At 47.8% G+C, this 90526-nt stretch carries 38 protein-coding genes; 16 read left to right on the plus strand and 22 right to left on the minus strand.

Features of this window, described 5'->3' with window-relative positions; genetic code table 11:
* The coding region (locus ONB37_13840; GenBank protein ID MDZ7401238.1) for a hypothetical protein at positions 1-1051 on the minus strand (1051 nt) is incomplete at its 3' end.
* Between the two features lie 903 nt (positions 1052-1954).
* Between ONB37_13840 and ONB37_13845 the strand changes: the two genes are divergently transcribed.
* From ONB37_13845 to ONB37_13905, 13 genes are all read left to right on the plus strand, one after another.
* Complete coding sequence (locus tag ONB37_13845) at positions 1955-3499, plus strand: alpha-N-arabinofuranosidase (GenBank protein ID MDZ7401239.1); 1545 nt, start codon at positions 1955-1957, stop codon at positions 3497-3499.
* Positions 3500-4892: 1393 nt separating this feature from the next.
* Complete coding sequence (locus tag ONB37_13850) at positions 4893-8246, plus strand: amino acid adenylation domain-containing protein (GenBank protein ID MDZ7401240.1); 3354 nt, start codon at positions 4893-4895, stop codon at positions 8244-8246.
* A 121-nt stretch (positions 8247-8367) separates the two neighbouring features.
* Positions 8368-16281, plus strand: coding sequence for an amino acid adenylation domain-containing protein (locus tag ONB37_13855; GenBank protein MDZ7401241.1), 7914 nt, complete (start codon positions 8368-8370; stop codon positions 16279-16281).
* 13 nt (positions 16282-16294) lie between these two features.
* Positions 16295-22753 (plus strand): amino acid adenylation domain-containing protein, encoded by a 6459-nt coding sequence (locus ONB37_13860; GenBank protein MDZ7401242.1) that lies wholly within the window; start codon positions 16295-16297, stop codon positions 22751-22753.
* Positions 22754-23179: 426 nt separating this feature from the next.
* A complete protein-coding gene (locus ONB37_13865) occupies positions 23180-31036 on the plus strand; it encodes an amino acid adenylation domain-containing protein (protein MDZ7401243.1) in 7857 nt (2618 codons plus the stop codon).
* Between the two features lie 333 nt (positions 31037-31369).
* A complete protein-coding gene (locus ONB37_13870; GenBank protein MDZ7401244.1) occupies positions 31370-37858 on the plus strand; it encodes an amino acid adenylation domain-containing protein in 6489 nt (2162 codons plus the stop codon).
* Positions 37859-37999: 141 nt separating this feature from the next.
* Positions 38000-45904: an amino acid adenylation domain-containing protein gene (locus tag ONB37_13875; protein MDZ7401245.1), complete on the plus strand. Its 7905-nt coding sequence runs from the start codon at positions 38000-38002 to the stop codon at positions 45902-45904.
* Between the two features lie 8 nt (positions 45905-45912).
* The gene (locus tag ONB37_13880; protein ID MDZ7401246.1) at positions 45913-49878 is read left to right on the plus strand and encodes an amino acid adenylation domain-containing protein; all 3966 of its coding nucleotides are present in this window, start codon (positions 45913-45915) and stop codon (positions 49876-49878) included.
* A 353-nt stretch (positions 49879-50231) separates the two neighbouring features.
* Positions 50232-51899, plus strand: coding sequence for an SBBP repeat-containing protein (locus ONB37_13885; GenBank protein MDZ7401247.1), 1668 nt, complete (start codon positions 50232-50234; stop codon positions 51897-51899).
* 100 nt (positions 51900-51999) lie between these two features.
* Positions 52000-53775, plus strand: coding sequence for a choline/carnitine O-acyltransferase (locus ONB37_13890; protein MDZ7401248.1), 1776 nt, complete (start codon positions 52000-52002; stop codon positions 53773-53775).
* Entirely contained in the window at positions 53772-55100 is a 1329-nt protein-coding gene (locus ONB37_13895; GenBank protein MDZ7401249.1) for an MFS transporter, read from the plus strand. Before ONB37_13890 ends, ONB37_13895 begins: the two co-directional genes overlap by 4 nt.
* 397 nt (positions 55101-55497) lie before the next feature.
* Positions 55498-55779 carry a hypothetical protein gene (locus tag ONB37_13900; GenBank protein ID MDZ7401250.1) on the plus strand — a complete coding sequence of 94 codons (282 nt, stop codon included), beginning with the start codon at positions 55498-55500 and terminating at the stop codon, positions 55777-55779.
* A 520-nt stretch (positions 55780-56299) separates the two neighbouring features.
* Positions 56300-56533 carry an MbtH family protein gene (locus tag ONB37_13905; GenBank protein ID MDZ7401251.1) on the plus strand — a complete coding sequence of 78 codons (234 nt, stop codon included), beginning with the start codon at positions 56300-56302 and terminating at the stop codon, positions 56531-56533.
* A 234-nt stretch (positions 56534-56767) separates the two neighbouring features.
* On the opposite strand, the gene ONB37_13910 is transcribed toward ONB37_13905, so the two are convergent.
* The 17 genes from ONB37_13910 to ONB37_13990 all read right to left on the minus strand — a co-directional run bounded on the left by ONB37_13910 (position 56768) and on the right by ONB37_13990 (position 77715).
* The gene (locus ONB37_13910) at positions 56768-58126 is read right to left on the minus strand and encodes a Gfo/Idh/MocA family oxidoreductase (GenBank protein MDZ7401252.1); all 1359 of its coding nucleotides are present in this window, start codon (positions 58124-58126) and stop codon (positions 56768-56770) included.
* Between the two features lie 379 nt (positions 58127-58505).
* The gene (locus ONB37_13915) at positions 58506-59789 is read right to left on the minus strand and encodes an oxidoreductase (GenBank protein ID MDZ7401253.1); all 1284 of its coding nucleotides are present in this window, start codon (positions 59787-59789) and stop codon (positions 58506-58508) included.
* Positions 59790-60091: 302 nt separating this feature from the next.
* Positions 60092-60958 carry a sugar phosphate isomerase/epimerase gene (locus tag ONB37_13920; protein MDZ7401254.1) on the minus strand — a complete coding sequence of 289 codons (867 nt, stop codon included), beginning with the start codon at positions 60956-60958 and terminating at the stop codon, positions 60092-60094.
* A 110-nt stretch (positions 60959-61068) separates the two neighbouring features.
* Positions 61069-61767: a DUF1080 domain-containing protein gene (locus ONB37_13925; protein MDZ7401255.1), complete on the minus strand. Its 699-nt coding sequence runs from the start codon at positions 61765-61767 to the stop codon at positions 61069-61071.
* 221 nt (positions 61768-61988) lie between these two features.
* Positions 61989-63596, minus strand: coding sequence for a Gfo/Idh/MocA family oxidoreductase (locus ONB37_13930; protein ID MDZ7401256.1), 1608 nt, complete (start codon positions 63594-63596; stop codon positions 61989-61991).
* A gap of 630 nt (positions 63597-64226) precedes the next feature.
* A complete protein-coding gene (gene dnaK / locus ONB37_13935) occupies positions 64227-66143 on the minus strand; it encodes a molecular chaperone DnaK (GenBank protein ID MDZ7401257.1) in 1917 nt (638 codons plus the stop codon).
* A 204-nt stretch (positions 66144-66347) separates the two neighbouring features.
* Entirely contained in the window at positions 66348-66659 is a 312-nt protein-coding gene (locus ONB37_13940; protein ID MDZ7401258.1) for a zinc ribbon domain-containing protein, read from the minus strand.
* 229 nt (positions 66660-66888) lie between these two features.
* Positions 66889-68454 (minus strand): DegQ family serine endoprotease, encoded by a 1566-nt coding sequence (locus ONB37_13945; protein MDZ7401259.1) that lies wholly within the window; start codon positions 68452-68454, stop codon positions 66889-66891.
* Positions 68455-68709: 255 nt separating this feature from the next.
* A complete protein-coding gene (gene dnaJ / locus ONB37_13950; GenBank protein MDZ7401260.1) occupies positions 68710-69843 on the minus strand; it encodes a molecular chaperone DnaJ in 1134 nt (377 codons plus the stop codon).
* A 2-nt stretch (positions 69844-69845) separates the two neighbouring features.
* Positions 69846-70442, minus strand: a complete 597-nt coding sequence (locus tag ONB37_13955; protein ID MDZ7401261.1) for a nucleotide exchange factor GrpE — start codon at positions 70440-70442, stop codon at positions 69846-69848.
* A 16-nt stretch (positions 70443-70458) separates the two neighbouring features.
* Positions 70459-70893 carry an Hsp20/alpha crystallin family protein gene (locus ONB37_13960; GenBank protein MDZ7401262.1) on the minus strand — a complete coding sequence of 145 codons (435 nt, stop codon included), beginning with the start codon at positions 70891-70893 and terminating at the stop codon, positions 70459-70461.
* 661 nt (positions 70894-71554) lie between these two features.
* Positions 71555-73048: a Do family serine endopeptidase gene (locus ONB37_13965; GenBank protein ID MDZ7401263.1), complete on the minus strand. Its 1494-nt coding sequence runs from the start codon at positions 73046-73048 to the stop codon at positions 71555-71557.
* Between the two features lie 169 nt (positions 73049-73217).
* Complete coding sequence (locus ONB37_13970; protein ID MDZ7401264.1) at positions 73218-73913, minus strand: zinc metallopeptidase; 696 nt, start codon at positions 73911-73913, stop codon at positions 73218-73220.
* 114 nt (positions 73914-74027) lie between these two features.
* On the minus strand, positions 74028-74225 hold the full coding sequence (locus tag ONB37_13975) for a hypothetical protein (GenBank protein ID MDZ7401265.1): 198 nt from the start codon (positions 74223-74225) through the stop codon (positions 74028-74030).
* 4 nt (positions 74226-74229) lie between these two features.
* On the minus strand, positions 74230-75144 hold the full coding sequence (locus tag ONB37_13980) for an ATP-binding protein (protein MDZ7401266.1): 915 nt from the start codon (positions 75142-75144) through the stop codon (positions 74230-74232).
* A gap of 14 nt (positions 75145-75158) precedes the next feature.
* The gene (locus ONB37_13985) at positions 75159-76592 is read right to left on the minus strand and encodes a 4Fe-4S binding protein (GenBank protein MDZ7401267.1); all 1434 of its coding nucleotides are present in this window, start codon (positions 76590-76592) and stop codon (positions 75159-75161) included.
* Positions 76593-76800: 208 nt separating this feature from the next.
* Positions 76801-77715, minus strand: a complete 915-nt coding sequence (locus ONB37_13990; GenBank protein MDZ7401268.1) for a DUF362 domain-containing protein — start codon at positions 77713-77715, stop codon at positions 76801-76803.
* Between the two features lie 616 nt (positions 77716-78331).
* Here ONB37_13990 and fusA point away from each other — a divergent pair.
* The 3 genes from fusA (at position 78332) to ONB37_14005 (ending at position 82348) form a co-directional block, all read left to right on the plus strand.
* Entirely contained in the window at positions 78332-80425 is a 2094-nt protein-coding gene (gene fusA, locus ONB37_13995; protein MDZ7401269.1) for an elongation factor G, read from the plus strand.
* 410 nt (positions 80426-80835) lie between these two features.
* On the plus strand, positions 80836-81948 hold the full coding sequence (locus ONB37_14000; GenBank protein ID MDZ7401270.1) for a S1 family peptidase: 1113 nt from the start codon (positions 80836-80838) through the stop codon (positions 81946-81948).
* Between the two features lie 169 nt (positions 81949-82117).
* The gene (locus tag ONB37_14005) at positions 82118-82348 is read left to right on the plus strand and encodes a hypothetical protein (protein MDZ7401271.1); all 231 of its coding nucleotides are present in this window, start codon (positions 82118-82120) and stop codon (positions 82346-82348) included.
* Positions 82349-82718: 370 nt separating this feature from the next.
* On the opposite strand, the gene ONB37_14010 is transcribed toward ONB37_14005, so the two are convergent.
* From ONB37_14010 to ONB37_14025, 4 genes are all read right to left on the minus strand, one after another.
* A complete protein-coding gene (locus ONB37_14010; protein MDZ7401272.1) occupies positions 82719-84269 on the minus strand; it encodes a fused MFS/spermidine synthase in 1551 nt (516 codons plus the stop codon).
* 77 nt (positions 84270-84346) lie between these two features.
* Entirely contained in the window at positions 84347-84823 is a 477-nt protein-coding gene (locus ONB37_14015; GenBank protein MDZ7401273.1) for a PaaI family thioesterase, read from the minus strand.
* A gap of 280 nt (positions 84824-85103) precedes the next feature.
* A complete protein-coding gene (locus ONB37_14020; GenBank protein ID MDZ7401274.1) occupies positions 85104-88901 on the minus strand; it encodes a right-handed parallel beta-helix repeat-containing protein in 3798 nt (1265 codons plus the stop codon).
* 51 nt (positions 88902-88952) lie between these two features.
* Positions 88953-89453, minus strand: a complete 501-nt coding sequence (locus ONB37_14025; protein ID MDZ7401275.1) for an ester cyclase — start codon at positions 89451-89453, stop codon at positions 88953-88955.
* Between the last annotated feature and the right edge of the window lie 1073 nt (positions 89454-90526).

Consider the following 90526-nt stretch of genomic DNA (forward strand, 5'->3'; position numbering starts at 1 on the left):
GGAACGAAGATTTGTTCATTGAATTCAAACTTAGTACATTTTTCAGGAAGAACGTCTCCTCGGAAGGATCGGTCAGTTGCTCAGTCACGCTGGTTTCGTCAAAGGTGTTCAGTTTTTTATAGATGGCGGCAATTGCCCGTTTCCGAATCGCTGGCAAACGGGGTAAACTATTGTACAGGCGCATGACCGATTCCAGCGGCAGGTTGTCCAGCTTCAACACTTCAAACAGGATGGCGCTATTTTTGGGCGAGAGCCAATCGGCTAAATCCTTCTCCTGCGGCAGGAGATCGATGATATTTTTGACTTTTTCATTATCCAACGATTCCTGTTGAAAGCTTGGGATATCAATCTGCATTGGTTCAAATGTCGCATGCAGGTAGCCGCAGACGATTTTTTCAATGGCGCTCTCCAGCTTTTCGCCTGGCAATAATTTGTTCAGCTCGTGGGTGACGATGGCTGGCAGTTCCAGTGCAGGGGAAGTTTCTTCTCCCCTCGCTGAGCGGGAATCACTAATGGCAATATAGACCTCGCCTCGTGGTAATGCTGCTTCATCCAGCCATTGCCCAAAAATGCCTTTTAACTGGTCGGGCTTGAATTTGCGGCCGTAGAGCGCCTCGGTCAGCTCGTTGATGTCCCGCTCCACGATGATGATGTCGTCCGACAGCGCTTCGTTCAGGCTGGCGATGGTGTGGGGATTGATGTTTTTCTCCAACTCGGTGAGCGACTGAAACGTGGCCGTATCTAGGTTGAGAAAATATTCGAACACATCCCCTGCATCGACATCTTCATCCGCCAGTCGGCGGACCGTGACCTTGTACTCCACGATTTTGTTGTAATTATCCTTCGACTTGATAGCGGTCAGATATTCTTCGATGCCCGCCCTGATCATGCCCATCAGCTCATTTTTGTCATATTTCTTCTCTGCTGTCGTCGCTTTCAACTGGCAGGAGCAGACGGGCTTGGATTGCAGCTCGCTGAACAGATCCCGCTGACACTGCGACGCCAGGATCGAATTGATGATGTTCTGGATGCGAATGAAATCGTTTTTCACCCAGATCAGCTCGATGCCCGACAGATGCTTGAGGATGTTGAACTCTGAGCTATCCCTGACCTGCCGAATCTCGGCGAAATAGTCACTGGGATAAAGCTGGGCGTGATCGAGGGCACGGATTTACATGATTTGTACCAAACGCTGCGGGATAAATTAAATCCTTTTCAGAATAGCATTGACAGCTACGGTCTGGAAACGCTGTTTTCGGATTTCGAGCAGTTCAAGTCCGCCTATCGAGAGCATTATGCACCCTATCACTTCCAGCTTTATAATGGACACCTTTTTTTAGATAAACATCGAATAATGTCCCCTGGACGTATGGATCATCCGGATGCTCGGTCAACATTTCATTTAAAATATTTTCCGCTTCATCAAATCTTTTTAGCCGGATCAACTCCCTGACATACCGAAGATTGACTACAGATTTTGAGATTTATCTGGACATGAGAATTATAATCAGGATTTCATTTTTTTAGGAAGAAATTTAAATAAAATTAATTCTGAAATCAACACCTATTTCGATATCATGTGTCGCTTCTGAAATATTAATTTAGAACGATTATGACTCTTGATTTGAAAACCCAAAAACAAAGGGGAAAATCCCTTTAAAATTTCCCCTCAACTTATCAATACCGTTGACTTTTTGCTTTTTTTTAATTAGATTCGGTTTCGATTTTTCCAAGTATTTTCACTGGATTAAAAATATGTTTAGTTTTTGATGCTAAAGGATTAACCAAAGCCTCAAGCTATTTTGTGCTCATTTTTGCTTCTCATGACACAACTTGGTGAAATTGGAGTGGCAAACTATTGAAGAAAAAGCTTCTCGGTAAAACGCTCGATCAAATATTCCAAGGAAGGAGAAAGGCTATGGAGATTTCATTCATTATCTCAGCAATGATTCTGATGTTTAACCTGCTGCCAATTTCTTCTTTCGCTAAATCTAAAGAGAACCGAATTATAATCAATGCGGATTTGGGCAAACATCAAATCAGCAGGCATATTTATGGTCATTTCTCTGAGCACTTGGGCCGATGTATTTATGGTGGTTTCTGGGTTGGAGAGAACTCAAATATTCCAAATGTTCGGGGAATCCGAACAGATGTAGTAAAAGCTCTACGCGAGATCGTCATTCCCAATCTTCGTTGGCCAGGCGGTTGCTTTGCTGACACATACCATTGGAAGGATGGCATTGGTCCCAGAAATAAACGGCCATCCATCGTAAATGTGCACTGGGGAGGTGTGACCGAAGATAATAGTTTCGGCACCCATGAATTTATGGATTTATGCGAACAGTTGGGTTGTGAACCATATATCTGCGGAAATGTCGGAAGCGGGACGGTTCAAGAGATGGCGGAATGGGTTGAATACTTAACATCTGACGCACAAAGCCCAATAACCCGGCTGCGAAAGCAAAATGGACGCGAGCGGCCATGGAAAGTGACCTTTTGGGGAATAGGCAACGAAAACTGGGGCTGCGGCGGAACAATGACGCCAGAGTATTATTCCAATCAGCTTCGGCAATATGCTACCTATTGTCGGGATTACGGTGATAATCGACTCTTCAAAATCGCTTGTGGTCCGAGCGATGATAATTATCATTGGACTGAAGTGATCATGAGCGAATGGGCGAAAACTCCTTCTTGGCTTCGAGGCTACATGAATGGCCTATCGCTCCATTACTATACAGTTTGTCACGATTGGAGCAAAAAGGGCTCAGCTACTGAATTCGATGAGTCCGAATGGTTCTTGACGCTATCCAAGACTCTGAAAATGGATGAATATATCACAAAGCATTCTGTGATTATGGATAAATATGATCCAGAAAAACGAATTGCCCTCATTGTTGACGAATGGGGCAACTGGCATGATGTTGAACCAGGTACAAATCCTGGATTTTTATACCAGCAAAATACACTTCGAGATGCCATGGTGGCCGCTGTGAATCTTGATATTTTTAACAAGCATTGCGATCGCGTCAAGATGGCAAACATTGCTCAGACCATCAATGTATTACAAGCTATGATTTTGACTCGAGGCCCAGAGATAGTTTTAACACCATCTTACTATGTCTTTAAGATGTATAAAGTCCATCATGATGCCATCAACCTACCCTTAGAAATTATCTGCGAAAAATATTCCTATCAAGGACAATCAATCCCAGCGATCAGCGCTTCAGCATCAAAAAATAAACAAGGGTTAATTCATCTCACGCTAAGCAATCTGAATCCAGTTGAACCGCTAGAGGTCCAATGCGAGATCAGAGGTTTGGATAAAATGGAGTTTGTGGCTGGGCAAATTATCACTGGGGAACGAATTAATTCGTTCAATGATTTTGGCAAACCAGAACAAGTTAATATAAAAAATTTCGAGGACGTCCAAATCAATCACGGAGAGCTGCTCATTAAATTACCATCAAAATCAATTATTATGCTGGAATTAAATCATTAAAATTTTATCGCTACCCTGATAAAAAGGGTAATATTTTGCTTCGCTCACCAAAAATATTTTTCATAACGACCAATTGCTTATGCTATTGAAACTGAATAGCAATGCATTATAAAAATTATCATCAATTAAATTCTTATTTAAAAATAAAATTCAAAAAGCACTTATATCAAATTTTGTAAACAAAAGTAAAAAAATTTCTCTTGACAATTTTGATTTTTTTTATATATTAGATGGGCTCAAAATAAATATCTTTGCTTGATGAGTCATAGAAAAGTATAAATATTCATAAAATTTTGTGAATATCATTTTTATTAACATTTCTTGCTAAATTTGAATAGCAAGCGGTCATGCAATCCAAAAGCAGAAGTTCAAACGATATAAATTGGGGAAATGACAAACATTTTTGAGTCATCAAGCATATGAGTTGAGCTAAAAAAGTAATCTGCTTTGAAGCTATTAATCTAGATAACAACGTTGTCCGATATTATGTTGCTTTGCAAAAAGCTATTGAGTACAATATCAGACTTTCATTCCATGCAAATGTATTCGAATTTTATATTTTTTTTCGCAGTTGTGGAACTCAAAACCCAGTTTCGTGTTAAAGAATGCTAACTAATTTTTTGATCAGCAGTGGTAAGAATTTTTAGGGGGAAGAGAAATTAGTAACCGGATTAGAAGACCTGAGTAAAGAAAATTGATGATAGAATTTACTTGATCTTAATATTCTCTTTCTGATCTTCTTAGCTTCTTCTTGTTAATGATATTCTCTTCTCGCTAATCCTGAATCTCATCCTTTGGCTTACATCCAAAATTCTCCACACGGTCTTATTTTCTTTAGGATCCACATCTCTGATCATCATCCCTATGCTCTTGTTTAAATAAAAATATTTTACACACAAATTTGTTCTGAAAATTTAGAAGGATTAATTTAAGCTAAAATACAAGACTAAATTGGTCGTAATTATTTTTATCTAGAATAATTCATTTCTAAATATTAAGCAATTTATTAAAAAAAATATCGGCTAATTATGCAAAATATGCATTTGTGAGTCAATTTAAAAATTGCATGATCACTTTTAAAAACAAATTCAAGGGTGTATGTCAAAGCAATGAATGCTTAGGTATCAGAATTTCGTTTATATTGAGAGAGGCTCACGCTTAAAATTCAAATGAGGTGCTTCAACGCATTATTAAGTTTCCAATCCAATTTGCTTTGGATATAAAAGCACTAAGCTGTCAATAAAAAACCGGTGTAATCAATTATCCGATCACAATTTTTTAACGATGAAAAAATTTCGTAACATCTGGGCTGAATTGTAAAAGCGATCTTGTTCTGCCTCTGATGCTGATTCTATACTAAGCCTTTGCTTGGTAAAATTTAGGAGGTGATGCTATGGACTTCAACTTACTACCGCGAAGTGCTGAATACACAGCATATCCGCTATCAGCTGGCCAAAAAGCATTGTGGTTTTTGCAGCAACTCAATCCGAGCACTACAGCCTATTCCATTACCTGGGCGATGAGGACAGAAGAAAGCTTGGATATACAAGCTTTATCGCGGGTTCTCCAAAAATTGGTTGATCGTCATGCTGCATTACGGACCACTTTCATCTCTCATCAGGGGCAACCAGTACAAATCGTGCATCATCACAAAAGCGCTGGCTTTTTTGCCGTGGATGCTTCGGGTTGGAATGAGCACCAGCTAAAAGAGGCTATCAATGAACAAGCGCGGCAGCCATTTGATTTGGCTGCTGGTCCACTTTTGAGAGTGCATTTGTTCAGCCGTTCCAATCACGATCACACATTTTTGGTGTCTGCACATCATATTATCACCGATCTCTGGTCCTTCGCTTTATTCTTCAATGAATTTGAAACTCTTTACGCAAGCGAGTTACAAGGGATTCCTGTCGAATTACCCCCATTGAAAATCGAATATACCGATTACGTATATTGGCAATCAAAACTGCTTGCGTCAGAGCAGGGAGAAAAACTTTGGAATTACTGGCAAAAGGTTTTAGAAGGCGACCTGCCGATTATCAATCTACCGATCGACCATCCGCGCCCCACAGTTCAGTCATTCGATGGAGCGATTCAGAGTGCCAAGTTCAGTGCTGAACTGAAGAATAAACTCCGCGCAATGGGTGAACGCTATAATGCATCTCTCTACCGTGTGCTAATGGCGGCGTTTCAGGTACTGCTTTATCGTTATACTGATCAAACAGACATCATTGTTGGTTCTCCGATTGCAGGGAGAAACAAGGAAACATTCAATGTGCTTGGCTATTTTGTCAATCCATTGCCAATCCGAGGGGATCTTTCAGGCCATCCGCAGTTTTCGGATGTTCTTGAGCAAATGAATCAACGGATCCTAACCGCTATTGAACATGGCGAATACCCTTTTCCGCTAATGGTAGAAAAACTTCAGCTCAAGCGGAATTCCAGCATTACACCAATTTTTCAAGTGATGTTAACTTATCAAAAGACTACCAAGGTGCTCAATAAGGATGCAATTGCTGCTTGGGTGCTTCGAGAGCATGGCAGAAAAGGGATGTTGGCTGGAATTCATTTTGAATATGTAACATTGCAACATTTAATGACCCAATTTGATCTCACCATGTTCATCGCGGAACATGAAGATGGATTGGCCATAGCGATCGAATATAATTCCGCGCTTTTTAAAAAAGAAACCATTCAACGGATGCTGGGTCACTTCCAAAAATTATTGGAGACTGTTGCTGCAAATCCAGAGCAATCCATCGATCGCATTCAGATCATGCAGCATTCGGAACTGCAGCAGCTTCAGGTATGGAATGCACGTGCAAAAATTAAGAAACCGAGTGACTGCAATTTCATTCATCGGGTTTTTGAAGCACAGGTCAACAACTCTCCCAGTGCGACCGCCCTCATCTTGGATCATCACAAGCTCAATTACGATGAGTTGAACCGAAGGGCGAATCGGCTCGCTCATTATTTGATTTCCTTGGGAGTAGCACCTGAAACGGTAGTGGGTGTCTATCTTGAGCGTTCGATTGATCTGATCATTGCTCTGATGGCGGTGTTCAAATCTGGCGGTGTATTTCTCCCCTTGGACCCAAGCTATCCCTCCGAACGGATAAGTTTTATGTTGGCGGACGCAGATGCACAAATCATCATCACCATGCATCAGTTAGCTGGATCCCTTCTCCAGAGCAAGGCAAAAATTATTGCGCTGGACCAATCAAATTCAATAATTGACCAGCAAGATGATCAAAATCCTGATGTGAAACTCTATCCTGAGAATTTGGCCTATATCATCTACACCTCAGGTTCTACGGGATTACCCAAGGGTGTACAAATTTCGCATGGCGCGATTGCTGAGCATTGTGAACACATTGCGCATCATTATCAGATTCGAGCGGAAGATCGTGTACTTCAATTTGCCTCGATCAATTTCGATGCGGCACTGGAACAAATTTTGGTCACATTGTTATCTGGAGCCCAGTTGCTCCTACGGGGCAAAGAGATTTGGAGCCCGATAGAATTCTATCGCCGAATTTATGATTTTCAATTAACTGTTGTAAATCCTCCAACCAGTTATTGGAATCAGATGCTCAACGAGGTTGAACTTTTTTCGAGCCTTGACATCCCCGGCCACCTTCGATTGATGATCGTAGGCGGCGATGTGATGACTTCTGAACGATTTCGAATCTGGCAGCATTTGGCAAACGATCGAATTCGCCTGCTTAATGCTTATGGGCCAACCGAAACGACCATTACAGCGACCACCTTCGAGACCTCCTCGCTTCAGAGTCATAGCGATGACCTCACGACAATCCCGATTGGACAGCCGGTCATAGGTCGGGAAATATTTATCTTGGACCGAGCACAAAATATGGTGCCGATCGGTGTCGTAGGGGAGCTTTATATCGCCGGAACGTGTTTAGCCCGAGGATACCTCAATCGTCCTGACCTCACAGCAGAGCGATTCATTCCACATCCGTTTAGCAACGTTCCAGGAGAACGCCTTTATAGAACTGGCGACCTGGTTCGCTTTCGATCCGATGGTATTATCGAATTTATAGGCCGAGCGGATCACCAGGTCAAAATCCGTGGCTTTCGGGTGGAATTGGGCGAAATCCAATCGGCGTTGCAGCACCATCCAGCTATTAAAGATCTTGTGGTCATTGTTGCCAAAAGTTCAGTTGATGACAAGACCCTTGCTGCCTACTTGTCATTAAATCGGGAAAGCGAGTCACTTCGAGATCCACACCTCTGGCGAACTTTTTTGCAAGATAAGTTACCAGAATATATGATCCCTTTCCATTTCATCTTTGTGGATGAGATACCTCGGCATCCCAATGGCAAAGTGGACCAGTCCAAACTTCCAGATATAAGCTCGGCATCCGCAATTCGATCCAGCGATTTCGTTGCACCGCGTACACCCATCGAGCAACAATTAGCAGCCCTCTGGTCGCAATTGTTGGGGATCGAATCGATTGGGATCTATGATAACTTTTTCACTTTAGGGGGACATTCGCTGTTAGCCACCCAAATGGTGTCGCGGGTTAGGGATATTTTTCAAATTGAAATCCCATTGCAAAAGATTTTCGAAACCCCGACGATTGCTGGGTTAGCTTTAGCTATTACACAATTTCGCGCTCAACTCAATCAGAATGAGCAATTAGATCAGCTTTTATTTGAGTTGGAACAGCTCAGCGATGCTGAAGCAGAAAACTTATTAAATGCGACCTTAGAAACAGCGAGGTGACTGATAGAGAAGCAATTCCATTTCATTTAAATTTTCTCTTCGATGCATTCACGCGTCCATTCGTTGGGACTGACTGAAATGTATCGACTTTGATCGTACTTTTAATACTGGAGGCGGGGTTATGGACAATTATGCTGATCGTATCGCAAAGCTTTCCCCGGAGAAGCAAGCGTTGCTGATGTTGCGGCTGCAACAAAGCGCGAGAAGTCGTTCGGAACGCCAATTTATTCCCAAAAGGGAAAATCAAGATGAATTTCCCATGTCCTATTCTCAGGAACGGATGTGGTTTCTTCATCAGCTCAATCCCGATCGGCCGCTGTACAATATTGCTGGTGCGATCCGGCTTCAGGGTCGCTTGAACGTCGCTGCGTTGCATCGCAGCTTGCAGGAAATTGTCCGGCGCCATGAGGTTTTAAGGGCAAGGTTCATTGTCGAACAAGATCATCCAGTACAAAAGATCCTCTCAGAGCTCGTTTTACAACTACCGATCATCGACCTCAGCCACCTGCCTCCAGTGAAACGGGAGGCCGAATTAGATCGGCTGGTGAGAGAAGAAGGTAAAACACCATTTCATCTGAGTCGCGATCCGCTGATCCGCGTCAAACTCATTCAGTTAGGGATCCAGGAATATGTCCTTCTTTTGACCTTGCATCATATCATATCGGATGGCTGGTCCACCCAAATTTTATTCCGAGAGTTGGCCATTTGTTATGAGGCATTCAAAAGCCAGCAGACCCCAAATTTGCCAGATTTGCCAATTCAATACGCTGATTTTGCCCAGTGGCAACGGCGATGGATCGCTCAAGAACAATTGCAATCGCAATTGGATTATTGGAAAAATCAATTGCAAGAAATGCCCCGGGTACTTTCGTTGGCCGCTGACCATCCAAGACCTACTCTGCCAAATGTTGACGGTGCCCATTTCGTGTTTTATGTCCCTCAAGATTTGTCTGATAAAATTCTGCAGCTCAGTCAAAAAGAGGGAACCACTCTATTTATGACGCTGATTGCTGCATTTCAAGTGCTGCTATATCGCTATTCTGGACAAGAGGATTTTGGCATCGGTACGCCAGTGGCCAATCGAAACCGCAGCGAAATCGAACCCCTCATCGGATGTTTTGTGAATACTTTGGTCATTCGGGCAAATTTGTCTGAAAATCCCACATTTCGAGAATTGCTTCATCGGGTTCGCCAGGTGACCGCTGCCGCGTATTCACATCAGGACTTGCCGTTTGAAATTTTGGTGGATGCGATCCAACCAGATCGAAATATCAGCCATGCTCCGCTGTTCCAGGTGATGTTCGATCTGCAAAACGCATCTAAATTGCCCTTGCAACTGGCCGATTTGAAGTTTCAGGTTCATGAAATCGATACCGAAACAGCAAAATTTGATCTGTTGGTTTCATTGGCAGAGACCGATCGCGGCCTTAAAGCCATTTTTGAATACAACACGAATCTGTTTCAGGCCACGACTATCGAGCGAATGGCAGCGCATTTCCAGGTAATTTTGAGTGAAATCGTTCAAAATCCAGATCAGAGGATCAGCCAACTGGCAATATTGACGGCAGCAGAGCAGCATAAGATGATCATCGAGTGGAATAATGGTGTAGCCGAACTCCCAGCGATACCATTGATCCATAGGCTGTTTGAACAGCAGGCAGAACAGAATTCTGATGCAACAGCAGTAATTTTTCAAGAACAGCACGTCAGCTACGGCCAATTGAACGAGCGCGCCAATTGCCTAGCGCATTATCTGATCTCACTTGGCGCTGGGCCAGAAACTATCGTTGGCATCTGTATCGAGCGATCGATTGAAATGGTGTTAGCGATGATAGCCGTGCTCAAAACTGGGGCGGCCTACTTGCCATTAGACCCCAGTTATCCACAAGAGCGGCTATCGTTTATTTTAAATGACGCGAATGCCAATTTTGTATTGACCTCTGGTTCAATTCCTTTGCCGACCGAAAATGCTGATGTTCGTATCATTCGCCTCGATGAAGATTGGCCCAATATCTCCCATTTTCCAGTTCACAATCCGAATATCTCCGTTGAGCCTGAAAATCTGGCTTATGTCATCTATACATCCGGATCTACAGGGCAGCCAAAAGGCGTGATGATATCCCACCGTGCGGCGATCAATCTATGGGTGGCATTGAATCAGCAAATTTACTCCCAATTCGGTAATAGAAAGCTGCGGCTCAGCCTCAATGCCCCCATTTTCTTCGATGCATCAGTGCAACAATTTTTGATGCTGCTCAACGGTCATGCGCTTTGTATTATTCCCCCTGAGATCAGGCAGAATCCAGAAGCACTGGTCAGTTTTATTCGGATCAACCAATTGGATGGCCTGGATTGCGTTCCTTCTCAGCTTAAGCTTTTAATCGAGGCAGGTCTGTTGAGTCAGGAAGCATTGCTTCCCTCGATCATTTTGCCTGGAGGAGAGGCGATCGATCCAACCACCTGGCAGACCTTGATCGAAGCCGATTCAGTTCAGTCTTTTAACATGTATGGACCTACAGAATGTGCAGTTGATTCCCTGATTTGTCCCATTCGCGCTGCAATCCCGAAGCCAGTCATCGGAAAGCCAATCCCCAATGTCCGGGTCTATATTATCGATCAATTTCTTAATCTTGTGCCGATTGGCGTGCCCGGAGAACTATGTATTGCGGGATTGGGCCTTGCGAGAGGCTATCTTGGCCGGCCAGATTTGACAGCCGAAAAATTTATCCCCAATCCATTTGGAGCTGGGATTGATGAACGACTATATCGAACTGGAGACCTCGCTCGTTATCTGCCAGACGGTACGATCGAGTTTTTGGGTCGAATAGATCATCAAGTCAAAATCAGAGGTTTTCGGATCGAGCTGGGTGAAATTGAAGCAGCGCTGGCGAACCATTCTGCCATTCAGGACGCAGTGGTGATGGCACGCGAAGATAGTCCCGGCGATAAGCGGCTGGTGGCATATTTGATCGCTCGGCCCGAAGCAGCGGTGACCCAGCGGGAGTTACGATCATATCTGATGCAACAATTGCCCGATTACATGATCCCAAACACCTATGTTTTTTTGGAGGCATTTCCGCTGAACCGAAGTGGTAAAGTGGATCGCTTGTCATTACCGATTCCATCACCAGCGCGAAATGCCTCGCCAGCCACGCTTGTGCCGCCAAGAACCCTGCTGGAACAGCAGATCGCCGATGCTTTTTGTCAAATTTTGCATCTCGATCAGGTTGGTGTGTTTGATAATTTCTTTGAACTGGGCGGTGATTCGATCAAAGCGGCGGTGTTAACCAATCAATTGCAGCAAATACTGGACATCCCATTGAATGTCCGTTCGATCTTTCTTGCGCCAAGCGTGGCCGAATTTGCGGAGCAGGTGAGACAGTTACGGCCAGACTTGAAGGAGCCGCTTCAGAAACCACAAACCAAACCGAATATTGTACCCATCGAGCCGATCTCTCGGAGTCAAAAACTGCCGCTCTCTTTTGGACAGCAACGCCTTTGGTTCTTGGACCAATTTGAACCCAACAGTGCCCTTTACAATATGCCGGTCGCGCTGCATTTAAAAGGCCGGCTCGACATCCCGATTATGGAATTGGCGATTAATGAAATTATTCGGCGTCATGAAATTCTTCGAACGATTTTTGTCGATAGCGACGGCAAGGCCGAGCAGGTGATCCTGCCAAGATTAAAATTGAAGATTCCAGTCATCGATTTGCAGCATCTTCCACCATCGCATCAGCAAGTCGAAGCACAGCGCTTTGCGAACCAGGAATCTCAGATCCCATTCAACCTATCGACCGGCCCGTTGATCCGGGCCAAGCTGTTTCAGCTGCGACCCGATGAGTTCATCCTGGTAGTCACTCTGCATCATATTATCGCCGATGGCTGGTCAATCGGCATCATGCTGCGGGAGATCACTGCATTGTACGAGGCCTTCTTGGACGGCGAGGATTCCCCGTTACCAGATGTGACCATTCAATATGCCGATTTCGCTTATTGGCAGCGGCAATGGCTCCAAACCGCGCTGCTCAAAGATCAACTTGAATATTGGGGGACGCAACTGAGGAATTGTACCGCCATGCTCCAGCTTCCCACTGACCGTCCAAGACCAGCCTATACAAGTTTTCGTGGGGATCGACGATTCATTCGAATTCCAGAAGAGCTCACCAACCAGTTCAAACAGCTTTGCCAGCAGGAACAGGTAACCCAGTTCATGGGATTAATGGCTGTGTTCCAGACATTGCTCTCCCGTTACTCCAATCAAACCGATATCTGTGTTGGAACGCCGATCGCCAATCGACCGCGCGCTGAGCTTGAGCATTTGATCGGCTTTTTCGTCAATACGCTGGTGATCAGAACGAATCTCGCGCATCAGCCTTCGTTCCGCGAAGTACTCCACCGGGTTCACCAGGCAGCCATCGAAGCCTACGCCCATCAAGATGTTCCGTTTGAGATGTTGGTTGATGAATTGCAACCGAACCGGGATCTAAGCCACGCTCCCCTATTCCAGGCGATGTTCGTGCTTCAGGAGAACTTCATGAACCAAGTGAAACTGCCTGGGCTACAACTTGCACCTTACGATGTGGATACCCATACTGCAAAATTTGATCTCACGTTGGTGATGTGGGAAGCTGAAGGACAATTTCAGGGATTTTTTGAATATAATCTCGATCTATTTGAATCCAGCACCATCGATCGCCTGGCGGGACATCTCATCACGTTGCTGCAATCAGCAATCTCCCATCCAGAACAGCCCATTACCAAACTTGCGCTATTGACTGAGGTAGAACAGCACCAGTTGCTGGTCGATTGGAATCGCACCGAAGTTAATTTGCCCTCCTTTCGATGTATCCCTGAGATGTTTGAAGCGCAGGCTGCTCGCACCCCAGATGCTGTTGCCTTGGTCTGTGCGGGTCAATCGCTCACCTATCGGGAACTCAATAAGCGGGCTAATCAATTGGCAAGGTATCTGCGCAAGCTTAACGTCGCTGCCGAAGTGCCAGTGGGCATCTGCGTGCCACGATCATTCGATATGATCATTGGGATGCTGGGAATTCTCAAAGCTGGGGGCGCCTATCTCCCGTTGGATGCCAATTACCCTGAAGAGCGGCTACGCTATATGTTGGAAGATGCTGGTGCACCCGTCCTCGTGACACAGCAGGCCGTACTGCCCAAAATTCCAGCCTATGATGGCCAGATTGTTTGCCTCGATAGCGAAGCCGATGCCATCGCTCAAGAGGATCACTCAAACCTTCCTATTGAGATCGATTCAGGCAATCTTGCCTACATCATCTACACCTCCGGTTCTACCGGTAAACCCAAAGGAGTGCTACTCTCTCATCGTGGCGTTATCAATTTCACTCAGGCTTATGCTCGGCTTTTCAAGCTCGGTTCTGAAAGTCGGGTGCTTCAGTTCTTCTCATATAGTTTTGATGGATCGGTGGCGGATATCTTTATGACATTGCTCTCAGGCGCCTGTTTGCATATTGTGGAAGAAGACAATTTATTACCAGGTCCCGGGCTGCTCAATTTCATGCGCGAGCAAGCCATCACCACAGCCATTCTGCCGCCTTCTGTTTTAGCGGTGTTGCCAGATGAAGGCCTGGATCAATTGATGTATTTGGGATCTGGCGGTGAGGCCACCACCCGCGAGATCGTCACGCGCTGGGCTCGAAATCGTGAATATTACAACGTCTATGGCCCTACCGAGGCGACCGTGGTGGTATCGGCATATCGCACGAATGATTTGCCAGGTCATCTTTCCAGCGTGCCCATTGGCAGACCACTCGATAATTGCAAACTTTATGTTTTAGATGCCAACCTAACCCCAGTCCCCATCGGGGTCGTTGGGGAATTATATATCAGCAGCATCGGGTTAGCTCGGGGATACCTCAATCGGCCCGATATCACAGCACTGAAATTCATCCCCGATCCGTTCAGCGCGCAACCTGGTGCGCGATTGTATCGCAGTGGTGATCTGGCGCGATTTCTCTCCGATGGGAATATCGAGTTTTTGGGAAGGACGGATCTGCAGGTGAAAATCCGGGGGTTCCGAATCGAATTAGGAGAGATCGAATCAGCACTCATGGAACATCCTGCGATCAAAGAAGCTGTGGTTGATTCTCAAGAAGATCATGCGGGCAAAAAACGACTGGTGGCTTTTATGACGATGTGCAACGGTCGAACCCCCTTGGTAAGTGAATTTCGTGAGTTTTTAAAGAACAAGTTGCCCGAGTACATGATCCCATCGGCGTTCATGATATTGGATTCTTTGCCGCTGACACCAACGGGGAAAGTTGATCGCAAAGCGCTTCCCGCTCCGGATCAGGATCGACCAGAGCTGCTGAGCGAATTTGTTGCCCCGACTTCTGCGATCGAGATGAAACTTGCGGAAATCTGGCGGGAAGTTCTGGGCATCGAGAAGGTAGGCATCCATGATAATTTCTTTGAGCTCGGGGGCGATTCAATCTTGAGCATCCAAGTCATCGCTCGCGCCAATCAAGCTGGCATGAAGCTCACGGCAAAACAATTGTTTCAGACGCCGACTATCGCTCAATTGGCTGAACGGGTTACCACCCTGCAAACGATCCGGGTCGAACAAGCCGTTGCCCCGACCATTGCGCCGCTCACACCGATTCAGCGGTGGTTCTTCGAACGCAATTTCGCGGAACCAAACTACTGGAATCAAGCAGTGCTTTTAATTTCGAACCAACGATTGGACAGCCAGCGACTGCATATTGCAGTGGCGCACCTGATCCAGCATCACGACGTGTTGCGGCTACGGTTTCAATCAGCTAATTTGGGTTGGCGCCAAAGAATCGACTCTGAGCCGACTCCCACCCCTTTCATTTGCATCGACCTCTCGCAGGTGGCAGAACAAGATCTGACAGAGACAATCGAGCAGATCGGGGTCGAGTTGCAAGCCAGCCTGAGTTTAACTCAGGGGCCGCTGATCCGCGTGGCGCTGATCAAAATGCCCACCATTGAATTGGATCGATTACTCATCGTGATCCATCATCTCGCCATAGACGCTGTCTCATGGCGCATCCTATTAGAGGACCTATTGACCGTTTATGGTCAGCTCAATAAGGGAAGCAAAGTTCACTTACCGGCGCCAACCACGTCGTACCTTGCGTGGGCCCAGAGACTCATTGAGCATGCCCAGAGCCTTGCGGTCGTCAATGAGCTCCAATATTGGTTGCAACTGGATCGTGCCGCGGTGGCTCCTTTGCCGCTTGACTACCCCAAAAATCGGATGGTCAATTCTGAAGGCTCTGCCGCCGAAATTTCAATAGCGCTTTGCAAAAAAGATACCCAGGCTTTGCTCAAAGAAGTTTCTCCAGTGTACGGCACGGATATCAACGATGTGCTGCTGACTGCCTTGGTTCAGACCTTCTCCCAGTGGACCGGCAAAAGGACGCTATTAATCGACCTGGAGGGACATGGTCGGGAGGAAATCAGCGAAGACGTCGATCTATCGCGAACCGTCGGGTGGTTCACCTCAATCTTTCCTGTGCTTCTTAGCTTAGAGCAAAGCATCGATCCTGGCCAGGCGCTGGTCCAAGTCAAAGAAACGCTCCGACGCATTCCGAATCGCGGCTTTGGATATGGCCTGTTGCGATATCTGAATGAAAACCGTCGTTTGGTAGAACCTTTAAATCATCAACCGCAGCCCGAACTGAGCTTCAACTATATCGGCCAATTAGATCAGCTACGCTTCCACTCGATGCAGTTCAAATTGAGCAACGAGCTGATCGGTCTTCATCGGCACCCATCCAATCAGCGGACTCACTTGATCAGTATCAGTGGGAGCATCACCAATGGCCGATTGCAGCTCATCTGGTGTTTCAGCGAAAATCATTTCCGTCGTGAAACGATCGAAAAATTAGCCCAACAATATATCAATAACCTGCATCAATTGATTGATCATTGTCTTTCGGCAAAAACCAGTTTCTATACACCCTCCGACTTTGTCGAGGCAGCGCTGAGTCAGGAAGAATTGAATGATATTTTAAGTGAATTACAGCAAGTGTAACGATAGGATGCCTATGGATAAACGAAATATCGAAGCGATCTATCCATTATCGCCCATGCAGCAGGGCATGGTGTTCCATAGCCTTTATGCTGGCGATTCTGGAGTATACATAGAACAATTAACTGGAACCTTGGAAGGAGCGGTCAATGTTCCAGCGTTTCAACAGGCTTGGCAATGCGTGGTACAACGTCATCCCATTCTAAGAACTTCTTTTGTGTGGAAAAAGTTGGATCGGATCCTCCAGGTTGTACACAAGCAAGTTTCACTACCATTCGAAGTACTGGATTGGCGTCACCTCAACCAGGCGGAACAACAGCTGGAGCTCGAGCGGCTCATCCGCACCAATCAGCAGACTGGGTTCAATTTGAATGAACCTCCGTTGCTGCGCATCACCCTAATTCGTCTGGGAGAAAATCGCCACCAGTTTCTTTGGTGTCATCATCACGCGCTGCTGGACGGTTGGTCCCTACCTCTGGTGATGAAAGAGGTATTTGTCTATTACCAGGCGCTGGCTCGGGGCAAAGATATTCGCTTGCCAGCGGTACGTCCCTATCGCGATTACATCAATTGGCTTCAACAGCAATCCATTGCAGAAGCCGAACAATACTGGCGCAATGCATTGGCTGGATTCTATGCGCCCACCCCGCTGGTCGTGGATCAAATTTCCAAAGCTCAGCCAAAACCAGATAAGAACTACGACGAAACGAAGCGCTATTTGTCCGAATCTCTCACAGCAGAGCTGCAATCCCTGGCGCGGAAACATCAGATTACGCTGAATAACTTGCTTCAAGGCGCTTGGGCGATCTTGTTGAGTCGATATAGCGGCCAATCGGATGTGGTATTCGGTACAACGGTCTCAGGCCGGCCAGCCGAACTGCCCGGAGTGGAATCGATGGTCGGACTGTTTATCAACACGCTGCCATTGCGGGTGGTTGTTTCTGACCAAGCAGGATTAATCCCCTGGCTGAAACAGTTGCATGCACAGCAAATCGAAATGCGGCAATTTGAATTCGCTCCTTTGGTGGAAATCCAGCGATGGAGCGAACTGCCGAAAGGAACACCGCTATTTGAATCCATTCTTGTATTCGAGAACTATCCGATCGACAGCGCATTACTGATGGGGGATAGCGATATTGAGATCTCGAATGTGCATGGGATCGAACAAACAAATTACCCGATCACCTTGGTCGGCGCCCCGGGCAAGCAGATGTATCTGCTCATTTGTTATGATACTCATCGCCTGTCGCGACTGGTCGTCGAACGGATGTTGGACCATCTCACCACGTTATTAGAGGGATTTGTCGCCAATCCCGAGCAATCACTGGGAGAGCTCAATTTGCTAAGCTCTGCCGAGCGGCAGCAGATCTTGCTCGACTGGAACCAGACCGCCGCACCGTTTCCACAAAGTCGTTGTCTGCACGAACTCGTCGAGGAACAAGTCGCAAAATCACCTGATGCGATCGCGGTCATCTTCAAGAATGAAAAAATGTCCTATCTGGAATTGAACAGACGAGCCAATCAACTGGCCCATTTTCTCCAGCAGCGCGGCATAGGGCCTGGGATGCGGGTGGGGATCAGCATGGAGCGATCGATCGAGATGATCGTGGCGGTACTAGCAACGATCAAGGCAGGAGGAGCTTATGTGCCCATCGACCCGAATTACCCCAAAGATCGCATTATGTTCATGCTGCACGATGCCCAGCTTTCTATTCTGTTGACGCAGCAGCCCTTGCTCGATAGATTTGAATTGGATCAGATCGAAGCCATCTGTGTCGATACGCAATGGGAACAGCTTGCGAAGCTTAATGACCAGAACCTGGGAACCACAGTTAACCCAGAAAATCTTGCTTACATTATTTACACCTCAGGTTCAACTGGGCGACCCAAAGGAACGATGCTCGAACATCGCGGCGTCATTAATTTCGTGGTTGAGTTCGCCCGATTGCTTAACTTATCTCCCCAAAGTCGTATGCTTCAGTTTGCATCGCTCAGTTTCGATGCCTCAGTGGCTGAAATATTTCCCTGCTTAATCATCGGAGCTACCTTAGTGATTGCACAGCAGCATGAGGTGATGTCAGCTATTGAACTGAAACGATTGATGCAGCTTCAAGCGGTCAATGCTGTCTGTTTGCCGCCATCCATGCTCAATCTCCTCGATCCTGCGGACCTGCCCGAATTGAGCACAGTCATTTCTGCTGGCGAAGCTTGTCATGCTCCAATCGTTGAGAACTGGGCGATCGGAAGGACATTCGTCAATGCCTATGGCCCAACAGAAACTTCAGTCGGAGCAAGTTTCTATCGGGTCGATCCATTACTGCTGAGTGAAGATAGTGTTCCCATTGGCCGACCATTTCAAAATAAACAGTTCTACGTTCTCGATGAGCGCCTTCGGCCGGTCCCAATCGGCGTACCAGGAGAGCTTTATATCGGTGGCGTTGGTTTATCCCGAGGCTATCTCAATCGGCCAGACCTCACGGCTGAAAGGTTCATTGCCGACCCGTTCGGTAGCAAACCGGGCCAACGGATCTATAAAACTGGAGATCTGGTGCGTTATCGGCCTGATGGCAATCTTGAATATCTGGGACGGGTCGACCATCAGATCAAGCTCCGCGGTTTCCGGATCGAAATGGAGGAAATCGAAGCGGTGATTCATCAGTTCCCTGGGATAAAAGCTGCAGCGGTGGCGGTACATGAGGATCAAAATGGAGAAAAATCGCTCAGCGCCTATCTTGTGCCCGACAGCTCACTCGCTGAAGGTTTTTCGGTTGCAGAGCTGCAAGCTTTTCTCAAGACCAAGTTGCCCGACTATATGGTTCCAGCGCGTTTCATGATGCTGGATCACTTGCCGCTGACCCCTAATGGTAAAATCGATCGAGCGGCCTTGCCCGCTCCTGACCATTCGGCCTTTCTGACCGCAGCTCGCTATGTGCCCCCTCGTACGGCAACGGAGCAACTGCTCGCCACCATCATGGCGCACATTCTGCAGGTCGATCGCGTCGGGCTAAATGATAATTTTTTCCAATTGGGTGGACATTCGCTATTAGGTGTTCGCCTACAAAGCCGCATCCGCGATGCATTTCAAATCGAACTCCCGCTGCGACAGATATTCGATTCCGCCACGCTTTCTGAGTTGGCCAGCGCTATCGACGCGATTCGCGCGGCTGGACCAATCAGCGAAATGCCCGCGATTGAACCAATGCCCAGGGATCAAGAGATTCCTCTCTCGTTTGCTCAACAGCGGCTCTGGTTCTTGGATCAGTTGCAACCCAATAGCCCGTTCTATAACATTCCCATCGCGCTCCGCGCCATTGGAAATTTAAATATCTCCGCCTTAAAGCAGAGCCTTCAACAAGTGATTCAACGCCATGAAACGCTCCGGACCAGCTTTAAGGTGAGCAAGGGCAAACCGTATCAAATCATCTCAGATCAAGCTGAGATCAAAATAGAGATCATCGACCTCACCCAGATGAACAAGGGCGATCAGGAACTGAGGGTACAGCAATTGGCCACTGAGGAAGCGATCCGGCCATTCGATCTCAGCAGTGGCCCTCTGCTGCGTGTCAGCATCATTCGGTTACAACCAGAACAGCACGTCATTTTGGTGACCATGCATCATATCATCTCCGATGGTTGGTCCATGGCGATATTCATTAAAGAAGTCGCGGCATGTTACCAAGCCGTTTGCCAAGATCAGGCAATCTCACTGCCAAACCTGCCGATTCAATATGCTGATTTCGCCAATTGGCAGCGCCGCTGGCTGACTGGATCGGTGCTCGAGCAGCAGTTGGATTATTGGAAACAGCAGTTGGCAGGTTTGCCCCCGATGTTGGAACTTCCGACCGATAAACCTCGGCCAGCCATTCAAAGCGCCAATGGTGCCGCCCTGACGAGAAAGTTATCCCTTGATCTGCTCAAATCTGCTAAAAATTTCAGTGGTCAAGAAAACGTAACCTTATTCATGACGCTCCTGGCGGCGTTCAAGACGCTGCTGTTTCGGTACACAGGACAGGGAGATATCGCAGTTGGGATACCTCACGCCAGCCGCAATCGCTCTGAGATCGAAGGTCTGATCGGGTTCTTCGTCAACACGCTGGTACTGCGCACTCAGCTTGGTGATGCACCGAGCTTTAAAGAATTGGTGCGCCGGGTTCGAGAGGTCACCTTGGCAGCTTATGCTCATCAGGACTTACCGTTCGAAATGCTGGTAGAAGCCATCCAACCCCAGCGCGATTTGAGCCACACACCACTGTTTCAAGTGATGTTCGTCATGCAAAATATGCCGCTGGAACCTCTTGAGTTACCAGGCTTGACTTTCGAACCAATTCAGATTGAGACCCGCACCGCGAAATTCGACCTCTCGCTCATCGCGTCTGAAGCTTCGGATGGGCTCGAAGTAATAGTTGAATACAATACCGATTTGTTCTATCCAGCTACCATTCAGCGGATCATGGAGCATTTCGAGCGTGTTCTGCACCTCGCTCTCAGTCATCCAGATCAGTCCATTTCGCGGCTTCCGCTCCTATCCGAAGCGGAGCATCAACAGATCCTGATCGATTGGAACCGGACCCGAATGCCGTTTCCCGATGGACTTGCCATGCATCAATGGTTTGAGCAGGTATCGGCGACCCATTCCGACCGAATTGCGGTTCGTTATAAGGATCAGCAGCTCAGTTACGCCGAACTCAACCGGCGTGCCAACCAATTGGCTAACTATCTCATCGCTCAGGGGGTCCATGTGGAAGACCTAATTGGGATCTGCATGACTCGATCACCAGAAATGATAATCGCCGTAATGGGCAGCCTCAAAGCTGGAGCGGCTTTCATCCCGCTTGACCCGGCTTATCCCAAAGAACGCTTAGCCTATATGATCAGCGATTCCAATGCGACGATGGTGCTCACTCAACAAGCCCTCGCTAGCGAGCTCGAACCAATTGGGCCACGGCTGGTTTGCCTTGATACCGAATGGGAAAATATTTTCAGATATCCAACATCAACCCCAAACATCGAAATGGATGCAGAAAATTTAGCTTATGTGATCTATACATCAGGTTCGACTGGCAAGCCCAAAGGCACAATGATCCAGCATCGCGGTTGGTGCAATCTCGGTCGTGTGCAGCAGATGCTCTTTGGTATTGGCCCAGATAGTCGTATCCTGCAATTCTCAGCGCTCAGCTTCGATGCTTCTGTATGGGAAATGGTAATGGCGCTGGGGAGTGGCGGGACTTTGGTACTGACTGATCAAGAATCGCTGCTGACTGGTCAAAGTTTGCTGCACGTGTTGCAGCACGAGCAGATCACGACGGTAACTTTGCCGCCCTCGGTACTGGCAGTCATTCCTCAAACTGATTTGCCTGAGCTGCGCACCCTCATCACCGCAGGCGAAGCCTGCACCAAAGATCTGGTCGATCGGTGGGCGAACGGACGCCAGATGTTCAACGCCTATGGTCCCACCGAGACCACGGTTTGCGCTTCTGCCTATTCAATCGACGCGCAGGAGGATCGTAATCCAGCCATTGGTCGTCCCATTGCCAATTTCGAATTGTACATTTTGGATTCGAATCTTGTGCCAGTTCCGATCGGTGTGCCCGGTGAATTGTGCGTCGGAGGGATAGGGCTGGCACGAGGCTATCTGAGACGTCCTGATTTGACTGCGGAGAAATTCATTCCAAACCCATTCAGCAGTGAGCCAGGAGCACGCCTATATCGCACTGGCGATCTGGTCAAATATCGGCCCGATGGCAATATCGAATTTTTAGGCCGAATCGATCAACAGGTGAAGCTGCGCGGTTTTCGGATCGAGTTGGGCGAAATCGAAACGCTGATCGCCAGTCACCCTGGCGTGCGGGATGCGGCAGTCGTCGTTCGGGAGGATCCATCGGGAGGTCGACGCTTGGTGGCCTATTTCACAGTTGCTCCGGAAAGCCAAATGGATCTAGCCGACTTGCGTCGCTTCCTGCGCAGCCATCTGCCAGAGTATATGGTCCCAGCCAGCTTGATGCAACTGGAGCGATTCCCTCTTACGCCCAGCGGCAAAGTAGATCGCAAGGCATTGCCTGCACCCGACTTCTCTCGAGCGACGCTGGAGAATCCATATATTGCTCCTCGCAACGATATTGAAGCAAAACTGGCTAATATTTGTGCCAGATTGCTCAACATCCAGCAGGTCGGCATTTCTGATAACTTCTTTGACTTAGGTGGACACTCGCTTTTAGCGACCCAATTTATCGCGCATGTTCAAGATGAATTTCAAGTAGAATTGCCGCTCCGTGCCATATTCGAAGAGCCCACTATCGCAGGCCTCGCTGAAAAGATCGCTACTTTGCCACCAGCTTCATTCAGCGCCACTACGGTCAAAATGGAAGCTGAACAACGCGGAGAACAAAAACTGGCCGACTTAATCTCAGAGCTCGTCACGCTTAGCGATGAGGAAGCTAAGCAACTCCTGGCAAGCGAAATGATCAGTGATCAGTAATCAGTAATCAGTAATCAGTAATCAGTAATCAATCATCAGTGAGCAGGGGTCAGAAAAAATGAGCAGTCAGTTGAGAAAGGTTCACTCGATCTTGCGGCAATTCGATTAGACTGGATGGAGCGAATTTAGAATAAAATGGGGAGGGCTTCAAAAAAAATTAGAGTTTTGCCGAATTAAAACTTCGTGGTCATTCCAAGTAGATCGGGCTGGCAATCAACCGACGGTGAAATGATTTCTCATGCAACAAGATGAATAAGTTTCTCTATTTTGTAGAAGCCTGTAAAAAATTGAAAAAATGTCTTTCCGACCCATTCTGCTAAATAGCGGAGGCGCTCGAAACGACATCAAAATTGAAATTTTGCCGATTAATTAAAAAAAAATTCAACAGGATTGAAGATAATCAACAGAATTGATACCGATAAAAATATGAGCGAATATCAGGACATACTTGCCACGCTTTCGCCCGAGAAGCGGGCGTTATTGGAATTGCGATTGCGAAAAAAGGGTGGTCAATATAATACATTCCCAGCATCATTTGCCCAGCAGCGGCTCTGGTTTCTGGATCAATTTGAGCCTGGCAACCCAGCCTATAACATCCCATCGGCATTTCGCTTGCGCGGCAGGCTCAATCTGCCTGTGATGGAGCGCAGCCTCAATGAAATCATCCAACGACATGAGAGTCTCCGCACTACTTTTGTGTGGGTGAACGGCCAACTCCTTCAGGTGGTTTCCCCGCATCATCAATTCAAACCATCTGTGATTGACCTTCAGGACCTGCCCGAATCGGACCGAAGCCAAGCAGCCGATCAATTGATTCGACAGGAAGCGCGCCGGCCGTTTCAACTGAGCCAAGGGCCATTATTGCGCGTCCTGCTAATTCAGTTACAACCGGAAGAGTTCATTCTGGTGTTCAACATGCATCATATCATCTCCGACGGTTGGTCCATGGGCATTCTGCTTCGAGAGTTCATCAGCTTATATCAGGCTTTTTTGGCTGGTCAGCCATCGCCATTACCACCGATTAGGTTTCAATATGGGGATTTCGCCAAATGGCAAAACCAATTCATGCAAGGCGAACGATTGGCAGAGCAACTTGAGTACTGGAAAAATAAGCTGGGGGTCAATCCTGAGCCATTGGAGCTGCCAACAGATTTCCCGCGGCCCGCGCAGCTCAGCTTCGATGGCGCCACGCTGCCGTTTCGGCTGGAAAGAGCTTTGGTCCAGCAACTTCATCGCCTCAGCCGGCAGCATGAAGCTACATTGTTTATGACGCTCCTCGCAGGCTTCCAGACTTTGCTCTATCGCTACTCTGGACAGGATCAGATCAGTGTCGGCACACCCATCGCCAACCGAACCCGCAAGGAAACTGAGCCATTGATCGGCTTGTTCGTCAACACGCTGGTATTAAGAACCGATCTCTCGGGAAACCCAAGCTTCAGCGAACTGTTGTTGCGAGTGAAAGAGACCACGCTGGACGCATATGCCCATCAGGACGTGCCATTGGAAAAATTGGTCGAAGCTCTTCAGCCTCAGCGCGACATGAGCCATACCCCGCTATTTCAAGTGCTGCTGGCTCTTCAGAACATGCCGGTCCCAAAGATCGATTTGCCACATCTGTCTTTAGAGCCCATTCTGTTCGATCGGGGGGTAGCTCAGTTCGACCTGAGCTTGAACGTGGCTGAAGTGAACAGTGAAATTACTGGTGCCATCGAATTCAATACGCGATTATTCCAGCAGCAAACCATCCAGCGAATGATGACGCACTTCCAGCAGCTTCTGTGGGCAGCAGCCAGCGATCCTGATCAAACCATCGGGCGTTTACCATTGCTCACCGAACAAGAACAGCAACAGATCACCTTTATTTGGAACCAAACCGCTCAGGATTATCCAAGCGACCAATGCCTGCATCAATTGTTCGAAGCACAAGTGGAACGGACACCAGAGGCAATCGCGGTGGTTGATCCGACCAATCAAATCACCTATCGCGAGCTGAATTCTCGAGCCAATCAACTGGCCCATCATCTACGCCAATTGGGTGTGACTTCAGAACAAGTGGTGGCACTGTGCATCGATCGATCGGTGGATGCCATCATCGCTTTATTGGGTATATTGAAGGCTGGGGCAGCTTATCTCCCGCTAGATCCGCTTTATCCCGTTGAGCGAATGACGCAAATCCTCGCGGATGCCAACGCAAGGCTTATCGTTTCAGTGCATCGGTTATCCAGACATCTCCCGGACAGAGGTCAAAGGATCGTCCATCTGGATGCTGATTGGGAAAAGATTGGATCTCTCCCATCGAAAGCTCCAGGGATTTGGACTCATCCAGATCAACTTGCCTATTTGATTTATACTTCGGGTTCCACCGGGGTACCCAAAGGCGTCATGGTGTCGCATCGCGCAGCGATCAATCTCTGGGCAGGACTGAAACATGCCATTTATGCGCATTATCCAGAGCAACCCTATTGCGTTAGCCTCAATGCCCCGCTGATTTTTGATGCATCGGTGCAACAGTGGGTGATGTTGCTCAGCGGGGCAACCGTGTGCATTATTCCCCAGGACATTCGACTGGATGGTGAAGCGATGCTTGCTTACATGCGGGATAAAAAAATTGAGGTGCTCGATTGCGTACCATCTCAGCTAAAGTTATTACTCGATGCTGGTCTGCTCTCAGGCGATGGATGGACGCCCAGCATTCTGCTCCCAGGGGGCGAGGCGATCGATCCAGAAACTTGGGGAACCTTGCGAGCGGCAAAAGCAACCGACACCTATAACATGTATGGACCGACCGAATGTACTGTGGACTCCACCATTTGCCCGATGAAAACTGGGCCTTCACGACCAGCGATCGGCCGGCCGATTATTAACGTAACACATTATGTGCTTGATCAATTCATGAATCCAGTTCCAGTCGGCGTGCCGGGAGAACTATACATTGGTGGCGCTTGTTTGGCTCGCGGATATTATGCCCAACCTCAATTGACGGCAGAGAAATTCGTTCCTGATCCGTTCAGCAAGAAAGCTGGAAGCAGGCTCTATCGTACTGGCGATTTAGTTCGATATTTTGCAGATGGTCACATCGAGTTCTTGGGCCGCATCGATCACCAAATTAAGTTACGCGGATTTCGGATCGAATTAGGAGAGATCGAAGCTCATCTCAATCACCATGAGGCCATTTCCGAATCGGCTGTGGTTGTCCGAGAAGATCAGCCTGGGAACAAGATGCTGGTTGCATATTTGGTTGCCAGCAACGAACAGCATCCCAGCTCGGCTGATTTGCGACGCTACCTGCGCGATCGTTTGCCCGATTATATGGTGCCCTCGGCTTTTGTCTACATGGATCAATTGCCACGGACGGCCAGCGGGAAGATCAATCGCCGAGCACTACCCAGCCCAGAGGGCTCATTGTTGGCCGAGACCAGTCCATCCCGTTCAGCTCGTACACCAATCGAGGAACTGCTGATCAATATCTACGCCAAAATTCTCAAGATCGATCATGTCAGCGTTGATGATAATTTCTTCGATCTGGGAGGCCATTCGTTACTTGCCACCCAGGTGATGTCACGCATCAGAGAAGTGTTTAAAGTGGAATTGCCATTGCGGGAGCTATTTGAAGCGCCAGTGGTAGCTGATCTGGCCCGCCGGATCGAACTGGCGCAACATCAGGCTCAGAGCTGCTTGGCACCTGCCATAATTCCAGTGGCAAGAGACGAGGATTTGCCGCTTTCGTTCGCTCAACAGCGGCTCTGGTACTTGGATCAACTCGATCCAAATAGCCCGCTGTACAATATTCCCATGGGGCTCCGATTAGCTGGAAAATTGGACATCCCCGCCTTACAAGTCAGCTTGAATGCGATTGTCCAGCGGCACGAGAATTTGCGGAGCTCGTTTCCAACGATCGATGGCAAACCCATCTTGCGGATCGCCCAGCAGCTTGAAGTTCCCCTGGTGATGGTGGATCTCCAAGAGCTGCCCGAAAGCGAGCGCGAACGTGTTGCGCTGCAATTGGCCAATGATGATGCGCGCCAACCGTTTCAGCTGAGCGAGCCTCCATTGTTGCGCGCGACCATATTTCGCCTCGGCAAAAAAGATCATTTCATGGTCCTTACGCTGCATCATATCATCTCGGACGGTTGGTCATCGGCGATTTTGATGCCGGAGTTGGCAGCGCTCTATCAGAGCTCCATCACTGGAGAGCCAGCCGCTCTGCCCGAACTGCCGATCCAATACGCCGATTTCGCCCACTGGCAGCGCAACTGGCTTCAGGGCGAAGTGCTTGAGCAACAATTAGCGTATTGGAAAGAAGAATTAGCCGATTGCCCTGCCTTACTGGAGCTGCCAACCGATTTTCCGCGGCCAGCCGTTCAGACTTCCAATGGCGCTCATTTTACCTTCGAGTTGCCCAAAGAACTATCAGTTCAACTAAATCGGTTAAGTCGCCAAGAAGGAGCAACTCAATTCATGACAATGCTTGCGGCGTTCCAAATCTTGTTGTATCGCTATACTGGCCAAGGCGACTTCTGTGTTGGAACGCCCATTGCTAATCGGAATCGCAGCGAAACTGAGGCTCTTATCGGCTTTTTCGTGAACACATTAGCGCTGAGGAGCCGAATATCTTCTGAATTGAGCTTTCGTCAGTTGTTAGCCCGCGTGCGTGAGACCACGCTATCTGCCTATGCGCATCAGGACGTGCCGTTCGAAAAAGTGGTGGATGCGGTTCAACCAGAGCGAAATATGAGCCACTCCCCCATCTTCCAAGTCATGTTCACCTATCAGTCCACTGCGGCCTCAGAGATTTCATTGCCGGAACTCACTATTCGCGCTGTTCCGTTGGAGAACAATCTGGCTAAATTCGATCTAACGCTGTTGCTCGATGAGATCGAGACTGGTATTCAGGGGACTTTCGAATACAATACTGATTTGTTCGCGTCAGCTCGCATCGAGCGCATGTCGCAACATTTTCAGCGGCTGCTAAGCGAGATCGTGAAAAATCCAGATCAGAAGATCGTCCAATTGCCCCTGGTTACCGAAGCGGAGCTTCAGCAATTGCTCCATGACTGGAATCGTACGGACCGTGCCTTTCCCGAAGATCGATGTCTGCATCAGCTTTTCGAAGCTCAAGTTGCGAGAGATCCAGAGGCGATCGCTGTCACTTTTAAAAATGATCAATTGAGCTATGGCCAATTGAATCAGCGAGCCAATCATCTGGCGCATTATCTCCAAAGTTTGGGTGTGGGAGTTGAATCCCGGGTCGGCATCTGTCTCGAACGCTCTGCGGAAACTATCGTTGCGATCTTAGCCGTACTTAAAGCTGGCGGAGGTTACGTGCCGATCGACCCCCGCTATCCAGCGGAACGACTGGCATTTCTGATCCAGGATGCCCAATTAGCAGTATTGATCACCCAACAGCATATTTTGCCACAGCTTCACACAGATGTTCCGATTGTGCTAATCGATTCAGATTGGGATAAGATCCCTGCTGAAGCCCAAAGCGATCCAATCAGCCCAGTGATGCCGGAGAATCTGGCTTACATCATCTACACATCTGGCTCTACAGGCCAGCCGAAAGGGGTTCAATTGCAACATCGCAGCGTGGTCAATTTAGCAATCGTCTATCAACAACTATTTCAGATCACTCCCCGAGATCGCATTGCCCAATATTTCTCGTTCAGTTTCGATGGCTCAGTTGGAGATATTTTCACCGCATTGGCCTCTGGGGCAACGCTGTACATTGTTGACAAGGATGATATTGTTGGTGGCGAGCCATTACACCGCTGGTTCAACGAGCAAAAGATTACTTTGGCAATATTGCCGCCAGCTTTGCTCAATACGCTTCCCGCTCAAAATCTGCCGCATCTGAAGGCGATTGCCTCTGGGGGTGAAAGCCCCTCATTGGAAACTATTGCTCGCTGGACCGCTGAAGGGAAGCCTTACTATAATCTCTACGGCCCAACGGAAGCGGCTGTGGTGACTACACAATTTAAAATCACCCAGATGCCAGCTCAAGCAATGAACACCATCATCGGTCGCCCAATACCTAACTATCGTGTTTATGTGCTTGATCGCCAGTTACAACCAGTGCCAATCGGCGTGCCAGGGGAATTGTGCATTGCTGGAGTGGGACTGGCGCGCGGCTATTTCAACCGACCAGAAATTACCGCGCTCAGCTTTGTTCCCAATCCGTTCGGTCAATTGCCTGGTGAGCGGCTCTATCGCACTGGCGATCTGGTCCGATACCGCCCCGATGGCAACATTGAATTTTTGGGCAGGATCGATCATCAGGTGAAAATCCGCGGCTTTCGGATTGAGCTCGGCGAGATTGAAGCTGTGCTCGGCCAGCATAGTCAATTGCGCGAAACCACCGTAATGGTCCGAGAAGATCGACCTGGCGAAAAACGACTGGTAGCTTATGTCGTGCCTGCAACCGATCCACCCCCGTCGTCGACTGAACTGCGCAGCTTCTTGCAAGCCAGGTTGCCGAATTACATGATCCCATCAGCATTCGTGATGATGAAGACGTTGCCGCTCACACAGCACGGCAAAATCGATTATCGCTCCTTGCCAGCGCCGGATCTGATGCCGACAGAACAGGATCGCTATGTTGCCCCGAGTTCGGACATCGAGCAGATTTTGGCTGACATCTGGTGCCAAGTGCTCAAGCTGCCCAAAGTAGGCATTCATGATAATTTTTTCGAATTGGGAGGCGATTCGATCCTCAGCATTCAGGTTATTTCACGGGCCAACGAAGCTGGCTTGGCATTGACACCACGGCATATTTTTCAGGCCCCAACTGTCGCGGCTTTAGCACAAATGGCAACCCAGATTGCTCAACGACACTGTGTCTCCGAAGAGACTGGCGAGCTTACGGGTGAATTGCCATTAACTCCGATTCAGCGTTGGTTCTTTGAACAAAATCTCGTTGATCCGAATCACTGGAATCAGGCAGTTTTGGTTGAGCTTCGTCAAAACATTTCCCCATCAGTCGTGCGTCGCAGTTTAGCTATAATCCTCGAACATCATGATGCGTTGCGGCTTCGTTTCGAAGCGACGGACCATGGTTGGCGCCAGTATTATGGCAGTGCTACCATAGACGACGCCTTTATCTATGTCGACCTTTCATCTGCATCGTTCGATCAACACAGGAGGCTGATCGAGCAGTCATGCGCGCAAGCTCAGGCAAGTTTGGACATTTTATCTGGCAAGCTCATTCGGGGAGTATACTTTGATCGAGGATCGGAACATCGACCATTGATGCTAATCGTGATTCACCATTTGGCTATTGATGGCGTATCATGGCGAATTTTGTTTGAGGACTTTCAACGTCTTTGTCAGCAGATCTTGGCTCAACAACGGCCAGCGCTGCCCAACAAAACCACCTCGTTCCGTTATTGGGCGAATCGATTGGTCGAATGGGCGCAGAGCGACCAACTTCGTAGCGAGGCCAGCTTCTGGTTGAAAACGATCAAAGGGCCATTTATCCGATTGCCAAAGGACAAGCCAGATGGTCTGAACACCGAGGCCATCGCCCAAAAAATAGTGGTCAACCTCAGCGAACAAGATACCCAGGACCTGCTGCAACAGGTGACGAAGGCCTACCACACTCAGATCGATGAAGTTTTGGTGACGGCATTAGCGCGATCACTGGCTCGGCAGATGGGCGGACATCGCGTGCTCATCGGGCTGGAGGGTCATGGCCGTGAAGACCTTTTTCAGGATGTCGATCTGAGCCGAACGATTGGATGGTTCACGACTCAATATCCTGTGCTCATCGACCTGACGGATGCCAAGGAGATCGACATAGCGATCAAACAGGTAAAAGAACAACTGCGACAGATACCCAACCATGGTCTGGGTTTCGGACTATTGCGATATTTACTAACCGACCCAGAGTTGAAGCAGCGATTCTGCCAGCTTCCGCACCCAGAAATCGTGTTCAATTACCTCGGTCAATTCGGCGACCAATCTGGATTGTTTGTCCCATCCGAACTGCCTGTCGGCCCTATGCGCAGTTACACTGGACAACGACCATATCTGATCGATATCAATGGTGGGATTAGCGATCGGGAACTGCGTCTGGAATGGACGTATAGCAGCGATATCTTTGCATCTTCCACCGTGGAGCAGCTTGCGGGCGCATTCACTCAGGAATTACGCGCGATTATCGGGCACTGCCGTTCACTACAAGGTTCCAGTGTAACCCCATCTGATTTTAAATTAGCTCGACTGGATCAGGCCAAGCTGGATAAAATTTTGAAGCAGACGAAACCGCGCTCAATTCCAGCTTAATTCGATTTGTTGACTCGTCGCTACACCCTCGCATCAGCGACAATTGACATCAATTTTGCGGTGATTTGAAATCAGCCAAGTTCCGCAATTTATATAGTGCATGAACGAGAACCATTGAATTAGAATTAAAATTGTTATTCCAAACACACTGAGGAATCTGGTATCATTTAGATTATTGGACTTGCAGATTTGTCCCTTCGATCGAAATGACAGAAAGGTGCGTTTTCGGTTAAGCAGGTTATGGTTGCAATCGAATAGGTCAAATGGCATAAATAATTTCTATGTTCTTCGCTTCGGGTGATTTTTAATTGAAAACAGCAAAGGTAGCTAATAATGATGAATTCGAACAATATTATTGACATCTATCCGTTATCGCCATTGCAGCAAGGGATGCTATTTCACAGTATCTACTCGAAGGGCAGTGGCGAATATATCGAACAATTGACATGCCGTTTCATTGGTCCGCTGAATCTTGACGCATTCGAGCATGCCTGGCAAAAGCTGATTGACCGACATTCGATCTTACGAACCGCTTTCGTTTGGGAAGGATTGGATGAGCCGGTTCAGGTGGTGCACGATGCCGTGCCGTTTCGGGTGGAACGTTTAGATTGGCTTCATCTCAGTGAGGCCGAGCAACAACAGCTATTGGATCAATTGCTGGAGCAACGTCGACGCGATGGATTCCAGATCACCCGCGCTCCGCTATTCAGCGTTGTTCTCATCCGAGTGGCTGAAAATGCGCATCAATTAATCTGGATTTGCCATCATTTATTGATCGATGGTTGGAGCTTCCCGCTGCTTTTCGAAGAGCTCTTTAGCTGTTATGAGGCGCTCTGTCGGGGCCAACAACCATCTTTTCGTTCTGTGCGACCGTACCGCGATTACATCGCTTGGTTGCAACAGCAAGATCAAAACCAAGCAGCCCAATTCTGGCAGGAGCAAATCCGTGGGTTCGATACGCCGAGTTCTCTCAAAATCGAACGAACCACAAATTTCGATCCAGGTGAACCAGAATATCAAACGACCACCATCTATTTGCCGAGCCAATTGACCCATGAATTGCAGGCATTTGCTCGTCGCCATCAGGTGACGCTCAACACCCTATTCCAGGGGGCATGGATCTTATTATTGAACCACTACAACGGTGAAGCAGATATTTTGTTCGGCGCCACTGTCTCTGGTCGACCGCCAGAATTGCCTGGAGCTGAGCACATACTGGGACCGTTCATCAACACACTGCCAGTTCGTTTTAAGGTAGAATTGGATGCACGCTTGAGTGGTTGGCTTCGGCAATTGCGACAGCTTCAAAGCGAAATGCACCAATACCAATATAGCCTTCTCGCAGATATTCAGAAATTCAGCGATGTGCCTCGCGATACCCCGTTGTTCGACACGATTCTTGTGTTCGAAAACTATCCAATCAGCCAAGCTCTGGCTGAGCAAAAGCGCGCTCTGGAGATTCAGGACATTCGCGCTTACTCGCGAACAAATTACCCTATTACCTTGGTGGTTGCACCTGGGGATCCGATCCGCGTGGAGATCGCTTTCGATGCCCGTCGATTCGAACGACAAGCCATCGATAGAGTTTTGCATCATTTGGAGCGAATTTTAAGCGATATCGTGGCCCAACCAGACCGAACATTGGACACGTTCTCGGTGATAGAGCCAACCGAATATCAGAAAATTGTAGTGGATTGGAACCAAACTCACTCGGATTATCCAGCGGATCGGTGTATCCATGAACTCATTACCGAACAAGCGGAACGAACCCCAGAGCAAATCGCTATTCGTTTTGAGGAGACCGAAATCAGCTATCATCAGTTGAACCAGCGCTCCAATCAATTAGCCAATTATTTAAAGAAGCAGGGCGTAACAATCGAAAGCGTTGTTGCTGTCTGTCATGAGAGATCCCCAGAATTGATCATCAGTCTGCTTGGCGTATTGAAAGCCGGGGCCGCCTACCTGCCGTTGGATCCGAATTATCCGAAAGAGCGATTGAACCTTATCGTTCAGGACGCGGGGGCAACAATTCTGCTTACTCAGCAGCACCTGTCGGAGAAATTTCATGATCTCCAGCTCATTTCGATCTGCATGGATTCAGATTGGCCCAGCATCGAAGTGGAATCGAATGCGAATCTGAAAAGCTCGGCCCTGCCGGACAATCTGGCCTATGTGATCTACACTTCTGGCTCAACTGGCAGGCCAAAGGGAACATTAATCGCCCACCGCGGGCTGGTGAATCACGCCTTCCATCTTGCGCGTCAGCAGCGACTGGGCATCGATAGTCGTGTGTTGCAGCTTCTCTCGTTGAGTTTCGATGCAGCGGCCGAAGAGATCTTCCCGACGCTGATCAGCGGTGGGACATTGGTGCTCCATCGCGCCCCGCTCGAACTCCCAATCCGAGAGCTTCTGAATTTTTGTGAGAAACAAAAGATAACCCTGCTTCATCTGCCAGTGGTGATTTGGCATCAAATGGTCGATGAAATTAAAGAGAAGCAACTCCAATTGGGAGCATCATTGCGCTCCGTGATCATTGGTGGGGAAGCGCCAGCCCAAACGCGCCTAATCGCTTGGAGCGAGGCAGTCAATGGTCGGATCGAATTGACCAATGCGTATGGTCCAACAGAGGCGACCATCGCTGCAACGCTATTCGAGCTTCCAAATTCACCCAAAGCCGTAGCGCAGTTGCCGCGCGTGCCGATTGGTCGCCCTATCGCGAATGCCCGAATCTATATTTTGGATGCCCGGCTTCGGCCAGTGCCGATCGGCGTCATGGGCGAACTTTACATCGCTGGAATTGGTTTAGCGCGGGGCTATTTGAGCGACCCGGCCATGACTGCCGAAAAATTCATTCCAGATCCTTTCAGCACCATGCCGGGCGAGCGAATGTATCGGACTGGCGACCTTGCTTATTATCGTACCGATGGGCATATCACTTTTGTAGGCCGAAATGATCATCAAATCAAATTGCGGGGGTTTCGGATCGAGCTGGAAGAAGTTGAGCAGGCGCTGCTGCAACATCCTGGCGTTGCCCAATCCGTGGTCGTGGTTAAAGCTGCTCATGGAATGGCGGCAAGGCAGGACGATCGACAGTTGGTCGCTTATTTTGTTCCAACCGATCGTCGAAACGGTGGAGTTCATCCAACCGAATTATCCGATTTTCTGAAAGCGCGATTGCCCAACTATATGGTTCCAGCGATCTTTATCCAATTAGAAAAGCTACCGATCACCCCAAGCGGAAAAATTGACCGGCGCCGGCTGCCTGAGCCAGATATGGAACTTCTTTTTGGCAGACAGCCCTATGTGGCGCCGCGACATCCGACCGAAGAGATCATCGCCAATTTCTTCAGCCAAATTTTAGATCTACCCCAGGTGGGCATTCATGACAATTTCTTCCATCTTGGTGGACATTCGCTATTGGCGACCCGGTTATTGAGTCGCATTCGGGATACTTTCCAAATCGACTTAGAATTGAAGTCGATATTTGAGGGTCCCACAGTGGCAGAGATTGCTGCATGCGTGGAGGCCACTCGATTGGCGCAACAAGGGCTATCCGCTCCCCCGATGACATCAGTGCCGCGCGATCAGGATTTGCCGCTCTCGTTCGCCCAACTACGGCTCTGGTTCTTGGATCAATTGGCCCCAGGACAGGCGCTTTACACTATCCCAACTGCGCTGCGACTCAGAGGCAAACTAAATATACGCGCCTTGGAGCAAAGTATTAACGAACTGATCCGACGCCATGAGGTGTTGCGAACCACGTTTGGGTCGCGCGATGGGCAACCATTTCAGGTGATCGCTCCAACGCTGTTTCTGCTGCCTCAAAAAGTGGATCTCACCAATCTTGACGCAGAACAACAGGAATTTCAAGCGCAGCAACTCATCAAGGCGGAAGCGCAGCGTCCATTTGATCTGGCGCGGGGACCGCTGCTAAGGGTGCTTTTGATCAAATGCTCAGAGCAAGACCATATCATTGTCTTAACCTTGCATCATATCATCTCTGATGGTTGGTCTGTGGCAGTGATAATTCAAGAGATTGCTGCTTTATATCAGGCATTTTCCGCCGGACAGCCATCTCCCCTGCCTCGGCTGCCACTCCAATATGCGGATTTTGCGCATTGGCAACGCCAATGGCTTCAGGGAACTGTATTGGATCGGCAACTCGAATATTGGCGCGAGAAACTTCAAGGCGCTCCTCCCCTTTTGCAGTTGCCGACAGATCGGCCTCGCCCCCCTGTGCAGACCTTTCATGGCGCCACCTTGGACCGCCAGCTTCCAAAGGAGCTGGTAGCTGGGTTGAAAAAACTGAGCCAACAAGGGGAGGCCACGCTATTTATGACCCTGCTGGCAGCATTTCAGACCCTGCTTTATCGGCTCAGCGGTCAAACCGACATTTGCGTCGGCACACCCATAGCCAATCGTAACCGAACTGAAACCGAAGGTCTGATCGGCTTCTTCGTCAATACATTGGTGTTGCGATGTGATCTTTCGGGCAACCCCACGTTTCGCAAGCTGCTGGCTCAAGCTAAAACCGCCGCGTTGGAGGCATACGCCCATCAGGATATCCCATTCGAGATGCTCGTGGAGCAGCTTCAGCCGCAGCGTGATCTCAGCCATTCCCCGCTTTTTCAGGTGATGCTGGTGCTGCAAAATGCGCCACAACATGCTTTGGAATTGCCAGATTTAACCATCACACCGATGGCTGCCGAAACTGGTACTGCCAAGTTCGATCTGTCGCTGGTCGCCATGGAGGGGAACGAGGGGATGCAGTTGTCCCTGGAATACAATACCGATTTGTTTGATGCCAGCACTATGGCACGCCTGCTTGACCATTTTCAGACGCTGCTAACTGGAGTGATAGCCGACCCCGACATGCGCCTGGCAGATTATCCTTTGATGTCTAATGAGCAACTGCATCGGCTGATCGTTGAATGGAACCGAACCCAGGCAGAGTTTCCAGCCGACCAATGTGTCCATCAAATGTTTCAATCCATCGTCGAACAATATCCAAATCAAGTTGCTGTATCGTTTGGTGATCAACAGCTCAGCTATCGCGAACTCAATCGGCGAGCCAATCATCTAGCCCGCAAGCTGCGATCCTTTGGTGTTGGACCCGAATCGCTGGTGGGCATCTATCTCGATCGCTCGCCCGATCTGGTGACCAGCGCTATTGCGGTCCTTAAGGCAGGTGGCGCATTCCTTCCACTGGATCCGCAATATCCAAGGGAGCGAGTGATATTTATGATTCAAGATTCGGGACTTCGGGTGCTCATCAGCCAACAGAACTTATTAGATCGGCTCGCTGATGTGAACATACCAACCATTTGTCTGGATGCCGAAGGCGAAGCGTGGTTGACCAGCGATGCGGATCAAGACCAAAACTTGCCCAATCTCGCTACGTCTGATAATTTAGCTTATGTCATCTACACGTCAGGATCAACTGGCAGGCCAAAAGGCACCGCGCTGCCCCACCGCGGGCTATGCAATCTGGCAGCCGCCCAGCAGAAGGCGTTTGGCATTACCAACCATAGCCGCATTCTACAATTCGCTGCGCTCAGCTTCGATGCAGCCGTATGGGAACTGGTGATGGCATTGCTCACCGGAGCCACATTATGTCTCGCGGAAAGTGAGCAAATAGCCACTGGCCAAGGATTGATTCAATTGCTAACGGATCAAAAGATCACAACGGTTACATTGCCCCCATCAATGGCGCGCGTGATGCCGGATCATCCTCTGCCCGATCTGGAAGTTATGATTACCGCAGGCGAAAAATGCACCCCCGATATCGTTGCCCGATGGTCCAACGGTCGCAAGTTTTTCAATGCCTATGGCCCAACGGAAGCTACCGTCTGCGCCTCCATGCTGCAAGTGGAGCACGATTACGCTCAAGGTCCGCCTATTGGTCGACCGATTCAAAATTTTCAGCTTTACGTATTGGACGAATACCTGAATCCAGTACCCATCGGCGCGAGCGGGGAGTTGTTTATTGGCGGGGTAGGATTAGCTCGCTGCTATCTCAATCGTCCGGATCTGACCGCAGAGAAGTTTGTACCCAACCCATTCAGCGCTCGGCCCGGTGATCGATTATATCGAACGGGCGACCTGGTTCGTTATCTGGCCGATGGCAATATCGAATTTCTCGGCCGCATCGATCATCAGGTGAAACTGCGCGGCTTCCGCATCGAGCTGGGCGAAATTGAAAACGTGCTGCATGAACACCCGTCGATCCAGGATGCCACGGTGATTGTCCGCGAAGACATACCCGGCGACAGCCGGATCGTCGCTTATTTTGTGCCAAAGCCAGGCGAATCAGTTGAGCCTGGAGCGCTGCGCCGCTACCTCCGCGATCGTCTGCCAGATTATATGGTGCCGTCTTATATGATCTCTATGGAGCAACTGCCCTTAACCCCGAGCGGCAAGGTGGATCGTCGCGCATTACCCGCTCCAGATCGTTCGCGGCCCGACCTTGAGAGCCGCTACCAAGCTCCGCGCAATGAGACAGAGGAAAAATTAACCGCCATCTGCGCTGAACTGTTGCATCTGGACAAAGTGGGAGTATTCGATAACTTTTTCGATCTGGGTGGTCATTCACTGTTAGCCACCCAGTTCATCTCTCGGATCCGAACCGCACTTCAGCTCGAAATCCCTTTGCGCACCCTTTTCGAAAACCCGACAATCGAAAAATTGGCTGAGGCGATTTTAACGCTGCGAGCAACTGCTCAGCAACCAGGACAAGAACCAGCTCCGACCATCGGTCGTTACTCGCGCGAGGGCCATCGGATGAAGCGCTCCGAGCTGGATCGGCCTAAGGTCTCATCATAAATCCGATTGAATTTATCATGCAAAGCTTAACAAGAAATAAAAATATCGAGTCCAATTTTGCCATTTTTTCCGCTCCGCTGTTAGATTTAAAATGGTTTTGGGGCCATCAGTCCCAGCTTAATTTATCATATGAACCCGAATTTGAAGAAAGATCAAAACCCAGGTATGACCGAGGCAACTACCAATAATTTTATCGAGGAAGATATTTATGTTTTCCCGACCTCATTCGCACAACAGCGATTGTGGTTTTTAGATCAATTTGCACCAAATAGTCCGTTCTATAACATTCCCTCTGCGATAAGATTTCAGGGGAATTTGAATATTGGCGTGCTGGAGCAATGCTTACGGGAGATCGTTCGTCGTCATGAGACGCTTCGCACCACGTTCGCCACAGTGAACGGTCAACCGGTCCAGGTGATCAGCCCATCAGCCACCATCTCGATGCCAAAAGTGGACCTGCAAGCTATCCCGCACGAGCATCGGCTTGAGGAAGCCATCCGTCTCGCGACCGAAGAGGCTAAAACGCCCTTCAATCTATCCACTGGCCCATTGATCCGAGTGAAGCTGATCAAGCTCGGCAAGCAGGACCATGTTGTGCTGTTGAACATGCACCATATTATCTCTGATGGCTGGTCTATGAGTGTGCTGATTCAAGAGATCGCCGTTCTTTATGAAGCTTTTTTGCATCACCAACCATCACCTCTGCCAGAGCTTCCAATCCAATATGCCGATTTTGCCCAATGGCAGCAAGAATGGTTAGCTGGCGAGCGCTTGGAGCAGCAGATCGCTTATTGGAAAAAGAAATTGGACAGCAACTTACCGATCTTGGAGCTGCCCACGGATCGGACTCGGCCCGCGGTTCAAACGCTCAATGGGGATACTTACTCAACAAAGCTCTCGAAGTTGCTATCCGACCAGGTCAAAACGTTTGCACGGCAGCAGGATGCAACCTTGTTTATGACATTATTAGCGGCGTTCAAGGTGCTGCTTCATCGCTATACAGGGCAAACCGATATCTGCGTGGGCTCGCCGATCGCCAATCGAACCCGCGCCGAAATTGAGGGCCTCATTGGTTTTTTCGTCAATACCATCGTGCTGCGCACCCAGCCTGATCCTAATCTCACGTTCTCACAGTATTTGCAGCAGGTCAAAGAGATCACGCTCGAGGCTTATGCCAATCAGGATGTGCCTTTCGAACGTCTGGTGGAAATCCTTCAGCCTGATCGCGATATGAGCCATTCCTCCCTGTTCCAAGTGATGTTCATCTTGCAAAATAATCCCATGCTGGTCGATCGCGAACTCCCCGAAGTCTCGATCAGCACACTGAACATCAACGCTGGCACATCCACATTCGATCTAACGCTGATGTTCACCGAACAGCCAGATGGCCTGAGCGCTTCAGTTGAATATAATACCGACCTGTTCAATAAAGATACGATCATCCGGCTGATGGAGCACTACCGAGTGCTGTTAGAGAACATCCTTCGCGATCCCAATCAACAAATTGCCCATTTGCCATTGATCAGCGAGGCCGAGCAGAGGAAACTATTGGAAGAATGGAACAATACCGAGGTCGATTTTCCGACCCAGTTGTGCATCCATCAGTTGTTCGAACAGCAGGTTGAGCGAAACCCAGACGCCGAAGCTGTGATTTTCGGAGAACAGAAGCTTAGTTATGGCGAACTGAATCGGAAAGCCAATCAAATGGCGCGCTTATTAATGCAACACGGGATTGGACCAGGCAAATTGGTAGGAATTTGTCAGGAAAAATCGCTGGAATTGATCGTCAGCGTGTTGGCGACGCTGAAAGCTGGTGCAGCATTTTTGCCCATCGACCCCAGTTATCCCAAGGATCGGATTGACCACATGCTGGAGGATGCGCAGGTTTCAGCCGTGCTCACCTTTGAGCAATACCAGCCCGTTCTTCTTAGCCAGAGCGTCCAGACCATTCTGTTGGATAGGATTGAGCCGCTATTGGAAAAACAGCGCGTTGAGAATCTGACCATCTCAGCGACACCCGATCATCTCGCCTATGTCATCTATACTTCTGGTTCAACTGGCAAATCCAAGGGCGTGATGGTGCCGCACCGCAGCGTGGTGAACCAATATTTTGCTTGGGAAAAGCAGTTCGAACTGGGAACTAAGGCTACTTGTCATCTGCAAATGGCGAGTTTCTCTTTCGATGTATTCTGCGGCGATCTGATCCGAGCATTAGGCTCAGGCGGAAAACTTGTTCTCTGTCCCCGAGATTTGATGCTCGATGTGGAAAAATTGTATCAAACGATGATCAAGCATCATGTCGATATCGCCGAGTTCGTCCCAGTCGTATTAAGAAATTTAATCCAATATTTGGAAAAAACAAATCAGAACCTGTCCTTTTTAAATGTCCTGATCGCTGGTTCTGATGTGTGGTATGTCGGCGAATATCAAAAATTTTTGAAATTCTGTGGACCGCAGACGCGGCTTTTCAATACATTTGGCCTGACCGAGGCTGCCATCGACAGCACCTATTTTGAAGGTCAGACGACGACCCTATCTGGCGATCGAGTTGTGCCGATCGGTCGACCGTTCTCTAACACCACAATTTACATTCTGGACTCATATCTTAATCCAACACCCATCGGCGTACCGGGAGAATTATTCGTTGGGGGCGCAGGGGTCACTTACGGCTATTTGAATCGACCCGATTTGACAGCCGAAAAATTCATTCCCGATCCATTCGCAAATAAGCTGGGACAGCGCCTTTATCGGACGGGCGACCGAGCGCGCTATCTGGCCGATGGCAATATCGAATTTTTGGGACGAATGGATTATCAAGTGAAGATCCGCGGCTTTCGCATCGAATTGGGCGAGGTCGAAGCGACTCTGGGCACATATCCCGATATTCAGCAAGCGGCTGTGATCGTCTCAGGTAGCAACGGCCAGACCCAGCGCCTGGTTGCATTTCTGGTGGCGCAGAATGGCCTGCAACCCACAGCTTCAGAATTGCGCGCTTATTTGAAAAACCATTTGCCCGATTATATGATCCCAGCCTATTTTATCTGGTTGGACGAGATGCCGCTGTCGCCCAACGGCAAAATCGATCGCAGAGCATTGGCAGCTTATGATATCGATGAATTCATCGAACCAAGAACCGACTTCGTGCCCCCTCGTACCGCAACAGAGCAGATTATTGCAGATATTTGGCAAAGCGTTCTGGGATGCCAGCGTGTGGGATGTTACGATCATTTCTTCGAATTGGGAGGTCATTCACTATTGGCCACTCTAGTGGTCTCACGGCTGCGCGAAACGTTCCAAACCGATGTCCCGTTACGATTGATCTTCGAGTCGCCCACCGTAGCTGAATTGGCTGAATATTTCGATCGCTCTCTGAAATCAGCCCAGGGCCTCCTTCCGCCCGCCATCGTGCCGGTACCGCGCAATCAAGATTTGCCATTATCGTTTGCACAACAGCGGCTCTGGTTTTTGGATCAATTCGAGCCCAATAGCCCATTTTACAACATACCGAACGCTGTGCGATTGCAGGGAGAGCTAACCATCCCTGTGCTCAGGCGCACCGTGCAGGAGATTGTCCGACGACATGAATTGCTGCGGACCGTTTTTCAGGTGATCGATGGCAAACCGCATCAAACCATTTTGCCAGAACGAAACATCCCAGTTCGAATCGTGGACTTGACCCAAATCCCGCTTGACCAGCAGCAGGCTGTGGCGTTCACACTGTCACTCATGGAGTCGCAACAGCCCTTCGATCTCTCCATCGGACCATTGCTCCGAGTGACATTATTGCGTCTAGCCGATCATGATCATATTGTTTTGGTCACCATGCATCACATCATCTCCGATGAATGGTCAATCCAGGTGTTTACCAGGGAGATTGCTATCATTTACGATGCGTTCCTCCACGGTAGGCCTTCTCCATTACCCGAGCTGCCCATTCAATATGCAGATTTCGCCTATTGGCAGCAGCAATGGCTGCAAGGGGAGGTGTTGGAACGTCAACTAAATTATTGGAAACAGCAGCTCGATGGCATCCCAGGGCTGTTGGAATTGCCGACCGATCGGCCCAGGCCTGCCGTCCAAACGTTCCGAGGCGACTATCAAACGTTCTATTTCTCTGAACAATTATCGCAGGCGATCAAAGCCTTCGGCCAACGCGAGGGAGTCACCCTTTTTATGACCCTGTTGGCTGGATTTCAAGCGCTGCTTCATCGTTATTCTGGTCAAGATGATATTTGTGTCGGCACTCCGATTGCCAATCGCACTCAGGCTTCCACCGAAAACCTCATTGGCTTCTTCGTCAACACTCTGGTGTTGCGCGCTCGATTCGCTGAGGGCATCAGCTTCCGCGAATTAGTGCAGCAGGTCAAAGAAGCTGCTCTGGGCGCTTATATGCATCAAGATCTCCCGTTCGAAAAGTTGGTCGACGCGCTGCAACCAAAAAGGGATACCAGCCATTCCCCGCTGTTTCAGGTGATGTTCGCCCTGCAAAACACCCCTACTGGGAAAGAGCAAATTTCCGTGGGGCTTACAGCCAGCCCCTTTGAAACGCATTTGGGCAGCTCCAAATTTGATATGACCCTATTCATGCAAGAGGATGGCAATCACCTCGCCGGAGCGCTGGAATTTAATACGGATCTATTCGATGCAAGTACCATCGCGCGATTCATCCAGCATTTTGAAATGCTATTTACCAACATGCTGCATCAACCCGATCAAGCGATCGGATCGGTTCCAATTTTATCCGAGATTGAAAGACATCGGGCCATTGTGGAATGGAACAATACCAAAATCGATTATCGCAATTCGCTTCTTTTACCTCAATGGTTCGAAGCTCAGGTCGCTCGAACGCCAGACGCAGTCGCTGTTGTTTTCGGCGACCATCAGCTCACATATCGGCAGTTGAACCATCAGGCCAATCAATTGGCCCATCGACTGGAGCGGCAAGGAATTGGGCCTGAAAAGATTGTCGCTATCTGCATGGAACGATCGCTGGAGGTCATGATTGCATTATTCGGTGTGCTGAAAGTCGGCGGTGCTTACGTGCCAATCGATCCCTCCTACCCCAAAGAGCGAATTGACTATATGCTCCTGGACTCCCGAGCCGCGCTCGTGCTTTCTCAATCCCGATTGCTGGATCGGCTGCCAGCGGAGTTCCAAATGGCGAGCACATCCCAGCCAGATATGCCAAGGATCATTTGTTTGGACCGCGATTGGCCGAGCATTGCGACGGAAAGCGAGGCGGAGTTGTCGGTCCAGATCGATGGCGACAATCTCGCCTATGTGATCTATACGTCAGGTTCAACTGGCAAACCGAAAGGCGTTATGATCTCGCATCAGGCGTTAATGAACTACTTGCTCTGGTGTCTAAAACACTACCCGATCACTGTTGAGCAGGGGGCACTGGTGCATTCCTCGTTAGCTTTTGATGCCACTATCACTGGGCTTTATGCTCCGCTATTATGTGGAAGCTCGGTCTATTTGACCCCAGAAAATGAAGAATTGGACATTGTGGCACAGACCCTGGCGCAAAAGCCGGGATTCGGTCTAGTGAAAATTACCCCCGCTCACTTACAAATGCTCGGAGAGCAAATTAATGCAGAAATGGCTGATGAGCTGGTACAAGCGTTCATCATCGGAGGTGAAAATCTGACTCGCGAGCACATCCATTTCTGGCTGGAAAATGCCCCGTATACAAAATTGATTAATGAATATGGGCCAACGGAAACGGTGGTCGGCTGCATGAATTACCTCGTACCATCCAATTATCGCAAAATCGGATCTGTGCCCATTGGCTCTCCCATCGGCAATGTGCAGATCTATCTGTTAGATTCGAACCTTGAGCCAGTACCGATCGGCGTGGCTGGTGAAATTTATATCGGAGGGGCTGGCGTCGCGCGCGGGTACCTCGATCGGCCCGAGCTGACCGCCGAAAAATTCTTGCCAGATCCGTTCAGTCAACAACCTGGAGCACGATTCTACCGCACTGGCGACTTGGCCAAATATCTCCCCAATGGGACAATCGAGTTTCTGGGGCGCATTGACCATCAGGTGAAAATCCGCGGCTTCCGCATCGAATTGGGCGAGATTGAATCAGCATTGGCTGAACACCCAGCGATTCGGGAGGCCGTGGTCCAGCCATGGCAAACAGATCGCGTTCAAAGGCTTGTCGCTTATCTCGTGCCCAAAAATTCCGAGCTTCCCTCGAGCACCGAGCTCCGCGAATATTTAAAAAACCGTTTGCCTGAATACATGATTCCAGCCAGCTTTGTGAAGCTGGCCAATTTGCCGCTGACATCCAATGGCAAAGTTGATCGAAAAGCATTGCCTGAACCCAGCGACGAACGCCCCGTGCTCCAAAATGAGTTTGTTGGCGCGAGTACACCAATTGAACAGACCTTGGTCCAGATCTGGCAACAGGTTTTGGGCCTTGAAAAGATCGGCATCCATGATAATTTCTTTGAGTTGGGTGGCGATTCAATTTTGACCATTCAGGTGATCTCCCGGGCCCGACAGGCAGGTATAAATCTCACGCCCAAACAGATCTTCCAGTACCCGACCATCGCGGGCCTGGCCGAACTGGCTGCCAATGAGCTGTACATCCACGCTGAGCAAGGTTTGGTGCGCGGTCCCGTTCCCCTAACGCCCATTCAACGCTGGTTCTTTGAGTTGCCCATCTCTGAACGGCATCACTGGAACCAGCACATCATGCTCTCCGTCGGCGAACGGCTGAACCCCAATTGGCTCAAAAAAGCAATTGACGCATTACTTCATCACCATGATGCGCTCCGGATGCGCTTTTATTTCGAGTCTGATGACTGGTATCAAACCAATGATGGGATGGATGATCCGACTCCGTTCTGCTGGATCGATCTCTCAGATCTTTCGGAGCAAGATCAACAGAAGGCTATTGAGTCCCAAGCTGCGGCAATTCAAGCCAGCCTGAATCTCTCCCAGGGGCCATTGATTCGATTCGCGCTGTTCGATCGCGGCGCGGATCTATCAGCGCGGCTCTTCATCGTAGCGCATCATCTGATTATCGATTTCGTTTCATGGCAGATTTTGCTTGAGGACTTCATCACCGCCTACCAGCAACTCAGCCAGGGGGCAGCGGTCCGTCTGCCTGCCAAGACGACATCGTTCCAATATTGGGCCATTAAATTGGCACAATATGCCCAGAGCTCAGAATTGCTGCAACAAGTGGCCTATTGGGAAGCGCTGAACACTGCCACTGCACATCCAATTCCGCTCGATTTTCCAGATGGACAAAATACCGAGGCTTCGGGCCGTGTCATCACGAGGAGCTTATCTCCCGAGTATACCCAATTTTTATTGAACGTGATGCCTTCGGCCTATCGCACCCCAGTAATGACTGTACTATTGACCAGTCTGGTTTTGACCATGCGCGATTTCTCTGGCTCGGATCGAATTATGATCGACTTGGAAGGCCATGGCCGCGAGTCGCTGTTCGATGATGTCGATCTCAGTCGTACCATTGGCTGGTTCACTGTTCTCTCACCTGTGGCATTTAATCTGACAGGGGTGCAGAGCCCCAGCGACGCAATTCAGGCCATCAAACAACAATTGAATCAAATACCACAGCGAGGCATTGGTTTCGGACTTTTGAAATATCTCACTCAGCAAATGGATGGTCTCATTGCTATCAAGTCCATGCCTCAGCCAGAGATTATCTTCAACTATTTCGGACAAATGTCTTCACCCAACAGCGGATTGGATTCGTTCGAACCAGCCGAGGAGATCGCGGGTTTCGATCGAAGTCCAGAAAATCTCCGCAGCCATATACTTGAAATCAATGGCAGTGTGAATCAGGGACGACTGTATCTTGGCTGGACTTATAGTGAGAATCTGCATCGCCAGGAAACGATCGAGCGGATGGCTGATCGGTTCATCGAACATTTGATCGCGCTCATCCATCATTACCAGTCTGGCGCGACGCTAAGCTTCTCTAGTGAGGACTTTCACGACTTCCATTGGAAGGAAGAAGATATTCAGGATATCATAGGCGAGTTGAGTCGATTAGAAGGATAAAGCAATTTATGGATAAAAAGAATGTGGTTGATTTTTACCCCTTGACGCCCATGCAACAAGGGATGTGGTTTCATACGTTATTGGCACCAGAATCTGGGGTGTATTTCGAGCAACTGAGTTGTGCCATCACTGGCCAGATCGATCTGGAGGCGTTTCGACGAGCTTGGGATGCGGTGATCCAGCGGCATCCAATTCTGAGAACCAGTTTTATCGGGGAGAGCCTGAAAGAGCCAATTCAAGTGGTCCATCGCCATGTGTCGATGCCTTTTGAGTATCTCGATTGGAGTGGGCTTTCGCCCGAGCGACAGGCGCAACAATTGGACGCTTTTCTGGAAGTGGATCGAAAGCGGGGCTTCAAATTATCCGAGCCGCCGCTGATGCGGTGCGCCATGATCCGGTTTGGCGCAGATCGTCATCAATTGGTGTGGAGTTATCACCATATTTTGATGGACGGGTGGTCTCTGCCTCTGGTTTTAGGCGAGGTGTTCGCCCATTACGATCGATTCAGCCGCGGGCAACAATTGCAATTGCCGCAACGTCGACCGTTCCGAGATTATATTGTCTGGCTGAAAAACCAGGATCAATCCCGAGCAGAAGCGTTCTGGCGAAAAACCCTTGAAGGATTCACCACCCCAACTCCGCTATTTCCCATTCAACCAACCACTAAGGGTTCGGCTGAGGATGCGAGAAATGAGGAGATCTATTTGACTGAATCGCTCACCGCGCAATTGCAAAACTTTGCTCGAAAACATCAGCTTACCCTGAACACAGTGGTTCAAGCGGCGTGGGGATTGGTGTTGGGTCGTTATCATCAAACAGATGATGTGGTATTTGGGGCGACGGTTTCAGGTCGGCCACCAGACCTCTCGGGAGCCGAGGATATGATCGGCCTGTTTATCAATACGCTTCCAGTCCGTATTAGAATTTCGGATCAGGAGACGTTGATCCCCTGGCTCAAACAATTGCAACAGCAGCAACTGGAAGGTCGCCAATACGAATACAGTTCCTTGATTCAAATTCATCAGTGGAGCGAGGTTCCGCGCGGCGTGCCATTGTTCGAAACGATTTTGGTCTTTGAAAACTACCCGATCGATAATCGGCTCACTCAGCAATTGGGTTTGCAGCTTACCATAGAAAATGTCCGCTCAGAAGAGCGCACCAATTATCCGATCAATCTGATCGTGGGACCAGGATCGCAAATCTTGTTGCGCATTTTATATGACCCCGGTCATGCGGACCCAGAATTGATCCAAGCTGTACTGAAGCAACTCGAACATGTTCTGGAGCAGTTTGTGAGAAATTTCGATCAACGGCCATCACAAATTGACATCCTAACTGCAAAGGATAAAAACAAGCTGTTGATACAATTCAATGCCACGGCCGCCGATTATCCCGATCAGCACGGCATCCATCACCTGGTTGAAGCCAGTGTGGAGAGATCTCCAGAATCCATTGCCGCGATCTTCGAAGATCAACAGCTCAGTTATCGGGAATTGGATAACCGAGCCAATCAATTGGCGCGATATTTGAAGCAATTTGATATCGGCCCCGAAACCGTGGTCGCAATTTCCATTGAACGATCATTGGATATCCCAATCGCTATCCTGGGGACATTAAAATCTGGCGCAGCTTATTTGCCCATCGATCCCGATTATCCAAAAGTCAGAAGGGCCTATATGCTTCATGATTCGGGCGCACGCCTGCTGATCACTCAACAGAAATTGGCTCCGCTATTTTCAGATGCCGCTATCCCGATAATCATGATCGATGCAGACTGGCCCGTTATCGCGCAGCAATCGCGGCAACGAATCGATGTGGCAATCGATGCCGACAACCTGGCATATTTAATCTATACTTCAGGTTCGACCGGTCAGCCCAAAGGCACCTTGCTGCAACATCGGGGCTTATGCAATTATATCAATGCCAATATCCAGCAGTTGGGGATCAGCCCATCCGATCGGATGCTCCAATTTTCATCCTTAAGCTTCGATGCTTCGGTCATGGAACTGTTCACTGCGCTGGTGTCTGGTGCGACGCTCGTGTTCGCTGGCCATGAGCTATTGCTCTCTGGCGATCAATTGCTTGAGTTCATCGAAACGGCGGGGATCACGGTGACGCTTTTGCCACCCTCGCTCTTAGCAGTGTTATCAGAACGAGCGCTGCCGATGCTCAAAACGTTGTTGACCGGCGGCGAGCGCTGTACTCCAGCTATTGTTCAGAAATGGGCCCCTCATAGGAATTTCTTTAATGCCTATGGGCCAACAGAGGCGACGGTGGGGCCGACGATTTATCGGGTAGAATCTGGTGAAGCTGTTCAAGTGACCGTGCCCATTGGCCGTCCTCTCGCTAACACTGAAATTTATCTTTTAGATCGAGAGCTTCGCCCAGTGCCGCTCGGCGTGGCAGGAGAATTATACATCGGTGGCATTTGTCTAGCCAGAGGCTATCACCATCAACCAGGATTGACGGCAGAAAAATTCATTCCGCACCCGTTCAGCGCCAAGCCAGGCCAGCGGTTGTATCGAACTGGCGATTTGGCCCGTTACCGGAGCGATGGGAATCTCGAATTCCTGGGCCGCATTGATCATCAGGTTAAAATTCATGGCTTTCGGATCGAGCTGGAAGAGATCGAGTCGGTTCTTGCTCAGCACCCAGCCATCAGGGAGACGGTGGTCATCGCTCATGAATCCCAGGTTGCAGATGGTGAAAAGCGACTGGTGGCATATTTTATTTCCAGCGAGGAGGGTTCAGCACCGGTCGCCGAGCTGAGAAATTTCTTGAAAGAGCGGCTTCCTGACTTCATGATCCCATCCATTTTTATTAAGCTGAGCGCTTTTCCCTTGCTGCCCAATGGAAAAATCGATCGTCAGGCGCTCCCGAAGCCAGACAATGATCGGCCCAATATGGACAAAGACTATGTGGCGCCTCGCGATGCTTGGGAGTTTGGACTGGTGCGCATCTGGGAAGAAGTGCTGAACGTACGCCCGATTGGTGTAACCGATAATTTCTTTGAGCTGGGCGGACACTCGCTCCTCGCAGTTCGATTGATCGGCCAAATTCAGCAGCGATTAGGGCGCGGATTGCCATTGAACGCGCTATTTCAAGAGCCAACCGTAGAGAATCTGGCCCGCATTCTTAGGTTGGGCGACGGAACCAGTTCCCATCCAACGCTGGTGCCCCTGCAGCCCCGTGGGTCACGAAAGCCGCTGTTCTTCGTTCATCCATCCGGCGGCAGTGTCCATTGGTACGTTGCTCTGGCTAATTACATCGGTCCAGATCAACCTCTATATGGCGTTCAGGCCAAAGGGCTCAACGCCGGCGAGGAGATCCATACCAGCATTGAGGAAATGGCAAGCTATTATGTGAATGCGATCCGAAGCGTGCAGCCACATGGCCCATACCATCTTGGCAGTTGGTCTCTTGGCGTGATCATTGCATTTGAAATGGCCCAGCAGCTCACAGCACAGGGCGAATCCGTCGCTTTTCTGGGATTGGTTGATCAAGGACCATTCCCCCCAAATAGTGCTCCAATTGATGAAGCCAGTTATTTGGTCGAGTTATTCGGCAAACATCTGCCGCTATCAGCGGAAACGCTTCGAGAACTGGCCCCAGTAGATCAGATTCAGCATGTCTATGAGTTGGCCATCCAAACCCATTGGATTCGGTCCGACATCTCGTTGGAGCAATTCAGCCATTTCGTCCGAATCATGAGAACGTATAATGACGCTTGGCGCAATTACCATGCTCGGCCATATCCGGGCAAAATTACCGTGTTTCGCGCTACCAATTCCCATCTTGATAATTTAGTTGCTCCAGACTTGGGTTGGGCAGAACTTGCCAAGGGTGGTGTTGAGGTGCATGATGTCCCTGGTGATCATATCAGCATGATGGTGGAGGAAGAGCAAGTTAGAGTGTTAGCGCAGAGAATTTCAACCTGTTTAGCGAAAATCAATCCCAGCAACCATGAACGATGACACAGCTCAAAAAAAGAACGGTAGATGGCTCACCCCAGTGCTCGACGGCTGGTTTTGCTAAGGTTTAAAGGGAAGTCTGAATGAATCAGTAATTAGATAAGGTCATTCCTGCGAAAGCAGGTATCACATATTGCTTCCGAAATTTTGAATTAATCGAGCAAAGGAAAAATATTTTTGCCCGTCGACTACGGGAAAACGATCAAATTCAGATTTGAAAATCATCTTCCACAATCTTTCGAGTATTTCGTGGGTAAATTTTGTTTTTGCTCATCACTTTTCATTTTAGGGTTCATATAAAATCAGTGAATCATTTGATTCGATGATTTATACATTCATTTAACCAAGGAGCTTATATGAAAACAAAACTCATCCTCATCAGCCTGATGTTAATCGGGAGCACCACAGTGACCAGCACTGCGATGGTCAAAGAAACGTGGGTCCGCCATTTTCATTCGAGCAACGCACAGCTCGACCTGGCCGTTGCAATGGCATTGGACGATTCGAGCAATGTGATTGTAATAGGTAACAGCCGTACAGCGCATGGTGATTTTGATTATTTGATTGTGAAATACGACAGTTCTGGCCAACTGAAATGGAGTGCTCAATATAATGGAACAAACAATGGGGACGACCATGCGGCCGCTATGGCCATTGACCAGCAGGGAAATATTTATGTCACTGGGAGCAGCGCAGCGGCAAATGGGTTGGACGATTTTGTCACAATAAAATTGGACCGGAATGGTGCTCAACAATGGGTTGCCCGATACAACGGCCCTGCTAACAATTTGGACGAAGCTACTGGCGTGGCCGTAGATCAAACCGGGAATGTATACGTGATCGGCTTCAGCAATGCTGGCGGCTGGGTGCCATTTCCTGACATCGTCACCATCAAATATAATTCTGCGGGTCAACAGCAATGGTTGGCCCGTTACGATGGATCATCGGGATCCATGGATATGGCAAGTGCCATTGCTATTGATTTGGAAGGGAACGTTTACGTAACTGGTGCAACTGGCAGTGGTCGGGCTGGTTGGGGCTCTGCCATTCAAACTGACTTCATCACGATCAAATATAATGCTCAGGGCCAACAGGTCTGGGCAGTGACCTACAACGGACCAGCGAATTCCCAAGACGTCGCTACCCATTTAGTCCTGGATGCTGGCAATAATGTGTATGTTGCTGGTGCCAGCACGGGCAACGGCACTCGATTGGATTACGCTACGCTCAAATACAATAACGCTGGCGAATTGCAATGGGTAGCGCGATACAACAGCGATGAGAACCTTCAAGACAATATCAGCGGCCTAGCGGTGGACGCATTGGGAAATGTGGTGGTCACTGGCACAATCGGCAGTGATCTGTTCAATCCCAATAGTGATCTTGTCACCGTCAAATACGATCAGAATGGGAAACAGCTATGGCTCGCCCGATATAATGGGCCGGGCAATTCCTGGGAGCGCGCGGCTGGTCTGGCGCTGGATCGCGAGAACAATATCTACGTCACTGGTCAGAGCATGGGGGACGCTTCAGGGTCGGATTTCGTTACACTGAAATACGATCGGAATGGGGCGCTCCAATGGGCAGCCCGCTATGATAGCGGCTCCAAATCCGACGACGCTGGCATCGCGATTCAACTGGATCGATCTGGAGACATTTATGTCGCTGGGAGCACTGGTATCGAGATGAATGCTGGCAGCGTCACTATCATCAAATATGAGCAAAACAACAATGTCATCGCGGCCAATTATAGCCGCAAATCAGATCAGCGGGTAAGCCGCAATTATCCCAACCCATTCAACTCGACGGTCACCATCATTTTCGATCTTCCAGAGAGCAGTCAGGTATCGCTCAAGGTTTATAACATGATGGGTCAGGAGCTGGCTGTGCTCGTTGATCAATCGCTTTTTGCTGGAACTCATCAAGTGTTTTGGGATGCGACTGGTCAGAATAGCGGTATTTATTTTTATCGTTTGAAAATGAATGACAAAGTGGAATCCAACAAAATGATCTTGTTGCGTTGAAAAATTCGTTATCATCGAATGAAATCTAGGCAGGTTCATACAGAAACATGAAAGCGATCTCTGAATAAAAGCATCGAGCCATATTGGTAGGAAAATCGCGATGGAGACGATTCTTTCTCATTTAGAGCGCTCTTCTGATATTTACGAACTGATTCCTGGTTATCCTAAACCACCTTTGATCCCGTTGCCCGAGCTCGGGGATATGAGTTCGTTGGCAAGAGTTGGCTTAAAATCGAGCGCATTGGCGCATTCGCTCAGTCGGCTTGGCCTAAGGATTTCTGGCTTTTTAAAATTTCAAAAGACACTCCCTGAGCGACTTGAACTATTGCTCAGAAGGTGCGATCTACGAGGTGGGTATTTATTTGCGCCAGTCGTTTCCGCTACGTTGGCATTGGAGGACGACGCTCGCCAGTTGCCACCGTTAGATCGGGCGACTACCTTGTTAATCGCTGCCGGACAGTTGTATCAGGATATCGTGTCGGCTCGGCTCGAGCCAGATCGATACCGCGGAAATACACTGGAAATGGGACAATATCCGAACTTGTTTTCCACCTGTCTGATTATCGATGGAAAACGGCCGCGCATATTGAAAAGCGCAAATCATTCGCATATTGTGGTGCTCATTCACGGGCAACAACATGCGTTGGAGCTGGGCGATCCGACAAGTTGGCGACCAGCTTCCATCAAACGGGCGCTCGAGGAAATTGTAGAACGAGCGGCCCCCAGTCAATCGACTGAACCGCCGGGGATCTTGACAGGTGCTGATCATCCGACGCAGATGAGAATCTTTCGGCAGCTTCAGCGGATCGAATTGAACCGACGTTCGCTGAAACTATTGCAGCATAGTTTTCTGATCCTCTGCCTTGATCTCGATGATAAACCATCGAGCTATGCCGAAGCGGCAAGAATCGGCCATGGCGGCAATTTTGCCAATCGCTGGTATCATGCTAGCTTGCAGATCATCGTCTTTGGGAATGCGCGTGCTTGTATCACTTGTAACTTCAGCACCTATGTGGATGGGAACACGATGATGCGGGCGGCATCGGAAATCAAACGTCGTGCGGCTAGGGTGGAAATCAATGATGGCTGGTCAGAGGGCAATGCCCCTTCCGCAAAAAAGTTGTACTGGTCGATTGCCCCGCGATTCATTCAACAGGCTCAGTACGATTTGAATCGGATCGTCGATCATCAGCCAGCCACGTTTGAGATCGCTGGCTGCGGACGCAGCTATTTTTCTGCTCGGGGTTTGGATGGAGTGCCCATCTTCATGGTGGCGCTCCAACTGACAACCAAGAAATTCACGGGCAAAATGGTTGAGATGCGGCAGTTTTTAACATTATCTCGTTACCGATGCATGGGACTGACCGATGCAGTCGTCACCACTCCCGAAGTGATCCAACTGGTGACTTACCTTGACCAAGCGACATTCGATCCGAAGCGCGCAGGACAATTACTCGAAGCCGCTATTGCCTCTCAGGTGAGCGCCTGTCGGCAAGCTCGATCGCATCTCTCGCTGGATTCGCTGATCGGACTTTATTTGGTATCCAGCTCAACTTGGAAAAGACGTTATATTCAGTTCGTCCTGATTCTGGTGATGGCGCTGCTTCGGCTATTCGGTTTGTTCAGACCAGCATTTCAGCGAGAGGTGATCGTTTCTCATCCAGAAATTTATCCTGAGGTGCCAGTGGTCGGGCGACCAGGAATTCGATTGCCCTATGTGAAATACTTCGGCTTGCATTACCAAATGATGGCCGATCGGATCATCATGACCATGATGCCATCGGTGAAATGGTCAATTCCCAATGCGGATTTCATTGCTGAATTGAAAAAAAATCTCCAACTCATGCAACAAATTATTGAAGGAAGATCTGAATGAGCAATCCTGAAAAATTGATGAACAAGAATTTTTTGCTATTATGGCAAGGCCAGGCAGTCAGCAACCTGGGCACCCAAATTTTTTCAATCGGTATGATCCTATGGATCGTCGAAGCCACAGGATCAACCACGCTCATGGGGGTCATCGCCATGGTCGCTAGTATCCCAGCATTGATTTTGGGACCGATCGGGGGGACAGTGGCCGACCGCCATTCCCGCAAACACATTATTGTTCTCAGCGACGTACTGAGCGGGCTAGTGATGCTGGCTCTTGCTGCATTGGTGTTTTATGCACCGCAGCGGACCGAGCTCATTATCGCAGGGCTATTCATTGCCTCGGTGCTTGTCGCGATCGTTGGATCGTTCTTTTTCCCATCCATTTCGGCTGCCATCCCAGATTTAGTTCCCAAAGAACGACTTGTCGGTGCCAACACCCTAAGTCGCTCCTCGATGCAGTTATCGCAATTGATCGGCCAGGCCATAGGGGGTTTTCTTTATACCTTGCTTGGCGCCCCGTTGATCTTCTTGTTGAATGGGATTTCCTATCACTTCTCAGCGATCAGTGAATCTTTTATATCGATCCCGCACCGAAATAATCGACGAACTGGCGGTTGGCGGCAACAATTGGTGGGATTCAAACAGGAGCTGATTGATGGCTTTCGTTACATCTGGCATCAGAAAGGGCTCCGAGAAGTGATTCTCGCAGCTACCCTGATCAACTTTTTTACCGTGCCCATCATTATTTTATTACCATTTTTTGTAAAGGCGCACCTAAACCTTGGAGACAACTATCGCCAGTGGTTCGGTGTGCTACTGGCCTGCTACAGTATCGGATCAATTCTGGGCTACATCTTCGCTGGGGCAAGCAAGTCGTCTGGTCAAATCAGAGGAAAACTGATGATCCTGTTCATTATTTTGACTTCAGCCGCTCATGGCTTGTTGGGATTGGCAGGTCATATTTACCTAGCCCTTGCCCTGGCATTTTTCGGCGGGTTTTTTAGCGGTTATATCAGTGTCAATATCACCACGATCTTGCAATGGACCACTCCCAGCGAGATCCGCGGGAGAGTATTCGGCGTGCTCACCACCCTGGTCGGCGCCGTGACTCCTGTCGCCATGGGATTGTCTGGCATCGTTGCCGATCTGATCCATCGAGATCTGCCTATGATATTTGTATTCTGCGGCGCGATTATGGCAGTTTCATCTATGCTCATCGCCCTCAATCAAAATTATCGCGCCTATCTTTCTTATGAACCAATGGCAAATGAGCTCAACGAGCAATCGGCTATCTCATCAGCCGCTGAATTGGCCTTGGGGAACGAGTAGCATTTTCGCGCGATAGATAACTTATCCAATTTCGCTCGTATTTGATAGAAACAAAGAAAGATGTAAGATATTGTCAAGCTTGCCAGCCTTCTCGATCAGACTGATGAATCGTGCTGAGCAGAAATGAATGATAAAAATTTTATGATGTATGATCTAAATTTATTGTTTAGAACAATATTTTGATATTTTGGATTTCTTTCGAAGCTTTAGCATCTTTGCTGTAACTCTAAAGTTCATCACTGGTCATGTGATCAGCTCCATCGATCAAAGAAGTATAACCAGATGCATCGCGCGATCAATAATAAAATAGTAATGTTCATAAATCAAGCTATTTTCTAAGAACGGAATTTTTCGGATTTTTGACCGAATCATTGCTGAATCAACTGTGGAGGAAATAATGTCGAATTATTGTAAGGCTTACAGTGTCGCGGCTTTTCGTCAGTATCCAAATTGGTCAGAAAACAGCGCCAATGCTCGGCTTGAAAAGCAAACCGTCAACGGCTCCGAGATCGAGGTCCCAAGAAAATTAACCGATGATGATTTTCTTTATTTGCATGACACCTATGTAGTCTGCGATAGTATTTTTGAGGATAAGAATGTGATCTTCGATCAGGTGACCCCAGAATGGATTAAATTCTGTACCGAAGTGCTTAAATTTGAGGTGCCGAAATATGAATGAGCCATGATCACTTAACATGCTGCTGCTATTGGGGAGACACTATGGACCTTCGAAGAAACGTAAGAGCCCAGTGCCGAGAAACGTCGCTGAACTCCAGTTCTTTAAAGATTTTTTAGGCTATTTAGGTTCGTCTGAAAAGCTTAGCCTTTCATAACTCCATGTCATTCCGAGCGGGACGAGGAATCTAACAACGATAAAGGACAAGGGAGTGATAGATTCTTCATCCCGATAAATCGGGATTCGGAATGACTGCATTTAAGAAAAATCGATAATGTTCGAAAGATTCAATTTAATTCTCAAATGAAAGCTCACCTTTCGGTCATTTCGACGTGCCAGTTGGCGAGGAGAAATCTTGATATGCAATATTCCCAAGTCAGCAAGATCCCTCATTTCATTCGGAATGACATTTATACAACGAATTTAGCAGTTTATTCACCCGTCATCTAAATCAACTCGAAAATTGCATGGCAATTTCAGAAATAAAATGTAATATCAATTATCAAAATAAGAGGTAGAAAATATGTATCGAGAAGAAAAAGAAGACACGACGATCTACAAAGTAGTTGTCAATCATGAGGAGCAATATTCTATTTGGCCAGCGGATCGCGAAAACCCACTCGGATGGAAGGATGTAGGTAAAGTCGGGCCTAAAGCCGAATGCTTGGCTTACATCAAAGAAGTGTGGACCGATATGCGACCATTGAGCCTGCGGAAAAAAATGGAAGCGACAGCGCAGAAAAATGCAACCACTTAGCTCCTTTATGCTAGAATCCCCGGGCTTCCAAATTTGTCTTTTTTGGAACGTCCGGGGAAAACTGCGCCATGATCCCGATTAAAAAATGATCAGCTCTGTGACTGGGCAAAGCCGGGGCTGATGAAATTTGGTTGCAAAACGGAAAAGCTTATGGATAGAGAACTGACCGAAGCTGGTCGTGAGGCGGCCAACTGACAACTCTGTTGTCTAATGGCCTTGCCCTAAATGGATAAGCTAATATTGAAACGGTTTACCTCCAGCCAATACTTCCTGATTTTTAGCGTCAAAAGTGGCTTGTTGCCCAGTGCGCAAAGCAGCATTGGTCATGATCGTGGCAATAGAGTGATGGTAACCGGCGACCACATCCGCGTTGGGCTGCTTTCGGGAGCGCACACATTCCATCCAATTTCGCATATGAGCCGAGGTCATGGGATCTGTGCCGGTCGCGGCGCTGGTAACTACCCGGGTCTCAGGTAATTGAAACTGCTCGAGCAAATTCGCTGGCATTCCTATGGCGGCTGCATCGCGCTCCGTCAACCCGCCTTCATTGGTCACTAAATTTCGGTCCAAATCCAGTTTTCCTCCATTGGAAAAATAATATTCTTTCACGCCGCCGGCAGAGTTATGCATCCGAGATGAATAAACAACCTGAAATCCAGTGCTCGGATCATCCAATGGGCCATAGTCGAATACGGCGGTCAATGTATCGCAATTTTTGCGCCCGTCTTTCCAGACGTAGATGCCTCCACCAGCAACCACACTGCGCGGATAGGGCAAATCAGTAAACCAATGAACTGTATCGATCTGATGACACATCCATTGACCGGGAATTCCAGAGGAGTAAGGCCAAAACAGACGATATTCAATGTATTTTCTGGGATCCCATGGCTCATACGGCCGATTCATTAGATAGCGTTTCCAATCGGTATCGGTTTCTTTGATAGCAGCCACGAGATGAGGCCGACGCCAACGTCCTGGCTGGTTGACGTTCCAGGTCATCTCAACAAAGGTAATTGGACCAAATTTGCCTGATTTGATATATTGATTGGCTGCGATATAATTGGCCCCGCTGCGGCGCTGCGACCCCACTTGGACGATCCGATCGCTCTGTTTCACCACCTGAAGCGCCAGACGATTATCCGCCATGGTTTCCGCAAACGGCTTTTCTACATAAACATCGCATCCAGCTTGCACAGCCTCGACGGTATGCAGCGCATGCTGAAAATCAGCGGTGCTGATGATGACTGCGTCTGGCCGGTGTTTTTCGTATAGCTCTTCATTATTGCGCGCAGCATTCACGGCCTGCCCGGTTTTTTGAGAGACAAACGCTAACCCCTCCTCCCGCCGACGGTTCCAGATATCCGAAACGGCCACAATTTCGAAATTCAATTCCGCGCTGTGATCCCAAAAACATGGGATCAGTGCATCCTTAGCACGATCGGAAAACCCCACGATACCGACTCGAACCCGGTCGTTAGCACCTAAAATTTTACCATAACTTTTAGCAGACCAGCCGGGGCTCCCCCTAAAAACCGCCAGCCCAGCCGCCGAGGCGGCCATCGCTTTTATGAAGTTTCGCCTAGTTAAATCCATGGCTCCTCCCCAAATTTCATCGATATCACTCCCGCTATCTGCGGGAACGCCTTTTTTAAGCCTTGCACATTTTCCCCACTGATGATAAAACTTCCGCGAATATTTTTATCCGTTGTTGTCTTATAGTCCAGGGAAATATTTCTTGACCCCCTTGGATTCTTCCCCACCAATGAAAAAACTTCCGCGGATATTTTTATCCGTTGTTACCTTATCACCCGTGAAAATATTTTTGATCCCCCCGATGGATTCTTCAATACCGATGATAAAGTCTATCATCCGTGGGGACGGATTAAGTTTTGAAACCTCGTAAAAATCAACTAAGGTTGGCTCATGTTATAGATAATATTTCGCCAATCAATTTTTTGGTAATTGGCTCTATTTAATGTTCATTCAATGCCAGTTCTAAAGCTGCGGTGGTTGTGTGATATTTAGCCATCATATAAGCCCATTCCCAATCCGGCAGTTTCCCATTTTTTAAAAATTGCAGGAATTTTTCGGTGACCTGGGCGAAATGCGCCTCATGCCCTACGCGAAAGCTGTCGGGTATAATAATTTGCCAGCCTTTGGGCGTGGGCTGCATAGCAATGCCAGGATATTGAGATTGGAGCTTCAAAATGGTACTCTCCAACGCATGGGCTATCGCTTCGGGCTGTCCGAGATCCGCAGGCTCCACATAAAGTTCTGGTCGATAGTGCTGTTCTTTGCCTTGCCGAATCACGACATCCGCTTTGCTGCCGCGCATAAGCGAATAATGCGTATCTCCACCATCGTCCGGGGCTTGAAATTCCCAGCTCACTGCGATCCGGACATGAATCCCTCGAATTTTATAGACTATCTCGCCGTTCGCAGATACAGCCAGTTCGCCAGATTCATTCAAATATGGCCTCAAATAATCTGGAAACTCGGGCAATTGGGTGACCTGTTGAAATTGGCCAGGACTCACCAGTGTTGGCCAATGCCTCGCATCAACAAGTTCAATCTCGTGCTCAAAATCGATGATTTGCTCTGGGAAACATTCCCACTGCACCAGATCCACCAGATGAGTTGTCACATCCACGAGACCATCGCCCTGCTGCTTAACATCAAAATACCAGCCTGGTCGCTTCAGCGGCTGACCTGAAACGTATTTAAAAAAATGATGGACACTTTCTTTAATGATGGATGGCTGTTCTGGGGATCCGACCTGTAACTCGCCAAAAACTTCGGGTATATGAATCAGTTCTTTCTGAAGCATCGTGGTGATCTCATATCGCTCGGTCATGATGTCGTAAAGCAACACACCTTTTCGCTGAGCCAGATCAAAAGCCTCACGGAGCAAATTGAATCCCTCCCGATTCATGCACATCGGTTTATCAGCCAACACATGCAGTCCGGCTGCCACGCAAGCCTTGATGTACTCGGTCTTTCTGCGGTTATTGCCAGAGATGACCACCACATTGCCCGGTCGAAGTCGCAACATCCGTTCGAGATAATCATCCCCGAGATATAGGATGGTCTCCCAGCGCGTGGGATCTTCGGAGCGACGGTTATAAGCTTCGATGCGCCGGAGATGCTCCTGGACATCAGGGCCATTTGGGGCAAAGATATGGATCTGAGGGGAAACTTCAGGGTACATTTTTTTATGAATCAGGGCAGCATGAAAATGGCCCGGGTCAAGGGTCATGATTTTGACCTCTCCAGGCATCCCAACAAAGCTCGATTTCTCTTTGTGAAGTGACTCACAAGACGTTGTTATTAAAAATAAGAGCACCATTATTCCATAATGTTTCATTGTCGCCTCGCTGAATAAACCCCGAATTTATTCATTTTCAAAGATACGGAAAACTGGAGCCACCTATCCATTTAAGAGCAAAATTAATCCAAACTTCATCTCTGGTATTCGATCGAATCTTCGGTTCACTCCAAAATTGTTGAGTCAAATCCGCTGAGAGGAACGATTTAGCCATAAGGAATGTATCGATCGCACTAAACTGTAGCTAACACTCCCCGCACAAATCCAACCGATTCAGCCACTCCAGGCAGTGGATCTGTCTCATCCTTTTCAAATTCGAAGGCGAGCACGCCGCTGTAATTTACTTGGATCAACGTCCTTAGCACACGTGGAATATCGATCACACCTCGGCCGATCTCGACCGTTGTACCTTCTTTGTTTGAAGCAGACACATCCTTGATGTGCACATCCAGCAACCGATCGGCGAATCGCCGAATCGCCTCAGCAGGATCCTGGCCGAGCCGCTGGGTGTGCCCTATATCGATGCACAGCCCAATCCTGCGATCCAATGATTTGATCCGCTCGTATGCGGACTCAGGGCTGGGATAGCGCTCATCTCCTGGGCCATGATTATGGATCGCCAGCTTGATATCGAACTGTTGAACTTTCTCATTGACCAATCCCAACAGATCATGTTCTGGAACGCCGATGATCAACTCCATTCCGGCAGCTTTGGCATATTCGAAAGCCCGTAATACCTCCGCTGTGTTCTTCATATAAACTACACCGCATCCATATAACTTCAAGCCAGCTTGCTGAACTGCATTTGCTACCGATTTGATTTGCTCTTCGCTGCTATCCAGCGGGAGATGAAAATCTTTGAAAGCAATGTGATCGATGCCCAGCCTCCGGGTCATGGCCAGCGTCTGTTCCAGATTAAAGCGCCGAAAAGTGTAAGAAGCAATCCCAAGCGTAAATTTAATCCGTTCGGTCAAGCGCCCCGAACTTGCAGATCTCTTCGAAGCCAGTAATGGATTAACAACAAAAACTTCGGACAATGCTGCCCCCAGAGCTCCTATGGACAATGAAGTAAGAAATTCACGACGACTGTTGCGTATCATTTTCCCTCCGCAGAAAACGAATTCAGGCAATTTGCTGATCGATTAAATTTGCAAGAATCCAGGATTCTATTTTATCTATCTTTGACAGGAGTGCTGGTTGAGTTAATTGATCAAAGCGGCCTAATTTTGATATTTCTGAAAGAGACGGTATCACCATGATCTTGAAGCAAAATGTGGCCTCGCTCTTGTTGCCCAAAACCTTCAATATTTTGGTATTTGCTCTTTTGAACCAATGCCCGAAAACATTGAGAGAATCGATCGAACGAGACCACTTTGACGCCATTAAGCCAATGCTCAACCAGGCTGCCGTTCACTACAATGCGCGCCTGGTTCCATTCCCCGATTGGCCGAACCTGTTTGTTCTCCGCTGGGATCAAATCGTACAGCGAGGCCAGCGTTCGATTCCCGCAAACCCCCTGTTTGGCATCGGGATGCCGTTCATCATCTAAAATTTGATACTCCAGTCCCAAAGAGGTACCAGGCTGAACAAAGTATTTGATCCCGCTGTTCGCTCCTGGCGTTAATTTAAATTCAAGCGCAAGTTCAAAGCTGCTGAATTGCTCCACCGTGACGATATCGCCTCCTTTTCCGCCAGCCAAAACCGTAAGCTCGCCGTCCTTGATCTCCCAGCCTCGCTCTGGAAAATTCTGCCCTTGAGCGCTTTTCCACCCCTGAGAGCTGACGCCATCGAACAACAATCTCCAGCCCTGGCGCACTTCCTCACGAGTCAATTGCGTCTGCGCTTCTAATTTTGCGCCCCAGAATATGCAAATCGCACCAATGAGCAACACCACGTATACCGACTTCATGCCTTTACCTCTCTTTTTGGTTTATCCGTTCGATCGACATCTTCAAATGATTTATTGAAAAAATCCGAAGCTTTCGACAATAAGAATTTCCACAAGCTTTACAATCGATATTCTTCTCGCAAACAACATGTTGTTTTGAGCGAATTCAGCCGCCAATAAACATCACTCTGGTCAATTCTGAGCACCTTCCCAAAATTTTTCACAGCGAAAATCGTCTACGACTATATGATTCTCTTTTGCACTGGATCCCACTCTACCCTGCGCTGTTCAAGATAAGAGCGTGTTGCCATGTGACAGGCGATAGTCACTTCGAAGCCCTTATCGATATCACAACTTGGTTGATTGCCACTGCGAATACATTCCAACCATTCTTTTAGGTGCAGATGCGAAACGTCCATCGGCTTGCCGTTACGATAAGTATAGGTAAGGCCGCGATCCAGGTAGAATTTTTCGCTGGCAGAGGTAATAGGATCGATGGATTTCAGACCCGGTCGATAGGCGAACAATGGAAGGGATGGATCAAGTATGCCTTGGCGGATTTTCTCAATATAACGAGTGCTTTCGCGATCGGCCATGACGGTTAGGCTTGCTCCCAGCTCCATTGAACCATCGTGCCCCATGAATATACGACCACGATTTACGCTGCTGGCTAGCGAGGCACTGTAAATCATGGTTAACTGTTTTTCTGGGAACTCGAAGACTGCATGAAACACATCTGGGATTTCCCGATTGTCCTTGTAGAAATAAATTCCTCCTGAGGCCATACAATATTTGGGAATCCCGGTGCCGAGGATTTGATTCACTGCATCGATTTCATGAGAGAGCAATTGGCCAGATAGTCCAGTGCCATAAGCCCACCATTTGGTCCAATTATAGAATCGATCGATATTGAACGGGACTTTAGGACTGGGTCCCAACCATTGATCCCAATCGATGCTTTGAGGATCACCAGGTTTGGGATTGCCGTTGGCATCCAAGTGACGGATCCAGGCGCCATCTGGAGTATTGCGATTGGTGGTAGTTTCCACAAGAGTAATTTTACCGAGAATATTTTTTGCAACAATTTCCCGAGCTTTAGCAAACGCCTCACTTTGATGATATTGATGGCCCAATTGAAATATGATACCGTTGCGGCGCTGGCTTGCCTTGACCGCTGCCACAACGTTATGGAGCTCGTCCTCGGTCCGCGTGAGACATTTTTCGCAATAGATGTGCTTTCCGGCATTGGCAGCATCAATGGTCATTTGTGCATGATGAAAATCAGGCGTGGCAATGATCACCGCATCGATCTCATCGCTGGAAAGCAATTCTTGATACGTCCAGAATCGTTTTGGACGCGGCAACGAGCCTGAGACGCTGTTGCGCACTGCACTATTAGGGACAAGCGCTAGCCCTCGTTCAGCGCGCAGATCAAACACATCGCAAATGCCAGTAATGACCACATACAATGGCTCTTGAAGCTCCCAGTCCTGCCAGGTCCGATTCAATCTGTTTTGTTCCGCCTGCTGCCTTACTGAGGCGATCCATTCGGGATGCGCGAATCCTAACGCCCGAGCAAGCTGCTCCCCCCGCGTTCCGAAACCAATGATGCCAATTCGTATCAGCTCAATCCCTGCTCCGGACTCCGATCGAACAGAGGTCACAGATCCCGCGCCGCTCTCAGAAAATTCCTCCAATAATTGTCGTTTCCGTGAACGATCATAAAAGATTTTCTTCACCCACGCAAAGATAAAACCGATCAGCACGGGAATCCCAGCCAGCGCTTTTAACCACTCGCGTCGGGTTATTCCCAGCCGATCCAATGCCGATTTGCTGATCTTTTGCTCCATGCTTCATTCTGATTTTTTAATATACTCAAGTCTTACTGCAAAACCCAGCTTCTCCTAGCTCATTTCCATGTTCACTCGGGACAAGACTTATTAGTCCCTGAACGAAAACCATTACATTTGAATTAGAAAAGTCATTCCGAACGAAGTGAGGAATCTGGTGACAATTGCATTGTTAGACTTACAGATTTCTCTCCGCCAACTGGCGGGTCAATTAACAATAAGCGGAGTTTTCGTTTTAGCACTAATTAAAAATCTCGAGCCTCGCTCATGGTGCTTTGAAACTTCGGCAGCAAAATTTGCTTTCATTGAATACCTAAAAAACAAAACCGCTTTTTTTTGAAATCAATGCAATCTACGCGTCAAAGATAGACAAATAAGTTATTCATGTCAAGTTTTTTTTGCAATCATTTCGCAAATTGATCATTGAATCGGCTGAAGAATTCAACTAAAAGTTCCTTGGTAATTATAATTTAGGAGATGATGAAAGAACAGTTTTCAAAATTGCCCTGATCGGACCATTGACCAAGCAATAAATCAGAACGTCGATTAGGCCATCTTCAAAATAAAAAAGCGAGGTAAAATTTTACCTCGCCTTTCAATCAGGTTTACACATCGAAGCAGAACCGGACCTTATTTCTTCTCGTCATCAACTACCTCATAATCTGCTTCTTCGACATCTTTGTCACTTTTCGAACCTTGGCTTGCACCGTACTGAGCACCACTCTGCTGAGCGCCAGCACCGCTGCCAGCTTGTTGCTGATAGAGCTTGGCTGAAACCTCGTTCCAAATCTGGTTCAATGCTTCCATACTGGATTTGATCTCGTTGGTATTATCCGACTTGATCGCTTCTCTGACGCGACCGACCGCAGCTTCGAGTTTGGATTTCGAGCTGCTATCGATTTTATCGCCAAGTTCCCTCAAATTTTTCTCAGTTTGATAGGCGATCTGGTCCGCTTGGTTCTTTAGATCAGCCAACTCGCGTTTCTTTCGATCTTCAGCCGCATGAGCCTTGGCGTCAGCAACCATTTTCTCAATCTCTTCTTTGGTCAGTCCGGTCGAAGCCTCAATTCGAATCGATTGTTCTCGACCAGTGGCTTTATCCTTAGCAGAAACGTTCAAGATGCCGTTGGCGTCGATATCGAACGTAACTTCGATTTGCGGAACGCCTCGCGGGGCAGGTGGAATACCGTCCAGATGGAATCGACCCAGCGTTCGGTTATCCGCCGCCATTTCGCGTTCACCTTGCAACACATGGATTTCCACTGAAGGCTGATTGTCTGTCGCCGTAGAGAAGATTTCCGACTTCCTGGTCGGGATTGTGGTGTTCTTCTCGATCAACTTGGTAAACACACCACCTAGGGTCTCAATTCCCAAAGATAGCGGCGTGACATCCAACAGCAGCACATCAGTGACGTCGCCAGCCAGCACTCCGCCTTGAATAGCAGCACCGATTGCTACCACTTCATCAGGATTGACTCCCTTATGCGGTTCTTTCTTGAATATTTCTCGGACGATCTCCTGGACGCGAGGCATTCGGGTCGCACCACCGACTAACACCACCTCATCGATATCGCGTTCCGTCAAGCCAGCATCCTTGAGCGCAATCTCACATGGCCCTCGCAGCTTTTGGAATAGATCATCACACAGTTGCTCGAACTTCGCACGAGTTAGTGTCATGCTCAAGTGTTTCGGGCCAGTATTCGTAGCTGTGATAAACGGCAAATTGATATCGGTCTGCGTAACCGTTGATAATTCACATTTCGCCTTTTCTGCTGCTTCCTTTAATCGTTGCAACGCCATTGGATCTTTAGAGAGATCGACACCTTCTTGTTTTAAAAATTCATCCACCATCCAGTCGATGATCCGCTGATCGAAATCGTCACCACCGAGATGGGTATCACCATTGGTCGATTTCACTTCAAATACACCATCACCGATCTCCAGAATTGAAATATCGAACGTTCCTCCACCCAGATCGAACACCGCAATTTTTTCATCCTTCTTTTTATCTAAACCGTACGCCAAGGATGCAGCTGTTGGTTCATTGATGATGCGCCGAACATTTAACCCTGCGATCTCCCCCGCTTCCTTCGTCGCCTGGCGTTGGCTATCATTAAAATAAGCTGGGACAGTAATAACCGCCTCTGTGACTTTCTGTCCAAGATAATCTTCCGCCGTTTGCTTCATCTTCTGCAAGATCATGGCGGAAATTTCTTGAGGCGAATATTCCTTATCACCAATCCTGACTCGTGCCACATCATTTTTGCCGCGAACCACTTCATACGGAACTTCCTCAATCTCGCGTTTCACCTCATCATATCGGCGTCCCATAAACCGCTTGATCGAATAAATGGTGTTTTTAGGATTGGTAACCGCCTGTCGTTTGGCGATCTGCCCAACCAGTCGTTCGCCATCCTTAGTAAAAGCAACGACCGAAGGTGTGGTACGGCCGCCTTCCGAGTTCGGAATAACGACTGGCTCCCCACCTTCCATGACCGCCACACAAGAATTCGTCGTTCCAAGATCAATGCCAATTATTTTGCCCATGAACTGCCTCCTCATTGTTTTCAATTTATATCACAAAATCTTTCCGATTTTCTCTAAACTATTCTTAATTCACCTTGCAGCTAATTTTTGCAAATACCATGCCATGAAAAAATAAAAAAGGCAAACTTACAATAAGCGATATTTCATGCACTTATAAGTTTGCCCAGCAAGGGATGGCAAAGTGGCCAAGACGGCACTTTGCCATCATTCTGCCTTTTTGGCAGCTTTTTCTGACATTGTTTTACTACCAAAGGCATCATCTGTTTTCGAGGAGCTGGTTGACTCAGAGGAAAAACTTCTTCCTTCTTCCTTTTGTTTTTCGCTTTTATAGCTCGGACTTCGATAATCCGTGATGTAAAAACCGCTCCCTTTAAACAGAAAACCGTTGCCAGGACCTATTAATCGCTGCACCTGACCATTGCATTTAGGACAATTCGTCAATGGACGAGCAGTGATCGATTGGAAATGCTCAAAATGATATCCACATACCTCACATTGATAATCGTACGTCGGCATCGCTACAACTCCACTTCGTTATCATCCTACCTTTTACCCAATCAGAAACGCTTTAACCAGCTAATGGAAATTTGCCAACCGAACAAACCCAGCAAAAATTTCATGATTGTTTTGTCGAGATTGAGAAGCAATTTTTTCACGGAGCGTTCGATTGGCAAATTCGCTTTTAAAGTTTTTTTTCTGTTTTTTCTAAAAAGTATAGCTTGTTACTCAGATAACTCGTCGAGGGTTATCGAGGAACTCGAATCGTGACATAAAAATGGTTTACAGTTCCTCGAATCACCCTTTTGAGTCTCATAAACACCACATCTCCGGGCTTTAATTCATCGATGATCGATTCATATTCTCTGACATTGGTCACCGGCTGACGATTCACCGAGATGATTAAATCTCCTACCCGAATACCTTTACGAGATGCCGCGCTACCTTGATCGACGCCAACTACAATAACACCCTCTTCATCGTCCTCGAATCCGTATTGACGCGCACGTTCTCTGGTGAGATTCGCCACTCGGATCCCCAGTTTCTCAGTCTCTCTGGCTGACATTTGAGCAGGCGGACGGTCATCCGGTCGTTCGGTCAATGTCACTGTAATCTCTTTGATCTTTCCATCGCGAACGATTTTCAGCCTTACCTTATCCCCAGGATTTCGTTCCGCTATCCTCAAGCGAAAATCATTATCATCGACAACTTTGCGACCGTCAACTTCCAGCACGACATCTTGTTCTTTCAAACCTGCTTTATCGGCCGGTGTCCCTTTTTCAACACTGGCAATCAGAGCGCCTTGCGAATTTTCCAGCCCGAGCGCCTGAACCATTTCTTCGTCTATGGCTTGGGGTGTCACTCCAAGATATCCGCGGACCACATACCCTTTATCAATTAAAATTTCCATGACGCGCCGCGCCATGTTGATCGGAATGGCGAATCCAATGCCATTAAAACCTCCAGACTGAGAGACAATGGCTGTATTAATTCCGATGAGCTCCCCTCTCAAATTCACTAACGCTCCACCACTATTACCAGGATTGATGGCAGCGGTGGTCTGGATAAAATCTTCATAAGACGCAATACCAATGTTGGATCGTCCTTTTGCACTAATAATCCCTTCCGTCACTGTCTGTTGCAACTGTTGGCTGAACGGATTGCCGATTGCCATAACAATTTGTCCGACCCTTATTTTATCAGAATCACCCATTCGGGCAAAAGGCAAATTTTTAGCGTCTATTTTCACCACTGCGACGTCCGTTTTCTCATCGCGTCCAACGAGTTTAGCGACATAATCTTTTTTATCCGCCGTGATGACACGGATTTCATCAGCTTCTTGCACGACATGATTGTTGGTCAGAATATACCCGTCTGAGCTGACAATTACCCCAGATCCTAAACCTTCCTGCCGGAATTCCCGTTCCCCACTATCATCGCGCCTTCGCCGTTGGTCGGGTTCTCCAAAAAAATTAAAAAATTCATCCCAAGGGTTAAAAAACTGTCGATAACGGATAATTTTAGCACTGGTAATGGTCACCACCCACGGTTTGACATTTTCAGCCACTTGAATATATGCTTGCTCAAGCTGAACCAGCGCATCGCTGCTGGATAGCTGTGGATCAGCAGGCATTATGCTCGCTGGGGAGTCCGCAGCTCGGTAATCAGCCTGGATACTCTTTGTCGCTGCTGGTTCGTTTGAAGCAAATCCATTGAAGATGAAATTAAAATTTGCTGAAATAATAAGGCCAGCAATTACACCGAGAATGCCGACCAATACCAGCAAGGCGATATTTCGGTTTGACATTGCCATCTCGTTTTCCTCCTAATGAAAATCTATTGATCGTCTTTGGTTGCTAATTTAACGATTCAAAGACAATTTTGTTGCGTTCTTGAACTTTTCTCAAAAAGCGCTGAAGCCGATCATCGCTCCATGCATAGCTTATCAGGTGTTTTAATCCCACAAAGAAGCAACCTGCATATTAATCGCTCAATTAAACCTGAAATGATCTAACCGCATTGGGTCATTGATTAGACCATTTTCTCCTATTACTTATTCCAGAAACTCTCAATAGAACCGACCATTGTTTTCAAATTGCTCGACGATTTTCCGTTCCTCCTCGGTCAAATTCGCCCGTCTGATGACCCGGATTGTGACGTATTGATCGCCAGTTCCTGTCTTGCTCTTGACTCCCAATCCTTTCAGCCGAAATGTTTTGCCGTCCTTGGTTCCAGGTGGGATTTTCAAATCGACTTTTTGATTATAGACTGTCTTCACGCGAATTTTGGTGCCTTTAATCGCCTGAATGATATCTAATGGCACTTCACAATAAATATCGTTTCCCTCTCGCCTAAAGAAACGATGAGGAGCTATATGCAGGGTGATGTAAATATCGCCTCGCGGCCCATCTTTGATCCCTGCAGCACCCTGGCCTTTCAGTTTCAGCCTTGTTCCCTCGGCAATTCCTGGCGGAATCGTAATCGACAGATTTTTGTTTGTTCGAACCACCCCAGTGCCAGCGCACACAGGGCAAGATCGTTCGATGATCGTACCCCGTCCGAAACAGCGAGGACAGGTTCGGTTAACAGCAAAAAAGCCCTGGGAGAACGAGATCGTTCCGCGACCATGGCAATCGGGGCAGGTCTTTGGTTTGCTCCCTTTTGCAGCCCCAGTCCCATCACAGCTTTGACACGGCTCCTCCAGGGCAACATTGATCACCTGCTTCCCGCCATTGATGGCAAGCTCAAACGGAATGGTTAAATCGTGGTATAAGGTTTCGCCCTTCTCGCTCCTCCCAGCTTGGCTTTTGCGAAACCGATCACCGAAATCAAAGAAATCACCGAAAATATCCCCCAATCCACCAAATCCAAACAGATCTTCGAACGAAAAAGTCCCCGAACGTCCTTGGTGAGAAGCACCAGGACGCCAAAATTGACTAAAGTCGAAGCCGCCGAAGCCTTCGGTCGAACCTCCAGCAAATGCGCCATATTTGCGCATTTGATCGTATTGTTTCCGTTTGGCCGGGTCCCGGAGCACATTGTAGGCCTCGGAAATTTCCTTAAATTTTGCCTCGGCTGATTTATCCCCCCGATTCTTGTCTGGGTGATATTTCTTGGCAAGCTCGCGATACACCCGCTTGATCTCTTCATCCGAGGCATTTTCGCTTACTCCTAATATGTCGTAATAATCTCGCTTGGGCATCGTTAGTTCTCAGCTACCTTCTCCACTTTAATCACTTTCACCTGGGCTGGACGCAACAACCGATCGTGAAATTGATATCCAGAGCGCCATTCCTCTGCAACAATTGCATCACCATCGTGGTGATTATCTTCGCTCATTATTGCCTCATGGAGCTCCGGATCAAATTTTTGTCCCTTCGCATGGATGCGCCTCAGCCCATGTCCTGTCAAGATGTCCATCATCTTCTGATATATTAATTTCAACCCATTGAAAAATTCACTCTGATTATTATTGGAATCGACATGACTCAGCATTCGTTCGAAATCGTCAATTACAGGCAGCAGCGAACCCACCAATTCACTTTTAAACAAGTTCGAAAGTTCCAAACGCTCTTTCTCAACTCGCTTCTTATAGTTCATAAATTCGGCTTGCAACCGCTGCAATTGCTCCACATAATTATTCTTCTCTGGAGACTCCTTCGCAGCGTTTTTCTGCGCCTGCGGTTCGGCCGACTCTATCTTTTTCTCATCCGCCACCTCTTGAGCATTCTTGCTACCGTCTGCCGTTTCATCGGTGATTTTTATCTCGAATTCTTGGTCATGTTCTTTTTTCTCTACCATCCATCAACTCCATCAATTAATTGACCTCAATTTTTATCTCCTGAGCGCCAGATTTCCTCTGCCGTGGTAAAGTGACCTCAAGCAACCCATTCTCATATTTCGCGGTGATCTTCTCTTTGTTCACCTCCTCTGGAATATGGATCGACCGACGGAATGGGCCATAATAGCACTCGGAGCGAAGATGCTGCTTCAGATCATGCAATGGCTTCCGCTCACCACTGATCCGTAAGTTGTTCTCATTCATACTGATTTTGATTTCATCGCGTTTTACCCCAGGAATCTCTGCGATGACAATGTAGGCATCATCCGTTTCCACCAAATCAACTGCCGGTTGCCAGTAGCCAGATTCCCACTCCGGTTCATTTCGCAAAAAATCTTTGACCACCCGATGCACTTCTTTTCTCAAATTTCTCAGATCATGCCATGGATAGAAAAACATTCCTCGGTACATAGCTGCCTCCTCTAGATTGATTTTTTATTTTCGATTTTTTCCTATTTAATTACAAACACTGTGCCACATGCCTCGGTCTGTTTAACGTCCTGTTTTTCTTTAAAGACAGCGAATTCATTTATCGATGTATCATCCACACAAACCCTGTCAAATTGGCAGACCAACTTGAATAATTGTTCCTATTAAAGTGCTCAGCAAACTCCAAATGCTGGTCAATTTCAGCAAATAAGTAAAGCTTATCATTTCGACGAGAATTTTGGCATGGATCAATCTGGTCGATCAAACGATTGCATGAAATAGGCAGATTCCTCACTGTTCGTGATTTTGACTCAGGAACGGTTCGGTTGAGAAGCTGGCAAAATTTTCGCTTTGAAGGAAATTGGAAAAAAAGGAAACTTTTCTCAGCCTAAAATGTACGAGTTAATCCCTCTGACCATTTGCAGGATTCAAGATTTTATAAGCAATAGAATTTAGCTTTTTGAAATTGAACATTCGATCGAACGAGCATAAAATTTTAAAGGCGAGGCTGCTGGCGAGAATTTTTATGGAAACGGCTCACGAATCCCAATTGAAACGACTTCCAGATTAAAGGGGGTATATCATGCTGGTGCTGCCGAAAACGGTGACAATCTCAGTGAGCCGTTTGAATAGAATGGGCACCTCATAATACCTCAACAAAACAATGAAAGCAATTTTCGCCCCTTCTCATTTTAAAAATATGCACTTTTCCTTGATCCAGTTGGCTAATAAGATTTTCAAACTCTGCTGCAGAAGCAACCTTTCGGCTATCGATTTCCAGAATTATATCGTTTGGTTGAATGCCAGCATCATGCCCAGGGCTGAATTGCTGAACCGAGACCACCAAAACCCCCTCTCCCATTTTCAAGTTCATTTGCTCGGCTAACCGACTGGTGATGGTTTCAACCTCCAAACCCAAGTTGCGGAACTTTCGCGCCGGTTTCGGAAAACTGATGGGAGTTCGAGATCCAGTTCGCTCTGCCAGGGTGACCGGAATCTTTAACACTCGATCACCTCGTAATAAAGTGAGCGAGACGACCTCTCCAGGTCGCTTCTGAGCAATAATGCTTTGAACAATGTTGCCTTTATTGACCACTTGATGGTCGATTTTTACAAGAATATCCTTTTCTTGGATTCCAGCTCGTTCGGCTGGGCTTTCCTCAGCCACATGATCGATAAAGATGCCAAACGGATATTTTAATCCCATTGCGCGAGCGATCTTTTCGTTGACGTCCTGCATCGAAATACCAAGATAGCTTCGAATCACATAGCCATGCTGAATCAGTTTTTTCATGATTTCTTGGGCTAAATTGATCGGAATTGCAAATCCGTAGCCTTGGTTGTACCCCGACTGGGTGGCAATGGCTGTATTAATGCCAATAACTTCGCCGCGAAGATTCACTAGTGGACCGCCGCTGTTGCCAGGATTAATAGGAGCGTCGGTCTGAATGAAATTCTCGACGCCAAAACTATCCGAAATGATATTGATATCTCTTCCCAGGGCACTGACAATGCCGGCTGTTACGGTAGAACGAAGCTCGAGCGGATTGCCAATGGCCAATACCCATTCTCCGATCTCCACTGAATCGGAATTGCCAAACTGAGCCACGGGCAAATGATCCGCAGCGATCTTGATAACGGCTAATTCAGTCAAAGGATCTGCTCCGACAAGGTTAGCCTCAAAACTACGATCATCTGCCAAGGTAACAGTAATCCGTTCGGCTTTTTCTACTACATGCATATTGGTCAAAATGTAACCATCTGATGTCACAATTATACCAGAGCCACTCCCTTTCTGACGAAATTCTTTGGGCAAGGGAATATGGAGATAACGATCCTCGAAAAATTCTTTCAGTTCGATGTTGCCAAATTGTTCGTTCCAGAGTTCATTGGCATAAACCGTCATCACGCTATTGATTGCAACAACAGTCGGAATGACTTTCTTGGCGATTTTTGTAAATGATTGTGGGAATGTCTGCTCGTCGCTCTGGTCGGACCGGAATGGAAGCAGCGATCCTGAAGGTGGGGTTTTAGCCATGATAAAAAAGCATGGCGCTGCTACGATGAGCAGCGCCACACAGCTCACGAGGATTATGCCATAGCGAATCTTCAGATTTCGAGTTTTGCTGCAAGCCATGGTGTGATTATCCTTCTCGAATGAGCTTTATAATTCTGATCGATTACAAAGCCATGTTCAGATAAGCTGGAATAAACAGTCAGCTAACTGAAGGTCAGACATCATCGATACGTTTCCTTATTCTGGGGTCAAATAGAATCGATTATCAAACTCTGGAACTGGAGTTCCACTATTCATCGCTGGAATTTCTCAGGATCAATAATCGGACCAGATGCATCAGAGCCACTGCAGTGGCGGCAACATAGGTTAATGCAGCGGCAGAGAGGACCTTCCGCGCGCCCCCAATTTCGTCTCTCGAAAGATAATTGCCAGATTCCAACAGGGTCAATGCGCGTCTGCTGGCGTTGAATTCCACTGGCAAAGTGATGACCTGAAAAATCACTGCGCCCAAAAATAGCCAGATCCCGATGTCCATCATTGTTCCAGAGCGAAAGAAGAAACCAGCGATGAACAATGGGAAAGCCAGTTGCGATCCCAAATTGGCTACAGGAAAAATCCCATTTCTGATGTGCAAAGGGGCATAACCATGATGGTGCTGCAACGCATGACCAGCCTCATGGGCAGCGACACCTAAAGCCGCAACTGAGGAGGAACGGTAGATTTCACTCGACAAGCGCAGCTTCTTTGCCTTTGGGTCATAATGATCGGTCAAAGTCCCGGGCGTCTCCTCAACCTCGACATCGGCAACACGGTTAAAACTCAAAATATCTCGAGCTACCTGCGCGCCTGTGATCCCGCGCCGAGAATGAACTTGATGGTACTTGGCAAATGTGCTTTTGACTCGCATCTGAGCCCAAAGCGTGATCGCACCGCCCACCACGATCAAAATAAATTCTAACGGTGAAAATAAACCAAATATCGGCATGGTAATGACCTCCTAACTCATTTTCAAATTTTGGTGTCAATCACGTGTATGAAATTTCCATATTCGTAGTTATCAAAAATAACGCTGACTTATAATAACTTGAACATCAAGTGCTCAACGCAAATTCGAGGCAACAGCTTCAATAATCCTCTTGATCCGCTGTTGCAAGACTTCTGCAGATTTTGGAGCCATAAGGGCGACGGCCAATCCGATCAATAATAGACCAGGAATCAATGGAAAAACCAGCCCGAGCACCCCTACACTGAGGAGGATAATAACATAGAACTTTTTCTCCTCTTGAAATCTTTTCATCTCTTCATACAGCGAGTTTTTGCGTCTTATAGTTGCCATGATCGCTTTGCTTGATGTATTTGACTAAAATGAGTCGATTACCTGATTTTTCATCACTCAGATACTCTATTTCATCTACCGAGCGGCGAATAATATGCAACCCAAACCCCCCAGTCCGCCGCTCTTTCACCGCTTGCTCCACATCATAGGGTCGATTGGGATCAAATTTAAAGCTTTCTCCCCAATCCTGAATTACCACCACCAATCGCTGATCATCATAGCCAGCATAGACATCAATCCAGTTATCTGGGTAAGAAAAATACGCATGCTCAACGACATTAAGGCACGCTTCATAGATAGTGACTTTAATTTTTCCGCGCTCTCGCAAATCAAAACCGGCCCGTTCTGCCTTATCCAGTACAAAATTGCAGATATCATAGAGCCGTTCTGCTTGGCTCGGCACGCGAATTCGATCTTTAGCAATGGCTATTAACCGCTGAACCCTATCGGAGTTGGAATCAGATCGCTGCGCAGGTTCGTCCTTCTGTTTCTCAATAACAGTGACCTGCTCATCAATCGTGTGATTGCTTATATCAAACCGCGCAGCGGCAACAAAAGTTTCACCGAACTCCTCAAGCGCTTCCTGTTCTGAGCAGCCGATCGATAAGTAAGTGCGAGGCGAAAAAGTCACCAGATTGTTGCGCGCTGCTGGTTTCAAATTGATCAATTTGATATCTCCTCCCATCCTTCGCGCCTGGGAAGTCATAGAAATCAACGTGACGATAAACCGCGCTGGTGGCAAATTGATTTTTTCAAGATCCAATATGAGGTTAAACTGATTTTCTTTGAAGTATCGTTGTAATAACCGTTCAAACTCGGGCAATCGTCCGGGCAATTCTGCCCCAGCTTCCAAAGCGACATGTAGAGGTTCTGATTCCATAACTTTTTACTCGTTCAAAATTCAGCCTCCTGTCCCCACCGCTGTTGATGGGCATTCGTTAGAAACAATCCTCCAGGACCAGGAACCGGACATTTGGTCACGCAGATCCCACAGCCAATACACAATTTTTCATCCACGTAGGGAAATTTCACCACAGCAACTGTGCCGTCAGGCCGACGCGCCTCACGAATGTCGAATTTGATAGCTTTATCTGGCAAAGGACAATGCTCTTCGCATACCAAACAATCCTCGCCTCGATACCACGGGATGCAGCGGCTTTTGTCGAAATAGGCCGTCCCCATGCGTAACTGTTGCTTTTGTGACAGCTCGAGCGGATGGATGGCGCCAGTCGGACAAACTTTGCCGCACAGATTGCAATTATATTCGCAATAACCATGCCGGGCATTGACCAGTGGTGTCCACAGGCCTTCCCAACCAGATTCCAATAGACCAGGCTGCAGGCATGCCCCGGTAGTCGAACAGATTTTTACACACTCTTGACATCTCACACATCGATTTAAAAATTCTGGCTCAGGTAGAGCACCAGGAGGCCGAACTACCTGCCCAGTAGCTATTGGATTTTTGAAACCTGTTTTGATCAAGCCAAGAGCAATTAGCCCACTCGCAGATGAATACACAAATCGGCGGCGCGAAATATCGATGCGTTGCGGGGCGAATTTGGGCCTGAGCTGATAACTGATTGCACTGGTGGGACAAACTGCCACACAGCTCATACATTCAATGCATTCTGATCGCGCATGGCTCCGATAATCGGCATTGATGGCGTCCATTTTACAAATGCGTTGACATTTGCCACAATCGATACATTTATCTGAAGCCACAGCAATACCCTGAGTGAATCGTAATGTCGCGAATGATCCAAATAACGCCCCCAACGGACAGAGATAGCGACACCAAAATCGTCGAGCGAGTAAGCCTAATAATAAGATTCCTATAAAAATTACCGCAAAGGTCATGCTTTGCTGAAAAAATATCGGGTTGATGGGAAGGATGCGCTGACGGAATAAATCATAAAGCGAAAACAATTGATCCTGGAGAATACCGACCGACAGCAGCAACTTGAGCCCAGATTCAAGCAAAAAGGCAATCAATGGATACACCGCAGCAGTCATGCTTCTGGTGATGATCACAATCGGATCGAAAAACCAGATAACCTGGGTCGAAAATAACGCTGCGATTAAAATCACAATTAAGATCGAATACTTCCAAGCGCGAAGCGGACGGATGGTATTGGGCTTTCCCCTCAAGAACTTTTGATGGAGACGATCGCTCAAGTCAATGACCGTGCCAAGCGGGCAAATCCAGCCGCAAAAATACCTTCCGATCAACAGCGACAACCCCAATATGACCAATCCAACAATTAAAGTCGATATCAATATCTTTGTAGCTAAAAATGTCGCGATGCCAATCAGCGGACTGGATCTCAAAAAGAGATCTGCATTGATCCAGCTTTCATATGGATATGCAGCGTAAAGAAATAAATAGATGAAAAATGTCAAAAAAAATAGCTGAGAAATTCTCCGCGCGGTAAGCATTAGCACTCCACCGAATTACGATTAGAAGCTGTTAGCGATGAGACAAATTAGGCACAATTTCACGATTGAAGGTACAGACTTATCTGATGCACTTTCGAGGTTAAGCTTTTAGATCGATCTTTTCGATTTTCATTTGATTAAAGTCGAAGCTTCCCAGCCCTCGTTTTTGAGCCTCCACCAAAAAGCTGAGCTCGGTTGGCCGCAATCCAAACAGGGTGGCAGCATAAGCGTCTGCAGCCACTGGGTCGATGCTCGCAATGATGGTTTTTGTCTCTTTCACATCATTGAGATTACCGCCCTGAGGGCCATTGTTCACCAAAATGCGAACTGCATCAATAATCGTCAATTGCGGCCGAATAACCGTATTGAGATCAACGATCTTTTGATCGAAATGGTTATGGATTTGCCCGCGATTACCGCCGATGATGCCCATGGTATTTTTGAGCCCCAGTGTAAGGCGCGATAATGAGTGATGTTTTGCGATCGGGACGTTGATATAGACATCGGCTTCCAGCGCGTCAGCATAGAACGGCCACGATTTAAGCTGCTGGCCATTTGGAATTGCAGCGGTTTTAAACTTTTGCTCATAGATATGACTCACCTCGGCGCCTGCCTGCCGCGCCAACTGTTCGATCTGGCTGCGATGGTAGCAACGTCGCGGCTCATTGCAAGTCCGATCGAAAACCTTGACTTTGCTTGCCCCAGCGTGGAGACACAATCGCACGATCTCTGCCACTACCTCGGGATTGGTCGTAGCTGCTTGTTCTGGCACCCGATCCCAGCCGATATTTGGTTTCACAACCACCACATCCCCTCGTTTTACAAATCGCCCAATACCACCCAGGGCTTCAATTGCTTTTTGTACCATGGCCGCTGGTAAACCATTTTGGACCACTGCCAATCTCGCATGGCTTTCAAGCTGGTCATAACTTCCGAACAAAGCACCATTGGAAATTCCCCCCGCAACGGCCGCTCCAGAAGCTGCCGCTATTCTTAAAAACTCTCGCCGATTCATTGCTTTCATTGAAAATCTCCATTCAGTTTTGATGCTTTCATTCTTTTTCTTCAAAGCTTATCGCTTAAAACTTGATGAACGAATCATAATTTAGTCATATGTTAGCTGTTGTCTGATTATATACAAAAAAAATTCCCAATAATCAAGCGAAAATTTCTGGCTGAGTGACGCATGAAAAGTTTTGCTGAATGAATTTATATGCAACTGTCTAACCCTATGAATGCTCAATCACCTACTCTCGAGTTTACTCAGGAAAATTTTTCATTCGATGAATCCTTTTTTGATCCCAAGAATCTAATCCTTTTGACGAAATTTTTTTGTAATCTTTGGAACAAATGACCGATAACTACATTTAACTGCAATTTAAAATCCAGTAACGACTAAAATATATTTCTCTAACTGTTGACCTGCCGCTCAACTAATCAAATCAATCAAAATCAATTGAGGCTTTCTGAGCGAGGGTATCTGAGCTGAATCGCCATGTGTCAGATCCAGCTTTGGCCAAGGTTTTTCGCAGTTATGAGATCAAATATCTGAAGCGATTACTGGTAGCATTAAGCGTTTTTATAGTTAAATCAGCTTTTGAATCCATATTTTTTTAGGAGAAAGAAAAGACGTGTCAAGTTTATTACCATTAAGTAAGGTCCGCAATATTGGGATCATGGCGCATATAGACGCTGGAAAAACAACCACAACTGAACGAATTTTGTATTATTCTGGCAGAATCCATCGACTGGGGGAAGTCCATGATGGCAGTGCGACGATGGATTGGATGGAGCAAGAGAAGGAGCGCGGCATTACAATTACCGCTGCAGCCACGACAACCAAATGGAACGGCCATGAGATTAACATCATTGATACGCCAGGCCATGTCGACTTCACCGCTGAAGTGGAGCGAAGCCTCCGCGTGCTGGATGGCGCGATCGCGCTGTTCTGTGCCGTCGGCGGTGTGCAGCCCCAATCAGAAACGGTTTGGCGACAGTCCGAAAAATATAATATTCCGAAAATAGCTTTTATCAACAAAATGGATCGCGTTGGGGCAGACTATTTCACTGTCGTAAAAGAAATTGAGCAAACGCTCAATGCCAATGTTGTTCCAATAGCTATTCCAATTGGTCAGGAAGATCAGTTTGTTGGAATCATCGATTTGGTCGAAATGAAAGCCATTTATTATGATGACCAAAATTATGGGCTCACCTATACTGAGACTGAAATTCCATCGGACCTAAAGCCGCTGGCAGAAAAATATCGAAACAATCTGATCGAAAAGATAGCAGAACAGGATGAAGAACTTTTCGAGCTATATGTCTCTGGTAAAGACATAACAGAGCAGCAGATTCGAGCAGGAATTCGAAAGGCAACGATCAACCTTGAAATCGTTCCTGTGATGTGCGGCTCCGCATACAAAAACAAGGGCATCCGTCGTCTGCTGGATGCGATTGTTTACTATTTGCCATCGCCAGAAGATCGGCCCCCAGTAATTGGGATAGCAAAACAAGGAGATACTGTGCCCCAACGGCTGCCTTCAGACGATGAGCCCTTCTCAGCGCTGGTATTTAAAATTATGACCGATAAGCATCGCGGAAAATTATCCTATATCCGCGTCTATTCAGGCTCGGTGAAGGCCGGTGAGTTCGTATACAATTCTACGCAAAAGCGCCGACAGCGAATTGGCCGGATTTATCAGGTCCACGCGAACAAAATTGAGGAGCGTGAGGCAATTTATTGCGGTGAAATTGGCGCGGTTATTGGATTGAACGAAACGATGACGGGTGACACCATCTGTCACGAGGAATTTCCGATTGTCTTAGAGGCGATCGAGTTCCCGACCCCTGTGGTGTCCGTTGCCGTTGAACCGAGCAGCCGTCAGGATCGGGATAAATTGGGGATAAGCTTACAGAAATTGGCTGATGAGGATCCGACGTTCAACGTCCGGGTTGATCGCGAGACAGGAGAAACCGTCATTTCAGGCATGGGAGAATTGCACTTAGAAATTTTGTTGGACAGACTGAAACGAGAGTTTAATGTCGAAACGAAAATCGGCACCCCTCAGGTCGCTTATCGGGAGACCATTTATCGCAGCGTAACTGAAACCACCAAATATGTGAAACAGACGGGTGGTCATGGCCAATATGCCCATGTGGTGATCGAATTAGAGCCGCTTCCTCCTGGCAAGGGATTTGAATTCATCAACAAAATCGTCGGCGGCGTGATTCCCAAAGAATATATCCCTGCGGTCGAACGCGGGATCATCGACGCCATGGAGAAAGGGCCCTATGCTGGCTTCCCAGTGGTCAATGTTCGCTGCACGTTATTGGACGGCTCGTATCATGAAGTGGATTCCTCAGAAATGGCATTCCGTACGGCAGCGGCCATTGCCTTCAAATCGGCCTTTCAAAAAGCAGGCCCAAAGCTGCTGGAGCCGATCATGGCGGTCGAAATTACCACGCCAGAAGATCATCTGGGTGTCATCACTGGAAGCATTGCCACCAAGCGCGGCAAGATTTTGAGCATGGACATTAAAAATGGAACGCGGATTGTTAAAGCGCAGGTCCCTTTGGCAGAAATGTTCGGTTATACCAACGAGCTCCGCAACATCACTTCAGGTCGCGCCAGTGCTACTATGCACTTTAACCATTACGAAGTCGTTCCATTCACCATTGCTGAAGAGATCGTTCAAAAGCGAAAAAATGGGAAGAACGGCAAATAGAGATTATGCCTTTGGGGAAAGGGCATCTGTTTGGTAAAATACTGGATTCTAATCCAATGATGCCATCCCCCGATTGCAGAAATCTTGACATTACCCATTGGATAGGATAAGCGCGAGAAAAGCTTCGCGGCAGCTAACAGGCTTCCAGTGTAACAACTCAATTTGAGTTGATAATTTTGCACAAGAAGCTATTATAAATCCTTAAAGCGATAATTTCAAAATCGAAAATGATACGAGGCCAATATTTCATCTTTGAATGGAATATTGGCCTTTTTTATGCAAATCATTTATTGTCACCCCAAATTTTCTCTTGACATTGACCGAAAAATGTTATATAATAGCGTAAATTTTATGCAATGTCCCTTCCATTCAGGTTACATTCACCAATCACTTTTTCAACAGGAGGATTTATGAACCGAGCCCCAAAATTATTAGCGGTCCTCTCCGTTGTTCTTGCGCTGGCTTCTTTCGCGATCTGGATGAGTTGCGAGAAAACGACACAATCCCCGGTAGAGCCGACTGTGCAAGAGCCGATCCAGCTAAACAAAGCACACCCTCAAATTCAGGCGACTATGGCTATACAAGAAGCCCATACACCTGATTTGATGTCCAATCCCGAAGTCGTCGGAACCGCTGTCACTCTTACCGCTGATGGCAAACCAGCGATCATGGTGATGACCAAGACCGATAAATTAAAGCTTGGGAAAGATATACCAGAATATATTGATGGCGTCCCTGTGGTCATCGAAGTCACTGGTGTGATCCGACCCATGAAAGTTCCCAGCGGAGGAGTAAGCCATACTGCGAAGCAGACCCCACCGATTCAATTGGGGACCTCCGGCGGTTGGAGATACGATTTGGCCAATGGCTATTGCTGCGGCGGGACGCTGGGATCATTGATCACCAAAGGCGGAAAGAAATATATCCTCAGCAATTATCACGTGTTTGAATCCGATATCGTCCTCGGTGGCAACAATCGAGTCGCTCAGACCGGCGATCCGATCATTCAACCAGGCTTGATCGATGTTAGTTGTAATGCGGCCAATGCGCAGGATGTTGCCACACTGGTGAAATCGAGCAGCTTGCCTAATTCTAATGTCGACGCTTCCATTGCTGAAATTATCCCTGGCATGGTGCGTGAAGATGGCGCTATTCTTGAAATCGGAACAATTTCTTCGCAGACCGTGGCTGCTGCAATCAATCAAAAAGTCAAAAAAAGCGGACGGACTACTGGTTTGACCCGAAGCACCATCTCTGGGCTGAACGCCACGGTGAGCGTTGCTTATGATAATGAATGCGCTGGTGGTGCGGCATTCACAAAAACCTTTACTGGACAGATTGTTGTCAGCAACCGTGCCAGCAAGTTCCTCGCAAGTGGCGACTCGGGATCGTTGATGGTCGAGGACGTCAGCACCAATCCGCGTGCTATTGGACTGCTTTTTGCAGGCAGCAGTTCAACCGCCATTGCCAATCCGATCGACCAGGTGTTATCGTTCTTCGGCGCTACCATGGTTGGAAATTAAGAGTCAATATTAATTATTTAAACCGCAAAAACGTCCACTGGAGGAAAAGTGGACGTTTTTGCATTATTGCCGATTAGGAATTATGGATGGCTCTATCATTAAATATTTTCTGTTGGCAATGTTGGTCATTTTGATTGCCACATGTCAGAAAAACAAATCGGAGATCACCATGGATCAGCAAGAATTTCAGCAGGTCAAAGCCGTGATGGATTCACATGTTGATTCATTAATGGCTATTGAGGGTGTGGTGGGCGTTGCGATTGGAGCAATGGAGAATAATCGCTTATGCATTAAAGTCATGATCAAAACTGACGATCCGAATTTGCGTCAAAAAATTCCTAAGAACCTGGATGAGGTTCCAGTCGTCGTTGAGGTCACTGGGGAGATCAGAGCTTTCTAATTTGAATGTGACTATCAATCGAATCTGAATCCCTTTTGCTCGATGTTTTCACTTACCAAAGCAGTCATTGAAGCATAATCCAGAAATGACCGCCGCATGACCGATTTTCATCTGAAGTTCGATTATTTCCGAATCGCCTCTCCCTCAGATTGCCAATCGTCTGATCCGAATAATCAAGAAGTAATATAAAAATTTTACCCTCCAAATTGCAGGCCGATCGAGAAAATCCGATTTTTAAATTTTGGGTTCTTTGATTTCGTCAAGATGCCGAAAAGATATTGATTTGTAATGCAAGGAATTTCTTGGATATTGGGCAAAATTTTGATTCCTGATTGGCAATCGCCCATTGCTCAACTGCCAGATGCCCCTTTCACCATCCCACACCCATAGCGCCAAAAAAACGGTGCAACTCCTGGCGTTCTCGGAAATTGATCTCCTCGGACCAAATATCAGTGGGATTGTTGTTATCGGTGAGAATCGGAGCCTCGGTAGCTTTTGGAACGAAGCGATTGTCCCAAGCGTGGTTTCGCTGCACCACCTTCCAATGTTCATACGGATCGACATTGACGTAATCGGCTGGTTTGCCGAGCAACTCTTCGGGAAATTCCAGAGTTCGGTTCGCCGCAACAACAATGACATTCCCCAGAACATTGGGCGGCTCGTGCAATGGCAGGGCAAAAACTTCACTAAAAACCGATTTCAAAGTAGCGGCAACAGCCTTTACCAATTGGCTCTCCCATCCGATGCTTTGCACATTGATGGCAAAGACTCCATCTGGTTGAAGGTGCTGCTGGATAAGCTCGAAAAATTGCTTTGTGATCAGATGAAACGGGATCGAGCCGCTGCCAAACGCATCCATGATGATTAGATCGTACTTCTCTTCTGTCGAACGAAGAAATTGACGGCCATCCGCATGAAAGACTCGACAATCCTCACTGCGAAATCCAAAATATTTTTTCGCGATTTGGGTGACTACTGGATCAATTTCGACGGCATCCACTTTCCAGCCAGCCGCGGAGTATGAGTTGGCGATTGAGCCGCCCCCCAATCCGATGAGCAACATGCTGCCCGCACGATCGAAAAAATTCCGGTTGAGGTCCATCACTACAACGTATCCATGCTGTGGCTCAAAAAAAAGCGCAGGATTAACGATGGAATGAATCGCTCCATCAATTAGGAGGTACCGGCTTTCATTCTTATCTATCACCCGAATTTCACCATACGCGCTCTGTTCAATGCAGAGCAATCCCTGCTCTGGTTGCGGCTTCTCAGCAAAGGTTTTCCAGGAGATGAAGGTCAAGGAGATAAGGACAAAGATTTCTGCAATAAAAGGGAGTTTTGATTTTTTGCCCAAGAGCATCAAGAGCGCCGCCGTCAATAGCAGTATAAAACCGATGAATAACGTCAATCGCTGGATGCCGAAATTTGGAATGAGCCAGAACCCGGTCAATAGTGCCGCGATGACACTGGCGAGAGTTGAAATGGCATAAAGATTTCCAGCGCTCCGCCCCACCTCGTTCAGGTGGGCGGTTTTGAGTTTGATGGCATATGGGCTGATCATCGCTAATAATGTGAGGGGTGGGAAAAACAGAATTGCCGCAGCGACCAGCACCGATAGACGCAATCCTAACGGCTCAATTAGCGATAGCATGACCTTTTTGATCAATGGGATGATCAGTAGCCAGAGACCCGCACCTGCAAGCAACAGGCTCAGTCGTTCAATTTTGGCGCCTTGGTCTGCCCACCAACCTCCAATGAAATAACCAACGCTCAAAGCGGCTAATGTCACGGTAATTAGTGCCGACCAGAGAAAGATGCTGACCCCATAGAAAGGACCCAAAATACGAGTTCCGAGAATTTCCAACGCCAAAACTGATGCACCAGAGATGGCAACGACCAGGTAAAGATAGTTTCGGTTCATTCAGGATTCTCCACGGTAAATGGGCTTAAGAGATATGACGACCTGAAAATAGTTATGCCCTCCAAATATGGACGAAATTAATCATAAACTCGCCAGAATGGCCGCTCGGCTTCCCAGTTTTTCAAGACCTCTGGCGTTGGCCGAACGACCACCGCAGTGCATTCGGCGGTGACAGTACCATCAGGCAGGCGGAGTTCTGCCGCCACTTTTCGGCTGCGGTTCCCCTCACTAACGAGCCAACCAATCGCCTTGAGGGGTATATTCGTTGGAGTGAAGTTTCGGTAAGTGATGTCCAATTTCAACGTGACGAATAGATTATCAAAATTGCCATCGAGCATGACGGCTCGGCCTGCGGTTTCATCCAAAATCGCCGCCACAATTCCGCCATGCACAATGCCGGGATAGCCATTGAAATGCTCGGGAACAGTCACCGTCCCCTCGACCTGATTCGTTACTGGGTTGTTGTACCATTCCATTTTCAAGCCGAGCTCATTCTGTTTGCCGCACATGAAGCAAGTGCGCGACGAGGGTTGTTTGATCTTTTGAGTCTCCAAATTCGCCTCCGATTTATCAAATCTTCCTGATAATAATCTTAATCTGAACGATAGAAAAACTATTTGAAATGGAAAAAGTTTCTGCTAGCCTTTGAACGGTGAGATAATTGTGGAGTAACAATGGGAGCGTATATCTGAAGAATGAGCCAAAGAAATTACAGAATGATGAGAGTAATGGGGCGTAACGCTTGCCATTATTCTCATCATCCAATTTTATATATTCAGCAGATTATTGGCAACTGTATAAATTCCCTCTCAGCGTCTTTCATCCAACTTTCATTCACTTGATGAAAATTAGCTTTCTCGTTGCCCTGAAAATTATTTGCTCTTCAGACCGCACATTCATTTGACAAAAATACACGCCACTGCTCATGTTATTTTCGTGGCCATCTTTTCCATCCCACACAACATGATGACAACCGGCTTCTTTTTTCGTATCCACCAGCGTTCGGATTTCTCGTCCCATAAGGTCAAAGATCTTGAGGGTAATGTAAGCTGGCAGCGGCAAATCGTACTGAATCGTGGTTGAAGGGTTAAAAGGATTGGGATAATTCGGGCTCAGGGAGAATTCCTTTGGTAACTGCATCTGAGGGCTTGCCTCAACCTTTGTAGCAACCGGGGCACTGAATTCGGAGGTGTTTCCGCTAGTATCTATTGCCGTTGCTGTGATAAATGGCAATGGCGCCGCTCCCGATAACGCCAGAACAAAATTTCCAACAGCATCCGCGACGGTTGAGCCCAGATAGATGTGTCCCTGGCTGTTTTCATCGGCATAGATTTCAACCGTCTGTCCTGGACCAGCCGAGCCAGTTATCTTGGCAGCCGTCACTGATTGAATGGTTGGCGGAGCGAGTTCCGTGTTGCCGCCATACAAATTTTTAATTCCAGAACCAGCGTTTTGAGATATTGCGTTGCGGGTAGTACGATTCCGGATGGCGGCTGTCCCCAGAACCAGCACCCCATGCCCACCATTATGGCCGATCAAATTCTCGATCACCAGGTTATTTTGCGCCTCGCCCGAGATGTACACACCATCATTTTTGTTGCCGAGTGGCTCCCAGTCGGGATTGGTTCCGATCCAATTGTTGGCGACCACATTGCCACTTGATCCGGCGATGTAAACCCCGTAGCCGTTGCGGAAGATGCGATTGTCCACCACTTCATTGCTGTCACTTTTGTCTTGAATGAGGATGCCCTGGATGCCGTTGCCCTCAGCGCTATCAAAAGGCCGATAGGGCCCAACGAAATTGGCCAGCACCACATTGTGAGAAGAACTATCGGAGATGAAAATACCTGCTTCAGTGTTTGCTGAAATCACATTGGGTAAAGTATCCACCGGGGCAATGTGTAGGTGTCGCGTTTTGCCATGCAACCAGATGCCTAAACGATTGCCCGCAACGGATAAACCCGCGAAATCGGTACCAACGTAGCAGCCCGAGATTCTTCCGCTGCCAACACCAACCATCTCGATACCGGCATTTTTGAAGTGATTGATGATAAGCGAATAAATCTCCACATGCGGCGCAGTAGCGGTAAGCCCCGTGGCACTAGCACCGGCTTCCGTGCCGTCCAATTGGATTTCCGGCCCATGAGGATTGGTATCCTTGCCGATAAAATCCGCTTGCGAACGGCCATCAATGATCAGCCCTTCATCCGATATTCCAGGCAGTGCGCTGTCTGGGCGAATGGTCCAAACCCCGACGTCGGCATCGTATCCGGCCACTCCTTGCGGTATCTGGAAAAAGAGCGTATCGATTCCAGCACGGGCATTGGCCTGCAAGATGGCTTCACGGAGCGAACCAGGACCAGACTCCTCGGTAGTGGTCACGAGGATTGGACTGTGTGTTTGGGCTACCACAATCGCAAAGTCCGCATCGCTGGTATTGGCAGGATTACCGTCGTTCGCATCGGAGATTTTGATGCGACAATGCTCCGAAAGGGTATTTGGCACCTTCCACACATAAGCGCCGTCATTCTCGGTGGAAGCGATGATGGTGGAAAACGACATCCCGCCATCGGTCGAATATTCGATGTGCACAAGCTCGGTGAAATTGGCGCAGACCCATTCGATCCCGCACTCGGATCCTGCTGACAACTTCTCACCACCATTGGGCTGCAAGACGGTGATGCTTGGTGGGGCAATAGGAGAAATGGTAAACATTGCATCGCTAATGTCCCATGGGATGCCATCGACCGCATCTAAAATTTTGACCGCACAAGTTGTCGAGGGCGTGTTCGGAATCGCCCAGTCATAAGAGCCAGTGTTTGCGGTTGAAATGACAATGGTGGCATAGGAAGCGCCACAGTTTGTCGAATATTCGATCCGAATTGGATTATTGAGATTGGCGCTGGTCCACTTGATCCGTTGCTCGGAGCCAACGGTCCAATCCTCATTGCCATTGGGGCTAATAATGGTAATAGATTCTGTGGCAAATGGCATCATCACCGCAAAATCGGACAGATGGCCCACCGTGCCACAAATGGTATTGGCATTGACATCCAGCGAGGTGGTGACATCTTTCCATTGCCCCGATTCGTAGACCTGCAACTTAAGCCCAGCCTCTTGCTGGGGCGTCATACCGGCATTGTTGTATTGAATACAGATTTTGATATTGCCGGTGTGGGTTGCCGTGGTCGTAATCGAATAATAAGTTGGCGAGCCCGATGGTACAATCGTGAAGCCACCAGGAGGCGGCGACCCACTGTTTGAGATCGTCAACGTAGTGTTGCCAGCGCCGGTAACACCATCAAATGTCACGGTAACTCCGCTGCCCAAATTGACCTGAATGTTGGTGCCAGGGTTGGTGTTGTTCACCGGAGTGGCCGCAAAAATATTTCCGTAGAGATCAATATCGGTGGATGAAACATTGCGCTTGTCCTGCCAAACCACCAATGCCGAGGCACCGGTTGTGCTCGCCGCAATGGCTGGATAATCCGGGTCTTCATTGCCATTGGTTCTTGACAGAACGACATTCGCAAAGCCCACCACATTCTTAAACTCGGTAGTTGCCCGGATGTGATTGACTGTGGCATCATTGCTCGCTGCATTGGTTGGGGTTTCATTCCAGGCGACCATGAATTTTTGCGCAACTTTGTTGTAGACAACTTCGGGCTTCCAGCGGCCATAGTGCCAACGAACGAGCTGAATATCGGTCACCGGAAAATAGGTGTTTGTTACATTCGCTGGAGGATTAACGGCATCAATGAACGCACCCCAAACGCCACCCAAAGTCGCTGTTACGCCGGGGAGTTCGGGCCAGGGCCATTTATTATTCGTATCGTCCCACACCACCAGGAACACTGGGTTGCCGTCTTTATACCCAAAAGCGGATTGCACATAATCTGCACTGTATCCAATATACCCCTCGCCATCGGCATAACCACCGGTGGGATAACCGGTATCAAGCTTAATGGATTTAATCAGATTTCCTTCCCAATCGAGTAGCCGATGCCCTTCAGGCCACCATGATAAAAGATAACGGCCTTTGGGGGCGATCGGCGCATAAGTGAGGCAGTAGGTTGAATCGTTCGAAACCAAGAGGTCTTTAATTGATCCCAGGTTTTGCAACTCGGGATCGATTCTTCTCACATTAATGGAATGGTGTATGGTGGCAAAACTATACGCAGCAAGAAAATATTCATTGGCCAGTTCATTGTAAAGAATGCGCGGATAACCGGCATTGGTCATTAACTGCACCGCTCCGCCAATTAACTTGCCGTCATGGTTAATTCTCTGGCCAAGGATATCGCCCAAACCTTGGAAGACAACCAGGTATTCATCGGATTTAGAATTGTAAGCTGCAGACGGTTTCGCCGCCATGCCCACAATCTGAAACGGCGCTCCCAATTTTGTACCACGAAAAGAAACTCGTTGTCCCATCACCGGGCCAAGTATGTAAAAATTTCCAGCGGGAATCCATTCACTCCAAATCAACAGATATTCGTTATCGGTGGAATTATAGACTACAACAGGCTCGGTTTCTTTGTTACTGCTTTGGCGGATGGGAAAATCGCCTAAAGCAGGCAGACTCACCGTCAGGATGAGTCCCAGAGTCAGGAAAGCGAAAAAGGTTTTCATGTTTATCTCCTCCTATGATTGAAAACCTCAAACCGATCGCTGACTAATGGGCTATTTCTTGCTTTCGGCTGGGACAAAGGAAAAGCCGAGTTGCTCCAGCCACGATTGATTATCCCACATCGCCCACTCTTCTTTTACTTTCCCATGGGCAAAATGCAAAAAGCTGATACCAATAACTCTAACCTGTTTACCTGTACCAGGATATATGCCTGAATCGGTAGGAGTAGCTGTAACCGTCCAGCGCACTGCTGCCTTGTCTGAGACATAGATTTCTTCATTTACTACCAAAGTAAAGTCAGGGTAGATGGTTCGGAGTGCAGCGATATATTTTTTCAACGAGTCCAGCCCTACAATGGGTCTGGCGTTTTCATGAAAAACAATATTGGAATCTGCGACAGCCCCCAGCATTTCGACATCCCCTGTGTTCCAGATTTTCAAGTAAGCATCCGCAACGGCCTTTAGTTCTTTTGTCGCATTAGGCCGTTGACAGGCGAGCAGGCTTGCCACCCCGATCAGTAAAATGGTGATCAATGAGTTAATGAACGCTCTCATTTTTCCCTCCTAATTTCATGGTTGAAAGTTCTTATTCTAATCTTAAAAACACGAGTTTTTTCGTTTGCTGAAATCCCTCTGTTTGGAGATGATAAAAGTAGACGCTGGTTGAAAGGCCTTTGGCATCGAACACGCCTTCGCAGTTTCGGGCGGCAATTTTTCATTTACCATTATTACGACCTCATGTCACTCTGCTTCACCAATTTGACTTTTGATCGTAACTTCCTGCCATTACACCCACGACAATGATTCAAAGCAATCCAATTTTTTTTATGCTCTGGAGGGTTCATTGTCTGGTCCAATTCGGAACTTTTGGATTGTTCATGACCTAGCCAGCATAATCCTGGCATCTCAACTAAAAATGCCGATCAAAATGAACTCATTTGTTGTTCTTGACTGCGCCTACTTCCTGGTTGCGCTCTAGGTTCTGTTTCTCAAAATCAGCTATCAATATGCAGATTATTTTGGGTGTTAGGAATTTGTGCTCTAATAATTTCCGATAATGACTGGCAGCATATCATCACTTCATTTTCCGTTAATCGGATATGATGGATCTTATGGTTAGACATCCAATGGTAAAGTGTCGCAAGGCTCAATCCAGTAAGCTGTGCTGCCGTCGCTAGGGTAATTAGCTCCTGACTTCCGCAAATTGGACAACATGCAATTGCTGGAGTTTGGCCTTTTTTTACCCTTTTGTGGTATTGAATAATGTTGATTTCCTTTATTTTCTTTCTAATGATTTTCTCCTGATTTAATCAACTCCTGCTTCTATCCCATTGAACACAAAGTATATCTCTTCAAGCCATGGAATTTTTTAACAAGAAAATTTAAAAATAATTTTGATGACTTGCTTGATAAAACCATGAAAAAATTTTGAAAAAATTACGGCATGTTCGCTCTTCAAGCACATTCTATTTACTAAAATGAAAAATTATTTCTTGACAATGAAAAATTTATGTCTTAGATTTTAGCTGCAATCATAAGACGCTCTTTATATTTGGAGAACTACCGAGATCCGTATGGCTCGCAAAGGAGGAAAAAAAGTCTATCGGTTTTTCGATTTTACGATTGAA

This window comes from candidate division KSB1 bacterium (assembly GCA_034506395.1).
Taxonomy (GTDB): Bacteria; Zhuqueibacterota; Zhuqueibacteria; order Thermofontimicrobiales; family Thermofontimicrobiaceae; genus Thermofontimicrobium.

What these genes read in the sequence shown, in the direction of transcription:
- ONB37_13845 (MDZ7401239.1), top strand. Translation starts at nt 1,955, where the DNA reads ATGTTTAACCTGCTGCCAATTTCTTCTTTCGCTAAATCTAAAGAGAAC.
- ONB37_13850 (MDZ7401240.1), top strand. Translation starts at nt 4,893, where the DNA reads ATGGACTTCAACTTACTACCGCGAAGTGCTGAATACACAGCATATCCG.
- ONB37_13855 (MDZ7401241.1), top strand. Translation starts at nt 8,368, where the DNA reads ATGGACAATTATGCTGATCGTATCGCAAAGCTTTCCCCGGAGAAGCAA.
- ONB37_13860 (MDZ7401242.1), top strand. Translation starts at nt 16,295, where the DNA reads ATGGATAAACGAAATATCGAAGCGATCTATCCATTATCGCCCATGCAG.
- ONB37_13865 (MDZ7401243.1), top strand. Translation starts at nt 23,180, where the DNA reads ATGAGCGAATATCAGGACATACTTGCCACGCTTTCGCCCGAGAAGCGG.
- ONB37_13870 (MDZ7401244.1), top strand. Translation starts at nt 31,370, where the DNA reads ATGATGAATTCGAACAATATTATTGACATCTATCCGTTATCGCCATTG.
- ONB37_13880 (MDZ7401246.1), top strand. Translation starts at nt 45,913, where the DNA reads ATGGATAAAAAGAATGTGGTTGATTTTTACCCCTTGACGCCCATGCAA.
- ONB37_13885 (MDZ7401247.1), top strand. Translation starts at nt 50,232, where the DNA reads ATGAAAACAAAACTCATCCTCATCAGCCTGATGTTAATCGGGAGCACC.
- ONB37_13890 (MDZ7401248.1), top strand. Translation starts at nt 52,000, where the DNA reads ATGGAGACGATTCTTTCTCATTTAGAGCGCTCTTCTGATATTTACGAA.
- ONB37_13895 (MDZ7401249.1), top strand. Translation starts at nt 53,772, where the DNA reads ATGAGCAATCCTGAAAAATTGATGAACAAGAATTTTTTGCTATTATGG.
- ONB37_13900 (MDZ7401250.1), top strand. Translation starts at nt 55,498, where the DNA reads ATGTCGAATTATTGTAAGGCTTACAGTGTCGCGGCTTTTCGTCAGTAT.
- ONB37_13905 (MDZ7401251.1), top strand. Translation starts at nt 56,300, where the DNA reads ATGTATCGAGAAGAAAAAGAAGACACGACGATCTACAAAGTAGTTGTC.
- ONB37_13910 (MDZ7401252.1), bottom strand. Translation starts at nt 58,126, where the DNA reads ATGGATTTAACTAGGCGAAACTTCATAAAAGCGATGGCCGCCTCGGCG.
- ONB37_13915 (MDZ7401253.1), bottom strand. Translation starts at nt 59,789, where the DNA reads ATGACCCTTGACCCGGGCCATTTTCATGCTGCCCTGATTCATAAAAAA.
- ONB37_13920 (MDZ7401254.1), bottom strand. Translation starts at nt 60,958, where the DNA reads ATGATACGCAACAGTCGTCGTGAATTTCTTACTTCATTGTCCATAGGA.
- ONB37_13925 (MDZ7401255.1), bottom strand. Translation starts at nt 61,767, where the DNA reads ATGAAGTCGGTATACGTGGTGTTGCTCATTGGTGCGATTTGCATATTC.
- ONB37_13930 (MDZ7401256.1), bottom strand. Translation starts at nt 63,596, where the DNA reads ATGGAGCAAAAGATCAGCAAATCGGCATTGGATCGGCTGGGAATAACC.
- dnaK (MDZ7401257.1), bottom strand. Translation starts at nt 66,143, where the DNA reads ATGGGCAAAATAATTGGCATTGATCTTGGAACGACGAATTCTTGTGTG.
- ONB37_13940 (MDZ7401258.1), bottom strand. Translation starts at nt 66,659, where the DNA reads ATGCCGACGTACGATTATCAATGTGAGGTATGTGGATATCATTTTGAG.
- ONB37_13945 (MDZ7401259.1), bottom strand. Translation starts at nt 68,454, where the DNA reads ATGGCAATGTCAAACCGAAATATCGCCTTGCTGGTATTGGTCGGCATT.
- dnaJ (MDZ7401260.1), bottom strand. Translation starts at nt 69,843, where the DNA reads ATGCCCAAGCGAGATTATTACGACATATTAGGAGTAAGCGAAAATGCC.
- ONB37_13955 (MDZ7401261.1), bottom strand. Translation starts at nt 70,442, where the DNA reads ATGGTAGAGAAAAAAGAACATGACCAAGAATTCGAGATAAAAATCACC.
- ONB37_13960 (MDZ7401262.1), bottom strand. Translation starts at nt 70,893, where the DNA reads ATGTACCGAGGAATGTTTTTCTATCCATGGCATGATCTGAGAAATTTG.
- ONB37_13965 (MDZ7401263.1), bottom strand. Translation starts at nt 73,048, where the DNA reads ATGGCTTGCAGCAAAACTCGAAATCTGAAGATTCGCTATGGCATAATC.
- ONB37_13970 (MDZ7401264.1), bottom strand. Translation starts at nt 73,913, where the DNA reads ATGCCGATATTTGGTTTATTTTCACCGTTAGAATTTATTTTGATCGTG.
- ONB37_13975 (MDZ7401265.1), bottom strand. Translation starts at nt 74,225, where the DNA reads ATGAAAAGATTTCAAGAGGAGAAAAAGTTCTATGTTATTATCCTCCTC.
- ONB37_13980 (MDZ7401266.1), bottom strand. Translation starts at nt 75,144, where the DNA reads ATGGAATCAGAACCTCTACATGTCGCTTTGGAAGCTGGGGCAGAATTG.
- ONB37_13990 (MDZ7401268.1), bottom strand. Translation starts at nt 77,715, where the DNA reads ATGAATCGGCGAGAGTTTTTAAGAATAGCGGCAGCTTCTGGAGCGGCC.
- ONB37_14000 (MDZ7401270.1), top strand. Translation starts at nt 80,836, where the DNA reads ATGAACCGAGCCCCAAAATTATTAGCGGTCCTCTCCGTTGTTCTTGCG.
- ONB37_14005 (MDZ7401271.1), top strand. Translation starts at nt 82,118, where the DNA reads ATGGATCAGCAAGAATTTCAGCAGGTCAAAGCCGTGATGGATTCACAT.
- ONB37_14010 (MDZ7401272.1), bottom strand. Translation starts at nt 84,269, where the DNA reads ATGAACCGAAACTATCTTTACCTGGTCGTTGCCATCTCTGGTGCATCA.
- ONB37_14020 (MDZ7401274.1), bottom strand. Translation starts at nt 88,901, where the DNA reads ATGAAAACCTTTTTCGCTTTCCTGACTCTGGGACTCATCCTGACGGTG.
- ONB37_14025 (MDZ7401275.1), bottom strand. Translation starts at nt 89,453, where the DNA reads ATGAGAGCGTTCATTAACTCATTGATCACCATTTTACTGATCGGGGTG.